This is a genomic window from Bradyrhizobium sp. R2.2-H (assembly GCF_004346455.1).
GTDB classification, from domain to species: domain Bacteria; phylum Pseudomonadota; class Alphaproteobacteria; order Rhizobiales; family Xanthobacteraceae; genus Bradyrhizobium; species Bradyrhizobium diversitatis.
Genome location: NZ_SMBR01000001.1, coordinates 113,014 through 227,369 on the forward strand (window position 1 = coordinate 113,014; position 114,356 = coordinate 227,369).

Annotated in this window: 98 protein-coding genes, 1 pseudogene and 1 other annotated feature (2 of these 100 only partly in view); of the genes and pseudogenes, 48 read left to right on the forward strand and 51 right to left on the reverse strand. The window is 65.5% G+C overall.

Annotation, left to right across the window (positions count from 1 at the left end; genetic code table 11):
* The 7 genes from EDE08_RS00510 to EDE08_RS00540 form a co-directional block, all read right to left on the reverse strand.
* A protein-coding gene (locus tag EDE08_RS00510) for a TonB-dependent receptor (protein ID WP_131866176.1) crosses the window boundary here: on the reverse strand, window positions 1-2,047 show its 5' portion. The gene continues 332 nt to the left of window position 1, outside the view; the window shows 2,047 of its 2,379 coding nt (coding positions 1-2,047); the start codon lies at window positions 2,045-2,047; the stop codon falls past the left edge of the window.
* A gap of 145 nt (window positions 2,048-2,192) precedes the next feature.
* The gene (locus tag EDE08_RS00515; protein WP_131866178.1) at window positions 2,193-2,609 is read right to left on the reverse strand and encodes a DUF2946 domain-containing protein; all 417 of its coding nucleotides are present in this window, start codon (window positions 2,607-2,609) and stop codon (window positions 2,193-2,195) included.
* Between the two features lie 159 nt (window positions 2,610-2,768).
* A protein-coding gene (locus EDE08_RS00520) for an IS630 family transposase (protein WP_165935705.1) occupies window positions 2,769-3,708 on the reverse strand; the annotation gives its coding sequence in 2 pieces (ribosomal slippage) (window positions 2,769-3,371 and window positions 3,373-3,708; 939 coding nt in all).
* 90 nt (window positions 3,709-3,798) lie between these two features.
* The gene (locus tag EDE08_RS00525) at window positions 3,799-5,862 is read right to left on the reverse strand and encodes a hypothetical protein (RefSeq protein ID WP_131866182.1); all 2,064 of its coding nucleotides are present in this window, start codon (window positions 5,860-5,862) and stop codon (window positions 3,799-3,801) included.
* Between the two features lie 142 nt (window positions 5,863-6,004).
* Window positions 6,005-8,818 carry a DUF4159 domain-containing protein gene (locus EDE08_RS00530; protein WP_131866184.1) on the reverse strand — a complete coding sequence of 938 codons (2,814 nt, stop codon included), beginning with the start codon at window positions 8,816-8,818 and terminating at the stop codon, window positions 6,005-6,007.
* Window positions 8,815-9,759: a DUF58 domain-containing protein gene (locus EDE08_RS00535; RefSeq protein ID WP_061878545.1), complete on the reverse strand. Its 945-nt coding sequence runs from the start codon at window positions 9,757-9,759 to the stop codon at window positions 8,815-8,817. The genes EDE08_RS00530 and EDE08_RS00535 overlap by 4 nt, the downstream gene beginning before the upstream one ends.
* Window positions 9,759-10,757: an AAA family ATPase gene (locus tag EDE08_RS00540; protein ID WP_028181301.1), complete on the reverse strand. Its 999-nt coding sequence runs from the start codon at window positions 10,755-10,757 to the stop codon at window positions 9,759-9,761. Before EDE08_RS00540 ends, EDE08_RS00535 begins: the two co-directional genes overlap by 1 nt.
* 284 nt (window positions 10,758-11,041) lie before the next feature.
* Between EDE08_RS00540 and EDE08_RS00545 the strand changes: the two genes are divergently transcribed.
* The 4 genes from EDE08_RS00545 to EDE08_RS00560 are packed head-to-tail and all read left to right on the forward strand — an operon-like array spanning window position 11,042 to window position 13,854.
* Window positions 11,042-11,653, forward strand: coding sequence for a DUF1285 domain-containing protein (locus EDE08_RS00545; protein WP_131866186.1), 612 nt, complete (start codon window positions 11,042-11,044; stop codon window positions 11,651-11,653).
* Between the two features lie 38 nt (window positions 11,654-11,691).
* Complete coding sequence (locus EDE08_RS00550) at window positions 11,692-12,327, forward strand: CoA pyrophosphatase (protein WP_502700563.1); 636 nt, start codon at window positions 11,692-11,694, stop codon at window positions 12,325-12,327.
* Window positions 12,324-12,587 (forward strand): DUF6111 family protein, encoded by a 264-nt coding sequence (locus EDE08_RS00555; RefSeq protein ID WP_131866191.1) that lies wholly within the window; start codon window positions 12,324-12,326, stop codon window positions 12,585-12,587. The genes EDE08_RS00550 and EDE08_RS00555 overlap by 4 nt, the downstream gene beginning before the upstream one ends.
* A gap of 10 nt (window positions 12,588-12,597) precedes the next feature.
* On the forward strand, window positions 12,598-13,854 hold the full coding sequence (locus EDE08_RS00560) for a CCA tRNA nucleotidyltransferase (protein ID WP_131866193.1): 1,257 nt from the start codon (window positions 12,598-12,600) through the stop codon (window positions 13,852-13,854).
* A 21-nt stretch (window positions 13,855-13,875) separates the two neighbouring features.
* On the opposite strand, the gene EDE08_RS00565 is transcribed toward EDE08_RS00560, so the two are convergent.
* On the reverse strand, window positions 13,876-15,357 hold the full coding sequence (locus tag EDE08_RS00565) for a SulP family inorganic anion transporter (RefSeq protein WP_131866195.1): 1,482 nt from the start codon (window positions 15,355-15,357) through the stop codon (window positions 13,876-13,878).
* Window positions 15,358-15,434: 77 nt separating this feature from the next.
* Window positions 15,435-15,488, reverse strand: a sequence feature (sul1 is cis-regulatory element that is thought to sense ions involved in sulfur or methionine metabolism; They are found in Alphaproteobacteria).
* A 145-nt stretch (window positions 15,489-15,633) separates the two neighbouring features.
* Window positions 15,634-16,590 carry a LysR family transcriptional regulator gene (locus EDE08_RS00570; protein ID WP_131866197.1) on the reverse strand — a complete coding sequence of 319 codons (957 nt, stop codon included), beginning with the start codon at window positions 16,588-16,590 and terminating at the stop codon, window positions 15,634-15,636.
* A 119-nt stretch (window positions 16,591-16,709) separates the two neighbouring features.
* Between EDE08_RS00570 and EDE08_RS00575 the strand changes: the two genes are divergently transcribed.
* From EDE08_RS00575 to EDE08_RS00590, 4 genes are all read left to right on the forward strand, one after another.
* Entirely contained in the window at window positions 16,710-17,012 is a 303-nt protein-coding gene (locus EDE08_RS00575) for a monooxygenase (RefSeq protein WP_131866199.1), read from the forward strand.
* An 11-nt stretch (window positions 17,013-17,023) separates the two neighbouring features.
* The gene (locus EDE08_RS00580; RefSeq protein ID WP_131866201.1) at window positions 17,024-17,311 is read left to right on the forward strand and encodes an antibiotic biosynthesis monooxygenase; all 288 of its coding nucleotides are present in this window, start codon (window positions 17,024-17,026) and stop codon (window positions 17,309-17,311) included.
* A 133-nt stretch (window positions 17,312-17,444) separates the two neighbouring features.
* Window positions 17,445-18,215 (forward strand): sulfite exporter TauE/SafE family protein, encoded by a 771-nt coding sequence (locus EDE08_RS00585; protein WP_131866203.1) that lies wholly within the window; start codon window positions 17,445-17,447, stop codon window positions 18,213-18,215.
* 254 nt (window positions 18,216-18,469) lie between these two features.
* Window positions 18,470-20,146, forward strand: a complete 1,677-nt coding sequence (locus tag EDE08_RS00590) for a hypothetical protein (RefSeq protein ID WP_131866205.1) — start codon at window positions 18,470-18,472, stop codon at window positions 20,144-20,146.
* Between the two features lie 78 nt (window positions 20,147-20,224).
* Here EDE08_RS00590 and EDE08_RS00595 read toward each other — a convergent pair whose 3' ends face one another.
* From EDE08_RS00595 to EDE08_RS00610, 4 genes are all read right to left on the reverse strand, one after another.
* On the reverse strand, window positions 20,225-20,551 hold the full coding sequence (locus tag EDE08_RS00595) for a GcrA family cell cycle regulator (RefSeq protein WP_131866207.1): 327 nt from the start codon (window positions 20,549-20,551) through the stop codon (window positions 20,225-20,227).
* Between the two features lie 39 nt (window positions 20,552-20,590).
* Window positions 20,591-20,776 carry a hypothetical protein gene (locus EDE08_RS38805; protein ID WP_207912868.1) on the reverse strand — a complete coding sequence of 62 codons (186 nt, stop codon included), beginning with the start codon at window positions 20,774-20,776 and terminating at the stop codon, window positions 20,591-20,593.
* A gap of 159 nt (window positions 20,777-20,935) precedes the next feature.
* Window positions 20,936-21,241 (reverse strand): hypothetical protein, encoded by a 306-nt coding sequence (locus tag EDE08_RS00605; RefSeq protein WP_131866209.1) that lies wholly within the window; start codon window positions 21,239-21,241, stop codon window positions 20,936-20,938.
* A 161-nt stretch (window positions 21,242-21,402) separates the two neighbouring features.
* Window positions 21,403-21,618: a dodecin family protein gene (locus EDE08_RS00610; protein ID WP_131866211.1), complete on the reverse strand. Its 216-nt coding sequence runs from the start codon at window positions 21,616-21,618 to the stop codon at window positions 21,403-21,405.
* A gap of 984 nt (window positions 21,619-22,602) precedes the next feature.
* On the opposite strand from EDE08_RS00610, the gene EDE08_RS00620 reads away from it, so the two are divergent.
* Entirely contained in the window at window positions 22,603-22,887 is a 285-nt protein-coding gene (locus EDE08_RS00620) for a hypothetical protein (protein WP_131866213.1), read from the forward strand.
* A gap of 1,523 nt (window positions 22,888-24,410) precedes the next feature.
* Window positions 24,411-25,376, forward strand: a complete 966-nt coding sequence (locus EDE08_RS00630) for an ABC transporter substrate-binding protein (protein ID WP_131866217.1) — start codon at window positions 24,411-24,413, stop codon at window positions 25,374-25,376.
* Between the two features lie 32 nt (window positions 25,377-25,408).
* On the opposite strand, the gene EDE08_RS00635 is transcribed toward EDE08_RS00630, so the two are convergent.
* The gene (locus EDE08_RS00635) at window positions 25,409-26,155 is read right to left on the reverse strand and encodes a Crp/Fnr family transcriptional regulator (protein ID WP_131866219.1); all 747 of its coding nucleotides are present in this window, start codon (window positions 26,153-26,155) and stop codon (window positions 25,409-25,411) included.
* Between the two features lie 173 nt (window positions 26,156-26,328).
* Window positions 26,329-26,577, reverse strand: coding sequence for a DUF6894 family protein (locus EDE08_RS00640; RefSeq protein ID WP_131866221.1), 249 nt, complete (start codon window positions 26,575-26,577; stop codon window positions 26,329-26,331).
* A 289-nt stretch (window positions 26,578-26,866) separates the two neighbouring features.
* Between EDE08_RS00640 and EDE08_RS00645 the strand changes: the two genes are divergently transcribed.
* On the forward strand, window positions 26,867-27,349 hold the full coding sequence (locus tag EDE08_RS00645) for a cupin domain-containing protein (RefSeq protein ID WP_131866223.1): 483 nt from the start codon (window positions 26,867-26,869) through the stop codon (window positions 27,347-27,349).
* Window positions 27,350-27,473: 124 nt separating this feature from the next.
* On the opposite strand, the gene EDE08_RS00650 is transcribed toward EDE08_RS00645, so the two are convergent.
* The 5 genes from EDE08_RS00650 to EDE08_RS00670 all read right to left on the reverse strand — a co-directional run bounded on the left by EDE08_RS00650 (window position 27,474) and on the right by EDE08_RS00670 (window position 30,782).
* Window positions 27,474-27,680, reverse strand: a complete 207-nt coding sequence (locus EDE08_RS00650; protein ID WP_131866225.1) for a YodC family protein — start codon at window positions 27,678-27,680, stop codon at window positions 27,474-27,476.
* A gap of 320 nt (window positions 27,681-28,000) precedes the next feature.
* Window positions 28,001-28,753 (reverse strand): HAD family hydrolase, encoded by a 753-nt coding sequence (locus tag EDE08_RS00655; protein WP_165935704.1) that lies wholly within the window; start codon window positions 28,751-28,753, stop codon window positions 28,001-28,003.
* Window positions 28,750-29,637 (reverse strand): oxygen-dependent coproporphyrinogen oxidase, encoded by an 888-nt coding sequence (gene hemF / locus EDE08_RS00660; RefSeq protein ID WP_165935723.1) that lies wholly within the window; start codon window positions 29,635-29,637, stop codon window positions 28,750-28,752. Before hemF ends, EDE08_RS00655 begins: the two co-directional genes overlap by 4 nt.
* 20 nt (window positions 29,638-29,657) lie before the next feature.
* Window positions 29,658-30,290: a 7-carboxy-7-deazaguanine synthase gene (gene queE, locus EDE08_RS00665; RefSeq protein ID WP_131866231.1), complete on the reverse strand. Its 633-nt coding sequence runs from the start codon at window positions 30,288-30,290 to the stop codon at window positions 29,658-29,660.
* A 33-nt stretch (window positions 30,291-30,323) separates the two neighbouring features.
* Window positions 30,324-30,782, reverse strand: a complete 459-nt coding sequence (locus EDE08_RS00670; RefSeq protein WP_131867384.1) for a tRNA (cytidine(34)-2'-O)-methyltransferase — start codon at window positions 30,780-30,782, stop codon at window positions 30,324-30,326.
* 278 nt (window positions 30,783-31,060) lie between these two features.
* On the opposite strand from EDE08_RS00670, the gene petA reads away from it, so the two are divergent.
* The 6 genes from petA (at window position 31,061) to EDE08_RS00700 (ending at window position 38,368) form a co-directional block, all read left to right on the forward strand.
* Entirely contained in the window at window positions 31,061-31,591 is a 531-nt protein-coding gene (petA, locus tag EDE08_RS00675) for a ubiquinol-cytochrome c reductase iron-sulfur subunit (RefSeq protein ID WP_131866233.1), read from the forward strand.
* 62 nt (window positions 31,592-31,653) lie between these two features.
* Window positions 31,654-33,726 carry a cytochrome b/c1 gene (gene fbcH / locus EDE08_RS00680; RefSeq protein WP_131866235.1) on the forward strand — a complete coding sequence of 691 codons (2,073 nt, stop codon included), beginning with the start codon at window positions 31,654-31,656 and terminating at the stop codon, window positions 33,724-33,726.
* Between the two features lie 252 nt (window positions 33,727-33,978).
* Window positions 33,979-34,653, forward strand: coding sequence for a dienelactone hydrolase family protein (locus EDE08_RS00685; protein WP_131866237.1), 675 nt, complete (start codon window positions 33,979-33,981; stop codon window positions 34,651-34,653).
* Window positions 34,654-34,685: 32 nt separating this feature from the next.
* A complete protein-coding gene (locus tag EDE08_RS00690; RefSeq protein ID WP_245524663.1) occupies window positions 34,686-35,300 on the forward strand; it encodes a hypothetical protein in 615 nt (204 codons plus the stop codon).
* Between the two features lie 242 nt (window positions 35,301-35,542).
* Window positions 35,543-37,708 (forward strand): anthranilate synthase component I, encoded by a 2,166-nt coding sequence (locus EDE08_RS00695; protein ID WP_131866239.1) that lies wholly within the window; start codon window positions 35,543-35,545, stop codon window positions 37,706-37,708.
* 120 nt (window positions 37,709-37,828) lie between these two features.
* On the forward strand, window positions 37,829-38,368 hold the full coding sequence (locus tag EDE08_RS00700) for an adenine phosphoribosyltransferase (RefSeq protein WP_131866241.1): 540 nt from the start codon (window positions 37,829-37,831) through the stop codon (window positions 38,366-38,368).
* A gap of 109 nt (window positions 38,369-38,477) precedes the next feature.
* Here EDE08_RS00700 and EDE08_RS00705 read toward each other — a convergent pair whose 3' ends face one another.
* The 8 genes from EDE08_RS00705 to EDE08_RS00740 all read right to left on the reverse strand — a co-directional run bounded on the left by EDE08_RS00705 (window position 38,478) and on the right by EDE08_RS00740 (window position 48,297).
* The gene (locus EDE08_RS00705; protein ID WP_131866243.1) at window positions 38,478-39,146 is read right to left on the reverse strand and encodes a hypothetical protein; all 669 of its coding nucleotides are present in this window, start codon (window positions 39,144-39,146) and stop codon (window positions 38,478-38,480) included.
* 60 nt (window positions 39,147-39,206) lie between these two features.
* Window positions 39,207-39,959, reverse strand: a complete 753-nt coding sequence (locus EDE08_RS00710) for a P-loop NTPase family protein (protein ID WP_131866245.1) — start codon at window positions 39,957-39,959, stop codon at window positions 39,207-39,209.
* 208 nt (window positions 39,960-40,167) lie between these two features.
* Window positions 40,168-41,367, reverse strand: coding sequence for a M48 family metallopeptidase (locus EDE08_RS00715; protein ID WP_131866247.1), 1,200 nt, complete (start codon window positions 41,365-41,367; stop codon window positions 40,168-40,170).
* Between the two features lie 149 nt (window positions 41,368-41,516).
* Complete coding sequence (locus EDE08_RS00720) at window positions 41,517-42,077, reverse strand: LemA family protein (protein ID WP_131866249.1); 561 nt, start codon at window positions 42,075-42,077, stop codon at window positions 41,517-41,519.
* Between the two features lie 137 nt (window positions 42,078-42,214).
* Window positions 42,215-43,195, reverse strand: a complete 981-nt coding sequence (locus EDE08_RS00725; protein ID WP_131866251.1) for a small ribosomal subunit Rsm22 family protein — start codon at window positions 43,193-43,195, stop codon at window positions 42,215-42,217.
* Window positions 43,196-43,324: 129 nt separating this feature from the next.
* Complete coding sequence (smc, locus tag EDE08_RS00730; protein WP_131866253.1) at window positions 43,325-46,789, reverse strand: chromosome segregation protein SMC; 3,465 nt, start codon at window positions 46,787-46,789, stop codon at window positions 43,325-43,327.
* 217 nt (window positions 46,790-47,006) lie between these two features.
* On the reverse strand, window positions 47,007-47,678 hold the full coding sequence (locus EDE08_RS00735) for a DsbA family protein (protein WP_131866255.1): 672 nt from the start codon (window positions 47,676-47,678) through the stop codon (window positions 47,007-47,009).
* Between the two features lie 127 nt (window positions 47,679-47,805).
* Window positions 47,806-48,297 (reverse strand): DUF721 domain-containing protein, encoded by a 492-nt coding sequence (locus EDE08_RS00740; protein WP_131866257.1) that lies wholly within the window; start codon window positions 48,295-48,297, stop codon window positions 47,806-47,808.
* Between the two features lie 163 nt (window positions 48,298-48,460).
* Between EDE08_RS00740 and mutY the strand changes: the two genes are divergently transcribed.
* Window positions 48,461-49,561, forward strand: a complete 1,101-nt coding sequence (mutY, locus tag EDE08_RS00745) for an A/G-specific adenine glycosylase (protein WP_131866259.1) — start codon at window positions 48,461-48,463, stop codon at window positions 49,559-49,561.
* Between the two features lie 65 nt (window positions 49,562-49,626).
* Window positions 49,627-50,046: a PaaI family thioesterase gene (locus EDE08_RS00750; protein WP_131866261.1), complete on the forward strand. Its 420-nt coding sequence runs from the start codon at window positions 49,627-49,629 to the stop codon at window positions 50,044-50,046.
* Window positions 50,047-50,232: 186 nt separating this feature from the next.
* Here EDE08_RS00750 and EDE08_RS00755 read toward each other — a convergent pair whose 3' ends face one another.
* Window positions 50,233-51,510: a flavin-dependent oxidoreductase gene (locus EDE08_RS00755; protein ID WP_131866263.1), complete on the reverse strand. Its 1,278-nt coding sequence runs from the start codon at window positions 51,508-51,510 to the stop codon at window positions 50,233-50,235.
* 128 nt (window positions 51,511-51,638) lie between these two features.
* Here EDE08_RS00755 and EDE08_RS00760 point away from each other — a divergent pair, with 128 nt between their 5' ends.
* Entirely contained in the window at window positions 51,639-52,259 is a 621-nt protein-coding gene (locus EDE08_RS00760) for a glutathione S-transferase family protein (RefSeq protein ID WP_131866265.1), read from the forward strand.
* 91 nt (window positions 52,260-52,350) lie between these two features.
* On the opposite strand, the gene EDE08_RS00765 is transcribed toward EDE08_RS00760, so the two are convergent.
* Entirely contained in the window at window positions 52,351-53,268 is a 918-nt protein-coding gene (locus EDE08_RS00765) for a LysR family transcriptional regulator (protein ID WP_131866267.1), read from the reverse strand.
* A gap of 91 nt (window positions 53,269-53,359) precedes the next feature.
* On the opposite strand from EDE08_RS00765, the gene EDE08_RS00770 reads away from it, so the two are divergent.
* The 4 genes from EDE08_RS00770 (at window position 53,360) to EDE08_RS00790 (ending at window position 59,532) form a co-directional block, all read left to right on the forward strand.
* Window positions 53,360-53,803: a nuclear transport factor 2 family protein gene (locus tag EDE08_RS00770; RefSeq protein WP_131866269.1), complete on the forward strand. Its 444-nt coding sequence runs from the start codon at window positions 53,360-53,362 to the stop codon at window positions 53,801-53,803.
* Window positions 53,804-54,135: 332 nt separating this feature from the next.
* Entirely contained in the window at window positions 54,136-54,720 is a 585-nt protein-coding gene (locus EDE08_RS00780; protein WP_131866271.1) for a biliverdin-producing heme oxygenase, read from the forward strand.
* On the forward strand, window positions 54,717-57,263 hold the full coding sequence (locus EDE08_RS00785; protein WP_131866273.1) for an HWE histidine kinase domain-containing protein: 2,547 nt from the start codon (window positions 54,717-54,719) through the stop codon (window positions 57,261-57,263). The genes EDE08_RS00780 and EDE08_RS00785 overlap by 4 nt, the downstream gene beginning before the upstream one ends.
* Window positions 57,264-57,522: 259 nt before the next feature.
* Complete coding sequence (locus EDE08_RS00790; RefSeq protein ID WP_165935703.1) at window positions 57,523-59,532, forward strand: methyl-accepting chemotaxis protein; 2,010 nt, start codon at window positions 57,523-57,525, stop codon at window positions 59,530-59,532.
* Between the two features lie 58 nt (window positions 59,533-59,590).
* Here EDE08_RS00790 and EDE08_RS00795 read toward each other — a convergent pair whose 3' ends face one another.
* The 3 genes from EDE08_RS00795 to EDE08_RS00805 form a co-directional block, all read right to left on the reverse strand.
* Window positions 59,591-60,271, reverse strand: coding sequence for a glutathione S-transferase family protein (locus EDE08_RS00795; protein WP_131866277.1), 681 nt, complete (start codon window positions 60,269-60,271; stop codon window positions 59,591-59,593).
* 126 nt (window positions 60,272-60,397) lie between these two features.
* Window positions 60,398-60,724 (reverse strand): hypothetical protein, encoded by a 327-nt coding sequence (locus EDE08_RS00800; RefSeq protein ID WP_061878502.1) that lies wholly within the window; start codon window positions 60,722-60,724, stop codon window positions 60,398-60,400.
* Between the two features lie 227 nt (window positions 60,725-60,951).
* Entirely contained in the window at window positions 60,952-62,082 is a 1,131-nt protein-coding gene (locus tag EDE08_RS00805; RefSeq protein ID WP_131866279.1) for a site-specific DNA-methyltransferase, read from the reverse strand.
* Window positions 62,083-62,500: 418 nt separating this feature from the next.
* On the opposite strand from EDE08_RS00805, the gene ypfJ reads away from it, so the two are divergent.
* Window positions 62,501-63,442, forward strand: coding sequence for a KPN_02809 family neutral zinc metallopeptidase (gene ypfJ, locus EDE08_RS00810; protein WP_061878500.1), 942 nt, complete (start codon window positions 62,501-62,503; stop codon window positions 63,440-63,442).
* 157 nt (window positions 63,443-63,599) lie between these two features.
* A complete protein-coding gene (moaB, locus tag EDE08_RS00815) occupies window positions 63,600-64,163 on the forward strand; it encodes a molybdenum cofactor biosynthesis protein B (protein ID WP_131866281.1) in 564 nt (187 codons plus the stop codon).
* 181 nt (window positions 64,164-64,344) lie between these two features.
* Here moaB and EDE08_RS00820 read toward each other — a convergent pair whose 3' ends face one another.
* Both EDE08_RS00820 and EDE08_RS00825 read right to left on the reverse strand, forming a co-directional pair.
* On the reverse strand, window positions 64,345-65,304 hold the full coding sequence (locus tag EDE08_RS00820; RefSeq protein ID WP_131866283.1) for a bifunctional helix-turn-helix transcriptional regulator/GNAT family N-acetyltransferase: 960 nt from the start codon (window positions 65,302-65,304) through the stop codon (window positions 64,345-64,347).
* Between the two features lie 62 nt (window positions 65,305-65,366).
* Window positions 65,367-65,942, reverse strand: coding sequence for a glycosyltransferase family protein (locus EDE08_RS00825; protein ID WP_131866285.1), 576 nt, complete (start codon window positions 65,940-65,942; stop codon window positions 65,367-65,369).
* A gap of 322 nt (window positions 65,943-66,264) precedes the next feature.
* On the opposite strand from EDE08_RS00825, the gene EDE08_RS00830 reads away from it, so the two are divergent.
* Complete coding sequence (locus EDE08_RS00830; RefSeq protein ID WP_131866287.1) at window positions 66,265-67,107, forward strand: RMD1 family protein; 843 nt, start codon at window positions 66,265-66,267, stop codon at window positions 67,105-67,107.
* Window positions 67,108-67,204: 97 nt separating this feature from the next.
* Here EDE08_RS00830 and EDE08_RS00835 read toward each other — a convergent pair whose 3' ends face one another.
* The 4 genes from EDE08_RS00835 to EDE08_RS00850 all read right to left on the reverse strand — a co-directional run bounded on the left by EDE08_RS00835 (window position 67,205) and on the right by EDE08_RS00850 (window position 74,442).
* Window positions 67,205-68,812, reverse strand: coding sequence for a PEP/pyruvate-binding domain-containing protein (locus EDE08_RS00835; protein WP_131866289.1), 1,608 nt, complete (start codon window positions 68,810-68,812; stop codon window positions 67,205-67,207).
* 10 nt (window positions 68,813-68,822) lie between these two features.
* On the reverse strand, window positions 68,823-70,751 hold the full coding sequence (locus EDE08_RS00840) for a hypothetical protein (RefSeq protein ID WP_131866291.1): 1,929 nt from the start codon (window positions 70,749-70,751) through the stop codon (window positions 68,823-68,825).
* An 83-nt stretch (window positions 70,752-70,834) separates the two neighbouring features.
* Window positions 70,835-72,025 carry an acetate/propionate family kinase gene (locus EDE08_RS00845; RefSeq protein WP_131866293.1) on the reverse strand — a complete coding sequence of 397 codons (1,191 nt, stop codon included), beginning with the start codon at window positions 72,023-72,025 and terminating at the stop codon, window positions 70,835-70,837.
* Between the two features lie 2 nt (window positions 72,026-72,027).
* Window positions 72,028-74,442, reverse strand: a complete 2,415-nt coding sequence (locus EDE08_RS00850) for a phosphoketolase family protein (protein ID WP_131866295.1) — start codon at window positions 74,440-74,442, stop codon at window positions 72,028-72,030.
* Between the two features lie 209 nt (window positions 74,443-74,651).
* On the opposite strand from EDE08_RS00850, the gene EDE08_RS00855 reads away from it, so the two are divergent.
* The 4 genes from EDE08_RS00855 to EDE08_RS00870 all read left to right on the forward strand — a co-directional run bounded on the left by EDE08_RS00855 (window position 74,652) and on the right by EDE08_RS00870 (window position 78,987).
* Window positions 74,652-75,815 (forward strand): PA0069 family radical SAM protein, encoded by a 1,164-nt coding sequence (locus tag EDE08_RS00855; RefSeq protein ID WP_131866297.1) that lies wholly within the window; start codon window positions 74,652-74,654, stop codon window positions 75,813-75,815.
* Window positions 75,816-75,838: 23 nt separating this feature from the next.
* Window positions 75,839-76,294, forward strand: a complete 456-nt coding sequence (locus EDE08_RS00860; protein WP_131866299.1) for a VOC family protein — start codon at window positions 75,839-75,841, stop codon at window positions 76,292-76,294.
* 77 nt (window positions 76,295-76,371) lie between these two features.
* Entirely contained in the window at window positions 76,372-77,244 is an 873-nt protein-coding gene (rnhB, locus tag EDE08_RS00865; RefSeq protein ID WP_131866301.1) for a ribonuclease HII, read from the forward strand.
* Window positions 77,245-77,478: 234 nt separating this feature from the next.
* Window positions 77,479-78,987 (forward strand): glycosyltransferase family 39 protein, encoded by a 1,509-nt coding sequence (locus EDE08_RS00870; RefSeq protein ID WP_131866303.1) that lies wholly within the window; start codon window positions 77,479-77,481, stop codon window positions 78,985-78,987.
* A gap of 128 nt (window positions 78,988-79,115) precedes the next feature.
* Here EDE08_RS00870 and EDE08_RS00875 read toward each other — a convergent pair whose 3' ends face one another.
* Window positions 79,116-79,928, reverse strand: coding sequence for a uracil-DNA glycosylase (locus EDE08_RS00875; RefSeq protein WP_131866305.1), 813 nt, complete (start codon window positions 79,926-79,928; stop codon window positions 79,116-79,118).
* A gap of 237 nt (window positions 79,929-80,165) precedes the next feature.
* Here EDE08_RS00875 and EDE08_RS00880 point away from each other — a divergent pair, with 237 nt between their 5' ends.
* The 3 genes from EDE08_RS00880 to EDE08_RS00890 all read left to right on the forward strand — a co-directional run bounded on the left by EDE08_RS00880 (window position 80,166) and on the right by EDE08_RS00890 (window position 84,817).
* Window positions 80,166-81,827, forward strand: coding sequence for an electron transfer flavoprotein-ubiquinone oxidoreductase (locus tag EDE08_RS00880; protein WP_131866307.1), 1,662 nt, complete (start codon window positions 80,166-80,168; stop codon window positions 81,825-81,827).
* A 284-nt stretch (window positions 81,828-82,111) separates the two neighbouring features.
* Entirely contained in the window at window positions 82,112-83,908 is a 1,797-nt protein-coding gene (locus tag EDE08_RS00885; protein WP_131866309.1) for a tetratricopeptide repeat protein, read from the forward strand.
* Window positions 83,909-83,932: 24 nt separating this feature from the next.
* Window positions 83,933-84,817, forward strand: coding sequence for a 4-(cytidine 5'-diphospho)-2-C-methyl-D-erythritol kinase (locus tag EDE08_RS00890; protein WP_061878487.1), 885 nt, complete (start codon window positions 83,933-83,935; stop codon window positions 84,815-84,817).
* Between the two features lies 1 nt (window position 84,818).
* On the opposite strand, the gene EDE08_RS00895 is transcribed toward EDE08_RS00890, so the two are convergent.
* The 5 genes and pseudogenes from EDE08_RS00895 to EDE08_RS00915 form a co-directional block, all read right to left on the reverse strand.
* Window positions 84,819-85,694, reverse strand: a complete 876-nt coding sequence (locus tag EDE08_RS00895; protein WP_061878712.1) for an alpha/beta fold hydrolase — start codon at window positions 85,692-85,694, stop codon at window positions 84,819-84,821.
* 7 nt (window positions 85,695-85,701) lie between these two features.
* Window positions 85,702-86,333 (reverse strand): annotated as a pseudogene (locus EDE08_RS00900) (LysE family translocator).
* A 45-nt stretch (window positions 86,334-86,378) separates the two neighbouring features.
* The gene (gene fabF, locus EDE08_RS00905; protein WP_131866313.1) at window positions 86,379-87,641 is read right to left on the reverse strand and encodes a beta-ketoacyl-ACP synthase II; all 1,263 of its coding nucleotides are present in this window, start codon (window positions 87,639-87,641) and stop codon (window positions 86,379-86,381) included.
* Between the two features lies 1 nt (window position 87,642).
* On the reverse strand, window positions 87,643-88,158 hold the full coding sequence (locus EDE08_RS00910; RefSeq protein ID WP_131866315.1) for a winged helix-turn-helix transcriptional regulator: 516 nt from the start codon (window positions 88,156-88,158) through the stop codon (window positions 87,643-87,645).
* 334 nt (window positions 88,159-88,492) lie between these two features.
* Window positions 88,493-89,500, reverse strand: coding sequence for a polyprenyl synthetase family protein (locus EDE08_RS00915; protein ID WP_131866317.1), 1,008 nt, complete (start codon window positions 89,498-89,500; stop codon window positions 88,493-88,495).
* Window positions 89,501-89,631: 131 nt separating this feature from the next.
* Here EDE08_RS00915 and EDE08_RS00920 point away from each other — a divergent pair, with 131 nt between their 5' ends.
* The 6 genes from EDE08_RS00920 (at window position 89,632) to glyS (ending at window position 95,359) form a co-directional block, all read left to right on the forward strand.
* The gene (locus EDE08_RS00920) at window positions 89,632-89,859 is read left to right on the forward strand and encodes a putative signal transducing protein (RefSeq protein ID WP_028178667.1); all 228 of its coding nucleotides are present in this window, start codon (window positions 89,632-89,634) and stop codon (window positions 89,857-89,859) included.
* Entirely contained in the window at window positions 89,852-90,616 is a 765-nt protein-coding gene (locus EDE08_RS00925; RefSeq protein ID WP_131866319.1) for a tRNA1(Val) (adenine(37)-N6)-methyltransferase, read from the forward strand. Before EDE08_RS00920 ends, EDE08_RS00925 begins: the two co-directional genes overlap by 8 nt.
* Window positions 90,617-90,830: 214 nt before the next feature.
* Complete coding sequence (locus EDE08_RS00930; protein ID WP_131866321.1) at window positions 90,831-91,739, forward strand: S49 family peptidase; 909 nt, start codon at window positions 90,831-90,833, stop codon at window positions 91,737-91,739.
* Between the two features lie 94 nt (window positions 91,740-91,833).
* Window positions 91,834-92,025, forward strand: coding sequence for a hypothetical protein (locus EDE08_RS00935; RefSeq protein WP_061878481.1), 192 nt, complete (start codon window positions 91,834-91,836; stop codon window positions 92,023-92,025).
* Window positions 92,026-92,237: 212 nt separating this feature from the next.
* Window positions 92,238-93,176 carry a glycine--tRNA ligase subunit alpha gene (locus tag EDE08_RS00945; RefSeq protein ID WP_131866323.1) on the forward strand — a complete coding sequence of 313 codons (939 nt, stop codon included), beginning with the start codon at window positions 92,238-92,240 and terminating at the stop codon, window positions 93,174-93,176.
* A complete protein-coding gene (glyS, locus tag EDE08_RS00950) occupies window positions 93,176-95,359 on the forward strand; it encodes a glycine--tRNA ligase subunit beta (RefSeq protein WP_131866325.1) in 2,184 nt (727 codons plus the stop codon). The genes EDE08_RS00945 and glyS overlap by 1 nt, the downstream gene beginning before the upstream one ends.
* 252 nt (window positions 95,360-95,611) lie before the next feature.
* On the opposite strand, the gene EDE08_RS00955 is transcribed toward glyS, so the two are convergent.
* Window positions 95,612-95,965 carry a DUF1236 domain-containing protein gene (locus EDE08_RS00955; RefSeq protein WP_061878711.1) on the reverse strand — a complete coding sequence of 118 codons (354 nt, stop codon included), beginning with the start codon at window positions 95,963-95,965 and terminating at the stop codon, window positions 95,612-95,614.
* 225 nt (window positions 95,966-96,190) lie between these two features.
* On the opposite strand from EDE08_RS00955, the gene EDE08_RS00960 reads away from it, so the two are divergent.
* The 3 genes from EDE08_RS00960 (at window position 96,191) to EDE08_RS00970 (ending at window position 101,483) form a co-directional block, all read left to right on the forward strand.
* Window positions 96,191-96,346: a DUF3096 domain-containing protein gene (locus EDE08_RS00960; protein WP_008562090.1), complete on the forward strand. Its 156-nt coding sequence runs from the start codon at window positions 96,191-96,193 to the stop codon at window positions 96,344-96,346.
* A gap of 95 nt (window positions 96,347-96,441) precedes the next feature.
* A complete protein-coding gene (gene ppdK, locus EDE08_RS00965) occupies window positions 96,442-99,381 on the forward strand; it encodes a pyruvate, phosphate dikinase (RefSeq protein ID WP_165935702.1) in 2,940 nt (979 codons plus the stop codon).
* A gap of 656 nt (window positions 99,382-100,037) precedes the next feature.
* Window positions 100,038-101,483 (forward strand): cell wall hydrolase, encoded by a 1,446-nt coding sequence (locus EDE08_RS00970; protein ID WP_165935701.1) that lies wholly within the window; start codon window positions 100,038-100,040, stop codon window positions 101,481-101,483.
* 185 nt (window positions 101,484-101,668) lie between these two features.
* On the opposite strand, the gene nadC is transcribed toward EDE08_RS00970, so the two are convergent.
* From nadC to nadA, 3 genes are all read right to left on the reverse strand, one after another.
* Window positions 101,669-102,547, reverse strand: coding sequence for a carboxylating nicotinate-nucleotide diphosphorylase (gene nadC / locus EDE08_RS00975; RefSeq protein WP_061878476.1), 879 nt, complete (start codon window positions 102,545-102,547; stop codon window positions 101,669-101,671).
* A 10-nt stretch (window positions 102,548-102,557) separates the two neighbouring features.
* Window positions 102,558-104,168: an L-aspartate oxidase gene (locus tag EDE08_RS00980; RefSeq protein WP_131866330.1), complete on the reverse strand. Its 1,611-nt coding sequence runs from the start codon at window positions 104,166-104,168 to the stop codon at window positions 102,558-102,560.
* Between the two features lie 170 nt (window positions 104,169-104,338).
* On the reverse strand, window positions 104,339-105,445 hold the full coding sequence (nadA, locus tag EDE08_RS00985) for a quinolinate synthase NadA (RefSeq protein ID WP_131866332.1): 1,107 nt from the start codon (window positions 105,443-105,445) through the stop codon (window positions 104,339-104,341).
* A gap of 351 nt (window positions 105,446-105,796) precedes the next feature.
* Between nadA and EDE08_RS00990 the strand changes: the two genes are divergently transcribed.
* The 5 genes from EDE08_RS00990 to EDE08_RS01010 all read left to right on the forward strand — a co-directional run bounded on the left by EDE08_RS00990 (window position 105,797) and on the right by EDE08_RS01010 (window position 111,126).
* Window positions 105,797-107,050, forward strand: coding sequence for an MFS transporter (locus tag EDE08_RS00990; RefSeq protein WP_131866334.1), 1,254 nt, complete (start codon window positions 105,797-105,799; stop codon window positions 107,048-107,050).
* Window positions 107,051-107,090: 40 nt separating this feature from the next.
* Window positions 107,091-108,077 carry an acrylyl-CoA reductase (NADPH) gene (gene acuI, locus EDE08_RS00995; protein WP_131866336.1) on the forward strand — a complete coding sequence of 329 codons (987 nt, stop codon included), beginning with the start codon at window positions 107,091-107,093 and terminating at the stop codon, window positions 108,075-108,077.
* 115 nt (window positions 108,078-108,192) lie between these two features.
* Complete coding sequence (locus EDE08_RS01000) at window positions 108,193-108,792, forward strand: hypothetical protein (protein ID WP_061878471.1); 600 nt, start codon at window positions 108,193-108,195, stop codon at window positions 108,790-108,792.
* A gap of 159 nt (window positions 108,793-108,951) precedes the next feature.
* On the forward strand, window positions 108,952-109,197 hold the full coding sequence (locus EDE08_RS01005; RefSeq protein WP_131866338.1) for a DUF6894 family protein: 246 nt from the start codon (window positions 108,952-108,954) through the stop codon (window positions 109,195-109,197).
* 240 nt (window positions 109,198-109,437) lie between these two features.
* A complete protein-coding gene (locus EDE08_RS01010) occupies window positions 109,438-111,126 on the forward strand; it encodes a methyl-accepting chemotaxis protein (protein WP_165935700.1) in 1,689 nt (562 codons plus the stop codon).
* A 3-nt stretch (window positions 111,127-111,129) separates the two neighbouring features.
* Here the strand turns inward: EDE08_RS01010 and EDE08_RS01015 are convergent, their stop codons facing one another.
* Together EDE08_RS01015 and EDE08_RS01020 are read right to left on the reverse strand one after the other, a co-directional pair.
* Complete coding sequence (locus EDE08_RS01015; RefSeq protein ID WP_131866342.1) at window positions 111,130-113,832, reverse strand: DUF2339 domain-containing protein; 2,703 nt, start codon at window positions 113,830-113,832, stop codon at window positions 111,130-111,132.
* 52 nt (window positions 113,833-113,884) lie between these two features.
* A protein-coding gene (locus EDE08_RS01020) for an NUDIX hydrolase (RefSeq protein ID WP_131866344.1) crosses the window boundary here: on the reverse strand, window positions 113,885-114,356 show its final stretch. Its footprint extends 497 nt past the window's final position; the window shows 472 of its 969 coding nt (coding positions 498-969); the start codon falls outside the window, past its right edge; the stop codon is at window positions 113,885-113,887.

Sequence of the window (114,356 nt, forward strand, 5' to 3'; positions counted from 1 at the left end):
TGGTGCCGTCGTCGAAGGTCGCGCGCACGATGTCGTACTGACCCTCGATGCCCCAGATCCCGTTCCAGACCGGCATTACGTCGTACTGGAACTGGAATTCGCCGCCACGAAATGTCGCGTCGCGCTGCGAATAGACCGCCTGATTCAGTTCGAGGCCCGCGCCAAGCTGGCAAACGCCATCCTCACACGTGTTGCCGGTCAGGCGCCGGTAGATAAAACCGTTGAACTTGGTGTAGTAGCCGGTGATTTCGAAGCGAAGCGGCCCTACCGCCCGTCGCAGTCCCGCCTCGACCGACTTGGCGGTCTCGATGCCGAGATTGGGATTGCCTATGTCGAAAGTGGTGGTGGCATCGTGGCCGCCGCGCGAAAACAATTCCGCCGGTTTCGGCGCACGCTCGACATATTGGCCGGTGATGCTCGCGACCAGATCCCACGGAAGGTTGTGGATCAGGCCGATGCTCCCGCTCACCGGCGTGAAGTTGCGGTTGACCGCCGTTGCGGGGCCGATCGCGGCCGGATCGACAGTGAGGTCGAACACATCGGGGACGAAGGCGGGCGCCGTGCCGCTCAACCTTGCGTTCTCGACGCGCCCGGCGATCTGAGCCTTGGTGGCTTCGCTGAACTTGAACTCGTTGAAGATGTACCCGGCGACCTTTGTGTTCTTGTTCGGATCGAATAGTCCGTTGATCGGGCTACCTGGATCGTCCGGACTCGGCGCGGTCAGCTTCTGGTGCGACGCCTGAACGCCCACAGCGGTGGTCAGCGCAGCAAAGCGGACGTCGAACGGCGCAAGTTGGACCTCGACGCGGCCTTCCTGTTCCTTGTTGGTGAAGGTTTGTCTCACGCCGAGGGAGGTGAGATCGGCAGAGTCGGCGAGCCCGATCTCATCGTGTTTATAGTCGGTGGCCCCAGCCCAGAACCGAATCGCATCGATCGCCGCAGCGTCCGGCCGATACTCGCCTTGTGTCGTGAACTTTGTTTGTCGTCCGTCGATCCGCGTCAGGAACTCGCTGCCTTCGATACCGGGAATGTGGTAGAGCGCGTTGTGCTGCGTGATCGCCGCGCCAACGTAGCCGCCATCGAAGATGTAGGAGCCGCCGACAGAACCGCCGTAGGCCTGCGATGACGAATTCGGCTGGCGTCCGTTGAACGGCAGCGTCGGGTCGGTCAAGAACGGGTAGCTCGGGATGTTGTAGTCGCCGGCCTTGCGGCCAAAGGCATCGGCATGGACGGCAACGTTACCGCCGCCGGCGTCGAGCAGCACGGCACCTTCGACCCCGCGATCGACAGACGTCACTGCCGTCCGTGTTTCCGCGGTGATGCAGCCCGGCGATCCCATGTTTGCCAGCGGCGCCTTGGTCGGGAGTCCGTAAGTCGGAAAGGGCGCCGCGCAGGACGGCAAGGCATCCGGAATTCGATTGTTGGTCGCGCTGACCACGCCGCCGATCGCGGTGGAGCCGTAGCGTAGCGTCGCCGGTCCGCGGATGACCTCCACCTGGTTGGTTGCCAGCGGATCAATCGGCACGAAGTGATCCTCGCCGAGATCGGACGCGCCATTGCTGCCAATTCCGTTCTCGACGATGCCGACACGGTTGGTGTCGAGGCCGCGAATGATGGGGCGGCTGGATGCGCCGGGTGCGTATTCAGAGCCGGTGATGCCCGGCTTCGAGAACAGGAGGTCGCCGAGCGTGCCGCCGCCATTGCGGCGAATCTCCTCGTTCGGCACCACGGTGACGGTCGCGAACTGATCGGTCACGATCGGCAGCACGCCTTGCTGAGGCGCAGCGGGCACTGGCGCTGCCGGCGTTGCTTCAGCCGTTTGCTCGCGGCTGCGCACCCGCGCGGTCCGCGTGCCGCGGCCGGCGTTGCGGGACGGCACCACGGCCCTGCGCACGATCGGGCTCGGCGCCGTCACGGTGACGGCGGGGATTTCCGTCGATGATCTGTCTTGGGCCGGCTCTTGAGCGAAGGCGGGCGTGGCGGCAGCGCCGAGCAGGAGCAGGCTTGCTCCGCCAAGTCGTTGCGCGCGTCGCGATTTGAATGACATTGTCCTGATTCCAGTCAGGCGCCGTCCGGATGATGGTTTGCTGATCGGAGGCGGCCTGCCGTCGCGGCGCGACGGAATTCGACTTCAACTTCTCCCGGGCATTCGCCTGAAAGCGGCGAGGCCGGGCGTGACCAAGCGTTGGAAGTCAGGACGCGGGAGGGGCGCGGGGCTGGAATGCCGTGCCGGCCGATTTCAGATGGAGAAATTCGGCGTCGGTGGTGCGGTAGAGCAGGTCGATCGCCTGCGGCAGCTGCAACAGAGGCGGCGTCGCGAACAGGATCGTGCCCGCCATTGCGACGACGGCGCAGATCGCGCAACTGTCGTCGGCGGGATGCTCGTGGTCGGGTCCGGCGGGCGATTGTTTCTGGACGGCTGCGCGGTCGACCGCAGCTTGATCCTTGGCACTGTCTTTGAAGCCGTCGGTCTGCTGCAGCGAGGATTGGGCGAGGGGCGCGGCCTGCGCGAACCAGTGGCTGTGGCCGAATGTCAGCGCGAACTGCACCAGCATCGCGAACAACGCGAGCCGGGCGCCGTGCCTGATATTCGACCGGAACCACTTCATCTGGAAACGCCACCCCCACGTCGCGGGGCATCAATTCCTGATGTCGCGACGTTATAATGTAACATCGCTCGATCGGTCTGCAGATGTCAACGGCTGGTCGGGCTGCGCATGCAGTCGGCCCGTCCGATGTGTCGTTCGGGCAACTAAAGCGTGATGGCATCAGGTCCAATAGCCTGAATTTTTGAGGTAGTTGGCGCATTCTTCGGGTGTGAAGGCATCGAGCGCCTGGCTTATAGCAGCGCAGACTGCGTCGACGGTTCGTGCGGCGGCCTTTCGGAGTAGGTGCTTGAGCTTGGCAAAGACTTGCTCGATCGGGTTCAGGTCGGGCGAATATTTTGGCAGGAAGAAGAGTTTTGCGCCGACCGAGCGGATGAGCTGGCGCACCGCTTTGCTCTTGTGGCTACCGAGGTTATCCAGCACGACGATATCGCCGGGATGAAGGATGGGCAGAAGAACCTTCTCGACGTAGGTGCGAAAGCTCACGCCATCGATCGGCCCTTCGATGAACCATGGCGCGTCGATCCGGTCATGGCGCAGGGCCGCCAGGAAGGTCATCGTCTTCCAGCGGCCGTGGGGGACTTTGGCGTGAAGCCTGTGCCCTCGCGGCGCCCATCCCCTCAAGGACGCCATATCGGTCCTGGTCCAGGTCTCGTCGATAAAGACAAGCCGCTCAGCTTCGACGCGGTCTTGATACTTTGTCCATTGGGCTCGCCGCCGCGCCACGTCGGGTCGATCGCGTTCGCCAGCCGCCACGCTTTTTTTTGAAGCTGAGCTTCTCGGCATGCACGAAGTCCCACACCGAGTGGTAGTCGACCTTCAGGCCGCGGCAGGCAAGCTCAGCAACGAGACCACGTATGGTGAAATCGCCTTCCTTGGTCCGTTGCGACAGCCAGACCGCGTGGTCTCCCGAAATCGCCTTCGGCTTATGACCGCCCATCTGACCGGGTTCAACGCTGCCGGTCTCCTCAACCCGCTGCATCCAGCCGATGGCCGTGCTGATCGCAACCCCAAACTGCTTGGCGGCCCGATTGCGGGACATGCCGCCCTCGATCGCGGCCACAACACGCTTGCGAAGATCCACAGAATAAGGCTTGCCCATCCATGCTGGCCTCCTCTCCAGCCAGCATGGTGAATCAGAAATCGACCGATTTGGGAATCCCAAATCGATTCAACCTAACCCCATCCCGCTTTAGCGTCCTTCGCGGACCCAGGTCGCGGCGAAGGCGCCGAGCAGCAGCAACAGGCCGATCAGGCCGGAGAAGATCGGCAGCACGCCGACGCCCTTCACCACGCTGGCGTCGCGCATCCGCACGCCCATCCAGCCGTCGCCGTGGAACACGCTGGCCGAGCGCACCGGCAGGATGCGCGGCAGCTCGACGCTGGAGCCACTGGCCACGCGCACCGCGTCGCCGCCCGTTGCCTGCGTCAGCGGCTTTAGCGTATCGACCGTGGAGGTGACTTCCGAAAACTCCTTCGGATTGGTCGGGCCGACATTGATCAGCGCCTTCAGCGTGCCGTCGGTGGCCTGCCACAGGCCGAGCTCGTTCGCGGGCAGGCTGGCGCGCCACTCGCCGGGATCGGCAGCCGCCAGCGTCAAGTCGTGCGACACGCCCGATGGCGAGGTCACGCTCACCGGCTGGACGCTGTCCGCCATGGTCTGGCGCACCACGACGAGGTCCTTGCCCTGCACCTGGAGCCGCAGCGCTTCCTCGTCCAGATCAGGCTGCTTCATCAGCCAATGCGACGTCCGCCTGAGCAGATCGAGATGTGGTCCGCCGCCCTCATAGCCGCGCGCCCACAGCCAGATGTGATCGGAGAGCAGCAGCGCGACGCGGCCCTCGCCGAAGCGCGACAGGAACAGAAGCGGCTTGCCGTCAGCGCCGGTCATAACGGGCGGGTTGACGGCATTGCGGGTGTCGACGGTGCGGAAGAACCGGCTCCAGTGCGGCGGCTCGCTCGCCGAGCCCTCCAGCCCGCGCGTGACCGGATGGCGTTTGCCGACGTCGGACAGATGCGCATAGAACGGCTTTTCCGTCACGCCGACCGGCTCGGCCGGCAGCACCGAATCCAGCGGCGTGCGCCAGATGCTGGTGTTGGAGGCGTAGTCGGGCCCGGCCGAGACCAGCACCGCGCCGCCAGAGCGGACATAGCGCGCGATGTTGTCGAAATAGGCGATCGGCAGCACGCCCTGGCGGGCGTAGCGATCGAAGATGATCAGCTGGAATTCGTTGATCTTCTGCTGGAACAGCTCGCGCGTCGGAAACGCGATCAGCGACAATTCGTTGATCGGCGTGCCGTCCTGCTTCTCCGGTGGGCGCAGGATGGTGAAGTGGACGAGGTCGACGCTGGCGTCGGACTTGAGCAGGTTGCGCCAGGTGCGCTCGCCCGAATGCGGCTCGCCCGAGACCAGGAGCACCCGCAGCTTGTCGCGCACGCCGTCGATGGCGACGACGGCGCGGTTGTTCACCGGCGTCAGTTCGCGTTCGAGTGGCGAGGCCTCGATCTCGACGATGTTCGGACCGGCATGCTTGATGTCGACATCGACGCTGGCGGCCTGGCCGCTTCCCAGCGTGCGCTCGTTGATGACCTCGCCGTCGCGGCGGATCGTGACCCTGGCGCGCTCGCCGGAGACGCCCTGGTCGTCGAGCCGGTAGTTGATGGTCTGGGTCTGCCCGACGATGCCGAAGCGCGGCGCCGCCGTGATCGCGATGCGGCGGTCGCGCTCGTCCTTCTGCCCCGTGACCAGCGCGTGCACCGGCGCCTGGAAACCGAGCGCGGCGGCGTTCGCCGGAATGTCGTGGACGCGGCCGTCGGTGATCAGGAACCCGCCCGCGACGCGGTCGACCGGCACGTCCGCCAAGGCCGAAGCGAGGGCGCCGAACAGTTTCGTGCCGTCGGTCTCGCCGTCGGCCTGCCCAGCCTCGACGACGCGGACTTCGAGGCCCTTGATCTTCTTCAGGCTGTCGACCAGCGCTTCCTGCGCCTGGGCGGCCTCACGGTTGCGGTTGCCGAAATTCTGGCTCGGGCTCTTGTCGACGACGACGGCCGCCACCGAGGTGAGGGGATCGCGGTCCTCGCGGGTGAAGGAGGGATTGGCGAGCGCCAGCAGGACCAGCGCCAGCGCGGCCACGCGCACCGCGGCGCCGCGCGCGCGTGCCAGCAGCAGCACCAGCGCGATGACGACGATCGCGGCGAGCGCGAGCCACAGCACGATCGCGGGAACAAGTGGCGTGAATGCGATGCCGTAGTTCATGGTTCAAACCCATCCACATCGTCATGCCCGGGCTTGTCCCGGGCATCCACGTTCTCCGGGCTGCGTCGCAAGGCGTGGATGGCCGGGACAAGCCCGGCCATGACGGCTTCACGTTGGCGAGCGTCCAGGCTCAACATCCGCATCATTGCCCCAGCCGTTCGATCAGCGCCGGAGCGTGCACCTGGTCGGCCTTGTAGTTGCCGGTCAGCGTGTACATCACGATGTTGGCGCCGGCGCGGTAGGCGAATTCGCGCTGGCGGGGGTCGCCGCCGGTCACCGGCAGCATGGCCTGTCCGTCGGGCCGCACTGCCCAGGCGCCGGCAAGATCGTTCGAGGTGATGATGATCGGCGAGACGCCGTCGCCGCCGCGCGCCGGCCGCTGCGCGCTGTCCTCGTCCTCTTCGCGCGGCAGCGTCTCAACCCAGGTCTGGCCGGCGGTGAAGCGGCCGGGGAAGTCGCGCAGCAGATAGAAGGTCTTGGTCAGCACGTGCTCGCGCGGTACCGGCTCGAGCTCGGGCACGTCGAGCGACGACAGGATATCGCGCAAGGTCTGCATGCCCGGGGTCTGTGACGCCCCGTTCGCGCCGGGCGGCGCCTCGATCGCGTCGCGGGTGTCGAACAGCACGGTGCCGCCCTGCTTCATGTAGGCATCGATCTTGTTGATGGCATCCTGCGGCGGCTTAGGCGCGCCCGGCACGATCGGCCAGTAGATCAGCGGGAAGAAGGCGAGCTCGTCGTGCGCCGGATCGATGCCGACGGGATCGCCGGCCTCGAGCGCGGTGCGCTGGGCCAGGAACAGCGTCAGCCCGTTCAACCCCGCCTTGACGATGGAATCGACGTCGGAATTGCCCGTCACGACATAGGCGAGTCGCGTCTGCGACACCGCCTTCATCGCGAACTCGTCCGCGGCGCTGTCGGCGCGCGCCGGCGTCGGCGCAAACGACATCAGGCCTGCGAGCGCCAGGGCGAACACGATCATTGCGGGCGCGGCGCGGCGGCGCAGCAGCGCGGCAATCCCGCCGCCGAGCACCGCGACGATGATGGCGTCGACCAGGAACAGCGCGAGCGCGGTGGACAGCAGCCAGCCGCGCAGGTCCCGCGGTTCGGCATTGGTGTAGGTGGCGTGCCGGGCGCGCAGGCTCGCGGTGTTCAGGGCCGCGATGCGGTCGGCGGCAGCAAGCGTGTTCACGGCAAGCGGTCCTTCTGCCGGACCGTAGAAGCCCGGCGGATGATCGGGTGTGGCCCGATCGCGATAATCGGCAGGTAGTGGTTTTGCGGTCGCCGGCGGCGGGCCGAACGCGCCGAAACCGTCGAGGATGTGCAGCGGCGCCACCGTTTCAGTGGTCGCCTCGCTGGCAACGCCGGCGCCGGGCTTGGCCGTGTAGCCGGACATGTCGACCACCCGCCGCAGCATTTCGACGAAGGTGCCTGACATCGGCAGGTCCGACCAGCGCATGTCGGCGCTGACGTGGAACAGGCTGACGAGCCCCTTGCCGCGATGCTCGCCGGTCACCAGCGGCGTGCCGTCTTCCAGCGAGGCCCAGCTCTTGGTGGCGAGCACGGCGTCGGGCTCTGCCAGCACCTGGCGGCTCACGGTGACGTCCTTGGGGACCGCCACGCCGGCAAACGGGCCGTCGGCCGCGAACGAGGCCAGATGCTGCGGCTTCTCCCAGGTCAGGCTGCCGCCGAGCGTCCGGCCGCCCTTGCGCAGCTTGACCGGCACGAGGTCGTCCTCTGCCTGTGCCAGCCGGGGGCCGGCGAACCGCACCAGCACGCCGCCCTGGTCGACCCAGGCATTGAGGCGCTCGCGGAGTTCGGGGGAGATGGTGCCGACATCGGCGAGGATGATCATCGGCAGCTTCTGGTCCAAAAATTGTGTGATGCCCTGTTGCGGCGAGCCCTTGTCGGCAAGCCGGACGTCGGCGAACGGCGCCAGCGCACGGGTGAGATAGAAGGTCGGCGCCAGCAGCGGCTGCGCGGTCTCGCTGGTCGAGCCCGAGACGATGCCGATGGCGCGGCGGCGCCAGCGTTTGTCGAGCAGCTGCACCGCGCCGGCGGAGCGCTCGCCGGATATTTCGAGCCGGGTGATGTCGTTGCGCAGCTCGACCGGCAGATCGAACGCGGCTTCGGTCTCCTTGTCCTGCGGGCCGAACGAATAGCGCGCTTCTCCGATCGGCGAGGCCTTCTGGTCGAGCGCGCGCACGGTGCCGACCGCGATGCCGCTGTCGGTGCGCAGCACCTTCACCGTCATCTTCGCCGCAGCGTTCTCGGCCGCGACCAGCGCCAGCGGCGAGGAGGTGCCGCCTTCGAACACGGTCAGGCTGCGATCGCCGATGGACTTGCCGAGGCCCTGCACGAAGTCTTCGCCGCGGCCGGTGTCGATGCCGTCGGAGAGCCAGGCGATCTCGCAGTCGCCGGTGACCTTGAGGAAACGGTCGACCGCGGCCAGCGTCTCGACGCGGTCGATCGAATAGGGCTTCGGCGCGAGTTGCCGCAGCGCGACGCGCGCGGCACCCGCCGGCATCAGGGTGATGTCGCGGTTCGGCTCCGACAGCGGCACCAGCGCGATGGCGCGGCCGTCGTTGTCGGCATTGGCGATAAGCTCGTCGGCGGTCCTGATCCTGACGTCCCAGTGCGATGCGGCGCTCCAGCCGTCGTCGAACATGATCATCAGCGGCGCCTTGCTGCCGGCCGCGCCTGTCTGCGGATTCCAGATCGGGCCGGCGGCGGCGAAGATCACCAGCGCGGCGGCGAGCAGGCGGAGCGCCGTCAGCCACCACGGCGTCCGCGAGGGCGTCTCCTCCCTGGGGGCGATGTCGAACAGCAGGCGCGTCGGCGGAAACTCGATGCGGCGCGGCCGCGGCGGCATCACGCGGAGCAGCCACCACAGCACGGGCAGGCTGACGAGGCCGATCAGGAGCAGCGGTTGGGTGAAGGCGAGCGGCAATCCCATCATGCGGCCGGCCCCGCCTTGATCGTCGTGGTGCGGGCGCCCGACTTGCTCACCTGCATGCCGGCATGCAGGAACAGCAGCAGCTCGGCGGCCGAGCGGTCGGTCGCGTGCGTCGTGAACAGCCAGTCGAGCTTGCCCGTCTCGGCGCGGATCTGGTCGCGGTGCAGGGCGAGCCGCGCGGTGTAGTCCTGCGCCCAGCTCTCGGCGCGGCCGGCGGTGATCACGCCAAAGCCTTCGGGCTCGACGAACTCGACGCGGCCGGAATAGGGAAACGACTCCTCGGCCGGATCGACGACCTGCACCATCGTGCCGTGCGCGCCGGAGCCGGAGAGCCCTGCGAGCATCGTCCTGATCTCGGAGATCGGCGACCAGAAATCCGACAGCACGATGATCTCGGCGAGCGCGGCCGGAACGAAGGACGGCGGCAGGCTCAGCCGGTCGGCATCGTCATGCAGCATCGCCTGCGCCATCCTGTCGATGACGCTGCGGCTTGCGGTCGGCGCCATCAGCCCGGGAATGCCGACGCGCTCGCCGCCGGCGACGAGCAACTCGGCCAGTGCGAAGGCGACGATCAGCGTCCGCTCGAGCTTGGATTCGCGCGCGGTCTTCGAGGCGAACGCCATCGAGGGCGAGCGGTCCGGCCAGATCCAGACCGTGTGCGAGGCTTCCCATTCGAGCTCGCGGACATAGAGATGATCGTCACGCGCAGAGCGGCGCCAGTCGACGTTCTGCGACGGCTCGCCCGAGACGAAGCGGCGGTACTGCCAGAAGTTTTCGCCGGCGCCGGCGCGGCGCCTTCCATGCAGGCCGTGGATGACGTTGGCGGCGATGCGGCGGGCCTCGAGCACCAGACGCGGCAAGGAAGCTGCGAGCGTGCGACTTTCGCCATCGGCACGTCGGATCGCCAGTGTTTCCTTCGCTGCGCGCCCGTTCTCCGCTGCCATCAACCGATCCGTGTCTTCAATTGCCGGATCACGTCCGGAATCGTGCGGCCTTCGGCGCGCGCCTGGAACGTCAGCGCCATGCGGTGCTTCAGCACGGGTTCGGCGAGGTCGAGCACGTCGTCGACCGAGGGCGCGAGGCGCCCGTCGATCAGCGCACGCGCGCGCACGGCCAGCATCAGCGATTGGCTGGCGCGCGGGCCGGGTCCCCAGGCGATGAACTTGCCGGCTTCGCCGGCGTCCGGACCCGGGCGGGCCGAGCGCACCAGCGACAGGATCGCTTCCACGACGGAATCTCCGACCGGCAGGCGCCGGATCAGCCGCTGCGCGGTGATCAGCGCATCCGCGGTCATAGAGCCCCTGGCGAGGGTCTCCTCCGCGCCGGTGGTCTCGAACAGGATGCGGCGCTCCGCATCGCGATCGGGATAGTCGACGTCGATCTCCATCAGGAAGCGGTCGAGCTGGGCTTCGGGCAGCGGATAGGTGCCTTCCTGCTCCAGCGGGTTCTGCGTCGCGAGCACGTGGAACGGCTTGGGCAGATCGTGCCGCGCGCCGGCGACGGTGATGTGTTGCTCCTGCATCGCCTGCAAGAGCGCCGACTGGGTGCGCGGGCTGGCGCGGTTGATCTCGTCGGCCATCAGCAGCTGTGCGAACACGGGACCGGCGATGAAGCGGAAGGCGCGCTTGCCCGCGGTGCTCTCGTCCAGCACCTCGGCGCCGAGAATGTCGGACGGCATCAGATCGGGGGTGAACTGGATGCGCTTGGCGTCGAGACCGAGCGTGACGCCGAGCGTCTCCACCAGCTTGGTCTTGGCGAGGCCCGGCACGCCGATCAGGAGCGCATGGCCGCCGGAGAGAATGGTGACCAGCGTGTTCTCGATCACGCGATCCTGGCCGAAGATGACGGAGGCGATCGCTTCCTTTGCGGCGCGAATCTGGCTCGACACCTGCTCGGCCGAACGGACGATCCCGTCCTCGAGTTTCTCGACACTCTCCGCCATTCGCTCGCTCCTTCAGCCTGCCACGCGGCTTGCCTGCATCGTCACGTCAGCACGTCACGTCGGGTCATCACGTCACGTCATCACATCACGTCATGGGCCCTATGCTAGACTTGCAGGAAGGCCATGTATTCGTTGAATTAACCTATCCCCACCTTATCGGCTTCGGGGTATGTACGGCATCACGAAGTGGCGACCTCCACACCGGACTATTCCGGATGGAACCGCACACCCGAGTACAACGTAGACCTGCACCAATCGTGCCAATCACAGAGTCAGGGCAAACCATGGCGAACCAAGGGCAGAGCGCCGATCGCGGTCTCGATGGGCTGACGGCGGCCGCCAAAAGCGCTGCCAATGCCGAAGGCGCCAAAAAGGGGCTGCCTCCGGTGCATCTGTGGAATCCGCCGTTTTGCGGCGATCTCGACATCCGAATCGCATCCGATGGTACTTGGTTCTACTTGGGGACGCCAATCGGACGTCCTGCCCTGGTCCGCCTGTTTTCGACCATCCTCAAGCGCGAGGGCGACAAACATTTCCTGGTCACGCCGGTGGAGAAAGTCGGCATCCGCGTCGATGATGCGCCGTTCATGGCGGTCGAGATGCAGAAGGACGGCGAGGGCAACCATCGCGTGCTGCGCTTCCGCACCAATGTCGATGACTGGGTCACCTGCGATGCCGGGCACCGGCTGCGTTTCGAGCAGGCACCGGATGGCGGACTGACGCCCTACTTGCACGTCCGCGCCGATCTCTGGGCCAAGGTCACGAGGGCGCTCTATTACGATCTGGTTGACATGGGCGAGGAGCGGATGGTCGATGGCCAGCCGATGTTCGGCGTCGAGTCGGCCGGCGAATTCTTCGCCATGGCCGATGCGGAGCAGGTGAGGGCCGCGCTTTGAATTTGAACAAGCCTATCCTGACGAACGCGCCCGCCGCGATGGGAGCCGAGGATTTCTTCGCCCGTTCGCGGGCGAAGCTCGGCTTCGACGTGCCGCCGGGCCTGTACGATCCGAACATCATCCCCGCCTCGGGCGATCCCGGCACCGACAAGATGCTCGAGATCATCGCGCGCGAGCAGCCGGTGCGGCCGGCGGCGGTCCTGATCGCGGTGGTCGACCATCCCGAGCCCACCATCCTGCTGACGCAGCGCTCGGCCCATCTCAACGACCATGCCGGTCAGATCGCGTTTCCCGGCGGCAAGATCGACGCGACCGATTCCTCGCCGCTCGATGCGGCGCTGCGCGAGGCCGAGGAGGAGGTCGGGCTGTCCAGAGACTTCGTCGAGCCGCTCGGTTATCTCGATCTCTACGGCACCGCCTTCGGCTTCCGCATCCTGCCGACGGTAGCTAAGGTCAGGCCCGGATTTTCGCTCACCATCAACCATTCCGAGGTTGATGATGCGTTCGAGGTGCCGCTATCCTTCCTGATGGATCCGGTGAACCATCAGGTGCACAGCAAGGAATTCCGTGGGCTGGCGCGGTCCTATTACGCGATGCCGTTCGCGGAACGCTACATCTGGGGTGCGACGGCCGGAATGTTGCGTGTGCTGTATGAGCGGATCTATTCATCATGATCCGGACGGTTCTGACCGAGATCGGAATCTTCCTTATCCCCTTTGCCGTCTATGCGCTGTTCCTGGCCGCAACGCGGTCAGGCCTGTTCGAACGCTCCTCATGGCCGGTCACCGTCGTTGCGCGCCTCACCCTGGTCGCGCTCGCGCTCGTGATCGCCGGCCTGATCGGCCTTGCCCAGTACTCCGGCGCACCGCCGGATTCGACCTACGTTCCCGCCCATGTCGAGAACGGCAAGCTCGTGCCGGGCGTAGAAAAATAGGGGCCGACCGATGAGCGCGGAGCCGCTGCTTGCCCATGCGCCTTGGCTGACCGCAGGCGGGACCGCGCGTGTCCTGCAACTGCTCGGCACCGATGGCGAGGAGGCGCGGGTGGTCGGCGGCGCCGTCCGCAATGCGCTGCTCGGTCTCCTGCCTGGCGACATCGACATCGCGACCACGGCGCTGCCGGACGAGGTGATGCGGCGTGCCAAGTCCGCCGGCATCAAGGGCGTGCCGACCGGCATCGACCACGGTACCGTCACGCTGGTGATCGACGGACATCCCTACGAGGTCACCACGCTGCGCGAGGACACCGAGACCTTCGGCCGCAAGGCCAGGGTCGCGTTCGGCCGGGACTGGGTGAAGGATGCCGAGCGGCGCGACTTCACCATGAACGGCTTGTCGGTCGATGGTGATGGTGTCGTCTACGACTATGTCGGCGGCATCGCCGATGCGAGAGCCCGCCGCGTGCGCTTCATCGGCGATCCCGACCAGCGCATCGCCGAGGATTATCTGCGCATCCTGCGCTTCTTCCGCATCCACGCCGCTTTCGGTGCCGGCGAGCCCGACCGCGAGGGCTATCTCGCCTGCATCCGCGGGCGCGCGGGCCTCGCCAGCCTCTCGGCCGAGCGGGTGCGCATGGAGATGCTGAAATTGCTGGTGGCCGGGGGGGCAGCCGCGGCCGTGCTGGCCATGGCCGAGGGCGGATTGCTGCAGGCGCTGATCGGCGGCGTCGTCTATACGGGCCCCCTGGCGACGATGATCGCGATCGAGCGCGAGCTCGGACTCGCGCCAAGCAGCACGCGGCGCCTGGCCGCGCTGTCGGTCGCCGTCACCGAAGACGCCAAGCGCGTCGCTGCGCGCTTGCGGCTCTCCAATGCCGAGACCAAGGCGCTGGATTCGATGGGTCACCGCTGGTGGCGCCTGGCCGCCAAGAACGAAGCCGATGCACGGCGGCTGCTCTACCGGCTCGGGCCTGAGCGCTATCACGATCGCGTCTTGCTGGGCTGGGCGAGGAACGGCGGCGACGTCACCTCGTCGCGCTGGCGCGCGCTCGCCGAGCTGCCGAAGCGCTGGACCGCGCCGAAATTTCCGCTCAAGGCCGCCGACTTCATCGCACGCGGTCTGGCCGAAGGGCCCGCGCTCGGACATGTGCTGGCGCTCGCCGAGGATGCCTGGCTCGCGGCGGATTTTCCATTAAGGGAAACCGCGCTCGCTGCCATCGCCGATCAGGCCGTCGCACGCGTCAGCCGCGATGAGAAGCCGTAAGCTTCCGTGCCGATCGGCGCATCAGTGCGCAGGCCTCCGCCGCGCATTCGGCTTATGGTGAGTGCCAAACCGCTCCACCAATGTCGCACTCGCCTCGTTCAGGCCGATCACCTCAACATGCGCACCGTGTCGGCGAAGCTTCAGGACGATGTCATCCAACGCGCCGATTGCGGTGATGTCCCAGAAATGTGCATCGCTCACGTCAATGCGAACGCGCTCGGGCACATCCTGATAGTCAAATGCATCGACGAGGCTGTTGGATGACGCGAAAAACACTTGGCCGGTGACAAAATAGGTGATCTGCCGGCCGTCTTCCGACAGCTCGGCGACGATCCCGAGTAACCGGGCAACCTTTGCAGCAAAGAACACACCGCTCAGGACCACACCAGTGAGCACGCCCATCGACAGGTCGCCGGTGGCCACCACGACGACGACGGTCGCCAGCATCACTACGCTTGAGCTTAAAGGGTGAGATCGCAAGTTGATGATCGACGACCAGTTGAAAGTGCTGATCGAGACCATGATCATCACCGCGACCAGCGCCGCCATCGGGATTTGCTTCACCCAATCGCCTAGAACCACGATCAGAAACAGCAGAAAGGCACCAGCGAAGAACGTTGAAAGTCGCGTCCGGGCACCGGCGGTGACATTGATCACGGATTGGCCGATCATTGCACACCCGCCCATTGCGCCAAGGAAGCCCGTGACAAAATTGGCGACGCCCTGGCCGACGCATTCCCTGTTCTTGTTGCTGCCTGTATCGGTCATGTCGTCCACGATCGAGGCGGTGAGAAGGCTCTCCAGCAATCCTACCGCAGCCATCGCCAGCGAGTAAGGCAGGATGATCTTCAACGTCTCGAGGTTGAGCGGAACCTGAGGCAACGCGAAGAAGGGAAGGCTTGAGGGCAATTCACCCATGTCTCCGACGGTACGCAGCTCGATGCCGGAATAGATCGTGAAGCCGGTCAGGACGATGATGCTGACAAGCGCCGACGGCACCCGCCTGGTCACGTAGGGGAAAAGATAGATGATCGCGAGACCCGCGCCCACCATGGCGTAGGTTTCCCAACCGACATGGATCAGTTGCGGCAACTGGGCCAGGAAGATCAAGATGGCAAGCGCGTTGACGAAGCCGGTCATGACCGAGCGCGATACGAACTTCATGAGCAGGCCGAGCCGCAAGGCGCCGGCCAGTATCTGGATCACGCCCATCAAGACTGTGGCTGCGAACAGATATTGCAGGCCGTGGTCGCGCACCAATGTAACCATGAGAACGGCCGTAGAGGCAGTCGCCGCCGAGATCATGGCCGGCCGGCCACCTACGATAGCGGTAACGCAGGCGATCGAGAACGAGGCGTAGAGACCCACCTTGGGATCAACACCTGCGACAATGGAGAACCCGATTGCCTCTGGAATAAGTGCCAGTGCGACGAGGACGCCTGACAGCAGTTCGGTCGGGACGTTCGTCAGCCACTCGCGGCGCAACGATTGGAAAAAACTCATTCTTGGAACCGATATGATCAGCGAGGCGGCGGGCAAAGCCCGGTCGGCCTTGATCAGGCAGATCGCTTATTCGCTGAGGGTTTCCGGGGGATAGGCGCCCGGCCGAGCCACCCGATCACATCGGGTCCGACGAGATTGCAAGATGACTTCGCTGCGTCGCAACATCAAGCGGAATTTTTGGCCAGCGAATTGATGCGAGAAGATGCAATTCGCGGCTCGTAACGCCGAGTGGCTCCATTCTACGGCAAAGCCGATGCCTGCGCCTTCAGGAGTACTCTAGGCCGACCGCCCTCCCGCACGCATTGCGCGGCGGTCTTCCGCCCGGGGCGCCCACGGGTCGCCCGAGGGATCGTCACCGAGGCTCTCTGCAAGAAAGTCGATGAAGAGGCGGAGCCGGCTCGGTACGAAGCGCCGATGCGGGTAGAGGACATGAACGCCGAGACTGCCCCAGTCGCAATCTTCGAGGATCGGGACCAGCAGGCCTGCCTCGATGTCCTTGCCGCACACAAATGACGGAAGCCACGAGACGCCAAGCCCGGCCACCGCTGCCTTGCGCAATGTATCGGCGCTGGTCGAGGCGAGCCGGGCGGTCATCCTGACCTTCCCCTGCATCTCACGCCGACGCCAGGACCAATCGAGACGAGGTGCGGGCTGCGAGAAGGTCAGAGCGGGCAAGGCCGAGAGCATTTCGGGCGTGTCGGGAACGCCGTGTCGGGCCAGGAAGTCCGCGCTTGCCACCACGCGAAAGTGGGTCGTCGCGAGCTTTCGTCCTATCAGCGCGGTGTCGAGCGACGGTGCGACCCGGATCGCCATGTCGAAGCCTTCCTGTACGAGATCCACCGGGCGGTTCGTCAGGTCGGCGACGACGGCGATGCCGGGATGCCGCGACATGAAATCGACGAGCAGCGGCGCCAGGTGGTCCTGGCCGAGCTCGACCGGCGCCGTCACGCGGAGCGTCCCACGCGATTCCCGGTTCTCCGCCCCCACGGTGCCCTCCGCCTCGTCGACGGCTTCGAGGATCGCGAGCACCTTGTCGAGATAGAGTTGCCCTTCCGGCGTCGGCCGGACCGACCGGGTGGTTCTGTCCAGCAGCCGGGCTCCGGTGCGTTCCTCGAGATGACCGACATGCTTGGCCACCATCGCGGCCGACATCGCGCAGGCGCGGGCCGCCGCGTTGAAGCCGCCGAGCTCGACCACCCGCACGAAAACACGCATGCTGCTCAGCGTATCCATGGCCTATCCCACACTCCCAGTCAGCATCGATCCTACCAGACGGTGAATTCTCGCAAGCGTGACGGCGACATACACCGCTGCGCGAGCCCGATCGGGCGATTGCGAACAAGAGGTACCACATGAGGACATTGCTGCAATTCGACTTCGCGTTCGATGGGCCGTGGGGCCAAGATCTTGAAATAGCCTGCCGCGATCTTGCGGACGACATCGCGGCCCAGCCCGGGCTGATCTGGAAGCTCTGGGTCGAGAACCGCAGTGCGGGCCGCGCGGGGGGCGTCTATCTGTTCGAGACGCCGGAAGCTGCCGAAGCCTATGTGGTCAAGCATCGGCCGCGGCTCGCCGCTTTCGGCGTGACCGACCCGGCGATCTCGTCCTTCAGCCTCAATCTGCCGCTGTCCCGCACGACGCGCGCGCCGCTGTGAGAGGACAAGCGATGTACACGACCATTGCCGAAGTCGAGATCGAGGATCTCGCGCGCTTTCTTTCCATCTTCGCAACGGATGGCCGCAGCAAGCGGGAGGCGCATGGGAGCCTCGGGGCCGAAGTGCTGTTCGCATCGGATGGCTCGGACAGGGTCATCGTCCTGATCGACTGGCGGGACGAAGCGGCCTGCGAGGCCTTTCGATCCGACGCCTCGGTGCCGGCGACGATGGCCAAAGGCGGCGCCAAGGGCCGCCCGCGGTTCACCCCCGTCATCAGGGCGGGCCGGTTCGCCGCATGACGCCGGACGCGGCGGCCGGTTCGGCCGCCGCGTGCCTCGGCGGTTGCCTTGCCGCGGCTTCTCCACTAGACGAGGCCGTGCTCGTTTCCATCGCAGATCAGGCTGCGGCTCGAATCAGCCGCGATCAGAAAAATTGACCATCGTCTCAGGCTTCGCCGACATCTCGCTTCTGCAGCTCCTGCTGGTAGCAACGATGGCGTTGTTTGCTTCGGTCATCGGTGGTCTCGCCGGCTACGGCACCGGCGCCCTGATGCCGCTGGTGCTGGTGCCGCTGGTCGGCGCCGAGCCCGTGGTGCCGATCATCGCGATCTCCGCGATGTTCACCAATCTCAGCCGCGCCATCGCTTATCTGCGCTACGCCGACCGCCGCCGCGCGCTGATCGTGCTCGCCTGCGCTGCACTGACGACGGTGCTCGGCGCCTACGGCTATACGCGCCTGACCAGTGCGGGCGCGGCGCTCGTGATCGGCACCATGCTGATCCTGAGCGTGCCGCTGCGCCGCGTGCTGCGACGGCGCAGCGTGCGGATCGGCGACACCGGCCTTGCGGCCGGCTCCGTCGGCTACGGCGTGCTGGTCGGCGGCACCTCGGGCTCCGGCGTGATCCTGCTGTCGCTGTTGATGGCCACGGGGCTCGAAGGCGCCGCCGTGATTGCGACCGATGCGATGATCTCGCTCGGCACCGGCCTCATCAAGATCTCGGTGTTCGGCCTCGCCGGCGCCGTGACGGCGCAGGTGCTCGCCTTCGCGCTTCTGATCGGCGGCATCGCAATCCCCGGGGCATTTCTCGCAAAGGCCTTCGTCGAACGGATGCCGGTGCACATCCACGCCGCGATCCTCGACGTTGCGGTCATCACGGGCGGGCTGGTGATGATCTCGGCCGCGGCGAGACAGCTCGTCGCATAGATGACGCCGGTTCAGTTGGCGTTTCGCACCGGACCATCGTGCCCGCAGACGTCGGCTGCGAGCGCAAGCCGGGAGCGGCCAAGCCCCTCCGATGACAGGAGCGATGGAGCCCCCGACTCCAACCAGTCGGGCCGTGTTCGCTTGGCGGCTAAACCGATGCCGCGCCCCGCGAGTTGACCTTCGTCAATACTCGCGCTCCGAATTGAGCATCATGCGCATTCTGAGGGGGTAATCTGAATCGCGGGGAACTTGCCATGTTCAAGTTTAAGCGCGTTCCATTTACCCCTGGTGATCTCACCAATCATCAATGGGGTACCGATGACGTCCTCGCGGGTGACTCAAACACAACTATCCTGATCGGAGATGCTGGCGGCAGCATGTTCGATTTTTCGAGGGGCGGCAACGATACTTTCACCGGGCCCTCGTTTACGGGGGGCGCCCCCATCCACTACACTTTCTACGGTGACGCGGCCGGCAGCATGTTCGATTTTGCTCGTGGCGGCGACGATACCTTCACGTTCGCTTCCCCGAGCAACACTGCCTACGGCGACGCGGGCGACGACATGTCCGATCACAGCAAGGGCGGCAACGACATATTCAGCGGAGCCGGCCCCGCGACCAACGCGTTCTATGGCGATGCGGGCGGTGACATCTCCGGCCATGCTCGTGGCGGCGACGATACCTTCACGGGCGGCAGCGGTGGCGGCACCAACACTTTTTACGGCGATGCAGGCGGCAGCATGTCCGGCCATGCCCGGGGCGGCAACGACACGTTCACGGGCGGCTCTTTCACCTCCAACATGTCCTACGGCGATACGGGCGGCAACATGACCGGCCGTGCTCAGGGCGGCGACGATACCTTCACCGGCGGCGCCTTCTCCTTCAACACTTTCTGGGGAGATGCCGGCGGCGACATGTCCGGCTATGCGCGCGGCGGGGACGATATCTTCACGGGCATCATCGACTTCCCTGCTCCCTCCTCCAACACTTTCTATGGCGACGCGGGCGGCAACATGTCAGGCCACGCTCGGGGCGGCGGCGATGCCTTCACGGGCTCCAGCGAGGCTTCCAACACCTTCTACGGCGATGCGGGCGGTGACATTGCCGGTTCCGCTCAGGGGGGCAACGACAGCTTCACCGGCGGCAGTCTTGCCTCTCACGTTTTCTATGGCGACGCCGGCGCCGACATGGCCGGCCATGCTCGGGGCGGCAACGACATTTTCACCGGAGGTAACGACTCTGCCAACACTTTCTATGGCGATGCGGGCGGCGACATGTTGGGCCGTGCTCGGGGCGGCGATGACACCTTCACGGGCGGCAACAGCTCCCTTACCGGCTCCACCACCTTCTACGGTGACGCGGGCGGCGACATGTCCGGCCGTGCTCAGGGCGGCAACGACGCCTTCGCAGGCGGCGACAGCTCCGGCCCTGGCTCGACGAGCAACCTTCTTTTCGGTGACGCGAAATCCATGTCCGGCTGCGCCGAGGGCGGCGACGATACTCTTGTCGGCGGTAGCAATTTCGGCACTGGCTCGGCGAGCAACATTCTCTTAGGTGATGCGGAATCGATGTCCGGCTGCGCCGAAGGCGGCGACGATATCTTGTTCGCCAGAACCGCAGCTCCCGGCGGGACAGTCAGTAATGTGATGTGGGGTGACGGATTGTTGCAAGGCGGCGCTGATGGCGGCCGAGATCTGTTCGTGTTCAAGGACGATGGCCCGGCGACAGTCGGGACCCAGAACACCATCGAAGACTTCAGACAGAGCCAGCATGATCGGATCAAGTTTAGCAATGTGGCGGGCGTGCTCTCGTTCAACGATCTCGTCATCACCCAATCCGGAGCTGACACCCTCGTTACCGCGGGATCGGATCAAGTGACTCTGCACAACTTCGCAGGTTCGCTCACGGCAAACGACTTCCTGTTCGCCTGAACACGAGATGCATTGGCCCGAACCCATCGAACCGGGCCAAGACACTGACGGAGCACAAGGACGCTCGTGGCGTGTCGCTTAGCCGGTGTTTCTGACCGCCTCCGCCAGAATGGCGTAAAGCTGCTGCCTGCTGAATTCCTTGGGCTGCGGCCTCTCCGCTGTCCTTGACGACACCTTCTGTGTGACCGGACGGGAGCAGGGTGCCGACGACGGCCTCAGCTTCGGGGGCGGCCTTATCTTGGGCCGTGCTGTGGGCGACTTGTGGCCGCGCTTCAGGCCAAGACGGGTCAGCATGCCGCAGACCGCGTTGCGACTGCAGCCGAGAGGGCGCGCAATCTGCGCCGCGCTCTGTCCTTCGAACCAGAGCCTTTTGAGAAGCGCTATGTCTTTTGCATCCCAGCTCATGAGAGAGATTATAGCGCCGACTGCCGGACGCGGGCTAGTCTAGTCTTCGTCGGGCTCGCGCACGACCGCCGGTTCGTCAGCATCACCGTCCTCATCGTCCTCATCGTCGTCTTCGTCCTCCTCGTCTTCATCGGGATCCCGGGGCGGCATCACGACGCCCATGAGCATGAGTGGTGTCCAGCCGTTCGCTGCGGTGGAAAATGCGTCGGAGGTGTGTTGCTTCATGTCGTTGCTGCTCCTCGAAAAGCACGCGCCGTCGAATATTCCCGCCAGGCGGTGCGCGCATGTCCAGGGCGCGATCGTTGCAGGCGCGAGGATGACATCAGGTCGATGACGCGAGCAACGGCTGCACCCACCACGCAACTGGTGACGTTTGGGGCTACTTCAAACCCGAAGCCCATTTTGCTCTATGTCCACCAAGACCTCGCCGGTGGTGATTTCGGGAACCCCAAGATCGAGGTCATGCAGACTCGCCTGAACAAACGCGAGTATCTTGGCGTTCGCTGCGTTGGCGCTTTCGCAATCATCAAATATCATCACGGCGATACCGACACCGTCGCCCGCGTCCATCACATGGTAGGATCTGAATCCCTGCGATTGCCTCAGGATCTCACCGACGCCGCTCCTGGCGCGACGCGCGGCGTCCGCGACCGAACGAACCCTGGTGTACTTGCGAATGACCATGTACATGGGGCCACCACGCGCCACACGCCCCCTCGCATCAAAGCATATCGTCCCAGCCGGACCAGGGCAACTTTCGGTACGGGCGACATCGTCCGGCTGGGCGCTGCGCAACGCACCCATTCCAATGAGCCATCCTCGCCCCGCAAGTGGGGGCGAGGTGCCGAGGCTCAGGAGCCCTCGAACTTGAACGATACGTTGAGCTTGGCGCGATAGGCCTCGACCTTCCCCTTGTCATCCAGTTGCATATCGAGCTTGACGACCTCTGCAACTCGAAGATCTCGGAGAGTTTGTGCAGCTCGTTCGACCGCATTGGCGGCTGCCTTCTCCCATGAGTCCGTGCTGGTACCGACCAGTTCAATGACCTTGTAGACGCTATCGGGCATGTGGTCCTCCTATTGGGCAGGAGCAGGAAATCTAGCATCGGTATCTCGACGCTGATACGTCTCTGGAGATGACGCCGAAAAGGGTCTGATTGGCTGTCACTTTCCTGCTTGCCCCAAGGAGGAACCGGTCGTTGCAGCCCCCAACGGACGCCCACATGGAATTGCCACCCGCTACGTCGGCGTTGTCTTACGCGATCTCGGCAGGCGATCACCATGGCAGGACATTGCCTGAGAGATCTGGCGCCGAAATATCCCAACGGGCCGGAATGGCAAATGGTCGTCACGAATGAAGCAAGAGAGGCCTTGCTTCGCATGCGTTTTTCGCTGAGCGAGCCCGGAGCACGTTCTTAGCATGGTGGAAAGCGGCAACATGCATTGCCAGGATGGAACCTGGCGTTCGATCAAGCTCACCGGAAGCCAGGCGGTTGCCTGTTGCAGTGGGCGCAACGTCACGCGAAGCAACCCCTGTCGCAATCGACCATCGGCCAAGATTGGCCTCGCTAGTTGGTGAGGGGGGTGCTACACAGCCGGCATCACCGCACGCGTCGTGGCTGTTATCGGTGACTGAGAGCTTTGCGCTCCCGCCTCCACCCGAAAGAAGGCGGTCAGATGTCCAATCAGGTCAAATTCGATATTCGTGAATGGCTGGTGCCACCGCTGTTGGTGCCGATCTTCCTCGTGTTGCTGATCGCGATCGTGGCCGTTCTATGAGCGGCAGGTCCGTTCCATGGGAGCCGCTTTCAAGCAAGGACTCGAGCCAGGGCGTGAACCGAGACAGGAGGCGGGAATGGCAAATACAGCAGTGATCAGGGATGCCTACGGCGTTCCGGCGATTTTCGTGGGTTCGAAAACAGGTCGGGACGATGCTCCCTTTGTCTTCGTCAGGGTCGGAGGCGAGGAGCGCAGGATGCGCTGGTCCGAATGGGATGCTCTACCGGCCTGGACCGGCGAGCGCCCCGTTTGGGCGAGCGGAACCAAATAGCGATGGAGTTCAGCATGAGGATGGCTCGACCAGGCACATGGATCGCGGCGCTTTTGCTGGCATCGGCGCTGGGCACATCCACGCCTGCAGCTCTTGCCGCGGAGCCGAACTGCCGTGCGATCGAAGGCGCCAACGCGCGCCTCTCCTGTTACGATGCGGCTTTTCCTCCAAGAACGGGGCGGCCCGCCAAAACCACCGTGGATTCATCGTCCGGCTACAAGGACCCGTTTCTCGACGAAGAAGCCCGAACCGCCGCGAAGCTGAAGAATATTTGCCGCGATTGCTGAGTGGCACCGACCGCGGCGCGCTCCTGAACGTCGCGCTCCAATTCAGAGGGCCAGCTGAATGACGAAAGAAGATGCGAAGGGGAGCCGCGTGCTTCACCAACGAAAGCGCGCGGTTCATCTGGCCGGTGAGGTACTGGATGACAGGGCCGACGGTTCCGCGAGCTCGAAGGACCAATCGACGAGAAAGCAGCACCTGCTTGATGGGCCCACGGAATTCAGAGAGGTCCGGGTCGATCGTTCAAACGAGACTTCAAGCGACGAGGATTGATCCAATCAGCGGCAAACCCGTGCATCTGCGGTTGGGTTCCTGCGCGACGCGAAACAAAGCGCTCGCTATCCAGCAGATAAGGGAGCATTGTCTCGCTACCGCCGAGCGGCCCGCAGCATTTACCGGTGGTGTGAACGCGAGTTGCGCTCCCGCTCAACCCCGCAGCGGAGCATCAAACATGTCGGCTCGCCGATCCCCGGAACCAACATCGACATTCGAATACCGCCTGGCACAAGAGGCACTCAACCTTCGTCAGCAGGCCAAAGGGATGCCCCTTGGCATCCGCCGCACAGAGCTTTTGCGGAAAGCCCGGCAGATCGATGCTGCCGGGGAGGTCAACAAGTGGCTGACCTCGCCGGGACTGCAGCCGCCAAGTTGAGATCTGCAGCATAATCCGGAGAAGTGTGCATCGGCTTTCCGAAAGCGATCATGCTCAAACGACAACCTGGAGCGCGATGACGATTCATCCTGATCACATCGCTTTTTAGGTCGCGCCATGGCCCGATGTGATGAACCTTGGCACGCAACGCGGCGACTAACTCTTGTCGGGATTTTACTCTCACCCTCCCGGGGCTGGAAGGACGCCGCCTGCGCTTTATTTCAAGCGGGCGGCGTTTTTGCTTGCGTCGGCAAGCCGCCCGATGCGACGTCTGGAGGCTGACAGCGATTTCATGCGGCTTTCGAGGAACGCCGCTTGGAGATCGGCTTTAAGCTCAATCACCTTTTCGGATTCCTGGGCTGCTATGGGTGACTGAGAGCTCGTTGCTCCCGCCTGCAAGCCGCGGGATGCACATGTGCAACAAGTGCGACCAGATCGACAATGAGATCGTACAGTTCCGCCGATTGATATCGCCGGGAATGGACGCTCTCAGCCTTTCGATGATCCGATGCGCCATCGAATTGCTGGAGGCTGACAGGGCGGCCATCTGTTGTAGCGGCAGTCTGCACCAGCCAGTGCGCCGGAGTTCGCAACCGTCTTAGATCGCGCCGCTTGCCCTGTTGCGAAGCAGGCACGCGCGCTTTCCGGCGCCGAAGGCGCGGATCAGATGGCTGTCGCGTATGGGATCAGTTGGTTGGCCCGAACAACGAGGCGCCCACCGTCATGTCGGCGGTAGTCCGATTGCGGGAGTGGTTTCACCACAGTCGCCACTTGTGACCCACAGCGGAGCTGCGACCCTATGCCCGCAGTGAGTGCGACCATTATCAAGACGTGATACTCTCGCGCCCGGCGTCCTCAACATCTGATGAGGATCGAATGAAGCGGCGGAAATTCATAGCGGCGACTGCTGTGTTGCTCGTTTCGCCCCGGCGTTTGTGGGCGCAGAGGAAGCCTCGTCGCATCGGCTTTCTTGCCATAGGTGATGGGAGCGGGCGGGCCCTCAATCCAGCCGAGCGTGTATTCCTTGATGGGCTCCGACGCTACGGCTGGGCGGATGGAAACCTGACTATCGACTTCCGCTTCTCTCATCCTCCCGATCGATTGCCAGCTTCGGTCGCCGACCTGCTGGCTCTCAATCCCGATGTCCTGGTCGCGGCGGGACCTCCGGCGGCCCTGGCCCTGAAATCGGCAACCGCCACCATTCCGATCGTATTCGTGGCTGTGGCTGATCCCGTCCGCATCGGCCTCGTGCAAAGTCTATCGCGACCGGGTGGCAACGTAACGGGTATTACCACCAACGTGCCTCAAGATTTCTTCGGAAAGCGTGTCGAGATTCTTCGCGAGCTCGTGCCCGGCGCCTCGAGAATCGCGGTCTTGGTCAATCCAAAGAATCCAATGATCTACCTGGTGGAAGATACACGCAACATGGCGCGGAGGCTCGGCATAGAGCTGCTGACAGTTGAAGCGGCCACGGCCGAGGAACTCGACGGCGCCTTTGCTTCAGCCTCTGCCCAAAATGCCGATGCGATAATTGATTTCGGTGATCCGCTCACCTATGTCGAGGCTCCGCGAATAGTCGCACTCGCGGCGAAACATCGTCTGCCCGCAAACTACTTGTTTCGGGTCAATGGCGGATTGTCCGTCTACGGCGCGGATACGGCCGATCTGTTGCGCCGTGCGGGCGGGCTCGTCGACAGGATACTCAAAGGCACCAAGCCTGCCGACCTGCCGGTAGAGCAACCGACGAAATTTGAGCTGATCATCAACATGAAGGCCGCCAAGGCGCTCGGCCTCACCGTGCCGCCCTCGCTACTCGCCCGCGCCGATGAGGTGATCGAGTAGAGGCGCCGTGTTGCTGCGATGCAGGAGCCCCGTCATGGCCTCGAGCCGAACGATGAGGCGCCCATCGTCGCGCCGGCTGTGAGATGGAGGTACTCTGGCGTGAAGTCCGCCAGCTCCTCCAGCTCCTTCCGTCGGAGCAGCGTCAACGTGCGTCTCTCCCACTCAATCAGTCGAAGTTGTCTTAGCTCCTGTATTGTCCGATTGACGTGCACGATGGACAAACCGCAGGCATCCGCGATGTTCTGCTGGGTGAACGGAAGATAGAAGCTGGCGTCCTTCAGTAACTTGACGACTTCCAGCCGCGCAGCAAGCTCGCAGATGAGGTGCCCTACTCGTGAGCGCGCGTCGCGGGCGAGGCCTGCAATCCATTCGCGGTGAATTGCGGCATCCACAAGTGTTTCGCGCCAGAGCGCGTGAATAAGCCGGGAAGAGTCGGTCAGGATCTCATTGAGATAGGTATGCGGCACAAAGCCAACGGTCGACGGACCCGCACTGCAAATATTGTGGTCCATAAGGGGTAGGTGCAACGTTTGCAGATCCGGCATATCGCCAGCCAGGTAGATCGACAGGATCTGGGCTCGGGTGCCGACGAGCTTCTGACGAAACACAAACCCGCTCATCACAATGGCGCAGCGGGATGCTCTGTCTCCTTCACGCACGATGTGCTGGCCATCAGTGAATTCCTTCACCGTATGGGGCATGTTCGCGAGCTTGGTCCGGTCCTGTTCGGAGAGGCCGACAACGGTTTGCAGCCGTTTGATCAATATCTGGCTCGGCATTGCAGCGCCCGCGTTTCTGGGGCGGGAGCACAACACTCTCAGTTGCCAGCTACCCTCAAGAATGCCGACAATGCCGATACGCTAACACCGGACCCGGACTGGGGGAATACAAGAATTGCCGGATGCCAGCATTCTCGGCGGCAACTTGCCAAATGCGCCCTACCAAATGCGCCTCAGGAGGCGGACCCGTATTGAATTGCGGTAAGCCGCACAACGAAGAGCGTCTGGCCATCTGGTAATGGACCGTCCGTTACCTTCATCTCCCACGGAATGCCCTTCCACAGACTTCCCATTGAGCCTTGTTTGATGATCTGGCCGCTCGTTTGCAGGGCTTCAGCTTTTGCGGCTGCAATGTCCGGGAGTTCGGTGCCGGCTTCATCGAGCGAAGGGCATTCAGAGGTATGGAAGAAGTAGCGCGGCATGCTGGCTCCGTCGCAGGTTGGATCGGCCTCCTAACGATAGTTTCGATGGTCCGCCGGGGTTCCAAAATCGGCATCCATTCTGTCACCGCTTTGGCAGGGCTGCATTAGCGCAAGTGAATTTCCAGCCGAGTTCTAGGTCGATCACGGAGGTCCGGAGTTGGCCCGTCGCGGACTTGCGGCGTGCCAACGGACCAAGGGCTGATACGGCAGCGACGCCCGCATTTGACCCGTAGCGGGTGCCGACTATTTCTGGTAGCGTCTGGCGATCGCTTCTAGCAGGAGTGCGGCGATGCCTTCCTCCAAGCAGATCATTGGTTTGCTAATTTCAGTCATCCTACTCGGATCGCCTATAGCGCAGGCGCAGGATCAGTCACCTGCATATGCTCGTGTCGTGCCTGCCGATCTAAAGTGGAGCCCACTACCCTCAATGCCCAAGGGGGCACAAATTGCCGTTCTCCATGGTAGCCCCGCGAAGCCCGGCCTGTTCACAATTTACGTTAAGCTGCCTGCGAATTTCAAATTGCCTGTGCATTCTCACCCAGACGAGCGGGTCCGTACGATCATTTCGGGCACCTACTATTCCGCGATCGGCGACAAGGTCGACAGTTCGAAGCTGATGGCCTTTCCTCCCGGCACATTCTCTCACGTGCCGCCCAAGGTGTGGCAGTTTGCGGAAACGAAGAATGAAGAGGTCGTGTTTCAGATCACCGGCATCGGACCAACCGGTATTGATTATCTGAATGCTACGGACGATCCGCGAAAGCCTCAGTAGAGGGCGCGGTCATTTCCGCTTCCGGCCCTCCCGCAGCATCCAGCGATGTCCTCTGCTGTTGGCAGAGAAGCGGAGCGTCGCAGCGGGACGCTCCGTTCCAACGAGGATGCCGTGTCAGGCGCGCCTACTCCTCGTCGTCGTCCTCCTCCTCCTCCTCATCATCATCATCCTCTTCCACCTGCACGAGCACGGCCAGCGGCAGCGTCTCGCGGAATAGGTCGCCTTCCATGCCCATCCACAGGCACAGCACCTCGTCCGCCTTCACCTCCGCGACGGTCAGCGGCTGGCCGCCGGATTTCAGCATCACCACGTCGCCGGCTTTCAATTCCATGGATTGTCCTTTCGGGTTGATCGGGCGTGAGGCTAACAGGCCGTCATGACATGCCGATCACGCCGGCTGCGCGTTCCGGGAAATTCGGCCGGCGCGTCGCGCTACGGTCTCAGGCCCGCGCGCGCGTGATCGGCGGGTCCGGCTGGCACTGGGTGCTGGTGCGGCTCACGCAGAAGCCTGTCCATCACCCGCGACGATGACATCATACCCCTGTTTTGCCCGACGGGTCAAAGCGGATTTCGCTAAATCCGCAAATCCTTGATTTTGCAGCAGCCGGCTACTGTGCATGGGGTTGTTTTCGCAGTTTTTGTTCTGCCGGGCTACGCCTGGTCAGGCAGCAGCTCGCCGAGCGAGCGGATGATGCGGTCGGGCTTGACCGTCGAGCCCTCGGGCAGGCCGTCGCCATGCACGTCCATCCAGATCGAGTAGATGCCGAGACGCTGCGGCGTCACGACTTCCCATTCGAGGTTGTCGCCGATCATCCAGGTCTCCTCCGCGGTGACGCCGAGCGCCTGCATGGCGTGCAGATAGGCGCGCTCCTCGGGCTTGCCGAAGCCATGCTCGCCTTCGATCTGGATGTGGTGGAAGCGGTGCGCCAGCTCGAACCGCTCGACCTTGGCGCGCTGCATGTCCGCGGCGCCATTGGTGACCAGCGCGAGCCTGATGCCGAGCGCCTTGAAGCGGTCGATCGCCTCATGCGCACCGGGAAACACGAACATCTCCTCCTCGCGATAGGCGGTGAAGCGGTCGGCGAGGCGGACGGCGAGATCGTCGGGCAGGGCGCGATGGCCGGCCGCCGCAAGCGCGGCAAAGCCGCCCTTGACCGTCAGGTGCCGCGCCTCGGCGAGCTTCATCCGCCACGCCGCTTCGGCGTTCGCCCAGAAGTTTCGCGCGAAGGCCAGCACCGCGGTTGCGACCTGGGCCGGCGGCAGCGGCGCAAGCTCCTCGGCAAACTCGTTCGCGATCGTGTTCCAGGCGATCTCGGGCCGGCCATAGGCCGACAGGATAGTGTCGTCCATGTCGATCAGCATGGCGCGCGGCAGCGGCCTCACGGCGAGCTTCATCGTGGTCATGGCCACTTCACCTCCGGGGGCAGCGACGACAGGATGGAATCCACATTGCCGCCGGTCTTGAGTCCGAAGATGGTGCCGCGGTCGTAGAGCAGGTTGAACTCGACATAGCGGCCGCGCCGGATCAGCTGCTCCTCGCGATCCTCCGCCGTCCAGCCTGTCGCGAAATTGCGCCGCACGATCTCGGGATAGATCTTCAGGAAGACGCGGCCGACGTCCTGGGTGAAGGCGAGGTCGGCGTCCCAGTCGCCGCTGTCGTGCCAGTCGTAGAAGATGCCGCCGATGCCGCGCGCCTCTTTCCGGTGCGGCAGGTAGAAATACTCATCGCACCACTTCTTGTACTTGTCGTAGTCGGCAACGCCATCCGGCTGCGCGCAGGCCTGTTTCATCGCGGCATGGAAGGCGATCGTGTCGGCATCCTCCTGCGTCCGCCTTCGCTCCAGCACCGGCGTGAGGTCGGCGCCGCCGCCGAACCAGGCCTTGGTGGTGACGACGAAGCGGGTGTTCATGTGCACGGCGGGCACGTTCGGATTGCGCATATGCGCGATCAGCGAGATGCCGGAGGCCCAGAACTTCGGGTCTTCCGCGGCGCCCGGGATCTGTGCGCGAAATTCGGGCGCGAACTCGCCGTGCACGGTCGAGCAGTGCACCCCGACCTTCTCGAACAGGCGGCCATGCATCATCGACATCACCCCGCCGCCGCCGGCCGCGCCAGTATGATCGGTGCGCTGCCAGGGCGTGCGCTTGAAGCGGCCGGCTTCGCCGGGATAGAGGCTAGGCGGTGCGTCGTCCTCGAGCCGCTCGAAGCTCGCGCAGATGTCGTCGCGCAATCGCTCGAACCAGGCGCGGGCGCGGGCCTTGCGGTCGTCTATCGTCGAGGCGTCCATCTGCATTCGTGGGTCGCGTCCTATCTGATGCCGAGCGATTTATGCGTCTGCACGCTGAGCCGCCATTGCGGATGGCGCAGGCAGTACTCGATCGCGCGCGCGGTGTTCTCGATCACCTCGGGCCCGTCCATCGGCTGCAGCGAGAAACGCTCGAAAGTCAGATCCTCGAAAGTCTCCGGCGCAGCCAGCGCCTGGGGATAGACCAGCTTCAGCTCTTGGCCCTGGCGGAGGACCAGCTCGCTGCCGCCCTTCGGGCTGACGCAGATCCAGTCGAGGCCATCAGGCGCAGGGATCGTGCCGTTGGTCTCGACGCCGATCTCGAAGCCGCGGGCGTGGAGCGCTTCGATCAGCTCGGCATCGACCTGGAGCAGCGGCTCGCCGCCGGTCAGCACCACGTAGCGATTGCCGCCTGCGGCGGTCCATTGCGCGGCAATGGTGTCCGCGAGTTCCACGGCGGATGCATAACGGCCGCCGAGGGTGCCGTCGGTGCCGACGAAATCGGTGTCGCAGAACTTGCAGGTCGCGTCGGCGCGGTCGGCCTCGCGGCCGCTCCAGAGGTTGCAGCCGGCAAAACGGCAGAACACGGACGCACGCCCGGCATGGGCGCCTTCGCCTTGCAGGGTCAGGAAGATTTCCTTGACCGCGTAACTCAATCGTCTCTCCTCAACCTGTCAGACTTGAACCTGTCAGACTTGCGGGTTCCGGATCTGCCGCAGCGCCTCGCCTGCGGCCATGGCCGCGCTCATCGCCACATTGAGCGACCGCAGTCCCGCCTCGATCGGGATCACCAGCCGCGCATCGGCGGCCTCGACCACCGCGTCGGTGACGCCGGCGCTCTCGCGTCCGAATAGCAGGATGTCCGACCTCTGGTAATGAAAATCGCGGTAGTCGGTCGCAGCCTTGGTGGTGAACAGCAGCAGCCGGTAGCCGTGTGCCGCGCGCCAGTCCTCGAATTTCGACCAGGAGTCGTGGCGGGTCAGCCGGACATGGTCGAGGTAATCCATTCCCGCCCGGCGGAACAAGCGGTCGGAGACGGGGAAGCCCGCAGGTTCGATGATATGGGCGTCCATGCCCAGACAGGCGCAAAGCCTGAGAATCGTGCCGGTGTTCTGAGCGATGTCAGGCTGAAAAAGCGCTATCTGCATGGGCTGTGTCGGGGGTCGATGCGGCGGGAATGTCTCAATAAAACATCGCCCGCCCGGGAATTCGTGCATGGCACGCTCCCACGCCGTTAGCGGGCTTGCGCTCGCCCGGCAAGGGTGCCAATAGAACGATTCTGGACTGCTGTTTCACCCGTTTAGAGGTGGACAAGCGAAGTTCTGCCGCCGCGGGGGGGCCGCGGGCGCCGGCAGCCTTTCCGGGGACCTCTTGGGCGCCCCTCGGAGCGGTTCCACCGGTAGCACAAGAAGAAAGGGTTGGAATCGTGACGACAGCGTCTTCGGCGGACCATCCGACACGCCGTGATTTCTTATTCGTTGCAACGGGGGCAGCTGCAGCAGTAGGGGGCGCGGCTGCGCTCTGGCCCTTCATCTCCCAAATGAATCCTGACGCCTCGACCATCGCCGCCGGTGCGCCGATCGAGGTCGATCTCAGCCCAATCGCGGAAGGGCAGGACATCAAGATGTTCTGGCGCGGCAAGCCGATCTACATCAGCCACCGCACCAAGAAGCAGATCGAGGAGGCGCGCGCCGTCAACGTGGCGAGCCTGCCCGATCCACAGACCGACGAGGCCCGCGTCAAATCCGGCCACGAGCAGTGGCTGGTCGTGATCGGCATCTGCACCCATCTCGGCTGCATCCCGATCGCTCATGAAGGCAGCTACGACGGGTTCTTCTGCCCCTGCCATGGTTCGGTTTACGATACGTCCGGCCGCATCCGCCAGGGCCCTGCGCCCTTGAACCTGGCAGTGCCGCCGTACCAGTTCGTTTCCGACACCAAAATCCAGATCGGCTGAGCTTCGGACTCAAGTCCGAAGCTTCGCGCCGTCTCGTCGTACTATTTCCTCAGGATCGCATCATGAGCGGACCATCCGACTACCAGCCGAGCAATCCGGCCCTGCAATGGATCGAGCGGCGCCTGCCGATCTTTGGTCTCATCCATTCCTCCTTCGTCGCCTATCCCACCCCGCGCAACCTGAACTATTGGTGGACCTTCGGCGCCATTCTCTCCTTCATGCTGGGGATGCAGATCCTGACCGGCGTGATCCTGGCGATGCACTACACGCCGAACGCCGATCTCGCCTTCAAGTCGGTCGAGTTGATCGTGCGCGACGTGAACTACGGCTGGCTGCTGCGCAACATGCACGCGGTCGGCGCCTCGATGTTCTTCGTCGCCGTCTACGTCCACATGTTCCGCGGCCTCTACTACGGGTCCTACAAGGAGCCGCGCGAGGTGCTGTGGATCCTCGGCGTCATCATCTACCTCCTGATGATGGCGACGGGCTTCATGGGCTACGTGCTGCCGTGGGGTCAGATGAGCTTCTGGGGCGCCACTGTCATCACCAACCTGTTCTCGGCCGTTCCCTATGTCGGCGAGAGCATCGTGACGCTGCTGTGGGGCGGCTATTCGGTCGGCAACCCGACGCTGAACCGCTTCTTCTCGCTGCACTATCTCTTGCCCTTCGTGATCGCGGGCGTCGTCGTGCTGCACGTTTGGGCGCTGCACGTCGCCGGCCAGAACAATCCCGACGGCGTCGAGCCGAAGACGGAAAAGGACACGGTGCCGTTCACGCCGCATGCCACCATCAAGGACATGTTCGGCGTCGCCTGCTTCCTGCTGCTGTACGCCTGGTTCATCTTCTACATGCCGAACTATCTCGGCGACGCCGACAACTACATTCCGGCGAACCCGGGCGTGACGCCGCCGCACATCGTGCCGGAATGGTATTACCTGCCGTTCTACGCCATCCTGCGCTCGATCCCGAACAAGCTCGCCGGCGTCGTCGCGATGTTCGGGGCGATCATCATCCTGTGCTTCCTGCCCTGGCTCGACAGCGCCAAGACCAGGTCGTCGAAGTACCGTCCGCTCGCCAAGCAGTTCTTCTGGATCTTCGTTGCGGTCTGCATCCTGCTCGGCTATCTCGGCGCGCAGCCGCCGGAGGGCATCTACGTCATTGCCGGCCGGGTCCTGACGGTCTGCTACTTCGCCTACTTCCTGATCGTGCTGCCGCTGCTCGCGCGCATCGAGAAGCCGCGGCCGGTGCCGAACTCGATCTCGGATGCGGTCCTGGCCAAGACCGGCAGCCGGTCGACGCCGATGGTCTCCACCGCGATCGTGCTGGCGCTCGCCGGTTCGTTGTTCGCTGGCTCGATCGACAGCGCGAAAGCGTCTGAAGGCAGCGATACGCCGCCCGGCAACAAATGGTCGTTCTCGGGCCCTTTCGGCACGTTTGACCGCGGGGCGCTGCAGCGCGGGCTGAAGGTCTACAAGGAGGTCTGCTCCAGTTGCCATGGCTTGTCTTACGTCGCCTTCCGCAACCTCGCCGAGGCCGGCGGTCCCGGCTATTCGGTGGCGCAGGCGTCGGCGTTTGCTTCCGAGTACAAGGTCAAGGACGGTCCGAACGATGCGGGTGACATGTTCGAGCGTCCGGGTCGGCCGGCGGACTATTTTCCCTCGCCATTCCCGAACGAGCAGGCTGCGCGTGCGGCGAACGGTGGTGCGGCGCCGCCCGACCTGTCCCTGATCACCAAGGCGCGCTCTTACAAGCGCGGCTTCCCCTGGTTCATTTTCGACGTCTTCACCCAGTACCAGGAGCAGGGGCCCGACTATGTCGCCGCGCTGCTCCAGGGCTATGAGGAGAAGGTGCCTGAGGGCGTGACCATCCCGGAGGGCTCGTACTACAATAAGTACTTCCCTGGTCACGCCATCAAGATGCCGAAGCCGATCAGCGACGGCCAGGTGACCTATGACGACGGCTCGCCGACCACGGTCGCGCAGTACGCCAAGGACGTCACCACGTTCCTGATGTGGACCGCAGAGCCGCACATGGAAGCGCGCAAGAGCCTCGGCTTCCAGGTCTTCGTGTTCCTGATCATCTTCGTGGGCTTGATGTATTTCACCAAGAAGAAGGTCTGGGCCGACTCGCACTGAGCGGCGCAAGACGAACGAGAAAAGAAAGAGCCCCCGTAAGGGGGCTTTTTTGTCGGACTCGTGTCCCGGACGCGCGAAGCGCGAGCCGGGACCCAGGATGCGTGTGGCTGGGCCCCGGATCAGCAACGCATCACGCCGCGAAGGTGGCGCATCCGGGGCACGAGAGTGTGTTGCTTGGCGCGATTGCGTATCGCTCGCTCAATCGCCACAATAGCCCTCAACCGCTCCCCCAGAAACGCGTCGGAGGACACCATGGGAACCACCATCACGTTCAAGCGCCCGGACGGCAAGGACGCCTCGGGCTATCTCGCCAACGCCGCACGCGGCAACGCGCCGGGCGTGGTCGTGATCCAGGAATGGTGGGGGCTGTCGGACCAGATCAAGGGCCTGTGCGACCGCTTTGCGCTGGCCGGCTTCGACGCGCTGGCGCCCGATCTCTACAAGGGCAAGGTGGTGCCCTATCACGACACCGATTCCGCCAACAAGGAGATGAACTCGCTCGACTTCATGGACGCGACCACGCAGACGGTGCGCGGCGCCACGCAATACCTGTCGCGCAACGGCGCCAAGGTCGGGCTGACCGGCTTCTGCCTCGGTGGCGCCGTCACCATCATCGGCGCGACCAAGATCCCGGAGCTCGCGGCCGGCGTCGTGTTTTACGGCATTCCGCCGGAGCAGGCGGCCAAGCCCGCCGACGTCAAGATCCCGCTCCAGGCCCATTTCGCCAACAGGGACGATTGGTGTACGCCGGAGCTGGTCAATGGCTTCGAAAAGGCCATGAAGGCCGCCGGCAAGTCGCTTGAGCTGTTCCGCTATGACGCCGAGCACGCCTTCGTCAACGAGCAGCGCCAGGCCGTGCACGACCGCGAAGCCGCCGAGCTCGCCTGGGGCAGGGCGACGGAGTTTTTCCGCAAGCATCTCGGGTGATGCTGGAATGAGCCGAGCGGGAGAGCGAGCGCATGCCCATTCCGTCTGTCGTCTGCCGAACGCTCGGTCCGATCGTGCGATCGGTGCTCGCTGTTGGCGGGCTGATGCTGATGGCAGCTCAGGCGCCGGCACAGCAAGCCTTCGTCACACTGAACGGCGACCTCAAGAAAGAGGCGTGGTGGGTTATCGCGGAATTCCATCCGTTCACGACCGAGGTCCGCGGCATCCCCGCGAACCAGATCCGCAAGAGCTGGTGCAAGGCGACTGAATTCCGCAAGGACCTGATCCCCAAGGAGCTGCTGTTCGAGAATGGCGCTGATGTGATGAAGGGCGCCGACATGTCCTTTGCCATCGAGGGGCGCTTCGACGGCGCCGCCACGAAGCAAATCGCCGTGGTCGGCGTGTTTCAGGAGTGTGCGGGCCCAAAGGGCAGATTCATGCTAGTCGTCGATCAGCCGGCCGGCGAGAAGCCCAAGATGCGCTTTGTCGACGCCGTACGCACCAACCGCCAGTTCGCAGCTCTTTCGAAGGACAAGCGAGGCAAGCTCGTGCTTTGGGGCTGCATGGAATGCGACGGCTATTCCGTCCTCAAATGGGATCGGAAGAAGAACAGGTTCGAATGGGAGCCTGACCCTCTCGAGCAATAGTCCGAAGGCCGACCGTCGCAGCTGGCGGCCCTTGACGCCGTCCCCGTGCCATGGTGAGTATCCGCCCATGAGCACCGCCGTCCGCCCAGCCCGTCTTTGGTGGCGCACCTCCTGACGAGGTGGCCGGTGCGCTTTCTTTTCCCAAGATCGCTCGAGGTCGCCAGCACAGCGCGGCGGCCTGATCGTTTGTCCTGTGTGGCGTTCCCTCGGCAAGTCTCGTAAGAGGACCCCAAGAGGATCACATGAACAGGACAGTCTTTGCCCTCCCGGCCAGAAGCGCGCACGCAACCCGCGAGGGTCTGGCGATCACGCGCGTGGCGGAGCAGTTTACCGGCGGCGCCAACAGGCTCGACGACCTCGTCAGCCTACTCGACCGCCGCCGCGGCGTGGTGCTGTCCTCGGGCACGACCGTGCCCGGCCGCTACGAGAGTTTCGACCTCGGCTTCTCCGATCCGCCGCTCAAGCTTGAAACCGTGGGCGTCAATTTCACTTTGGAAGCGCTGAACGCGCGCGGAGAGGTGCTGATCGCCTTCCTCGGCGATGTCCTGCGGGAGCCCTGCGTCGTGATCTCCGAGAAGACGGCGAGCCGCCTTGCCGGTCACATCATCCGCGGCGACGCCCCGGTCGAGGAGGACCAGCGCACCCGGCGTGCCAGCGTGATGTCGCTGGTGCGCGACATCATTGCCGCCTTCTCCGCCAATGACGACGGGCTGCTCGGCCTGTTCGGCGCCTTCGCCTACGACCTCGTGTTCCAGATCGAGGACCTCGTGCAGAAGCGCCCGCGCGAATCCGACCAGCGCGATATCGTGCTCTATATTCCTGACCGCCTGCTTGCCTATGACCGCGCCACCGGCCGCGGCGTCGTGCTCTCTTACGATTTCGCCTGGAAGGGCAAATCGACCGAGGGCCTGCCGCGCGAGACCGCCGACAGCCCCTATCTGAAGACGCCGCGCCAGGGCTTTGCCGATCACGCCCCCGGCGAATACCAGGCCACCGTCGAGACCGCGCGCGCAGCCTTCGCGCGGGGCGATCTGTTCGAAGCCGTGCCGGGGCAGCTCTTCGCCGAGCCCTGCGATCGCTCGCCGGCCGAAGTGTTCCAGCGGCTCTGTGTCATCAACCCCTCGCCCTATGGCGCGCTGATGAATCTCGGCGCGGGCGAGTTTCTCGTCTCGGCTTCGCCGGAAATGTTCGTCCGCTCGGACGGCCGCCGCGTCGAGACCTGCCCAATCTCAGGCACGATCGCGCGCGGCAGGGATGCGATCGGCGATGCCGAGCAGATCCGCCAGCTCCTGAACTCGGAGAAGGACGAGTTCGAGCTCAACATGTGCACCGACGTCGACCGCAACGACAAGGCGCGCGTCTGCGTTCCCGGTACGATCAAGGTCTTGGCACGCCGTCAGATCGAGACCTACTCAAAGCTGTTCCACACCGTCGATCATGTCGAGGGCATGCTTCGCCCCGGCTTCGACGCGCTCGACGCCTTCCTCACCCATGCCTGGGCGGTGACCGTCACAGGCGCGCCAAAGCTCTGGGCGATGCAGTTCGTCGAGGATCACGAGCGCTCGCCGCGGCGCTGGTATGCGGGGGCGATCGGCGCGGTGAATTTCGACGGCAGCATCAACACCGGCCTCACCATCCGCACCATCCGTATGAAGGACGGTCTTGCCGAGGTGCGCGTCGGTGCCACCTGCCTGTTCGATTCAGACCCCGCGGCGGAGGACCGCGAGTGCCAGGTCAAGGCCGCTGCGCTGTTCCAGGCGCTGCGCGGCGACCCGCCGAAGCCGCTGTCGACCTTTGCACCCGATGCCACCGGTTCGGGCAAGCAGGTGCTGCTGATCGACCATGACGACAGCTTCGTGCACATGCTCGCCGATTATTTCCGCCAGGTCGGCGCCAGCGTCACCGTGGTCCGCTATGTGCATGCGCTCGAGATGCTCAAGAGGAAGAGCTGGGATTTGCTGGTGCTGTCACCCGGTCCCGGCAGGCCGGAGGATTTCGGGATCAGGAAGACCATCGATGCAGCGCTGGAGAACAAGCTGCCGGTGTTCGGCGTCTGCCTCGGCGTGCAGGCGATCGGTGAATATTTCGGCGGCGAGCTCGGCCAGCTCACCCATCCCGCCCACGGCCGGCCCTCGCGGGTCCAGGTCCGCGGCGGGCGCTTGATGCGCAATTTGCCGAACGAGATCGTCATCGGCCGCTATCACTCGCTCTATGTCGAGCGCGACAGCATGCCGGAGGTGTTGAGCGTCACGGCCAGCACCGAGGATGGCGTCGCCATGGCGCTGGAGCACAAGACCCTGCCGGTGGCCGGCGTGCAATTTCATCCGGAATCGCTGATGTCGCTCGGCGGTGAGGTGGGCTTGAGGATCGTTGAAAACGCCTTCCGGCTGGAAGCGGGGACGAATTGAGTGCAGGATATTTTACCTCGTCATTCCGGGATGGTGCGCAAGCACCAGACCCGGAATCTCGAGATTCCGGGTTCGATGCCGACGCATCGCCCCGGAATGACAAACTGAGATGAGAAACGAATGACTTTTGACCACGACATCAAGGCGTGCGTCCGCACCATTCCCGACTATCCCAAGCCGGGGATCATGTTCCGCGACATCACGACCCTGCTCGCGGACGCGCGCGCGTTCCGCCGCGCGGTGGACGAGCTCGTCAATCCCTGGGCCGGCAACAAGATCGACAAGGTCGCCGGCATGGAGGCGCGCGGCTTCATCATCGGCGGCGCGGTGGCGCACCAGCTTTCGGCCGGCTTCGTGCCGATCCGCAAGAAGGGCAAGCTGCCGCACACCACCGTGCGCATCGCCTACTCGCTCGAATACGGCATCGACGAGATGGAGATGCATGTCGACGCGATCCAGCCTGGTGAACGCGTCATCCTGGTCGACGACCTCATCGCCACCGGCGGCACCGCCGAGGGCGCGGTGAAGCTGCTCCGTCAAATTGGGGCCAACGTCGTCGCCGCCTGCTTCATCATCGACCTGCCCGAGCTCGGCGGCGCCGCCAAGCTGCGCGCCATGGACGTGCCGGTGCGCACGCTGATGACGTTCGAGGGGCATTGAGCGGGCGTTGAACGTCGCCCAGGCTTATTTGTTTGGATTGCTGCCGGCCGCGGCCTCGGTTCACCTCTCCCGTAGGGAGAGGTCGGCGCCGAGTTCACGGCTAAAGACTCTACGACCGTTGCAGGATCAGGCTGAGTTCGAGTTCCCGGAAGGCGATGTAGTTCCGCCGGGTCCATTGGTGTAGTTCGGTGGAAGAGTCCTTCTCCCGGCGCAGATAGCCGGTGAAGGAGAAATTCAGCCGGTCGATATAGGTTTTCAGGAAACCCGGCAGCGCGGGCAGGCGGAACAGCCGGCCGGTGGCCATCGCAGGCGGCAGCTCGCCGCGGACGACATATTCGTTGTCCACCGTGACCAGGTTCATGCGCGGGATCTGCCCGCGCAGCATCTCATGGGCGCGGGCCGAGGCACGGTCGGTGTCGGCGACGAACAGGATCTGCGGTGCGACATGGCGGCGCGCCGCCTCCTTCAGGAGGCCGATCTCGTCGGTCATCTTGAAAAACTCGTCGAACGCGTGGAAGCCGAGGTCGATGACCTTGGCAACACCGTCATCGAGGATGACGCGGTCCATCAGCTGCATCTTGCCATAGGTGTCGATCACGTCCGCGGTTTCCGTGACCTTCGGCAGATAGTCGAGCAGCGACGGCTCCTTCAGGTTGACGTCGAAGGCCGCCACGTTGCCGTTCTTGAGCAGCAGGAATTCGCTGAGGAGCCGCGCCAGCAGGGTCTTGCCGACCTGCGGGCGGGGCGAACAGATGATGTAGACGGGTGTCGCGGGCATCGACAGCTATATCAGGCCAACTCACCACCCAATCCAGCCGTATCCGCCCGGGCTGCGCAACTATTTTTCGCTGTTGCGGGTCACCGGCTTCGAACCGACGATGTCGGTCAGGCGGATGCGGTCGAATTCGCTCCAGACATTGGCCAGCCAGTGCCGGACATAGCCGCGCAGCACGAAGGAGTAGTTGGCGGCCTCGTCGTTGATGCCCTTGTTGGCGACGAATTTCAGGAACGGGACGGAGGAGACCTCGACCTGCTCATAGGCCATTTCGTTGAGCTTTGGGATGGTCAGCTCGGTCGCGTCCTTGATGCGGTGGAAGTAGGAATTGTAGGTCGCCTGGTCCCACTGGAAGAACTGGGTGTCGTTAATGAAGTTCTTGACCAGGAAATATTTCGCGCCGCCCATGAAGCCTGCGGTCTCCGCGATCTCCTCCAGCGAGGCGATCGAGGGCCCGAGGATGTGGAACACGGCGAAGGTGATCTGGCCGGCCTTGGCGGCGTCGAGAAAGCCGATGTCGCGCAGCGAGGCCAGCGCCGGCGAGAGCAGGCCGGCGCGGACGTCGATCACGGTGACCGAAGGGCTGACGGCGTTGAGCGTGTCGAAGATCTTCATCTGGTCCGCCGTCGTCGTCATGTCGACGATCTCGGTGATATCAGGGTGGAAGCGCTTCAGGGTTCCGCGCGGGGACTCCGTGTCGAACGCGCGGGTCGGCACGTTGTTGGCTGAGAAATAATCGAGCAAGGTCCGCGACACCGTGGTCTTGCCGACCCCGCCCTTGTCCGCGCCCACCACAACCACTGCCGGCTTTGCCATTGCTGTCCCCTAACGCGCGCCCCCGATCGCGAGGTCGCAATCGGCCGGGCCCCAAATCGATGTCCCAAAGATGGTCCCAAGTCTGCTGTTGGGCGCGAACATGGCAGAAACAAGGGAGAATTCAATTCCTTGGGCCGCAGTTGCGGCAATTCCAGTGGTTTTTCCGGATCACCGGGAAAACCGCCGCGTGTAGCGGTAAATCACGCGCTCAATGGCGGCCCCAAGGTCCCATCGCATTGTCCGCCGGAGCTCCTGAGGGGCCTGGGGCCGGCACGGGCGGCGGTCCAGCCGGGTTGCCTGCGTCGTTCCACGGCCCGCGCGGCGGCTGCGCATCCTGCGAGTTGGCCTGTGCCTCCGGTTGTTCCGTTGCGGGTTGATCCGTCTCTTCGGCGGGGTCTGGCAGCGGACCGGGGTCGTGGCCGCCGGCGAACTTGACCAGCGCATCGACCCGGGACTGCACCGAGGGATGGGTCGCGAACAAATCGGCAAAGCCCTCGCGTGGATTGTCGACGCAGAGCTCCATCACCGCCGAGGTCGCGCCGGGCAGCTCGCCGCGACCCTCGATCTTGCGCAACGCCGAGATCATCGCGTCAGGATCTTTCGTCAGCTCGACGGAGCCCGCGTCGGCGAGAAATTCGCGCGACCGCGATAGTGCGAGCTTCACCACCTGGGACAGCAGCCAGGCCACCACGATCAGCACGATGGCGATGATGATCACGATCACCGCGCCGCCGCCGGAGCTCTTGCTGTCGCTCGATGACGAGGACGACCGGGAGGAGGATCCCGAGCCCCCGGAGCTCCAGTTGAAGTTCGTGAACAGGCGGAAGAACAACTCGCCGAAGAATCCGACCACGCCGGCAATGATGACGGCGACGACCATGAGCTGCACGTCGCCGTTCTTGATGTGGGTCAGCTCGTGGCCCAGCACCGCCTCGATCTCCTTGTCGTTCAGCGCGGCGAGCAGACCGGTGGTGACGGTGATGGAATATTGCCGCGGATTGAGGCCGGTCGCGAACGCGTTCAGGGCCGGGCTCTCCATGATCTTCAGCTTCGGCATGGTGATGCCGCGCGAGATGCAGAGGTTTTCAAGCAGATTGTAGAGCCGCGGCTCCTCCTGCCGGGTGACGCCGTGGCCGCCGGTCACGGCATCGATCATCGACTGGTGGAAGAAATAGGCGATCACGATCCAGAGCGCCGCCGCGATCGTCGCGAACGGTGCGGCCTTGAGCAGGTCGGTGAAGGCGCGGCTCAGATAGTAGGCGACCGTGCCGTTGCCGTTGATGACGACCTCGGCCACCAGCGCCCCGGCATAGACCAGCACGTAGACCAGCGCGAACAGGCCGGCGAGCAGCAGCATCGAACGAAACTTGTTCGAGGCGATGTGCGTGTAGAGACCATACGCGGCCATGGCGGGTCTTCGTCAAAGTCCGTCGTTCCGGGGCACGCCGAAGGCGTGAACCCGGAACCTCGAGATTCCCTGGTGCGCAACTACGCGCCATGGTTCGTCGCAATGCGACGCCCCGGAATGACGGAGAAGAGCAATGAACATGCCGGCAATCAGAACTTCACCTGCGGCACGGCCTCGACCTCGGTGCGGCTGGCGCCGAGATCGAAGAAGTCCTTCTTGGTGAAGCCGAACATGCCGGCGAACAGGGCGGCGGGCAGCTGCTGGATGCCGGTGTTGTATTCCTGGACCGCGTTGTTGAAGAAACGGCGGCTGGCCGCGATCTTGTTCTCGAGGTCGGAGAGCTCGGATGCGAGCTGCTGGAAATTGGCGTTGGCCTTGAGATCCGGATAGGCCTCCGACAACGCGATCAGCCGGCCGAGCGCGCCGGACAGCTGGTTCTCGGCCGCGGACACCTGCGCCGACCCCTGTGCCGACATCGCCGAATTGCGGGCCTTGATTACGTCGTCGAGCGTGCCGCGCTCGTGCGACGCATAGCCCTTCACGGTCTCGACCAGGTTCGGGACCAGGTCGTGACGCTGCTTGAGCTGCACGTCGATATCGGCAAAGGCCTGGCCGACACGCTGGCTCAGCGCCACCAAGCGGTTATAGGCGCTGAAGGCGAACAGCACGAGGACGACGATGACGCCGAGAACGATCCAGCCGGTCGACATGGAGAACTCCTGAAGAGGGAAGAAGGCGGGCGCTAGGGTAGACCAGATTGGCGCAGGATAAGAGCCCGGTGCAGGGGGAGGTAAGGCTTGGTCGGATGAGGAACCATCCGAGTTCAAGGCAAAAGCCCCGAACGGGGTTAACTATCGGCAATGAGGGAATCGCCCCAGCGCCAGCGACGGGCGCTTGCATAGGCTGGCTTGTCGCGGCGGGGCACCTTCGCGAGCTCGACGCCGCCCTGGTTGCAGAGCTTTGCCGTGATCTCGGCCTTGCCGACATCCGGCGGGGCCAGCACGCGCGCCGTGCGCGTTGCGGGCGGTGTGCGGGTCAAAGCGACGTAGATGAAGCGCTCGTCCTCGAACGGCACCTCGGCACCCTTGATCTGGCGGTGCGCCTGCGAGCGCGGCAGGCGCTGGCTGAAATGGCACCAGTCGGGCGCGATGAGCGGGCACGACCTTTCGTGCGGGCAGGGCGCGGCGACGTAGGCGCCTGCCGCGATCAGCTGCTGGCGCAGTGCGAGGATGCGGGCGTAGCCGGCGGGCGTGCCGGGCTCGATCACGACCAGCGCGTGGCGCGCCTTCGCCCACATCGCATCTGTGAGCTTGCGCTGATCGGCCTCGTTGAGCTCCCCGATGACGTAGCTTGCAATGACGAGATCGGCTGGCGAGACTTCAGCGAGATTGCCGCCGGCATCGCCCGGCAGATAACGGCACTCCGCGAGGCGCGAGCTGTTGCGTGCGAGTTCGAGCGCGAGTCGGCTCAGCGTGGCGTTGGCGTCGAGCAGGGTAAAGTCTTGCAGCGACGGAAAGGCTTCGGCGGCCGCCCAGCTCGCGGTGCCCGGGCCTGCGCCGACGTCGAGCAGCGTTTCCGGGGCGAGATCAGGCGCGATCTCGGTCAGCGCATTGAGGCTGGCCGCCACCGCCGCGTAGGTCGCGGGCATGCGCGCCAGCGCATAAGCGAGCGCATCGGCCTCCGACTTGATCGTGCCGGAGCCGCCGCCGGCGCGATAGACGGTCGAGATCTTCTGGGAGCGCTGGGCCGCGTCGCTGCGCGAGAAGCCCGGGAGCTTGCCGTCGAGGGCGGCTTTCAATTCGGCGGGAAGGGTGGGGGCTATCATCATCCGCAGTCATGCCCCGCGAAGGCGGGGCATCCAGTACTCCGAGACAGTGCCGTCAACCGAGAAGCCGCGGCGTACTGGATCATCCGCCTTCGCGGATGATGACGCAATGGGTGTGGCGCGACTGCGGACTCACGCCACGTTCTGGTCGAGAATGTCCACGGCCTCGGCGAGGCTCACCGACACCAGCTGCGAGACGCCGCGCTCGGCCATGGTGACGCCGAACAGGCGGTTCATCCGCGCCATGGTGATCGGGTTGTGCGTGATGATGATGAAGCGCGTGTCGGTCGAGCTGGTCATCTCGTGCAGCAGGTTGCAGTACCGTTCGACGTTGTGGTCGTCGAGCGGCGCGTCGACTTCGTCCAGCACGCAGATCGGCGACGGGTTGGTGAGGAACACCGCGAAGATCAGCGCCATTGCGGTCAGCGCCTGCTCGCCGCCCGAGAGCAGCGACAGCGTCTGCGGCTTCTTGCCCGGCGGTTTGGCGATGATTTCGAGGCCGGCCTCCAGCGGGTCGTCGCTCTCGATCAGATGCAGCGCGGCCTCGCCGCCGCCGAACAGCTCGACGAACAGGCGCTTGAAGTGGTTGTTGACGACCTCGAACGAGGTCAGGAGCCGCTCGCGGGCCTCCTTGTTGAGGCTCTGGATGCCCTGGCGCAGCCGCTTGATGGCTTCGACGAGGTCGTCCCGCTCGGTGACGAGGCCGGTGTGCTGGGTCTCGACCTCGCGCAGCTCTTCCTCGGCGCGCAGATTCACGGCGCCGAGGCGCTCGCGGTCGCGCCGCATCTTCTCGAGGTCTTCCTCGATGTCGTGCAGCGGCGGCAGCTCGGCGCCCGGCTCGATCTCGGCAAGGCCGGCGACGGCCTGCGGCTCGACCTCGAGCATGTCGCGGATCTCGCGCTCGATATCCTCCAGCCGGCGCCGCGCGCCTTCCATGCGCTCCTCGGCGCGGGCGGTGGCCTCGCGGGAGCTTGACAGTGCCTCAAGCGTCAGCTTGGCGACGCGATCGGTCTCCGCCATCGCGCTTTCCGCGGTAGCGAGCGCGTCGGCAGCCATGCGGCGGTCGTTCTCGGCGTACTCGATCTCGGTGATCAGTGCGCTGCGCTTCTCCGCGAACACGGCCGGCGCGTTTTCGAGCTCGCTGCGCTCGATCGTGAGCTCGGCGATGCGGGCCTGGATGGTGTCGATGTGGGAGGCCGCGCTCTCCTTGCGGTTCTGCCACTCGGTGCGTTCGGCGAGGATCGCCTGCACGCGACGGTCGGCGAGCTCGGCTTCGCGTGCCAGCGCCTGCGCCTCGGCGCGGACCTGGGCGGCCATGCGGCGATGGCCCTCGATGTCGCTGCGGACGGCAGCGAGACGCGTTTCGGTGTCTTCGCTCGACGGCAGCTCGCTGATGCCGGCTTCGGCGTATTCGTAGGCGGCCTCGGCTTCGGCGCGGTCGGCGGCGAGACGGCTGTGCGCTTCCGACAGCGTGGCCTTGCGTGCGGCGTGGCGGCTGATCTCGCGCTCGGCGGTGGCATGGCGCTCGCGCGCGACGTTGAGCTCGCGCTGCGCGGCGCGCCAGGCTTCGCGCGAGGCGCCTTCGGTGCTGGCTGCCATCTGCAGCTCGGACTCGGCGTTCTCCAGCGCCTGGCGCTTGATCTGCGCGTCGATGCGGGCCTGCTCCAGCTCGTTCTCGATATCGACGAGGCGGGCGCGCTCGGCAAGGCGGCGGGCGGCACCGGTCGGTGCGTGAGCCGCGGCGACAAAGCCGTCCCAGCGCCAGACGTCGCCCTCGGGCGAGACCAGCCGCTGGCCGGTCTTGAGCTGCGAGACCAGCTCCGCGCCGCGCTCGCGCGGCACCACGCCGATCTGCGCCAGACGTCGCGCCAGCTCGGCCGGCGCCTGCACGTGATTGGCGAGCGGCACGACGCCCTCGGGCAGCGCTGGATCGCCTTCGGTGTGTCCGACATTGGTCCAGCGCATCGGCGCCGACGGGTCGATCGGCGCATCGAGATCGTCGCCGAGCGCGGCGCCGATCGCCTTTTCAAAGCCCTTGTCGACGTTGATGCCATCGATGATCGGCGGCCACAGATTCTTGGTCTCGCCATTGACGATCTTGGAGATCGTGCGCGCCTCGGTCTCGAGCCGCTGCACGCGCTTGTCGGCCTCGACCAGCGGCGAGCGGGAGGATTCCAGCGTCTGGCGCGCGGCCACGTGCGCAGCCTCGCTCGCCTGCGCCGCAGCTTCGGACGCGGCCAGCGTCTGCTCCGCGGTCTCGACCAGCGCGGTCAGCTCGTCGAGATCGCCGAAGCCGCCGGTCTCCTGCGCAAGCTTCTGCTCCTCGGCCGCCACATTCGCGATTTCCTGGTCGAGCCGGGCGAGCTTGTCGCGGTGCGTGCGGACGTTGGCCTCGAGCTGGTTGCGCTTGGCGGTGAGGTCGGCGAGCGCGGTGGTGAGCTCGGCGAACCTCTGCTCGGTTTCGGTCAGCACCGCCTCGGCTTCGGCGACGCGTTCGTCGACGCCGGAGCGCTTCTCGACGCGCGACTTGATCTCTTCCTTCAGCTCGGCGTCTTCTGCGTCGAGCCGCTGCAGGGCCACATCGGCGTCCATGGTCTGCTGCTGGGCGCGGGAGATGTCGCCTTCGAACTGCGCGAGGCGCCGCTCGAGCTCGGCGACGCGCTCCTTGGCGCGCTCTTCCTCGCGGTCGAGCTGCTCGCGGGCATTGGTCAGGCGCTGGAGTCCGGCTGCTGCGCGTGCCTCGGCATCGCGTAGAGCCGGCATTTCGGCGGCGCGGATGGCCTGGATGCGGGCGGCTTCGGCCTGGTGCTGGGTGCGCTCGGCCATCTCGCGTACCGCGAGATCGTGGGTCTGTCCGGACTCATTGACGTCGGCATGCGCGCCGATCCAGCGCAGATGGTACAGCGTGGCTTCGGCCTTGCGGACCTTGGCTGCGACCTCGCGATAGCGCACCGCCTGGCGGGCCTGCTTCTTCAGGCCTTCCATTTGTCCTGCGAGCTGGCCGATCACGTCCTCGACGCGGGTGAGGTTGGTTTCGGCCGCCTTGAGCCGCAGTTCGGCCTCGTGACGGCGGGCGTGCAGGCCGGCGACGCCGGCGGCGTCTTCCAGCACGCGGCGGCGCTGCTCCGGCTTGGCCTGGATGATCTCGCCGATCTTGCCCTGGTGGACGAGAGCCGGCGAGCGCGCGCCGGTGGCGGCGTCCGCGAACAGGATCTGTACGTCGCGGGCGCGCACGTCGCGGCCGTTGATGCGATAGACCGAGCCGGCCTCGCGCTCGATGCGTCGGGAGACTTCCAGAAGCTGGCTGTCGTTCATCGCCGCCGGCGCGGTGCGATCGGCATTGTCGATCGTCATCGTCACTTCGGCGTGGTTGCGCGCAGGACGGTTGCCGGAGCCGGCGAAGATCACCGCGTCCATGTCGGCGGCGCGCAGCGATTTGTACGAGGTCTCGCCCATCGCCCAGCGCAGTGCTTCGACGAGATTCGACTTGCCGCAACCGTTGGGACCGACCACGCCGGTCAGGCCGGGCTCGATGACGAAGTCCGTGGGCTCAACGAAGGACTTGAAGCCGTGAAGGCGCAGGCGGGTGATTTTCATAAACACGCATCTCTGTTGGCAGGCGCGAATCTCCCTGCCGGGACAATACCATGGAAGGCAATGTCGCTGTCTGGGTGAGTCGCGCGAGGCGGCTCATGCGGCTGGACAATGGCCGCGGTGCGCCGCGAGGGCAACCAGCGAAAGCCGCTTTTCCCAAGGGATTTGTGCCGGGAAGAATGCGGCTTGAGATGCGCGAATCGGGATTGTCGCGTGCGAATCAGCTCTTGAGCAGCGGATCGATCTTCTTGGCGAATTCCTCGAACGAGGCCTCGCCCTTGATCTTCTCGCCGTTGATGAAGAAGGTCGGCGTCGAATCGACCTTCAGCACGTCGCTGGCATATTTCTGGTCGGCAGCGATCTTGTCGAGCAGCGCCTGGTCCTTCAGGCAGGCCTCGACCTGCTGCTGGGTGAGGCCGGCCTGCTTGCCGATCCGCGTCAAGGTCTCCGTGGTGTTCTTCAGCACCCAGTCGTTCTGCTGGCGGAACAGCATGTCGGTGACGGCGAAGTATTTCGGCGCATCGCCATTGGCGATGCAGCGCGACAGCATCGATCCGGCGGCCGCCTTGATGTCGAGCGGGAACTCGCGGAAGATGTAACGCACCTTGCCGGTGTCGATGTATTCCTTCTTGATCTTCGGGAACACCTGCTCGTTGAAGGCGGCGCAGTGCGGGCAGGTCATCGAGGCGTATTCGGTGATGGTGACGGCGGCATCGTTCGGCCCGAGCGCCATGTCGGGCAGGGACACGGGCTTGGCGACGTCGGCGGCCGATTGCGCCATGGCTTCAGGGATCATGGCCTCGGAGACGAACCGCAGCGGCGGGAGCCCGGTGAGCGCGGCAAGCCCGGTCAGCGACAGCATCGTGGTGAAGGCGCGGCGGGTGATGATCAAGGTCGGCTCCCGGGATTGGCAAGGTTCGTCCGAGGTTCCCGCCCGGACGGCCTGTCGCTAGCTTGAAACGTCGATTGAGGCAATGGCGGGCCGCACGGACGGGTCCAGTTTGGCCGCGGAATGAGGCTCAATTTCGCTTGATGGCGGCCCCGAGCCGGGCCAGCGCCGACTTGAGCTCGTCATCCTCAATGCCACCCAGGCTCTCCGCCACCTTGGCGACGCTCTTGGGGTCCGGCGGGCCGGGCCGCACCCGGCGCTGGGCGCGCGACAGAGGGGCCTGGCGGAAGGCAAGCTTGCCGACCGCGTTCCAGCCGAAGAAGCGGTTGACCCGCTCCAGGATGACATCGGCGGAGTGCTGGATCTCCAGCGCCATCGGTCCCTCGACCCGCAGCACCAGGGTCGCCGGCTCCTGCGGCTGGCCCTCCACCGGGCGCGGCCATTGCATCTTGAGCGGCTCGGCATGGGCCGCGATCTCCGGCCCCGCGATCTGCGCCCACCGCGTCACCAGCTCGCGCGCGGCAAAGCCCTGCTTGGCATAGGCCTCGGCGAAGACGTCGTCGACGAGGATGCCGAGCGGCTTGGCGCTGATGGGACCGGGCTTGGGAGGGAATTTGGACATGGGACCTTATAGCACTTCCGAAAGGGAGCCACATACCCGTCGCGCCGTCATGGCCGGGCTTTGTCCCGGCCATCCACGATCCCGCGCGAAGAAAGACGTGGATGCCCGCGACGAGCGCGGGCATGACGTGGAGAGATTGCCGTGACCTCGTTAGAGTGTGGACATGAGCCCCAGATCTGCCCGCAAGGCCAGGCCGGAACCCGCGCCGTCGACACCATCATCGCGCCCAACGCTCCTGCTGTCTTGGTACGACCGTCACCGTCGCCGCCTGCCCTGGCGCGCGGCTCCCGGTGAGACATCGGACCCCTATCGCGTCTGGCTGTCGGAGATCATGCTCCAGCAGACCACGGTGAAGGCGGTCGGCCCCTATTTCGAGAAATTCGTCGCGCGCTGGCCTGATGTCGCGGCGCTGGGGCGGGCTTCCCTGGACGACGTGCTGCGGATGTGGGCGGGTCTCGGCTATTACTCGCGCGCGCGAAACCTCCATGCCTGCGCGGTCGCGGTGACGCGCGAGCATGACGGCGTGTTTCCCGATACGGAGGAGGGCTTGCGCGCGCTGCCGGGGATCGGGCCCTACACGGCATCGGCGATCGTCGCGATCGCCTTCGGCCGCCGCACCATGCCGGTCGACGGCAATATCGAGCGGGTGGTGTCGCGCCTGTTCGCGGTCGAGGAGGAGCTGCCGCAGGCCAAGCCGCGGATCCAGCAACTGGCGGCGACGCTGCTTGCCGACACCCGCGCCGGCGACAGTGCCCAGGCGCTGATGGATCTGGGCGCCTCGATCTGCACGCCGAAGAAGCCGGCCTGCTCGCTGTGTCCGCTGAACGAGGATTGCACGGCGCGCGCGCAGGGCACGCAGGAGAGTTTTCCGCGCAAGGCGCCGAAGAAGAGTGGGGCACTGCGGCGTGGCGCAGCGTTCGTGGTCACACGCGGCGGCGACTTGCTCGTCCGGTCGAGGCCCGACAAGGGCCTGCTCGGCGGCATGACTGAAGTGCCGGGCTCGGACTGGCTCGCCGGACAGGAGGATGCGGCGGCGAAGCAGCAGGCGCCGGAGCTGAAGGGGCTGTCGCGCTGGCAGCGCAAGGTGGGTGTCGTCACCCACGTCTTCACGCATTTTCCGCTGGAGCTGGTGGTCTACACCGCGAAGGTGGACGCCCGCACCCGCGCGCCCGAGGGCATGCGCTGGGTGCCGATCGCAACCCTGGCCGGCGAAGCGCTGCCCAACGTCATGCGCAAAGTCATCGCGCATGGATTGGGCTTCTAGGATCGATCCTGCTGACAACAGGCTGTCAGCAGCCTTGCGCTACCAGCGGGCAACGGAGGTGCCGCATGGTCAAGACCGCGCTCGACAATTTCCGAAGGCCACCCTGTGCCGAGCTGCTGGGATGGCGTCTGCTCGATGCCCGCCCGCAGGAGGGCTGGATCAAGCTCGGTTTCGAAGGCAAGCCGGAGTTCTGCAACCCCGCGGGTTTCATCCAGGGCGGCATGCTCTCGGCCATGCTCGACGATACGATGGGCCCGGCCGTGCTCGTGATGAGCGAGGGCCGGCTCTACACCACCACGATCAGCATGACCGTGAATTTCTTGGCACCCGCAAAGCCCGGCCCGATCATCGGCGAGGCGAGGGTGACGCAACTCGGCAAGACGATTGCGTTTGTCGAGGCGAAGCTGATGGCCGAGGACGGCACGCTGCTGGCGACGGCCAGCGCCAGCGAGCGGCTGTTGGAGGCGGCGAGGGTGGTGAAGTGAGGCGGGCACCGCTCTCTCGCTCCCTCGCCCCGTCCTTACGGGGAGAGGGTGGGGTGAGGGGCATCTCTCAACACGGGAGGTCCACGAGAGACCTGTACCCCCTCACCCGGATTGCATCTTCGATGCAATCCGACCTCTCCCCGCAAGCGGGGAGAGGTGAAGAGGAGGCCGCGGCTCGATGTGTGGCTAACTTACCCGCTGCGCGCTAGCGCTCACGATCGGCGGCTTCGCATTCAACGCTTCCACCTGGAATCCCGCGACGCGCTTGTAGTTCGCGGCGATGCCTTCCAGCTCCTGCTGGGACAAGACGTCGGTGACGACCTCAAAGCCGTCGGGCGCGCGCTCCTCGACGAGCTGCATCACCTGCTCGGGGCCGTTCTTGCGGTTGAGCAGGACGAGGTCGGTGGTCGCTGGTCTCCGCTCGGTCTCGTAGGCGAGCAGGGCGGCGCTCGTCGGCCCATGGGCGAGAATCTCGCGCGTGATGACGCGGGCATCGAGGATCGCCTGCGAGGCGCCGTTCGAGCCGATCGGGTACATCGGATGCGCGGCATCGCCCATCAGTGTGACGCGGCCGAAGGTCCACTGCGACACCGGATCACGGTCGACCAGCGGATATTCATAGGCGTGAGGGCAGTTCTTGATCAGCCCGGGCACGTCGAGCCAGTCGAACTTCCAGCTTTCGAACCAGGGCAAAAACTCTTCCAGCCGCGCGGTGCGGTTATAGTCCTCGCGCCGCCACTGATAGGTCGGGGGCATGTGCCGCTCGGCGACCCAGTTGATCTGATGGTTGCCTGCCGCATCCGGCGCCTTGCTGATCGGATAGCAGACGAATTTCAGGATCTCGTGCCCCGCCATGATCATGGTGCGGCCGCTCAGGAAAGCCTTCGCGGGCGTCACGCCGCGCCAGAGGATGCGGCCGTTCCAGATCGGCGGCCCTTCGCCCGGATAGAGCTTTTCGCGCACGGCGGAATGGATGCCGTCGGCGGCGATCAGAATCGCGCCGTCGTAGGTCCCCGCCGCTTTGCCGGTCGCCTTGTCGATGAATTCGGCGCGCACGCCGTCCGCCGTCTCGGTCCAGCCGGTCAGATGGTGGCTGGTGAGGATGTTCTCGCGGCCGAGCCGCTCGATCGCTGCGTCGAGCAGGAGCTGCTGCAGCGTGCCGCGGTGGATCGAGAATTGCGGCCATTTGTACCCGGCCTCCAGCCCGCGCGGCTCGCTCCAGATCGGCTTGCCGTGCTTGGAGAAATAGGCGAGCTCGCGCGTCCGCACGCCGCTGGCGTCCAGCTTGTCCATCAAGCCGAGCTCGATCAGCTCGCGCACCGCATGCGGCAGCACGTTGATGCCGACGCCGAGCGGCTTCAGCTCCGCGACGCTCTCGAACACTTTTGCGGGAACGCCGATTCCGTGCAGGCTGAGCGCAAGCGTCAGCCCGCCGATGCCGCCACCGGCGATGAGTACCGTCATGAGAAACCCCTCCCTATCGCAGGCGTCTTGGCACAGCCGCATGGCGGTGGGCAACTGCGAAGAGGATGTTGTGCTATGGACGTCGGGCCCGACAGTCGTTAATTTTCGGCTTTCCCATGAGGTCCGACATGCTCAAGCTCTACTACGCCACCGGCACCTGCGCGCTCGCCACCTACATCACCCTGGAAGAGGCCGGAGCCGACTACTCGGCCGAACGGCTGAGCTTCAAGGACAACCAGCAGAACAGCCCGGACTATCTCGCGATCAACCCGAAGGGCCGGGTGCCGGCGCTGGTCACCGACCGCGGCGTCCTGACCGAGACGCCGGCGATGCTGGCCTACATCGCGCAAGTGTTCCCCAAGGCGAAGCTCGCACCGCTCGACGATCCCTTCGACTTCGCCGAGGTGCAGTCGTTCAACTCCTATCTCTGCTCGACCGTGCACATCAACCACGCCCACAAGATGCGCGGCGCGCGCTGGGCGATGCAGGAGAGCTCGTTCGCCGACATGAAGGCAATGGTCCCGAAGACCATGGCGGCCTGCTTCAAGCTCATCGAGCAGAAGATGTTTCGGGGCCCCTGGGTCATGGGCGAGCAGTTCACGATCTGCGATCCCTATCTCTACACGCTCTCGACCTGGCTCGAAGGCGACAGCGTCGACATCAATGCGACGCCGAAGATCGCCGATCACTTCAAGCGCATGTCCGACCGCCCCGCGGTGAGCAAGGTGATGGCGGCGCAGAAGGCGTAGGCGCAGCCACATACTCCCCTGTCGTCCCGGATCGGCGCGCGCTTGGGGCGCGCTTGTCCGGGACGACACCGTGTTTGTTGGAGCTGCAGACTCATCCAGCCCTCCGCTTCTCCAGTTCCCGCCCGGTCTCCAGCATCAGCCTTCGCAGCCAGATCGAGCCGGGGTCCATTTGCGCGCGGGTCGGATGGAACATGAACTGTTCGTCGATCCCGGGATCGAGCGGCGGCGTCACCGTGACGAGGCCGAGCTGCTTCGACAGCGCCGCGATCAGCCGGCGCGGCACGAAGGCGACGAGGTCGGTGCGGGCGGCGACGTGCAGCGCCTCGAGATAGCCTGACACCACCAGCGCAATGTGCCGCTCGATGCCCTTGGCTCGCAGCCATGTGTCGATCAGGTCCTCGGCACCGCCGCGGATGATCACGCCGACATGGCGCGCAGCCAGGAACGTCTCGCGCCGCTTCAGCTTCGCGCCGATCGGATGGCCTCGCCGCACCGCCAATGCGTCGCTGTCGGTGTAGAGCAGCTGGCGGTGAAAACCCTTGAAGGCGTTTCCGATCGAGATCACGAGATCGATGGTGCGGGCGAATTCGGCATGGAAGATCGCCGATCCCCGCCACGGCACGACGTCGATGCGGACGTTGGGCGCGGCCTGCGTCACCTTCTCCATGAAGCGCGGCATCAACAGCTCGACCGCGAGATCCGGCATCATCAGGCGGAATTGCCGCTCGCTGCGCGCGGCGTCGAAATCGTCGGGCACGAACAGCCCGCGCACCTGATCCAGCGCCTGCGCCAGCGGGGCGCGCAGCGCCAGGGCCCGTGGCGTCAGTTCCATCCGCGCGCCGGTGCGTACCAGCAGCGGATCGCCAAAAATGTCGCGCAGGCGCTGGAGCGCATGGCTCGCCGCCGGCTGCGACAGCCCGAGCCGCAGCGCGGCGCGGCTGACATTGGCCTCGCGCAGCAGCGCATCGAGCGCGGTCAGCAGATTGAGGTCAAGCGAATTCAAATTCATGAGGTGAATATATATCATATTCACTATCGATTTGAAGAATGCTGATCGGCCGGTGATGATCTTCGCGATGTCACACCACGGAGATGCCGCCATGAGCGCTGCCGCCAACAGGAAACTGATGCAGGATATCTTTGCCGCCGCCGCCAATCCCGATCCGGCAGCGCGCGACCGTGCCTTGTTCACCGCCAGTCTTGCCGACGACGCCAAATGGGTCGTGACCGGGCAATATTCCTGGTCCCGCACCTTTTCGGGCAAGGAGGCGATCCTCAACGATTTGCACGGCTATGTGCGCACGCGCCTGCGCGACCGGACGCGAACGATCGCTCACCGCTTCATCGCCGACGGGGACATCGTCGTGGTGGAAGCCAAGGGCGACAACGTCACGCCCGAAGGCGTGCGCTACGACAACGACTATTGCCTGGTGTTTCGCCTCGCGGACGGCAGGATCAAGGAGATCCGCGAGTACTGCGACTCGATCCTGACCGAGAGGGCGCTCGGTCCGTTTCCACAAGCGGTCGCGAGAGCCGCGGGCTAGCGGTTTGAGCACCATCTGGTCTGCCGGCTGGCGCCCTTCGTTCCGGTCTGTGAGGGTCGTCCGGGTCTGGCGAAAGCTGGCGGAGATCATCCGGCTCCGGCGAGAGCGCACGCGGATACATGGCCAGCTCGCTGCCATGAGCGAGCGGGAACTTCTGGATTGCGGCATGACGCGGTCGGAGATTGCGTACGAGCTGAGAAAACCTGTCCGGCGGAAATAGAGCGGAGATGGCCTCTATTTCCTTCCGAGCCCGGCGGAACCTTCGGTTTCCGCCGGCGTTCCCCTCGCTCGGGAGCGATCGCGCCCCGGCAACCTGCATTTCCGGGAATTTCATGCTCGCTGGGGCTTCGCACGTTTCGACACAGGTGGGCTGCAGCTTCTCCGGACTCCGAGAACGACTGAGAGAAGCGACCTCGGCTGCGCACCGCGCGCTCGACACCCAGCTTTCCGCATTCGATCTCGGCGGCCTCGCCGGCTATCGCTGCTTTCTTCAGGCCAGCGCCGGAGCTCTTCTTCCGCTCGAAGCCGCGCTGGTCGAAGCGGGCGTGGAGCGCATGTTTCCGGACTGGCCCGAACGGTCGCGCAGCGCTGCGATTGCGGTTGATCTCGGACGCCTCGGCACGAGCGCGGCGTCGACAGTGTCGGTGCCGCGGCTGACGCGCAGCGGGGTGCTGGGCACGATGTATGTGCTGGAGGGCTCGCGGCTCGGCGCGAAGTTCCTGCTGAAGACAGTCGCGGACGCGGGTGATCCGCGCATCAGTGAAGCCACCACCTATCTCCGCCATGGCGCGGGCAAGCGGCTCTGGCAGAGCTTTCTGGTGAAGCTCGCGAGCGAAGAGCCGGGTGACGAGGACGAGATCATCGATTTCGCTCGCATTGCTTTCGACGCATTCGAGCGGGCGGCGGACCGGGCATGAACGAGGCGGTCAATCTCACCAATTGTGACCGCGAGCCGATTCACATTCCTGGCAGCGTGCAGCCGTTTGGCTTCCTGCTGGCTGTGCTGTCGGATCTCACGATCTGCATGGCATCGAACAACGTAGGGAGCTTCCTTGGGACGGATGTTGCCGACCTGCTCCAGCAGCCGCTGTCGAACGTCGTCTCTGCGACGGCGGTCGAAACGATCCGCGGACACGTTGACCATCTCGGCGGCCCGGACGCGACCGAACGCCTGTTCGGCGTGGAGCTGCAGCCGGGCAAGCCGCCCTTCGATCTTTCGATTCACCTGTCCGGCGTCTATCTGATCATCGAGGCGGAGCCGAGCGCGCACGAGCCCGGCGTCAATTCGGGCGAACTCGTGCGCTTGATGCTCGAGAGGATCCGCAAGACGCGCGGCATGGCTGAGCTGGCGCGGGAGGCGGCGCGCCAGCTCAAGGTGCTGACCGGATTCGACCGGGTCATGGTCTATCAGTTTCATCCGGACGGATCGGGCGAGGTGGTCGCCGAGACCGCGGAGGCGGGGCTCGAATCCTTCCTTGGCCTGCGTTATCCCGCATCGGACATTCCAAGGCAGGCGCGGGCCCTCTACCAGCGCAACTGGCTGCGCATCATCGCCGACGTCAATGCCGGGGCGGCCGCGCTGGTGTCGACGGCGACGCACAACGCAGGGCTGCTCGATCTTTCGATGAGCGTGCTGCGTTCGGTGTCGCCGATCCACATCGAATATCTGCGCAACATGGGCGTTGCCGCCTCCATGTCGGTGTCGATCCTGCGCGACGGCAAGCTGTGGGGTCTGTTTGCCTGCCATCACTATTCGCCGCGGTATATTTCGTTCGACAAGCGTACGGCCTCCGAGCTGTTCGGTCAGATGTTCTCCTGGATCGTGGAAGGCCGCGAACGCGAGGGCGACGTCGCCTACGAGGCCCGCGCTCATCAGGTCCAGGAGCGGTTGATCGAGATGGCGGCTTCCCACGAGCACAGCCGCCGCGCGATCGTCGATTTCCTCAGTGACTACCGCAAGATGATCGAGTGCGACGGCGTCGCGGTCTGGTCCGACAACAAGATCGCGATCGAGGGCGAGACGCCGACCGAAGACGAGGTGAAGGATCTCGTCGCCTTCATCAACCGGACTTCGCCGGGGCGGATTTTCGCGAGCGCCGAGATCGCCAAGGTCTATGCCGCCGGCCAGGCCTTCCGTGACCGCGCGGCGGGCTTTCTCGCCATCCCGATCTCGCGCACTCCGCGCGATTGCCTGATCTTCTTCCGGCGCGAGGTCCTACAGGCGGTGAAATGGGCCGGGGATCCCGACAAGGTGTACGACGAAGGTCCGCACGGGCCTCGCCTGACGCCGCGCAAGAGCTTCGAGCTCTGGCAGGAGACGGTGGCGGGGCAGTCGAAGCCGTGGTCGGCGGCCGACATCCGCATCGCCGAGAGCCTGCGCGTCACGCTGCTAGAAGTGATCCTGCAACTGTCCGACCTCGCCGCACGCGAGCGCCGCGGGGCGCAGGAGCGGCAGGAATTGATGATCGCCGAGCTCAATCACCGCGTCCGCAACATCATGAGCCTCGTGCGCGCCCTGGTGGCGCAGAGCAAGGACACCGCGACCAGCGTCGAGGAGTTCGCCGGCGTGCTCGGCGGCCGCATCCAGGCTCTGGCGCGCGCCCACGATCAGATCACAAACCTGAACTGGGCCCCGGTCGCGCTCCGCACCTTGGTCGAGTCCGAGGCCGGCGCCTATCTCGGCGCGCGCGCGGGACGGGTGAAGATGGGCGGTCCGGACGTCGCGCTGGATCCCAAGGCGTTCGCCACTCTGGCTCTGGTCGTGCATGAGATGATGACCAATTCCGCCAAGTATGGCGCACTTGCCGATTCCACCGGCAGTGTCGAGGTGGTCTGGCGCCTCGATCCGTCCTCCAGCCTCGTCATCGAATGGAAGGAGAGCGGCGGTCCGCCGGTGCAGCCGCCGTCGCGGCGCGGCTTCGGCACGACGATCATCGAGCGATCGGTGCCGTTCGACCTCAAGGGCGATGCCGAGATCCGCTTCGACCTCCTGGGCGTGCAGGCGAAGTTCGTGATTCCCCCCAATTTCGTCGAATTGGTCCCGTCCATCGCAGGAGCCGCCATGCGCGTCGAAGAGCAGCAGTCCGCCCGACCCAGGATCTCCGACACGGCATTGATCGTCGAGGACAATCTGATCATCGCCATGGCGGCGGAGGTCATCCTGCTCGATCTCGGCGCCCGCCACGTCGACACTGCGGCAACCGTCGACCAGGCGCTACGCTCGATCGAGCGCACACGGCCGAGCTTTGCCTTGCTCGATCTCAACCTCGGCAGCGAGAGCAGCATCAAGGTGGCACAGAAGCTGAAGGAGATCGGGGTGCCCTTCATCTTCGCGACCGGCTATGGCGAGCGCGCGCCGATCCCCGAGCAACTGGCGTCGGCGCCGGTGGTCCAGAAGCCCTACACGCTGGAAGTGGTCGAGCATGCACTCGACAAATTGCAGAAGGCCGGCGCCTCGTGAGCGTTCGCATGCAGCGCCCTGCATGACGCTGCGCATCCGCGCGCGAACTTTGCATAGCTGCCGACAAAAACAGCAGATTTCGTGCCGGCCGTTCTCAATCGCGCGAAAGATTTGAAGGTTCAATTAACGAGTGTCCCCCATTGTGTCGCGGTGCAGCGCGAGTCGCAAAGACGCGATACGCGGCTGCCGGGGTGGCCGGCGACGATCGCCGGAATTGCTCGGCCGCTCGAAGTGAAATGCATCTGGGTGGACAGTGGGAATGCCGAAATTTCGTTTGCGGATCAGGGGACGCCTGTACGCAGGCTTCATGGCCCTGGTGGCGGTCGGTCTCGTGATGGCAGTGGTTGCAGTCTGGAATTTGCAGGACGTGCAGGATCAGGTCGCAAGACAATCCGCGCTCTCGGACAGCACGGCGCGGGTGCTGGAAATCTCGACCAACCTTCAGGCGATCCAGCGGGCCAATCTTCGCTACGTTTACGACGCCAACGAATCCGCGATGAAGGAAGCGGCGGAGCGGGAAACCGCGGCGACCGAGCTGCTGCGGGTCGGCGCGAAGGGGACGATCTCGGAGGAGCGGCGAGCGCTCTATAACGGCCTCATCGATGACATCGCCAAAATCCGACGCCTGCGTGACAGTCTCGGCGACGCCGTCAACGAGGCGAGAACGGGCAAGGCGACGCTGCTGCCGAGCGGGGAGGATCTGGCCGTCAAGATGGGCAAGCTCGTCGACGTGGCGCGCGCCGCCGTCGACGAAGATACGGCGGCCCTCGTCGCCGATCTCGAATCGCGAATCCTGCTCGTGAGGATCGCAAACTGGCGTTTTCTGGCCCTTCGCGATACGCAGGGCCCTGCGACCTTCAGGGCGAGCGTCGACAGGGCAGCGCAACGGCTCGCGGCACTCGAAAAGAGCCCGCAGGCGACGGAGTTGCGAGCCACGCTGGCGCCGGTGAAGTCCTCGCTCGGAATCTACAAGTCGGCGTTCGAGACGACCTCCGCAGCGATGCTCCAGGCGGACGAGATCTACCATAAGAACCTCGCGCCCCTCATCGTCGACAGCATCGCCAAGCTCAAGGTGGCGGAAACGACGCTGAAGCAGGACTACCAGCAATCGCGGACCACCGCTGAATCCGTGATCGCCGGCACGACGACCGTTCAGGAGATCGCCGGCGGCCTCGCTATCCTGTTCGGCGGCATCGTCGCCTTCCTGATCGCCCGCAGCATCGTCGGTCCCTTGACCTCGATGACAGGCGCGATGGGGCGGCTTGCCGGCGGCAATCTCGAGGTCGAGATTCCCGGCCGCGGCAGGGCCGACGAGATCGGCGACATGGCCAAGGCGATCCAGGTGTTCAAGGACAACATGATCGAGACCGAGCGCATGCGCTCCGAGCAGGCCGAGCTCGAGGCGCGGCAGGCCGAGAACCGCAAGAAAGACATGGCCCGGCTGGCCGACCAGTTCGAACAGGCGGTGGGCGAGATCGTCAACACGGTGTCATCGGCGTCGAACGAGCTGGAAGCCTCCGCGGGCACTTTGACCACGACCGCCGCGCGTGCTCAGGACCTGTCGACCGAGGTCGCCAGCGCCTCGCAGGAGGCCTCGGCCAATGTGCAGGCGGTCGCTTCGGCGACCGAGGAGCTCTCCTCCTCGGTATCCGAGATTGCCCGCCAGGTGCAGGAATCCGCCCGCATCGCCACCGAGGCCGTCGGTCAGGCGAGCAGGACCAACGAGCGCGTCGGCGCGCTCTCCAAGGCCGCCGCGCGGATCGGTGACGTGGTCGAGCTGATCAGCACGATCGCCGGCCAGACCAACCTGCTGGCGCTGAACGCCACCATCGAGGCGGCGCGCGCGGGCGACGCCGGTCGCGGCTTTGCGGTGGTCGCCTCCGAGGTCAAGGCGCTCGCCGAGCAGACGTCGAAGGCCACCGGGGAGATCGCCCAGCAGATCTCCGGCATCCAGGCGGCGACGGAGGAGTCGGTCGGCTCGATCAGGGAGATCAGCGGCACCATCGAGCGCCTGTCGGAGATTTCGTCGACGGTGGCCGCCGCCGTGGAGCAGCAGGGCGCGGCGACGCAGGAGATCTCCCGCAACGTCCAGCAGGCGGCCCAGGGCACCCAGCTGGTGTCGTCCAACATCGGCGACGTGCAGCGCGGCGCCTCCGAGACCGGATCGGCTTCCTCGCAGGTGCTTTCGGCGGCACGCTCGCTCTCGGCCGACAGCAACCGGCTGAAGCAGGAGGTGGCGAAGTTCCTGGGCTCGGTCCACGCAGCCTGACGTCGAAGCCAAGAGGCCACGCGCATGCGCGTGGCCTCGAGCGTCGCAAGTGACCCGATCAGGCGACCTTGGTCGTCATGTGCTTGAACATGTTGCTGCGCGCCTCGTCGTCCATTTCGGCCTTGAAGGTGAACTTGTCCTTCAGGGCGATGGCGCGCGCCGCCGCGGGCCGCGCCGAGATCTCGTCGACGAGCCGCTTCACGTTCGGGTATCGCGCAAAGGCGTCGTCGCCGAGCTTGAACGGCACCATCCGCGCCCAGCCCCACAGTGCCATGTCGACGATCGAATAGCTGTCGCCAGCCATGTAGCGGCGGCCTTGGAGATGACCGTCGAGAATCCTGTAGTGGCGATCGGTCTCGTACTGGTAGCGATTATGGGCGTAGTCGTGGTTCTGGTCCTTCGGCGCGAAATGCTTGAAGTGGACGGCCTGACCCGAATACGGCCCGACGCCGGTGGCCACGAACATCAACCAGGACAGGAGTTCGGCGCGGTTGGCGGGCAGGAATTTGCCGGTCTTCTCGGCCAGATAAAGCAGGATCGCGTTCGAGTCGAACACGATCGTCCCACTGTCGTCGATCGCCGGCACCTTGCCGTTCGGGTTGACCTTCAGATAGTCCGGGGTGAACTGCTCGCCCTTGCGGGTGTCGATCTTCACCGGCTCGTAGGCCAAGCCGGACTCCTCCAGAAACAGCGCGACCTTGGTCGGGTTCGGCGACCCGTTGAAATAGAACTTGAGCATCGAGCATCTCCTCGGTGTCTGTTGCGCGCGCGGACGCGGCGTGGTTAGGCGGACCTTGTCTTGCCTGAACCCGTTGCGGGAGAGCAACCGCCGAGTTTGCCGGGCGGCGTCTGCGCGGTGCGCAGGTCAAGCGGCGTAACAAAGGCCGATTGTCGCCGTAATGACCATGGCCGCGCCCACGGCCTCCAGGCGCAGCCCGAGCCGCGCGGCCAGATGCATGTCGGAGGCCCGCGCCGCGCGCTCCGGCCCGCGCGCGTAGCCGTGGACGATGACGTCGTGGTTGAAATTGTCGTGCGCCTCGTTGGAGCTGGCGAGCCCGACGCAAATCACGAGCATGCCGAACAGCGCGAGCCCGAAAAATCCCAGCAGCGCGATCAGGAACATCGGAAACATGCCGGCCAGGAAGATCGGCAGCAGCGGTACCAGCAGCAATGTCTCGGAGTGTCGTCGCATGGAGCCCAACCGGTCAGGACGGGGCTGATCTGGCGAATCTAGTCCCGGCTGACGCGGCTTTCAATTCACGCCCCTGTCATTCCGGGGCGCGCCTCTTGGCGCGAGCCCGGAATCCATTGGGCGGCATGGGACGTGGCTCGATGGATTCCGGGTTCTCGCGGAGCCTGTCATCGGGCCGCGCTGCGCGCGGACCCGGTGGCGAGCCCCGGAATGACGGAGGAGGAGGCCTACTCCGCCGCCATGCCGGCGCGGATCTCGGCGCGGAGCTCGTCGATCAGCTTGAGACCCTTCTTGGTCTCGACGTGCCAGAAGGTCCAGCCGTTGCAGGCCTGCGCGCCTTGCGCCACGGCGCCGATGCGGTGGATCGAGCCGACCTTGTCGCCCAGCATGATGGCGCCGTCGGCACGGACCAGCGCGCCCAGCTTCTTCTTGGCGTCGAACAGTTTCGTGCCGGGCATGATCATGCCGCGCTCGATCAGCTCGGCGAACGCCACCCGCGGCGCTTCGCGCGCGGTCATGAACGGGGCGAGGCTGTCCTCCGGCAGCGGCTGGACAGCGGCGATGCGCGCCTCGGCCGCCTTGGCGTAGGTCTTGTCGCGCTCGAAGCCGATATAGGAACGGCCGAGGCGCTTGGCGACCGCGCCGGTGGTGCCGGTGCCGTTGAAGGGATCGATCACGAGATCGCCGGGCTTGGATGACGACAGCAGCACGCGCGCGAGCAGGCCTTCCGGCTTCTGCGTCGGATGCACTTTCTTGCCGTCCGCGCCCTTGAGGCGCTCCTCGCCGGTGCAGAGCGGGATCAGCCAGTCGGAGCGTGCCTGCACGTCCTCGTTGGCGGCCTTCAGCGCCTCGTAGTTGAACGTGTAGCCCTTGGCTTTTTCGTCACGCGCGGCCCAGATCATCGTTTCGTGCGCGTTGGTGAAGCGGCGGCCGCGGAAATTCGGCATCGGATTGGTCTTGCGCCAGACGATGTCGTTCAGGAGCCAGAAGCCGAGGTCCTGCATGATCGCGCCGACGCGGAAGATGTTGTGATAGGAGCCGATCACCCAGATCGTCGCCGATGGCTTCATCGCGCGGCGGGCCGCGAGCAGCCAGGCGCGGGTGAAATCGTCATAGGCGGAGAACGAATCGAACTTGTCCCAGTCGTCGTTGACGGCATCGACATGGGATTCGTCAGGGCGCTTGAGATCGCCCTTGAGCTGGAGATTGTAGGGCGGGTCGGCGAACACCAGGTCGACCGAACCAGCCTGAAGCTTCGACATCTCGGCGACGCAATCGCCGAGAATGATGCGATGCGAAGGAGACTCGAAATTTGTGCGGGGCGCCCTTGCAGACGCCCCGCGACGCGACTCTACCATGACTCAAGAACTCTGACTCAGGCGACGCTGTCGGCGACGCGGGACCAAACAACCGACTGACCGTTACATTGAAGGGGCAAAGTAAAAAACGACTTAACCCGCCGCTTTCGTGAGCAGCCCTCGCCTTGCCGGTTGTGCGAACGTTGTTGTGCGCATTCGCCGTGTTTTTCAGTGTATTTCGCGTTTGCTCGGCTCGCTGCAGCAATCATGGCCGCAAGAAGGCCGCAAATTTCTCTCGGAAAAAATTGCTCGACCCTCGGAAAAAATTGCTGGCATCGACATGCTGTCGCACTAGGCAATTTTTGCCGGCCACGATATTGATAAAGACAACGGAAATTTTACCTGTGTGGCGCGTTGAGCTTCTCGCATACTCGTGCACCGTCGAAACTGAATCAGGGACCCCCGAGGGAAAGCCGCCATGCGTTACGATGACTTCCGCCGCAGCGACGACATCGAGGATCGTCGCGACGAAGGTGGTGGCTTTGGCGGCGGCGGAGGAGGCGGGTTCGGCCTGCCGATCGGCGGCGGCGGGCTCGGCATCGGTACCATCATTATCCTCGGCCTGGTCGGCTACGCCTTTGGCATCGATCCACGCATCCTGATCGGCGGCGCCGAGATTCTGACCGGCGGCGGCCATGCGCCGACCTACCAGACCGATCGCCAGGCGTCCTCGGGCAAGCGCGGCGCGCCGACCGACGAGATGGGCAGCATGATCTCCGGCATCCTCGGCGAGATCGATGATCGCTGGAGCGAGATCTTCCAGGCCAGCGGCCAGTCCTACACCGGTCCGAAGATCGTGCTGTTCCGCAACGCCACCAACGGCGGCCGCTGCGGCATGGCGCAGTCGGCGATGGGGCCGTTCTATTGTCCGCCCGACCGGACCATCTTCCTCGACACCGCCTTCTTCCGCGAGGTCGAGACGCGCTTTCGCGGCTGCTCCGGCAAGTCGGCGTGCAATTTCACGACGGCCTACATCATCGCGCATGAAGCCGGCCATCACATCCAGAACCTGCTCGGCATCATTCCGCGCGTAACACGGCTCCAGCAGCAGGTCGGCTCGAAGGCCGAGGCGAATGCGCTGCAGGTGAAGGTGGAGTTGCAGGCCGACTGCCTGTCCGGCGTCTGGGTCAACCGCGAGGCGAAGAAGCGTCCGAACTTCCTGGAGCCCGGCGACATCGAGGCTGCGCTGACCACGGCGAGCGCGATCGGCGACGATACGCTGCAGCGCCAGTCGACGGGCCGCGTCGTGCCTGACTCCTTCACCCACGGCTCGGCGGCGCAACGCAAGCAATGGTTCATGACCGGCTACCAGCAGGGCACGGTCCAGGCCTGCAACACGTTCGGCGCGGGAGCGTTGTAAGGAAGGCTCGTGCCCCGGACGCAGCGCAGCGCTTCCTCAGAGGTGCGCTGCAGTGCCGGGGCCCACAACGCCGGTCTCACAAATCTCTCAAGTGGGTCCCGGCTCTGCGACGCGGCGCTGATGCGCCGCACCTTGTCCGGGACACGAAAGACGCAACATGGCCTCCATCGACGAATCCAAGCAGTTCATCCCGCTCAACATCGCGGTGCTCACCGTGTCCGACACGCGCGCGCTTGCGGATGACAAGTCCGGCCAGACCTTGGTCGATCGCCTCACCGCGGCGGGTCATCATCTCGCCGCGCGCGAGATCGTCACCGACGATGTCGAGGCGATCCGCGCCGTCATCCGCCGCTGGATTGCAGATGGCGGCGTCGACGTCGTCATCACCACCGGCGGCACCGGCTTTACCGGACGCGACGTCACGCCGGAGGCGATCGAGCCGTTGTTCGAGAAGCGCATGGACGGTTTCTCGATCGCATTCCACATGCTGAGCCATGCCAAGATCGGCGCATCGACGATCCAGAGCCGCGCCACCGCGGGCGTCGCGGGTGCGACCTACATCTTCTGTCTCCCTGGCTCGCCGGGGGCCTGCCGCGATGGCTGGGACGGCATCCTCGCAGCCCAGCTCGACTACCGCACGCGCCCCTGCAATTTCGTCGAGATCATGCCGCGGCTGGACGAGCATCTGCGCCGGCCGAAGGCGCAAGGCGCGACGGTGTAACCTTCTTCCTTGTCCCCTTGTGGGAGAAGGTGGCGCGAAGCGCCGGATGAGGGGTATCCATCCGCACGGAGTGGTCGGAGACATACCCCTCACCCAAGCGAGCTCGCGTCTACCAGCGTCGCTGCCCTCTCCCGCAAGGGGCGAGGGCACATTCATGCGCATCTCGCTCGTTGCCGAATAGTCAGAGATCCCGTTCCCAGGTCTCCCCAACAAGATCCTGCCCGAAGCTGTGATGCGGTTCGGTGGCGACGAGCCTGAAACCTGCGCTTTGATAGATCCCGCGCGCGGCAACCAGGATGCTCTGTGTCCACAGCGTCATCTTGCTGTAGCCACGCTCGCGGGCGCCCTGGATGCACTGCTCGACCAGCGCGCGGCCGACACCGAGGCCACGTGCCTTCTTCTCCACCTGCAACAGGCGGAGTTTTGCGATTTCATCCGTGGCCTTGACCAGGAAGACCGAGCCGACCGGCTCGCCGCCGACCTCTGCGATCCAGCAGTGCTCGCGCGCGGCGTCGTAGTTCCTGATGAACTGCGCGCAGATCTCGGCGACCAGCGCCTCGTAGCTGATGTCCCAATCGTAGTCCGCGGCATAGGCGGCAGCCTGCCGGGAGACGACCCAGCCCATGTCGCCGACGCGATGGCTGCGCAGCATGACAGCCGCGGGCTGGGTTCGGCGTTGCTCCAGCACGGCCTCGATGGTTGCCATCGCCTGTGTCAGCCGCGTTGCATCGCTGGCCGAAAGTCGGGCCAGCATCGCGGCGACCTCGTTTTGCGAGCTCAGGTTCAGCTTGGCGAAAGCCTGCCGGCCCTTGGCGGTCAGGCTGAGCTGGTATTGCCTGCGGTCCGCGGGCAGGGGCTTCCGCGTGATCAGCCCCTTTTCGTCGAAGCTCTGGACGATGCGGCTGAGATAGCCGGGATCGAGACCGAGCTCGTTTCCGATCTCCTTTGCGGCAAGATCGGCGCGATGGGCGAGCTCGTAGAGCACCCGCGCCTCGCTGAGCGAGAACGGACTCTTGCCGAGGTGCTGGTCGAGCACACCGAGCTTGCGGGTGTAGAAACGGTTGAAGGCGCGAACCGCCGCGACGGGGTCGTCGTCGGCCCGTTCGGCCACGGCCCTTGACGACGAAGCTTTCGATAGCATGGGATCACCTCGATATTTGCCATTGTCAATTAATTGTTTGACGTTGGCAAGTATCTCGCGCTTCAGCCGACCATGACGATCCGGCTGCGCAGCATGGTCCGGGACGACCGGCCGAGCCGCCGGAGCAGCCGCGCCTCGGAATGGCGGGCCTGGGGCGGGTAGCCGCCGATCCGGTCGTAATGATCACGCGCAATCAACAGCCCCTGATCGCCGAGGGGACCCACGAGCTTGCGCGCCACGGCCCAGGCGACGTCGCGGAATGCGGTATTTACGTAAGGCGAGCGCGCGTAGCGGAACACCGCCGCGCGATCCCGGCCACTGCTGGCGACCGCCTGGATGAACTGGGTGGTTTCCTCGATCCAGCCGGTTTCCAGCACGGCGCCCGCGGGCAGGAACATCAGCCAGGGCGATCGGGCCTGGAGCGCGCCGGCGGCGAGCGCGGCGCCTTGGGAGTGTCCCTCGAACGTGATGAAGCGGCAGCCTGCGACGTCGGCAACGCGCTCGATGACGCCATTGGGAGTGCGGTCGACCAGAAGGACCTCCCGGATGACGCCCGCGGCGGCGCCGGGGACCAGCGCGGCCAGGGTTGCGACCGCCGTCTGCTCGACACCTTCGGTCGGAATGATGACGCTCAGCATGATTGAGGCTTCAGTGTCTGCACTTCGGGAGAAGCGTAGTTTTATATGATGTTGTCATAAACCCGTAGCGTTGCCGAGTGCAACTTTCCGGCGGCGCTTCGGCATGCGATGGTAAACCGCAGCCAGTCGTCGCAGCCAAATGTGTCATGTGCGGGCTGGAAATATTGCCGAATGTTTCGGCACAAGCTCATCTCGGCCGTATTAACTCGAAGCTTCTTGGACATTTCGCTGCGCACGGGCAGCCGGTCCCTCTCAGACGAGGATGCAGCTTGCAACATGGGTCAACGAAGATGTGTGATCTTGGTCCCGGGAGAGGCCTCACATGAACGCCGATCAACTCGCCGTCGGCGCAGCGCCAGCGTCGCCGAAGCAGGGGACTGCGCCGACCTTGCGGATCCGGGCGCTGATGCTGGGCGACCGCATTAATGCTTCCAGCCTGGAGATCGGCACGCTGGTCTCCTCGACGCCGGCCGCCTTCCGCGTCCATGCCGGCCTTGCCGTAGTCTTTCGCTACGGCGTCGTCGTGCTGATCGGGCTGCTTCCGTCCGAGGAGAAGGTCCTCATCGACAACCTGAAGTCGCGCGTGACCGGAGAGCTCAGCCCGTACGAGGAGGAGATCGCGCAGGCACAGCTCTGCCACGACGAAGCCGCAGAGGCGATCCAGCCGGGAGGGCCGATCTGCCTTGCCAAATTCTCCGACGACCGGCTGCTGCTGGTCGCCGATGCGCTCGCCAAGAGCACGTCGCTGGCACGCGACGAGCGCCGTGTCGCCGCAGTGTTCGACGTGATCGAGCCGTTTGCACGCGAGCTCGCCGAGCACGGCCGCACGCCGCAACGGCGCAAGGGCATCCTGCAATTGATCGGCAATGCGCTGCTGGTGCAGCAGCGCGTCGCCGGGCGCGTCGCCATCGCAGAGAAGCCCGACGTGCTCTGGGAGAAGCCCGAGCTCGACCGGCTCTATTCGCGTCTGGAGGACGAGTACGAATTGAAGGAGCGCCTCGACACGCTCGAGCGCAAGCTTGCCGCGGTGTCGGAGACCGCCAACGCGCTGACCGACATCATCGACACTCAGCGCTCGCTCCGCCTGGAGATCGCCGTCGTGGTGCTGATCCTGATCGAGGTCGCAATGGGGACTTTTCAGCTCCTGACCGGCCGCGGTCACTAAGCATGATCCGGAAAAGTGCGAAGCGGTTTTCCGGAAAGATCATGCGTAAACAAAAAAACCAGGGTGCGCCGACGATTGATGCGAATCTCATCGCGCTTTAAGGCGCGGCGGCGCGCCGATCATGTTGGCCGGATTGCGCCTGCCACGCGGCGATCTCGGCAAGCTCGGCTTCGGGCCGTGTCCGGATCGTCTCGCAGCGTCCGAGATAGAGCTCTCCGGCGTCGCCCTCGATCGTCATCCACTCGCCTTCGGCAAAGCTGACTTGGCCGAGCTTGGCCCGCTTTGCGACGGCATCGATCTTCAGCTCGCGGCAGCCGACCACGCAGGGCTTACCCATTTGCCGCGCCACCAGGGCCGCATGCGAGGTGCGCGCGCCGACCGACGTGACGATGCCGGCGGCAAGCGCGAAGCCTGCGACGTCGGCGGTGCTGGTGTCGGGACGCAGCAGGATGACCGGCTCGCCCGCTGCCGAGAGGCGCTGGGCGCTTTCGGACGAGAATGCCGCCCGTCCGATCCCGATGCCGCCGGAGGCGCCGATGCCGGTCGTCGCGGGCTTGCCGGAGGAAACCAGCCTCGTCTCGGTGAGCGAGGCGAGGTCGATCTCCGCAATCCGCTCCAAGGCCTCGTCCTTCGAAATGAGGCCTTCATGCACGAGGTCGATCGCGATCCTGGCGGCGGCCCGCGGCGTGCGCTTGGCGGTGCGGGTCTGGAGGATCCAGAGCCGGCCGTTCTCGACCGTGAACTCGACGTCCTGGACGTCGGCGAACGCGTGCTCGAGTCGCCTCAGGATATCGCCGAGTTCCGCCTCGAGCTTCGGCAGCTCGCGGGCGATCGCCTCGGCGGTATCAGGTGTGCGTCTTCCGGAAACCACGTCCTCACCCTGCGCATCGAGGACGAGGTCGATCATCGGGCGACGCGCGCCCGTGGACGGATCGCGCGAGAATGCCACGCCCGCGCCGGAGGCAAGACCGCCATTGCCAAAGACCATCGCCTGCACGGTCACGGCGGTACCCTCGAGCGCTTCGAGGTGCTGGAGGCTTCGATAGGTCAGCGCTCGCTCGCTCATCCAGGAGCGATAGACCGCCTGGGCCGCCGCCTCCAGCTGCGCGAAGGCGTCCTCCAGCGGGGCATCGGCGCGATCCTCGACCAGCGTCTGCTCGCGGCTGGCGAGCCGCTCGAGCGCTTCGCTGTCGAGCTCACGGTCGCTGCCGGCGTCTTCGGTTGCGACGAGTTCCGAGATGCAGGCGGCAAAGGCGGCCGGGTCGAGCTCGAGCACGGTCTCGCCGAAGCTCTCCAGGAAACGGCGCCGGCAATCCCAGGCGAGGCGCGGCCGGCCAGTCGCACGGATCAGGCCATGCACGGCGTCCAGCGTGCAGCCGACGTCGAGAACGGTGTCGAGCATGCCCGGCATCGATCGCGCCGCCCCCGAGCGCACCGACACCAGGAGCGGATGCCGGCGGTCTCCGAAGCGCTTTCCGGTGGCGCCCTCCAGGAACGAGATTCCCTCCTTCAAGCCATCGCGCAGGTGTCGCGTGGCTTGCGCTTGGCCGGCAATGATGTCGGCGCAGAGCTTGACCGGGAGCACGAAGGCAGGCGGCACCGGCAGGCCCAGCGCCGCCATGCGGGCGAGATTGGCGGCCTTGGCGCCGATCTCTTCGGCGGGCCGCAATTCGGCGGCTTCAGCGCCGATACGGACGATATGCATGGTGGCTTCCTCAAGCTGCGAGATCGATCATGATGTGACGGCGGAGCAGATGTCCGAACGCGGCGAAGCGGTCGGTGGCGCGCTCGACGGCGCGGGCGAGCTCGATCACCGACAGCGATGTCGCGACGTCGAAGCCGCCGCAAAAGACCAGGGCGGTGATCGCGCGTTCGCGGCTGTCGGCGGCGTGTTCGGCGTCGATCAGGCGAGTCACGGCGGAGAGCGCGTCCTCGGAATCGGCGCGCCGTCCCTCCGGGACGTCGATCGCAGCCGCGACGCCGCTCGCGGCCACTTCGGTTGCGGTCTCTGCCACCGTGCAAAGCTCGGCCAGCGATGCCAGCAGGGATGGATCGGTCCTTTCCGGCATCAGCGCGGCGATGAATGCGGCCTGCTCCAACTCGTCGACGGCTTCCTCGGCGCGATCGATCAATTGTCCGATCAGCGGGCGGGCATTGAGGCGGTCGACCTCGTTGCGGCTCTCGATCGCGATTCGGTCGGCCTTCTGCTCGATCGCGCCGCAGCGTTGCGTCAACAGCTTGCCGTCGGCGGGCTGGTCCGCGCGGAGCGCGGCAATATGGCGCGAGATCGCCGCGACGAGATCGTGGGAGAGGCCGATCTGACGCAGCACGGCTGCCAGCAGAGTCCCATCGACGCGATCGAGGTGCCGCATCAGATCGGCCTCGATCTGGTCGCGCACCGTCCTGACCGAGCGGCCCGCAAGCAGTGCCTCGGTGGAGGCGCGCAGAGATGTCTTCAGAAAATCGATCGCGGCGTTGCGGCCGAGCGCCTGGTCGAGGCGCTCGCCGAAGCCGATCCGCGTCGGAGCGGCGTTCCGGACGGCAGAGCCCAGCAGATCGTTGCCGCCGAGCTCGAGGAAGCCGCGATGGCCGATCCGCTGACGCGCAGCCCATTCGAGGATGCGTGCCGCGTCATCCTTGGCGACCCAGGTCCTGAGCAGCTTGCGCGCCTTGTTCCAGTCGATCAGGAAAACCAATGCGGCACCGAGCGCCGCGAGGAATTCGTTGCGATCGGCGGCGTGACCGGCCTGATACTGTCCGGTGACGAGATAGAACGAGTTGTCTTCGCCGAGGCCGGCTGCGGTGTGACGATCGAGCCCGCTCCAGGTTGCCTCGAATTCGTCGAACAGCGAGATGAAGAACTTCGCCCGCGCCAGATGCACGTCGGTGTAGGTCACCGTGACCGCGTTCTTCTTCACCGCGATCACGACGACATGGGCGTCCGTGGTGCCGATGTCGTTCTGGATCAGCAGCCGGCCGCCGGCGCGCGTCGCCATGGTATCGAGGCCTGGATGGTTGAACTTGAGACCCCGCGTCGCATTCAGGCCCTTCATGAAGGCCGCGACGGCCGGGCGGTCCTCGCTGTGCAGGCCGAAGACATGGGCGCCGTCGAGCGCCTCCTCCGAGCAACTCGTCGCAAGCCTGTTGAGCTGCTTGTGCAGATCCATGACGAGGCGATGCAGGCTGTCGCTGCCTGCGTCAGCCACGCCGGTCAGGCGCGAGATGCGGGATATCTCGATCTCGCCGGTGGCATCGAGCAGGCCGGCTGTGCGGATCGCGTCGAGCCGCGCCTGCGCCCTTTCGCCGTCGCTCGCCGCGCCGGCGCCGACGGCGCGGATCATGGTCGCTGCATCGTCCGCAATCTCCTGCATCAGCTTCGCGAGATCGGGGGCCGCGAGCCGGCCCTGTCCGATCAGACGGGCGCCACCGATCAGCGCTGCGATCCCCGCGGGGGCGATGCCTGCAGTCTGACTTTCGACGGCGAGGTCATTCGCGGGCCGGTCAGGCTCCTGCGCATGCTGGGCCGCCGCCTGCAACGCGCTCATCCGCACCTTGATGCGGTCGTTGGCGGCGAGCCCTTCCGCCACCAGCGCGGGCAACAGGATGCTGCCTTGTCCGAGCTCTTCGATGATCTGGGTTTTCATGATCGGTCCGCAACCAGGATTGATGCGGTATTTGTGCCGCGAAACCACGGCGGCAGCATTGCGGCAGATCATTCATAAAATTGTCACGTGACGTGGCGTCCGCGGATCAGAGCCGCGCAATGGCGCGCGATCATCATCTCTTCGTTGGTGGGGATGACGAAGATTTCGACGGCGCTGTCGCCGCGATTGATGCGCCCGCGCGCCGCGTCGTTGCTGGCGACATCGATGCGCACGCCCATCCAGGCCAGACGCTCGCCGATCGCACTGCGGATTTCCTTGGCATGCTCGCCGATGCCGCCGGTGAAGACCAGGCAGTCCAGGCCGCCGAGAGTGGTCGCCATCATCGCGACAGCCTGCGCCGCGCGGAAGCTGAAGAGATCGACCGCCTCTCGCGCCGCAACCTCGCCGCTTGCCAGCAGCGTGCGCATGTCCGCGGAGATGCCGGAGACGCCAAGCAGGCCTGACTCGTGATAGAGCAGGCGCTGGACCTCCTCGACCGACATCTTCTCGTGCTGCTGCAGATAGAGCAGCACGCCGGGATCGATCGTGCCGCAGCGCGTGCCCATCACGAGGCCGTCGAGCGGGGTCAGCCCCATCGTGGTGTCGATGCTGCGGCCATCGCGCAAGGCGCAGAGGCTGGCACCGTTGCCGAGATGTGCGATGACGGTGCGCCTTGCCGCGAGCTCCGGCGTGATCTCGGCCAGGCGTCCCGCGACATATTCGAAAGACAGGCCATGAAAGCCGTAGCGCCTGACGCCACGCGCCTCGAATCGCCTGGGAACGGCGAAGCGGCTCGCCGGCGGCGCGAGGCCGTGGTGGAAGGCGGTGTCGAAACACGCGATCTGCGTCAGCTTGGGCCGGATCGCCGCCAGCGTGCGGACTGGCGCAAGGCATCGCGGCTGGTGCAGCGGCGCCAACGGCGTCAAGGCCTCCAGCTTCGCGGTGATGTCGTCCGTCAGGACGACGGGGCCGGAATAATCCGGTCCGCCGTGAACGATGCGGTGACCGACGGCCCGCAGGCTGCGTTCGCCGAACCGGTCCTTGATGAAGCCGAGCACGTCGGCGAACAGATGGCCGCCGGCGGCGTCCGGCGCATCCCTTCGTGTCTCGAACAGGTCTTCGCCCGCGGGGCCCTTCACCACGAGCCGGGGTTTTGCCTCATGCTCGTCGAGCAGGCCCTTGCAGAGCAGGGCAGGCTCAGCCGCCGAGACATCGAACAGGCCGAACTTGATGCTCGACGATCCCGAGTTGAGGACGAGGATCGTGTCCGGCATGGCTAGTCGCCGGCTTCGGCCGGTGTGTCGCCGCCGGCGCTGTTTGGCCAGACCCAGTCGCGGATCTCGGGCATGTCCTCGCCATGCTCGCGCACGTAGCGGGAGTGCTCGATCAATTTGTCGCGGAACTGCTGCTTCACATGCGCGGCCTTGGCCGCCAGACCCGGCACGCGTTCGATCGCCTCGATCGCGAGATGATAGCGGTCGAGCCCGTTGAGCACGACCATGTCGAACGGCGTCGTCGTCGTGCCTTCCTCGGCAAAGCCGCGCACATGCATGCCGGCATGGTTGGTGCGGCTATAGGTCAGCCGGTGAATGAGATAGGGGTAGCCGTGATAGGCGAAGATCACCGGCTTGTCCGACGTGAACAGGCCGTCGAAGTCGCGGTCGGAGAGGCCGTGCGGATGCTGATCCCTGGGTTGCAGCGTCATGAGGTCGACGACGTTGACGACGCGGATCTTCAGGTCAGGCAGCGCCTTGCGCAAGAGGTCGACGGCGGCGAGCGTTTCCAGCGTCGGCACGTCGCCGGCACAGGCCATCACCACGTCGGGCTCGCCCTTTCCATCCTCCGTTCCGGCCCAGGTCCAGATGCCGATCCCGGCAGCGCAATGCGTCGCCGCGTCCCGCATCGAGAGCCATTGCGGTGCCGGCTGCTTGCCGGCGACGATGACGTTGATGCGGTTGTAGGTGCGCAGGCAGTGATCGGCGATCCACAGCAGCGTGTTGGCATCCGGCGGGAAATAGATGCGGACGATGTCGGCCTTCTTGTTGGCGACGAGATCGACGAATCCGGGGTCCTGATGGCTGAAGCCGTTATGGTCCTGGCGCCAGACATGCGAGGTCAGCAGATAGTTGAGCGAGGCGATCGGGCGCCGCCACGGCAGGTCGCGCGTGACCTTCAGCCATTTGGCATGCTGGTTGAACATGGAATCGACGATGTGGATGAAGGCCTCGTAGCAGGAGAAGAAGCCGTGCCGTCCCGTGAGCAGATAGCCCTCGAGCCAGCCCTGGCAGAGATGCTCGCTCAACACCTCCATCACGCGGCCGTCCTGGGCGAGATGGACGTCGTAAGGTTCGATCGGCTCCATCCAGACGCGCTCGGTGGCCTCGAACACGGCATCCAGCCGGTTCGACGCGGTCTCGTCGGGCCCCATGATGCGGAAATTGCGCTGCTGCGCGTTGAGGCGGATGACGTCGCGCAGGAATTTGCCGAGCTCGCGCGTCGCTTCGGCGATGGTGCCGCCCGGCCGCGGCACCTCGACTGCGAAGCTGCGGAAGTCGGGCAGCCTCAGCTCCTTCTTCAACAGGCCGCCATTGGCGTGAGGATTGGCGCCCATGCGCCTGACACCTTCAGGTGCGAGCGCCTGAAGCTCGGGAGCGAGCGCGCCGTTCGCGTCGAACAGTTTTTCCGGCTCGTAGCTGCGCATCCAGTCTTCGAGCACCTTCAGATGTGCCGGGTTTTCGCGGCAGCCGGCGACCGGCACTTGATGCGCGCGCCAAAAGCCCTCTACCTTCTTGCCGTCGACTTCCTTCGGGCCGGTCCAGCCCTTCGGGCTGCGCAGCACGATCATCGGCCAGCGTGGCCGCTCGACGCTTTTGCGCCCGTCGCGGGCGTGCAGCTGGATCGAGCGGATGCTGGCGAGTGCGACATCGAGCGCATCCGCCATGGCACGGTGCATCAATTTGGGATCATCGCCCTCCACGAACAGCGGCTCGTGGCCGAACCCACGGAAGAGATCGCGGATCTCTGCATCGCCCATCCGTCCGAGCACCGTGGGATTTGCGATCTTGTAGCCGTTGAGATGCAGGATCGGCAGCACGGCGCCGTCATGAGCCGGGTTCAGGAACTTGTTCGAGTGCCAGGACGCTGCGAGAGGGCCGGTCTCGGCCTCGCCGTCGCCGACCACGCAGGCGACGATCAGATCAGGATTGTCGAATGCCGCGCCATAGGCGTGCACCAGCGCGTAGCCGAGTTCACCGCCTTCGTGGATCGAGCCCGGCGTTTCCGGCGCCGCGTGGCTCGGAATGCCCCCGGGGAAGGAGAACTGCCTGAACAGCTTGCGCAATCCGTCCGCATCGCGCGCGATGTCGGGATAGATCTCGCTGTAGCTGCCTTCGAGATAGGTGTTGGCGACCATGCCCGGTCCGCCATGGCCGGGGCCGCAGACATAAATAATGCTGAGGTCCAGGGCGCGGATCACGCGATTGAGATGGGCATAGATGAAGTTCAGGCCGGGCGTGGTGCCCCAATGGCCGAGCAAACGCGGCTTGATGTGCTCGGGCCGCAAGGGCTCGCGCAGCAACGGATTGTCGAGCAGGTAGATTTGCCCGACCGAGAGGTAGTTGGCGGCGCGCCAATAGCGATCGAGCAGATCAAGGTCGCCGGTCGCGGCGGCCGTTTTTTGTTGAATTGTCATGTTCCTTCGGCTTTCACCCAGCGATCGTCACCAACTTTGTTCCGGCACGATCGATCCCTGTGCAGGATCAAACGAAATCCTCGTGACGGGTGTGTTGCGTGAGGTCAAAGGTGCGCGCCCGAAATTTAGGCGGCTACTTTGCATGGGGTTGTTTTCCTGTTTTTTGTTTGTGTTCTTGATTTGTTCCGTTTGCGTGCTATCTTGATTGCATGAGTCCAGCATCCTCTCATGCTCTCAAGCACCCGCCGGTCACGGCGCCCTCCGAGCCGGCGGGTGCGCCTTCAGATTTCCCCGAGCTTGGCGTCGCCATCGATCGTGCGCGAAGGCGAGGGCGGGGCGCGCAATCCAATGCCAGCGGCCGCTACGAGGCCGAGGCCCGCGTCGCTTTCGATGACGGCTGGCAGAGCCTGGAAGAGCTGCCGCCGTTCAAGACCAGTGTCGGTGTCGACACCTCGCGCAAGGTGATCACCCGCAACGATTCCCCAGACATCGGGTTCGACCGCTCGATCAATCCCTATCGCGGCTGCGAGCACGGCTGCGTCTACTGCTTCGCCCGACCGACGCATGCCTATCTCGGCCTCTCGCCGGGGCTGGATTTCGAGTCGAAGCTGTTCGTGAAGCCCGAGGCGCCGGCGCTGCTCGAGAAGGAGCTTGCCGCCCCCGGCTACGAACCCAGGATGATCGCGATCGGCACCAACACCGATCCCTACCAGCCGATCGAGCGCGAGCGAAAGATCATGCGCGGAATCCTCGAAGTGCTGGAACGCGCCAGCCATCCGGTCGGCATCGTCACCAAATCGGCGCTGGTGGTGCGCGACATCGACATTCTGGCGCGGATGGCCAAGCGCAACCTCGCCAAGGTCGCCATTTCTGTCACCTCGCTCGATCCGAAGCTCGCGCGCTCCATGGAGCCGCGGGCCTCGACGCCGCCGAAGCGGCTGGAGGCGCTGAAGCTGCTCTCGGAGGCCGGCATTCCGACCACGGTGATGGTCGCGCCCGTGATCCCCGCGCTGAACGATTCCGAGATCGAGCGCATCCTCGATGCCGCCGCCCATGCCGGCGTCAAGGAAGCCTCCTATGTGCTGCTGCGACTGCCGCTCGAGGTCCGCGATCTCTTCCGCGAATGGCTGATGGCGAACTATCCGGACCGCTATCGCCACGTCTTCACCCTGATTCGCGACATGCGCGGCGGGCGCGACTACGATGCGAAATGGGGCGAGCGGATGAAGGGCACCGGCCCGATGGCCTGGACCATCGGCCGCCGCTTCGAGATCGCCTGCGACAGGCTCGGTCTCAACAAGCGGCGCTCCAAGCTGACCACGGATCACTTTGTGCGGCCGAAGCGGAACGGCGATCAGCTCAGCCTGTTCTGACGGGAAGGTAGAGGAGGCATGGCATGAGTCAGGAATCGCCGGCCCCGGTGCCGAGGCTCACCGTCGTCACGCTTGGCGTCAGCAGCATCCGCGCCAGCATCGCCTTCTACGATGCACTCGGCTTCTCGCGCCGGCTGAAGGCCACCGGCGAGGCCGTCGCCTTCTACGATATCGGCGGTCCGGTGCTCGCCTTGTATCCGTGGGATCAGCTCGCGGCAGACGCGACCCTGCCGGACGCGCCGAGGCCATCGACCTTTCGCGGCATGACGCTCGCCTGGAACTGCCGGACGCGCGAGGAGGTCAATGAGGTGATGGCCTTCGCCATCGGGAAGGGGGCCAGCTTGCTGAAGGCGGCGCACGAGACCGACTACGGCGGCTATTCCGGCTACTTCACCGACCCCGACGGCCATCCTTGGGAGGTCGTGGTCGCGCCCGGTATCGAAGTGGGTGAGGACCGCCGGGTGCATCTGGCAGAGTAGGACGGACGGCCTGAATAGCGGGAATTATCCTGGGTTCCCGGTTGCGCCGGCGAAGCCTCTTGCGCACGATCCCGGCCATGATTCGGGACAAGTCCGCCAAGACCCCAGCCAAAGACGCGCCAACAAAGGCGGCTGCGAAGAAGGCTGCGTCTGCCAAGCCGGCTGAGACGCCTGCGGCCAAAACATCTGCAGTCAAGGCTTCGAAGGTTCCTGCCGGCAATAAAGGCATCATTGCCATTGCTCCCCCCAGCTTCCGCCGCGAGCGCGCGCTGATCAAGCGCGGCGTCTGGCCGGTCGCCGGCTGCGACGAGGCCGGCCGCGGCCCGCTCGCCGGCCCCGTGGTGGCGGCGGCTGTGATTCTCGATCCCGACCGCATCCCGCGCGGCATCGATGATTCGAAACGGTTGACTGCCGAGGAGCGCGAGAAGCTGTTCGACAAGATCTGCGCCACCGCGCAGGTCTCGGTCGCCGTCGCCTCGCCCTCGCGGATCGACCGCGACAACATCCTGCGTGCCTCGCTGTGGGCGCTCAAGCGCGCCGTGGTGGCACTGCCCGAGACGCCCAGGCATGTCTTCGTCGACGGCCGTGACCGGCTCGACACCGAATGCGACTGCGAGGCCGTGATCGGCGGCGACGGTATCGTGCTGTCGATCGCTGCGGCATCCATCGTCGCCAAGGTGACGCGCGACCGGCTGATGTGCGCGCTGGCGCAAGATTGCCCCGGCTACGGCTTCGAGCAGCACAAGGGCTATGCCGTCCCCGAGCACCTCGAGGCGCTCGACCGGCTGGGTCCCACCATCCACCACCGCAGCTTCTTCGCCCCCGTCGCCGCCGCCCGCGCCAAGCACATGCCATGGACGGTCGAGCCGGTGCAGGATCTGTTCGCGGTGACAGAGGTCAAGGTGCAAGTGGACGCGGCCGCCGAGATCGACGTCTCGGCAAATCTCTAAATCGACCCCACAGCTCTACCATCCGTCATGGCCGGGCTTGACCCGCCATCCACGCCTTACACACACCGTCCCAAGTCCGGGCATGACGACCGATAGCTCAGGTGTGCTTGTGCCTCAGCCTGTAAGAACGGGGAGAGGGGGCAGACCGAAGTTGCCACGACGCGCGGTGCCCCTTATCAAAGTGTTCGTGAGCGAATAGGGCCGGCTGGACTGGCTGCATCATTCGGACGTTGCATGCGGTTTACCTCCCTGGTCATCGAGCTCATTCGCGCCCGGCCGCGGCTGATCGTGTGGATCGCCGTGCTGCTCCAGGCATTGATGTGGCTGTTCGTGGCGCTGGTGTTCTACCGCAGCCCGCCCGGCAACCTCGCGACGCTGCTGGCATTCGGCAGGGAATACCAGGTCGGCACCGATCTCGGCCCGCCGCTGCCGGTCTGGCTCGCCGACATCGCCTATCGCGCCGCCGGCGGCCACATGCTGGGCGTCTATGTCCTCGCCCAGCTCTGCGAGATCGCGACCTTCATCGCACTCTATCATCTCTCCCGTGCCGTGGTCGGCTCGCAGCAGGCGGTGCTCGCCGTGCTGCTGACGATGACAGTGCTGGCCTTCTCCTCGCCTGCGCTCGACTTCGGCCCCCTGGTGCTGGCGCGGCCGCTCTGGGCGCTGTTGCTGCTGCATTCGTGGCAGATCATCGGCCAGCGCCGCGGCAATGCCTGGTTCGCCTGGTCGATCGAAGCGGGCCTCCTGCTGCTGACGACGCCGGCGGCGATCTTTCTGCTCGGGCTGATCGTCGTCTTCGCGGTCTCGACCGCCGGCGGCCGGCGGACCCTGCGCGGGCTCGATCCGCTCTTTGCACTGATCGTCGTCGCCGTGCTGGCATTGCCCTATGCGGTGTGGCTGATGCGGGCCGAGACGTTGACGATGCCGGCCTTGCCGCAAGTCGCCGAGCTCAACGCCCGCGCGTTGCACGCGGCCTGGCTGTTCGGCGGACTCGTGCTCGGGGCTGCCGCGATCCCGGCGCTGACCTTCCTCAACACCGGGCTGTTCGACGGCAAGGGCGAGGAACCGCCGATCATCTACCGCCCGACGGTCGAGCCGCTCGCGCGCAACTTCGTGTATTTCTTCGCGCTGGCTCCGCCGCTCGGCGCGGTGCTGATTTCCGGCCTGCTCGGGCTCGACTCCGTCGTCGGCGGCGCCGGTGTCGTGCTGGTCATGCCCGGGCTCGCCGTGGTCGTTGCGGCCGGCGATCTCATCGCGATGCGCCGCACGCGGATGCTGCGCATGGTATGGGCCGCTGCCATCATCGCGCCCGCCGCCGGCGTGGTGCTCGCCGTCCTGTTCCTGCCGTGGACCGGCGCCAACGAAATTGCGACCTCGATGCCGGCGCGCGCGATCTCGGACTTCTTCGACGAGAGCTTTGCCCGTCGCACCAACCATCGCCTGCGTGCCGTCGCCGGCGAGACGCAACTGGCCAGCCTCATCGCGCTGCATTCCGGCCGGCCGCATCTGTTCATCGATGCCGATCCTGCGCGCACGCCGTGGATGAATCAGGCAAAATTCAGCGAGACCGGCGGCGTCGTGGTCTGGCGCGCGTCCGATACCGCCGGCACGCCGCCGCCGGACATCCTCAAGCGCTTTCCCGGCATCGTGCCGGAAGTCCCGCGCGCCTTCGAATGGCTGGTGACCGGCCGCCAGCAGCTGCTCCGCATCGGCTGGGCCATCGTGCGGCCGAAGGGGACTTAGGCCACGCACGTTGTCATTCCGGGGCTCGCGAAGCGAGAGCCCGGAATCCATCGAGCGGCAGAGCTGGTGGATGAATGGATTCCGGGCTCGCGGCTTTGCCGCGCCCCGGAATGACGCCGCGCATGTGGTTACGTCGCGCCTTGCGCCAGCACCTTCGCGATCGACCGCAGATCGTGCCAGGCCAATCGCTTGTAGGAGGGCGAGCGCAGGAGATAGGCCGGGTGGAATGTCGGCAGCGCGCGGATGGTGCGCCCGCCGGTATCGTAATCGAACCAGCGGCCGCGGGTGCGCATGATGCCTTCACGCGTTCCGAGCAGAGTCTGCGTCGAGGGATTGCCGAGCGTCACGAGCACGTCCGGGTTCACGAGTTCGATATGGCGCTGGATGAAGGGCAGGCAGATCTGCGTTTCCTGCGGCGTCGGCGTGCGGTTGCCGGGCGGTCGCCAGGGAATGACGTTCGCGATGTAGGCGGTGGTGCGGTTCAGGCCTATGGCTCCTATCATCAGATCGAGCAGCTTGCCGCTGCGTCCGACGAAAGGCAGCCCCTCAATGTCCTCGTCGCGGCCCGGCGCTTCGCCGACGAACATGATGCGCGCCTGCGGATTGCCGTCGGCGAACACCAGCCGCGTTGCGGTGTGCTTCAGCGCGCAGCCCTCGAAGCCCTGCATCAGCTCGCGCAGTGCCTCCAGCGTCGGCGCTGTGCGCGCGGCCTCGCGTGCCGAGGCGATAGCGACGTCCGGTGCAGGCGCGGCTTCGCCGCGCATGACCGCGGGCGCGGCGACCGGCCGCGGTGCTTCGACCGGCGCCATGCGCGGGCCGGGGGGCGGAGCATCGATTTCCGCCAGGCGATCTATCGGTTCCTCCGCAAGCGCGCAGTCGACACCGGCCTCCAGATAGAAGGCGAGCAGCTCTCGGACGGTGGGTGCGGATTCGGGGATCATGGGAAAGTCTGACTTTTATATCATAGCGTTTTCAAGCGAAGTGGACACCGGTTCGCGTGAAGAAAACGCGTCAAAAAATGATGGGGGCCTGCCCGGTTCTGGCGTACCAGAACCGGGGAGGTCCCGCTTGGACGGCCTTGCACCCCGACGAAACGCATTTCCATGGTTGTCCTACCCGGAAAAATCGGAAACAAGAGGGCGCAAACGACCGAGGACCGTCTCAAGGGCTGAGATCAGATGAGCACCGAAGAACTTCCCCCGCGCGAATCCATGGAATTCGACGTCGTCATCGTCGGCGCCGGTCCCTCCGGTCTGTCCGCCGCGATCCGGCTGAAGCAGCTCAACGCCGATCTCAACGTGGTCGTGGTGGAGAAGGGCTCCGAGGTCGGCGCGCATATTCTCTCCGGCGCGGTGATCGACCCGGCCGGGCTCGACAAGCTGGTCCCGGACTGGCGCGAGGATGCCGACTGCCCGCTGAAGACGCAGGTCAAGGACGACCGCTTCTTCTGGATGACGGGCGCCGGCGCGATCAAGCTGCCGAACTTCATCATGCCGCCGCTGATGCACAACCATCATTGCTACATCGGCTCGCTCGGCAATGTCTGCCGCTGGCTGGCGCGCAAGGCGGAGGCGCTCGGCGTCGAGATCTATCCGGGCTTTGCGGCGGCCGAAGTGCTCTATGACGAGGACGGCAAGGTCAAGGGCATCGCCACCGGAGACATGGGCATCGGCCGCGACGGCAAGCCGAAGGATTCTTTTACCCGCGGCATGGAATTGCTCGGTAAGTACACCCTGTTCGCCGAAGGCGCCCGAGGCAGCCTGACCAAGCAGCTCATCGGCAAATTCGCCCTGGACGCCAAGAGCGAGCCGCCGAAGTTCGGTATCGGCCTCAAGGAGGTCTGGCAAATCGACCCCGCCAAGCACCAGAAGGGCCTGATCCAGCATTCGTTCGGCTGGCCGCTCGACATGAAGACCGGCGGTGGCTCGTTCCTCTATCATTATGACGACAATCTCGTCGCCGTCGGCTTCGTCGTCCATCTCAACTACGACGATCCCTACCTGTCCCCGTTCGACGAATTCCAGCGCTTCAAGACCCATCCTGCGGTCCGCGGCACCTTCGAGGGCGCCAAGCGGCTCGCTTACGGCGCGCGCGCGATCACCGAGGGCGGCTATCAGTCGGTGCCGAAGCTCAGCTTCCCCGGCGGCGCGCTGATCGGCTGCGCGGCCGGCTTCGTCAACGTGCCGCGCATCAAGGGCGTGCACAATGCGATGGGCACCGGCATGCTCGCCGCCGAGCACGTCGCAGCGGCGATTTCCGCCGATCGCGCCAATGACGAACTCGTCGAATACGAGAATGCCTGGCGCACGTCGTCCGTCGGCAAGGATTTGTTTCTGGTCCGCAACGTCAAGCCGCTGTGGTCGAAGTTCGGCACCGTGCTCGGCGTCGCGCTGGGCGGCTTCGACATGTGGTGCAACACGCTGTTCGGCGCCTCGCTGTTCGGCACCCAGTCGCACGCCAAGCCTGATCGTGCCACCCTCGATCCGGCCCGGCAGCACACGCCCAAGGCCTACCCGAAGCCGGATGGCAAGATCTCGTTCGACAAGCTGTCCTCGGTGTTCCTGTCCAACACCAATCATGAGGAGGACCAGCCGGTCCATCTGAAGGTTACGGACATGAACCTCCAGAAGACCTCCGAACATGACGTCTTCGCCGGTCCTTCGAACCGCTATTGCCCGGCCGGCGTCTATGAATGGATCGAGGAGGGCTCAGGCCCACGCTTCCAGATCAACGCCCAGAACTGCGTCCACTGCAAAACCTGCGACGTGAAGGACCCCAATGGCAACATCACCTGGGTTCCGCCCGAGGGCGGCGGCGGCCCGAATTACGAGGCGATGTAAGGGCGGGGCGGGTGATCTGGCGCACGTTCGCGTGAGGACCTGGCTGCGGCCGCGCGCCGCGGCCACGATAAGGCCATAGTAGCGGCGTCTTGGGGCTCTCCCGGCGGTTTCGTCTGGCCGATTTCGGCAAGCGCGGGGAACGGCCGGCCCGAATCCTTGCGGCGAAGCGCCAAAAGCGGCATTGTCGGCCCGACGGTTCCGGGTCCCTATGCCACCGGCCGCGTTCGCATGCGATACGGCCCCCTGTTGCAAACCCAGGCACTACCAACTCAAGGCGAGCCCAGATGTTTTCAAATCGTTTCATCCGCCGGACTGCTGCCGCCATCGCTCTCACGGGCACTGCGATCGCGGCGGTCCCCGGTGCGGTCCTGGCGCAGACGCCAGACCACCCGGAGAACACGGCGGCGCAGTTTCCGACCCGAAACGATCTGAAGTCGCTGACCGGTGCCGGCAGCTATCTCGCCGCCCGCCATGCCAGCGTCGAGCGTGACGCGGCATCCGCCGCCGCATTCTACCGTTCGGCGCTCCGGACCGATCCCAAGAACAACGAACTGCTCGACCGTGCCTTCATCTCGTCGGTCGCCGACGGCGACCTCGAGGAGGCGGTCAAGCTCGCCGAACGCATTCTCACCATCGACAAGACCAACCGCGTCGCGCGTCTCGTCGTCGGCGTGCATGATCTCAAGCTGAAGAAATACGCGGCCGCGCAGGCCAACATCAACCAGTCGGTCCGCGGCCCGATCACCGATCTCGTCGCCACGCTGCTGTCGGGCTGGGCCGCCTATGGTGCCGGCGATGCCAAGGGTGGTGTCGCCACCATCGACAAGCTGGCCGGTCCGGAATGGTATCCGCTCTTTAAGGATCTCCACGCCGGCATGATCCTGGAACTCTCCGGCAGGGAGAAGGACGCCGGCACCCGCTTCGAGCGCGCCTACAAGCTTGACGATTCCATGCTGCGCGTGACCGAGGCCTATGCGCGCTGGCTCTCGCGCAACAAGGATTCCGCCGCCGCGACCACCGTCTACCAGGCCTTCGACAAGAAGCTCGCCCGTCATCCGCTGATCCAGGAAGGCCTGCGCGAGACCAAGGCCGGCAAGAAGATGCCGCCACTCGTCGATTCCGCGCAGACCGGTGCCGCCGAAGCGCTCTACGGCATCGGCGCCACGCTGACCCGCCGCGGCGGCGAGGACCTGGCGCTGGTCTATCTTCAGCTCGCGCTCTACCTCCAGCCGACCCATCCGCTGGCGCTGCTCTCGCTCGCCGATCTCTATGAATCGGTGAAGCGGCCGAAGATGGCGATCAAGGTCTATGAGCGCGTGCCCGCGACCTCGCCGCTCAAGCGCAATGCGCAGATACAGCTCGCCATTGATCTCGACACCGCCGACCGCACCGACGAGGCGATCAAGATCCTCAAGGGCGTCACGTCGGAGGACCCCAAGGACCTCGAAGCCATCATGGCGCTCGGCAATATCGAGCGCGGTCGCAAGCGGTTCGGCGATTGCGGCGCGACCTATTCGCAAGGGATCGACGTGCTGCAGCCCGGCAACGACAAGGCCAACAGCGTCTGGTACTATTATCGTGGCATTTGCGAGGAGCGCTCCAAGCAGTGGGCCAAGGCCGAGGCCGACATGAAGAAGGCGCTGGAGCTTCAGCCCGACCAGCCGCACGTCCTCAACTATCTCGGCTATTCCTGGATCGACCAGGGCGTGAATCTCGACGAAGGCATGAAGATGATCAAGCGTGCCGTCGAGCAGCGTCCCGACGACGGCTACATCGTCGATTCCCTCGGCTGGGCCTATTACCGCATCGGCAACTACGAAGAGGCGGTGAAGAACCTCGAGCGCGCGATCGATCTCAAGCCCGAAGATCCCACCATCAACGACCATCTCGGCGACGCCTATTGGCGCGTCGGCCGCACGCTGGAGGCAAAATTCCAGTGGTCGCATGCCCGCGATCTCAAGCCCGAACCGGAAGAGCTTCCGAAGATCGAGGCCAAGATCGCCAACGGTCTCGCCGACGACAATTCGAACTCTTCTGCGGCGCAGGCCGAGAAGAAGAAGGACGACGGCAGGGGCGGCTGAGGTTTGCTTGGGGGCGTGTCGCCGATGTCGGCGTTGATTGAAGAGGGGCGGGCGAAGGTCAATTTGAGCCTTCGCGTCGTCGGCCGTCGTGCCGACGGCTATCATGATCTCGAAAGCGTGGTGGCATTCGCCGATTGCGCCGACCGGCTGACGCTGGAGCCGGGCGGCGAGCTGAAGCTCACCACCACCGGGCCGCTGGCGGAAGCCTGCGGCGAGACGTCCGACAATCTCGTGCTCAAGGCCGCCAGGCTTCTGGCCGAGGCGGTGCCCGGCCTGAAGCTGGGCGCGTTCGCGCTCGACAAGGTGCTTCCCGTCGCGGCGGGCATCGGCGGCGGTTCGGCCGATGCCGCGGCGGCGCTGCGGCTCCTGGCGCGTCTCAACGATTTGTCACTCGACGATCCCCGCGTTCAGAAGGTCGCACTCGCGACCGGCGCCGACGTGCCGGTGTGCCTCATCTCGCGCGCCTGCGACATGACCGGCGTCGGCGAGCAGCTATTGCCGCTCGCGCTACCGAGCATGCCCTGCGTCATGGTCAATCCGCGCGTGCCGGTCGCGACCAAGGACGTGTTCCAGGCACTGGGGTTGCGCAACGGCGAGCTTCTGGTCGGCGTCACCGACGTCATCCGCGCTCCGGCCTGGCCCGGGGAGGGCGCCGCTATTTCCGATTGGGTCGAGGTTCTGGAAACCGTCGCCAACGACCTTGAAGCGCCTGCGTTGCGCATCGAGCCCGTCATCGGCGAGGTGCTGGAAGCGTTGCGCGCCTCCGCCAACGTCAAGCTCGCCCGCATGTCCGGCTCCGGCGCGACATGCTTTGCGATCTACGGCGCGCCGGCCGAGGCCCATGCCGCCGCCGAGAAGATCCGGCGCGACCACCACGGCTGGTGGGTGCATGCGGGGACCTTGAGCTAGTCTAACCCGCGCCGTCCCCGTCGAGTCCGAGAAACCTTCGGATCTCACCCAATACCTGCTGCGGCTTGTCGTGCTGCAGCCAGTGTCCCGCCCCGGCAATGGTCTCGATGCGCGCCTGCGGGAAGTACCGCTCCAGGCCCGCCGCCCTGGCGCCGGCGAGAAAGCTTTCACCGGCATTTAGCAGCAGCGTCGGACAGGTGATGCGCGACCACAGCTCGATGTGATCGTCGGGCCAGAGCCGGTGCGGCGCAGCGGCGCGCTGATAGGGATCAAACTTCCAGCTGTAGGTGCCATCCTCGTTCTGCCGCGCGCCATGCGTGGCGAGATGCAGGGCGAGGTCGCGGGACAGCCGTTTGTTGTGAAGCATCATCTGCGCGGCGGCGTCCTCGAGGGTGGCATAGCGGCGCGGCGTGCGGTCGTGCAGCTTGTCGAGCTGGCCGACCCATTTGCCGATGCGCTCATGCGCCGGCGGCTTTGGCGTATCCGGCAACATGGTCACGCCGTCGAGGACCACGAGCTTCGAGACCTGCTCGGGGAATGAGCCCGAAAAGATCAGGCTGACCATGCCGCCCATCGAATGGCCGATGAGAGTGACCTGAGGCGCTGCGACATTGCGGACCAGCCGGGAGAGATCGTAGACATATTCCGTCAGCGCGTAGCTGCCGCCTCGGGTCCAGTCGGAATCGCCGTGGCCGCGCAGGTCGGGCGCGAGCACGTGAAAATGCGGCTGCAACGATCGGGCAATGTGATCCCAGCTCCGGCAATGATCGCGGCCGCCATGGACCAGGATGAGTGGTGGCGCGCGCTCATTGCCCCAGTCGGCGTAATGCAGCCGCAGGCCGTGCGATTCATGGAAGCGGCTTTGCGGGGCGAGCATCGTGGCGCTATCCATTCGCCGGCCGCCGCGCCAGCGCGAGCGAGAGGCCGAGGCTGGCGATGAAGACGCCGGAGCCCTGCGTGAGACGTCGCATCAGCTGAGGCCGTCCGATCAGCTGCGTTCGTGTCGCGGAGGCCATCACCACCACCACGACATCGGCGAGCGTGTTCAGCGTCACCGAGATCGCACCCAGCACAATGAATTGCATCGTCGGGTTCGATCCCGAGGGATCGAGGAATTGCGGAATGAAGGCGAGGAAGAACGCCGCCGTCTTCGGGTTCAGGGCTTCGACCAGCACGCCGTCGCGGAAGGCGTGCTTGTCGCCGACGGCCGCGCTCTCGAGCGACAGCGCGCGGCCGGCGCCGCGAAACGTCTTGATTCCGAGCCACACCAGATAAAGCGCGCCGACGAATTTCACGACGGCAAACAGTTCCGCGCTGGCCAGGATGATCCTGAGATGCCGAGGCTGCCCGCGACGACGTGAACCAGCCCGCCGAGCGCCGTGCCTGCGGTCGATGCCAGGCCGCTCGCGCGTCCCTCCGACAGGGTTCGTGCCGCGACGTAGAAAATGCCGGGGCCCGGAACGGCGGCAATGAGGCAAGCTGCGGCCAGGAACAGCCAGAAATTCGTTTCGGTCATCCTGTTTTCGTAGCGGAGCGACCGGCGATTGCAAGTCTTCTTCGCTCAGCCCATCCGGCGGAAGATCACGCTGGCATTGACCCCGCCGAAGCCGAACCCGTTGGAGATGGCGCTCTGCATCGGCATCGCTCTCGCTGCGCCGGCAACGATGTCGATGCCGTCAGCGCCGGGATCCGGATTTTCGAGATTGAGCGTCGGCGGCGCGATCTGGTCGCGCAAAGCCAGCACGGTGAAGATCGCCTCCAGCCCGCCGGCGGCGCCGAGCAGGTGCCCGGTGGCCGATTTGGTCGCGCTCACGGCAATGCTGCGGTTACGGCCGAACAGCGCGGCGATCGCGCCGAGCTCGCTCTCGTCGCCGGCCGGCGTCGACGTCGCGTGCGCGTTCAGGTGTTGCAGATCCGAAGGCTCGAGCTTCGCCTGCCGAAGCGCGATCTCCATGGCGCGGCGGGCGCCGTCGCCATCGGGCGGACCCGAGGTCATGTGATAGGCGTCCGCGGTCGTGCCGTAGCCGACGATCTCGGCGATCGGCGTTGCGCCGCGCGCCAGTGCATGCTCCAGCGCCTCGATCACCAGGATGCCGGCGCCTTCGCCCATCACGAAGCCGTCGCGGTCGCGATCGAACGGGCGCGAGGCGCGCCCGGGGTCGTCGTTGAAGCCGCTCGACAGCGCGCGGGCCGCGGCAAAGCCGCCGAGGCTGACGATGTCGATGCAGGCCTCCGCGCCGCCGCAGATCGCGACATCGGCCTCGCCGGCGCGGATCATGCGCGCGGCATCGCCGATCGCCTGCACGCCGGCGGCACAGGCCGTGACCGGCGTGCCCAGTGCACCCTTGTAGCCGTATTTGATCGAGACCTGGCCGGCCGCGAGATTGGCGAGGAACGAAGGGACCGTGAACGGCGAGAGCCGGCGCGCACCGCGCTTCTCGGTGATGCGCACCGCCTCCGCCATCGCCGGAAAGCCGCCGATGCCGGAGGCGATGATCGTCGCGGTGCGCTCCAGCGCGCTTGCGTCCTGCGGCATCCATTTGGCCTGTGCGACCGCTTCTGCGGCGGCGAGCAGCGCGAACAGGATGAAGCGGTCCATCTTGCGCTGGTCTTTTGGCGCGGCGGCCTGCGCGGGATCGAAGCCGCCATCGGCGTCATCGGCGTTGTCGGGCACGAGACCGGCGATGCGCGCCGGCAGTGCCTGCGCCCAATCGGGCAGAGGGCGCAGCCCGCTTTGGCCGGCGAGCAGCCGCCGCCATGTCAGTTCGACGCCGCAGCCGAGCGGCGACACCGCGCCCATGCCAGTCACGACGATACGACGCATGTCAGTCTCCAGCCGGCGCAACGGCCGCGTTCATGGCCTTGAGCGAAGCGAGCCGCGCGCGCATTCCGCGGCTGGCGCGGGGCCCCGCGATGACGACCGCATTGGCGAGCGTGATCGGACGCATGTCGGCGGCATCGACCACGAGCGGCTTGAGCGGGCGAACGTCGCTCCGGTTCGCCAGCAGGATGGATTCGCCCCTCGGCGCGAGATGCTTGTTGCCCCAGGCGAGCAGCGTAGCGATCACGGGGAAGAAATCCCGCGCCTTGTCCGTCAGCACGTATTCGTAGCGCGGCGGACGCTCGTTGTAGCGGCGCCGGGCGAACATTCCGCTCGCAGTGAGATGGGCGAGACGCCGCGACAGGATGTTCGGCGCGATTCCGAGGCTTTGCGAGAACTCGTCGAACTTCGTCGCGCCCTGAAACGCATCGCGCAGGATCAGGATGCTCCACCATTCGCCGACCGTCTCCACGGCGCGGCCGACGGGGCATTCCTGGATGGAGGGAGATTTTGGCTGCATGTGCAGGAGACTAGGGTAGTAACTTTCAAAATGCAAGTAACTACCATGCGAACCGCAAATGCGGGCGAAGCGGGCCAATGCGAAACTATGTTTGATGAGACGTGAGGTGGGCGTCGACCAAATCGCTCTCGTGCCCCGGACGCAGCGTAGCGCCCCTTCGCGGTGCGCTGCAGGGCCGGGGCCCATGTCGACGATGATTACGGATGTCGCGTGGGTCCCGGCTCTGCGCAGCAGCGTTTCACGCTGCAGCGCGTCCGGGACACGAGAGCGAGCGGTGTCGTCGCGTCTTGCTCCGCTCGCAATAACGAGGTGGAAAGAACCTTAGGGTGAGAGCCTAGTGCGACCTTGCCAAACAGAACGCCACGACCTGCTCCAACGCGCTCTTCATCGGCGAGGGCGGGAACAGCGCCAGCGCGTCGACGGCCATGGCGCCGTAGTGCTGGGCGCGGCTCAGCGTATCCTCGAGCGCGCGATGCTTGTTCATCAGGCCGATGGCATGATCGAGATCGCCGTCGCCGATCTCGCCGCGCTCCAGCGCGCGGATCCAGAAGGCGCGCTCGGTGTCGTTGCCGCGGCGGAAGGCCAGCACGACCGGCAGCGTGATCTTGCCCTCGCGGAAATCGTCGCCGGTGTTCTTGCCGAGCTTGGCGCTCTTGCCGCCATAGTCGAGCACGTCGTCGACGAGCTGGAAGGCGATGCCGAGATTCATGCCGACCGAGCGGCAGGCGGTCTGCTCCGCCTTCGGCCGGTTGGCGATGACTGGGCCGACCTCGCAGGCGGCGGCGAACAATTCGGCGGTCTTGCCGCGGATCACGGCGAGATATTCGTCCTCGGTGGTCGCGGTGTTCTTGGCGGCGGCCAGCTGCATCACCTCGCCCTCTGCGATGGTGGCGGCGGCCGCGGAGAGGATGTCGAGCGCGCGGAGCGATCCGACCTCGACCATCATGCGGAAGGCCTGGCCGAGCAGGAAGTCGCCGACCAGCACGCTCGCCTCGTTGCCCCAGAGCATGCGCGCCGAGAGCTTGCCGCGGCGCATCTCGCTCTCGTCGACGACGTCGTCGTGGAGCAGGGTGGCGGTATGCATGAACTCGACCGAGGCCGCGAGCTTGATATGGCCGTCGCCGGTATAGCCGGCGAGGTTTGCCATGGCGAGCGTCAGCATCGGGCGCAGGCGTTTGCCCCCGGAGGAGATCAGGTGGTTGGCGACCTCCGGGATCATGGTCACCTCGGAGCCGGTCCGCGACAGAATCGTGGCGTTGACGCGCTCCATATCAGGGGCGACAAGGGCAACCAGCTCTTCGATCGACGCGCCGGGAGTTTCGAAAGGTACGATGACGGCCACGCCGGTCTCCAATATTTGCCCCGGAAGGGCTATTCTGATGGAAAGACAATAGAAACTGGCGACGGACGCGGCAAGACCTCGGAACCATTGACATTTGCCGCATGCCCCCCTTTCAGGCAGGAGATCTGCGTTTGCGTGAACTGGTTCGGACCAATGACATGGTGCTGGTGTCGGCGATCGGCGCGCTGCTCGACGGTGCCAACATCCATCATCTGGTGCTGGACCAGAACATGAGCATCATCGAGGGCTCGCTCGGCATATTGCCGCGGCGGATCCTGGTCCATGAGGACGATGTCCAGGAAGCCAGGGCTCTCCTCACCGAAGCCGGCCTCAGCCACGAACTGCGCGGCGATGATTGAGGCCGCAGATATTACCGAGGACGCCTTTCTCGGCGGGCAATTGCGGTTGAAGCAGAAGCGATCCGGCCATCGCGCCGGGCATGACGCCATCCTGCTTGCGGCGGCGACCGACGCCCTGGCGGGGGACCGCGTAGTCGATTTCGGCGCAGGTGTCGGTACGGCCGGTCTGGCGCTGGCCCGCCGCGTCGCGGGCATCAGGCTCAGCCTGGTCGAGATCGATCCGGAGCTGGCCGAGCTCGCGCGTGGCAACGCGGCGGCGAATGCGATTGCCGCCGAAACGATCGTGCTCGACGTCACGGGCGAGGCGCAAGCCTTTGCGTCAAACGGGCTGTCGCCCGACAGCGCCGACGTGGTGTTGATGAATCCGCCCTTCAACGATCCGGCCCGGCATCGCGGCTCGCCGGATCGGGCGCGGCACAGCGCGCATGTGGCGACGGAGGAGACCCTGCATGCGTGGGTGCATGCAGCGCGGCGTATCCTCCGATCCAATGGCGTGCTGACCCTGATCTGGCGTGCGGATGGAATTGCGGATGTCCTGGCAGCGCTGTCACGCGGTTTCGGCAGTCTCTCGATCCTGCCGGTTCACGGCGAGGCCGGGCGGCCCGCGATCCGCGTGCTGGTGCGTGCGGTGAAAGGCGGCCGGGCCCCGACGCGATTGCTGCCGGGCCTCATGCTCAACGACGAGTCACGCTTGTCCAAAAGCGAGGTGACGGAGATTCTGGAAGGGAGAGCGGCGTTGCCGCTGGTGGAACCGTGAGAGCTTACCGGGGAAGCGATTCGGACTGCTGCTCTTGCGGCGACGTGAGGCGGATCGCCATGAACAGCGCGCCGATCAGCAGCATCAGAAGATAGATTTTCATGGTGTTCTCCGCTGCCTCATTACAGCCTCCCCATGGGAAAACTGCAAAGCACGTTCCGGGCACTTCCAATGACAGTCGCGTGATAAGAAATGGTTAATCAGAGGTAACGGCATGGCCGAACAATTGAACGATCGTGAGAGTTCCGGCCTGGCCGACAAGCTCATGCAATATTTGCCGGCGCGCTTTCGGCCGGGTATCCCGGTCGTGCCGGTGGTGCGGCTGTCAGGGGTGATCGGTGCAGTGACGCCGCTCCGCCCCGGCTTGACGCTTGCCGGCATCGCGCGGGTGCTCGAGCGCGCGTTCTCGTATCGGCACGCGAAGGCCGTGGCGCTGGTGATCAATTCTCCCGGCGGCTCGCCGGTGCAGTCGCGTCAGATCTACTTGCGCATCAAGCAACTTGCGGCGGAGAAGAAGCTGCCGGTGCTCGTGTTCGTCGAGGACGTCGCAGCGTCCGGTGGCTACATGATCGCCTGCGCCGGCGACGAGATCATCTGCGATCCGTCCTCGATCCTCGGCTCGATCGGCGTGGTCGGCGGCAGTTTTGGCTTTCAGGAGGCGATCAGGCGGCTGGGCATCGAGCGGCGCCTCTATACGGCCGGCGAACACAAGGCGATGCTCGACCCGTTTCTCCCCGAAAACCCCGATGACGTCGCCAAGCTGAAGGCGATCCAGCGCGAGATCCACGGGATCTTCATCTCGCTGGTCAAGGAGAGCCGCGGCGCGCGGCTGAAGGGAGCGGACGAGACCCTGTTCACGGGCGAATACTGGGCTGGCGACAGTGCCATCGCGCTGGGGCTCGCCGACGGCATCGGCGATCTCCGCTCAACTCTTCGTGCCCGCTATGGCGAGAAGGTTCTCACCCCCGTGATCGCGCAGCCGACCGGGCTGCTCTCCGGCCTTTTGGGGCGGAAATCGCCCGGCGCGGGGCAGCTTTCAGCCCTGGAATCAATGTCCGGCTTGCCGGACGAGCTGATCTCGGCGGTCGAGACGCGGGCGATCTGGGCGAAATTCGGGTTCTAGGCAGCGCCATTTGGTCCGGGCCGCGCCAATTGCGGCGCTGGCCCATCTGCGCAACAATGCAGGTGGGGGCTGAGCACTAGACGAGGATCGACCGATGCCGCCGTTCGTCGCTTTCGCGGGCGTCCTGGGCGGGCTTGCCGTGGTCCGCTGGGCCTACAAGACCGCTGTCCGGATCAACCAGGAGCTGGAGGAGATGCGTCTGTCGCGCGTCACTGAAGCCGCCCGCATGGGGGATATCCAGACGCTGAAGCGTGACCCCGTGACCGGAGCTTACCGGCCGGGCTAGGGCACACCTCCACGCGTTCGTCATTCCGGGGCTCGCGAAGCGAGAACCCGGAATCCATCGAACCACGGACTCAGCGGCATGATGGATTCCGGGTTCGCCCTGCGGGCGCCCCGGAATGACGGCCATTTCTACCCCCTTCGCCTTGATTCCCATCCCCGCCGTCGATACGGTCCCGCGCGATTCAAAACCCCCCGCGAGAGCCCGATCTGACGATGGACGCCTCATTGCCCGCCCATATGCGCCCGGAACGCTCGTTCCAGGGCTTCATCCTCGCGCTCCAGCGGTTCTGGGCCGAGCAGGGCTGCGTGATCCTGCAGCCCTACGACATGGAGATGGGCGCGGGCACCTTCCATCCGGCGACCACCCTCCGCGCGCTCGGGCCAAAGCCCTGGAATGCGGCCTATGTGCAGCCCTCGCGACGGCCGAAGGACGGCCGTTACGGCGAGAACCCGAACCGGATGCAGCACTATTATCAGTTCCAGGTGATCATGAAGCCGTCGCCGCCGCACCTTCAGGAGCTGTACCTGAAGTCGCTCGCCGCGATCGGCATCGATTCCGCCGTGCACGACGTCCGCTTCGTCGAGGACGATTGGGAGAGTCCCACGCTGGGCGCCTGGGGCCTTGGTTGGGAGTGCTGGTGCGACGGTATGGAGGTGAGCCAGTTCACCTATTTCCAGCAGGTCGCGGGCTTCGAATGCGCGCCGGTCGCAGGTGAGCTCACCTATGGCCTCGAGCGCCTCGCGATGTATGTGCAGGGCGTCGACCGCGTCTACGACCTCAACTTCAACGGCCGCGAGGGTGACGCCAAGGTCACCTATGGCGACGTGTTCCTGCAGGCCGAGCAGGAATATTCGCGGCACAATTTCGAACATGCCGACACTGCGATGCTGTTCGAGCAGTTCAAGATGGCGGAAGCGGCCTGCCGGAAATATCTCGACGCCGGCTGGCGCGAAGGCGGTAATCGGAAGCAGCATCTGATGGCGCTGCCGGCCTACGACCAGTGCATCAAGGCGAGCCATGTCTTCAATCTGCTCGACGCGCGCGGCGTGATCTCCGTGACGGAGCGGCAGAGCTACATTCTTCGCGTGCGTGAACTGGCCAAGGCCTGCGGCGAGGCCTGGATCCACACCGAAGCGGGCGGAGCGGCCTGATGCCCGATCTTTTGCTTGAACTGTTCTCGGAAGAGATTCCCGCGCGCATGCAAGCCAAGGCGGCCGACGATCTGCGCCGCATGGTCACCGACAAGCTCGTCGCCGAAGGTCTCGTCTACGAGGGCGCGAAAGCCTTCGCGACGCCGCGCCGCCTCGCGCTCACCGTGCACGGAATCCCTGCGCGTCAGCCCGACCTCAAGACCGAACGCCGCGGCCCCAAGATTGGCGCGCCAGACGCGGCCGTGCAGGGCTTCCTGAAAGCGACAGGTTTGAAGTCGCTGGATGAGGCCAAGATCCAGCGCGACCCCAAGGGCGACTTCTACATCGGATTGATCGAGAAGCCCGGCCGCGATGCGATCGACGTGCTCGCGGAAATCCTGCCCGTCATCATCCGCACCTTCCCCTGGCCGAAATCGATGCGCTGGGGCGCGCGTTCGGGAAAACCCGGCTCGCTCAACTGGGTGCGCCCGCTGCACGCGATCACCGCGACGTTCGGGCTCGAGACCGAAGAGCCTGATGTTGTGAAATTCTCGGTGGACGGCATCGAGGCCGGCCAGACCACTTACGGCCATCGCTTCCTTGCGCCCGCGGCGATTTCCGTGCGCCGCTTCGAGGACTACGAAGCAAAATTGCTCGACGCCAAGGTCGTGCTCGACCCCGAGCGCCGCAAGGACGCGATCCTCACCGACGCCAAGCAGTTGGCCTTTGCGCAAGGCTTCGAGCTGGTCGAGGACCAGAACCTGCTCGACGAGGTTGCCGGCCTCGTCGAATGGCCGGTCGTGCTGATGGGCTCGTTCGAGCCGGAGTTCCTGGCGACGCCGGCGGAGGTGATCCGTGCCACCATCCGCAACAACCAGAAGTGCTTCGTGGTGCGCGACCCCAAGACGGGCAAGCTCGCGAACAAGTTCATCCTGGTCGCCAACATCGAGGCGACCGACGGCGGCAAGACCATCATCGCCGGCAACGAGCGCGTGATCCGCGCGCGGCTGAGCGATGCGAAGTTCTTCTACGAGACGGACCTGAAGACGAAGCTCGAGGACCGGCTGCCAAAGTTCGAGCAGATCGTGTTCCACGAGAAGCTCGGCACCCAGGCCGAGCGCATCAAGCGCATCGAGCGCCTTGCCGCGGAGATCGCGCCGCTGGTCGGCGCCGACGTCGCCAAGACGACGCGTGCCGCGCATCTGGCCAAGGCGGATCTGCTGACCGAAGTCGTCGGCGAATTCCCTGAGGTGCAGGGCCTGATGGGCAGATACTACGCGCTGGCGCAGGGCGAGGACGCCTCCGTCGCCGCGGCTAGCGAGGAGCACTACAAGCCGCAAGGGCCTGCGGATCGCGTGCCGACCGATCCGGTGAGCGTGGCCGTCGCACTTGCCGACAAGATCGATACGCTGGTTGGGTTTTGGGCGATCGACGAGAAACCGACCGGCAGCAAGGACCCCTATGCGCTGCGTCGCGCGGCGTTGGGAATGATCCGAATATTGATCTCTAATAATATCAGCCTGCGCTTATGGAATGTCTTTTCCAGCGCTACGACGATCTATCGGAATAGTGGCAATGCGGACGTCATCGCTGGCATCGATGCCTGGATTGGAAAAGGTCGTATCGAGGGTGAAAGCGTCGACGACACATTAACCCGAGTCGTAGAGGGGTTAGGTGCGTCAGGACTCCAGGAATTCTTCGCCGACCGTCTCAAGGTCCAGCTGCGCGAGCAGGGCGCGCGGCACGATCTCGTCGACGCCGTGTTCGCGCTCGGTGGCCAGGACGACCTCTTGATGATCGTCCGCCGCGTCGAGGCGCTCGGAAAATTCCTCGATTCTGACGACGGCAAGAACCTGCTCGCCGGCACCAAGCGCGCCGGCAACATCCTCTCGATCGAGGAGAAGAAGGACAAGCGCAGCTTCGACGGCGCGCCCGATGCCGCGCTCTACAGCCTCGACGAGGAGAAGGCGCTGGCGAAAGCGATCGGCGAGGTCAAGGCGGAAGCCGGCGCTGCGGTCGCCAGGGAAGACTTTGCTGCCGCGATGAGCGCGATGGCGAAACTTCGTCCGCCGGTCGATGCGTTCTTCGACAAGGTTCGCGTCAACGACGACGATGCGAAGGTGCGCGAGAACCGCCTGAAGCTGCTCAACGAGATCCGCAGGGCCACGCGCGCGGTGGCGGATTTCTCGAAGATCCAGGATTGAGGCGCAGCAGCGCAACAAGCACAACCGTCATGCCGTGGCGCGCCACTTGGCGCGAGCCCGGAATCCATTTTTCCTCATCACGCGTGGCACGATGGATTCCGGGCTCGCGCTTCGCGCGCCCCGGAATGACAACCGCGTAAAAAAGTGCCCCACCCGGCGGGGGGAGGACCGGGCGGGGCAGATGTCCGTTCAACACTGCTCGCGCCAGCCTGATATGGCGCGCCGGACATCTAGTCGATCTCGGTCAGTCGATCAGTCCAGCACCTCGACGATGCGGCGCGAGCGCGGCTCGACCAGCACGGTCTCGCCGTTCACGACGGTGTAGCGATAGGTGGTGGCGCCGAAACGTTGCGGCACGTCATAATAAGTGACGCCGCTTTCGGGTAAGGTGGCGCCGACCACCACGCGATCCGGAATCCGGAAGGGCGGCACACGTTGCTCGACGACATATTCGCGGAAGGCCGGCCGCTGCTCGACCGCGATGGTCGGGGCGCTGTCGACCACGGCCGGGGCGCGTCCCACCGTGACACCGCTTTGCGCCTGCGCCGCAAGGGGCGAGCCGGTCGCGGCCGCGAGCGCTGCAAGAGCAAGAATCCTGTTCCGCATGGACAACTCCTTCGACGTGTTTTTTCGGACGCGCCAGTGGCGCGACCGGTTGCCAATGCGTGCCTCATGGCAATGTTCCGGGAAAAGGCCTGCCGCATTCGCGGCAATTTCGGGCAGTTTTCGCGAAGGGCGGAACTCGCGGTGCGTTCTGCGCATCTCTACTCCCGGAACCGGGCCGGCTATGATCCGCGCGCGATTCGTCCCACCTCCACAGAAAGATAGTTCATGCACATCACCGTCGCCCACATTTCGCCGATCCTGTCGTTGATTGCGGGCGTGCTCATCCTGATCATGCCGCGACTCCTCAACCTCATCGTCGCGATCTTCCTCATCGTCAACGGCGCGATCGGGCTCGGGCTCCTGAAGTGGCTCCGCTTCTAGGCGTCACTTTTCGGAACTGTCCGACTTGCGCGGGCCCGCCCAAAGTGGTGTAAGGCCCGCGATTTCCCATTCCTCTCGCAGGTTGTGTGCAAGCTATGGCCAAAGCCGCCTCGAAGCCCAAGAAAATGCCAGCGAAAATGCCAGCGAAATCAAAGTCCTCTGCCGTCGCGAAAGCCGCGCCGCCGGCCCGCAAGACGCTGGCCAAAAGCGCGCCGAAGCCGGTCGCCAAGCCCGCTGCAAAGCCCGCAGCCAAGCCGGCGGCAAAGGCCGTCACCAAGGCGGCTCTGCCGAAGGTCGCCGCGAAGCCCGCACCGAAGAAGGCTGCGCCCGCCAAGGCGGTGCCAGCCGCGGCCAAGGCCGGCAAATGGGTGTTCACGTTCGGTGACGGCAAGGCCGAGGGCCGCTCGGAGATGCGCGACCTGCTCGGCGGCAAGGGCGCCAACCTCGCCGAAATGGCCAATCTCGGCCTGCCAGTGCCTCCCGGCTTCACCATCCCGACCTCGGTCTGCACCTATTTCTACGCACACGACAAGACCTACCCCAGGGAATTGCAGTCGCAGGTTGAGAAGGCGCTCGACTATGTCGGCAAGTTGACCGGCAAGATCTTCGGTGATGCCAAGAACCCGCTGCTCGTCTCCGTGCGCTCCGGCGCGCGCGCCTCGATGCCGGGCATGATGGACACCGTGCTCAATCTCGGCCTCAACGACCAGACCGTGGAAGCGCTGGCCGAATTGTCGGGTGACCGCCGCTTCGCCTTTGACAGCTATCGCCGCTTCATCACCATGTATTCCGACGTGGTGCTCGGCTTCGAGCACCATCACTTCGAGGAAATCCTCGACACCTTCAAGGACACGCAGGGCTACACGCTCGACACGGACCTGTCCGCCGAGGACTGGGTCGAACTGGTCGGCAAGTACAAGGACGCAGTCGCGCGCGAGACCGGCAAGGAGTTTCCGCAGGATCCGCACGACCAGCTCTGGGGCGCGATCGGCGCGGTGTTTTCCTCCTGGATGAACGCGCGCGCGGTGACCTACCGCAAGCTGCACGACATTCCGGAATCCTGGGGCACCGCGGTCAACGTGCAGGCCATGGTGTTCGGCAACATGGGCGAGACCTCGGCGACCGGCGTTGCCTTCACCCGCAACCCCTCGACCGGCGAGAGCAAGCTCTACGGCGAGTTCCTGATCAACGCGCAGGGCGAGGACGTGGTGGCGGGCATCCGCACGCCGCAGGACATCACCGAGGAGGCGCGGAAGGAGTCGGGCTCCGACAAGGCGTCGATGGAATCGGCAATGCCGGAGGCCTTCAAGGAGCTGACGCGAATCTACACGCTGCTCGAGAAGCACTACCGCGACATGCAGGACATGGAGTTCACGGTCGAGCAGGGCAAGCTCTGGATGCTCCAGACCCGCGGCGGCAAGCGCACTGCGAAAGCGGCGCTGCGCATCGCCGTCGAGCTCGCCAATGAGGGCCTGATCTCGAAGAAGGAAGCGGTGACGCGGATCGATCCGGCCTCGCTCGATCAGCTCCTGCATCCGACCATCGATCCCAACGCCAAGCGCGACGTGATCGCCACCGGCCTGCCGGCATCCCCGGGTGCAGCCTCCGGCGAGATCGTGTTCTCCTCGGATGAAGCGGCGAAGCTTCAGGCCGACGGGCGCAAGGTGATCCTGGTCCGCATCGAGACCAGCCCGGAAGACATCCACGGTATGCACGCTGCCGAAGGCATCCTGACCACCCGCGGCGGCATGACCTCGCACGCGGCGGTGGTCGCGCGCGGCATGGGCAAGCCCTGCGTCTCCGGCTGCGGCACAATCCGCGTCGATTACGGCCGCGGCACCATGAGCATCGGCTCGCGCACCTTCAAGACCGGCGACGTCATCACCATCGACGGCTCGCTCGGCCAGGTGCTCGCCGGCCGCATGCCGATGATCGAGCCGGAGCTGTCCGGCGAGTTCGGCACGCTGATGAACTGGGCCGACCAGGTCCGCAAGATCGGCGTGCGCGTCAATGCCGACACGCCCGACGACGCGCGTACCGCGATCAAGTTCGGCGCGGAAGGCATCGGCCTGTGCCGCACCGAGCACATGTTCTTCGAGGAGACGCGCATCCGCACGGTGCGCGAGATGATCCTCTCCGAGGACGAGCAGTCGCGCCGCGCCGCGCTCGCGAAGCTGCTGCCGATGCAGCGCGCCGACTTCGTCGAGTTGTTCGAGATCATGAAGGGCCTGCCCGTCACGATCCGCCTGCTCGATCCGCCGCTGCACGAGTTCCTGCCGCACACCCATGCCGAGGTCGAGGAAGTAGCGCGCGCCATGAACACCGACCCGCGGCGCCTCGCCGACCGCGCCCGCGAGCTCTCGGAGTTCAACCCGATGCTCGGCTTCCGCGGCTGCCGCATCGCGATCGCCTATCCGGAGATCGCCGAGATGCAGGCGCGCGCGATCTTCGAGGCGGCGGTCGAGGCGCAGAAGCGCACCGGCAAGGCCGTCGGCCTCGAGGTGATGGTGCCGCTGATCGCGACCAAGGCCGAGCTGGATCTCGTCAAGGCGCGGATCGATGCGACCGCACAGTCCGTGATGCGCGACACCAACACCAAGCTGGCTTATCAGGTCGGTACCATGATCGAGCTGCCGCGCGCCTGCCTGCTCGCGGCCGAGATCGCACAATCGGCCGAGTTCTTCTCGTTCGGCACCAACGACCTGACGCAGACGACCTACGGCATCAGCCGCGACGACGCGGCGAGCTTCATGGGTCCCTACGTCGCGAAGGGCATCCTTTCGGTCGATCCCTTCATCTCCCTGGATCAGGAAGGCGTCGGCGAGCTCGTCAAGATCGGCGTTGCGCGCGGCCGCAAGACCCGTGCCTCGCTCAAGGTCGGCATCTGCGGCGAGCACGGCGGCGATCCCGCCTCCGTCGCCTTCTGTCACCACATCGGTCTCAACTACGTCTCCTGCTCGCCCTACCGCGTGCCGATCGCCCGGCTCGCAGCAGCGCAAGCCGCGCTCGGCAAGGCCGTCGCCAGCCAGGCGTAAGCGAACTAAAATGCCGGAAAGAGAGAGGCGGGGCCAAGACCCCGCCTCTTTCATTTTTGGCGCCGTTCTCGCCACGCCGTCATTGCGAGCGCAGCGAAGCAATCCAGAGCCTTTCAGCAGAGGGATTCTGGATTGCTTCGCTGCGCTCGCAATGACGAGATTGTTGCACGCGCATGCCGCCACACTTTCGGTGTCATCGCCCGGCTTGCCGCCTTCGCTGAAGCTTCGGCGAGCCGAGCGCACCTGCAGGCCTCGGCGTAGCCTTGGCGGAGCCGGGACCGGGCGATCCAGTACTCCGAGACAGCAGTGGTTGAATCGAGACGCCACGGCGTACTGGATGCCCGCCTTCGCGGGCATGACAGCTGTGGCGTGGAGGCGCTGAGGCACCGGGAACTCATCACACGTCCCGTAATGATACGCATGCGCAAGAGTTCCTTCACCATGCGCGTTGACCGGACGTTTACCGCTTCGCGTGAGGCCGCGTTTACCACTGCGCGACGTCGCCCCGTGGAAAGCCCTGTGTTCGCTTGAGTGTGCCGTATGCGCCACGCGGATTAACGCCCCGGCAACCTAAATTAGATACTTACGATAAGGATCGAATTGCACGGATGTACTGAGTTCGATCAGCCGAGCGTAAGCGTAGCGTGAGCGTATCGATGTCAGTGTTGCGTAACCATCCGAAGGGCGCGCGGTTCGCGTCCTTCGGCATCGGTCTCTGCATCTTCGCATTGATGCCGAGAGAGACCGGCTATCAGGACATTGCCTCCCTGCTGGCGCGCCAGCCCGGCGTCGCCGAGCGTTGGCAGAAGCAAGTGTTTTCCGCTGCGTCCTCGATCCAGCTTGCGACCTACAGCTTCTCGCGGCCGATCGGCACCTCCGCTCCGCAGAGCGCGATGGTTCGGCTCGCCAGCCTCGACGGCCGCGCCACCGGCGCGATCAGCCGCAATCCTGCGCTTCAGGCGCCGCCGCGCTACCAAGCCTCCGACTTTCCCAAAGTCGATCGCTCCCTGAAGGGTGACCGCCTCGCAACCGTCGCGCCGACGCAGGCCCCCGAGACGGTCGCACCGGCTGCAGAGCCGGCACAGGAAGATCCCGCGACGTCGAACCGCTCGGTGTTCGGCGCCAAGACCGCCGAGTTGCCGCAGGTGATGTCGCCGGAATCCGCGGCTGTGCTCGATCCCGAACTCCAGGAGGCGTTGCGCGCGCCGCCGCTGCCGCAATATTCCAATCCGCCGCAGGCCAGCGACGCTGCGCGCGCGCTCGCGACCGCGCCGCTGGAGGCGTTGAAGCGGGCTCCCGCCGCGCGGGCACCGGCGCACGATCCCTTCGCCGTCAAGACCTCGAGCCTGTTCTTCGGCAGCTCATCGCTCGGCGGCAATCTCGAGCCCATCGAGAGCTGGCAGCCGGGCGCCGAGCCGCTGATCGTGATGCCCGATCCCGACATGAAGGTGACGGCTTCGCTGTCGCCTTCACCGGCGGAGATTGACAAGAACATCGAAGGCGGCGAGAGCGTCGCGCCGAAGGGCGAGGTCAACACCGACAGCCAGCGTGCCAGATCGCCGGCGGAGCGGCTCGCACTCGACGACAAGTCGCGCGCGAAATCGGAGAAGTGCCTCGCCGAAGCCGTCTATTTCGAATCCCGCGGCGAGGCCGTGCGCGGCCAGATCGCGGTGGCGCAGGTGGTGATGAACCGTGTGTTCTCCGGCAAATATCCCGAGACCGTGTGCGGCGTGGTCTACCAGAACAAGTACCGCCATTTCGCCTGCCAGTTCACCTTTGCCTGCGACAACAATCCGGACGTGATCCGCGAGCCCGAAATGTGGGAGCGGGCCAGGAAGATCTCCAAGGCAATGCTCGACGGCCAGATCTGGCTCCCCGAGGTCGGCAAGTCCACGCACTACCACGCCTATTGGGTCCGCCCATCCTGGGTCGCCGAGATGAAGAAGATGTACCGGACCGGCGTGCACACCTTCTATCGGCCCCGCAACTGGGGCGACGGCAGCGAGGAGCCGAGCTGGGGCACCCCGGCCCAGACCGCTGCGCTGTCCGCCGAACTCGCGCAGGAAGCCAAGAGCTCCGCCGAGATGGGCGAGCGGCGGTAAGTTTTCTTACCTCTCCCCGCTTGCGCAACTACGCCCCCTCGCCCCGCTTGCGGGGAGAGGGTTGGGGTGAGGGGGACTTTCCGCGAAGACGGTGAAAGTTGGATTCGTGGAGACTCCCCCTCACTCGGAATTCGCGCTACGCGCGCATTCCGGCCTCTCCCCGCAAGCGGGGAGAGGCGAAGACATCACGCCTCGATATCCAGTGCGCAGTCGAAATTCGGCGCCGAATGCGTCAGCGCGCCCGCCGACGCATAATCGACACCGGTCGCCGCAATCGCGGCGATCGAATCCAGCGTGACGCCGCCGGACGCCTCCAGCTCGAGGCGGCCTTCGTTGATCCGCACGGCCTCGCGGAGCATCGCGAGGTCCATATTGTCGAGCAGCACCGCGTCGGCCATCCCGCTGTCGAGCACTTCGCGCAGTTGTGCCAGCGTGTCGACCTCGATCTCGATCTTGACGAGATGGCCCGCGTGGGCGCGGGCGCGCTCCAGCACCGGACGGATGCCGCCGGCCACCGCGATGTGGTTGTCCTTGATCAGGATGGCATCGTCGAGCCCGAAGCGATGATTGAAGCCGCCGCCGCAGCGCACCGCGTATTTCTCAAGTGCGCGCAATCCCGGCGTGGTTTTTCGCGTGCAGCAGATCCGCATCTTCGTGCCTTCGGTGCGCGCGACATAGTCCGCCGTGAGCGTGGCTATGCCCGACAAGCGGCCGACGAAGTTCAGCGCGGTTCGCTCGGCCGTGAGAATGGCGCGCGCGGGACCCGAGATCGTCAGCACATGCTGGCCGCGGGCAACCCGCGCGGCGTCGCGGACATGTGCGCGCAGCTCGATGTCGGGCGACAGCTTCTGCAGGGTCGCGAGCGCCAGCGGCAATCCGGCAATCACGCCGGACTGGCGCGCGACCAGGATCGCTTGCGCTCTCGTCGCTTCCGGGATCGTCGCAAGCGAGGTGATGTCGCCGGCGCGGCCGAGGTCCTCGTCGAGCGCGCGCTGCACGGCCTCGTCGATCGCGAGCGGAGAGAGAAAGGCGTCGGGATAGAGCAGTGAGGTCGGGGTGATCATGGGGCCTCCTTCAGGCGATCATGGATTGCGCGATGCGCGGCAGCGGACGCTCGTTCAGGCTCTCCGCGACCTCGCGCATCGCGACGAGCGTGGTCATCGTTTTCCGAGCCGGCCCGGGAGCGTCAGCGGGATGATCGGAACGGAAATGCGCGCCGCGGCTCTCGCGCCGCGTCCAGGCCGCAGCGGCGACGAGCAGGGCCGAAGTCGCCATGTTGCGAAGGGCGATGTCTCCGGCCTCGCGTTCGAGCACGGCGAAGTGGCGCACGGCGTCCGCAAGCCCGTCACTATCGCGGATCACGCCGACATGCGCATCCATCATCGCGCGCAGCCGCTTCACTGCTACGGCATCAGGCGTGCCGGCGCGCGGCATCACCAACGCATCGGGAAGGCGGTCGGGCGAGGGCACAGGGCGCCCGGCGATGTCGTCGGCAATGCGTGCGGCATAGACCACGGCCTCCAGCAGCGAGTTGGAGGCGAGCCGGTTGGCGCCATGCGCGCCGGTCGAGGACACTTCGCCGCCGGCCCAGAGCCCGTCGATCGAGCTGCGTCCGCGCATGTCCACCGCGATGCCGCCCATGTGGTAGTGTGCGGCCGGCGCAATCGGAATCGGCTGCGCCGCGGGATCGATGCCGGCGGCGATGCAGCTCGCATGCACGGTCGGAAATCTCTCGGCGAAGTGCGATCCAAGCGCAGCCCGCGCATCGAGGAAGGCGCCGCGCCCGGTCGCGATCTCGGTGAACACGCCGCGGGCCACGATGTCGCGTGGTGCAAGCTCGGCGAGCGGGTGGCGCGTGCTCATGAATCGCTCGCCGCTGCCATTGATCAGCGTTGCGCCTTCGCCGCGCAAGGCTTCGGTGGCGAGCGGCGCCGGGTCGCGGCCGACCATGATGGCGGTGGGGTGGAACTGCACGAATTCAGGATCGGCGATCACGGCGCCGGCGCGGGCTGCGATCGCAAGGCCGGAGCCGCTCGCTTCACATGGGTTGGTGGTGACGCCATAGAGATGGCCGATTCCGCCGGTCGCTAGCACGATCGCGCGTGAAGCGAGCACGACCGGTCGTGCAGCGGGATTGCCGGCCTCGCGCAATTGAAGGCCGGTGACGGCGCCGTCCTCGGTCAACAGTGTTTCGGCGACGAAGCCTTCGATCAGGCGGATCGAGGGCGTGCGCCGTACGGCTTCGCTCAGCGCTGCGATGATCGCGGCGCCAGCACCGTCGCCGCGCACATGCACGATGCGCCGCGCGGAATGCGCAGCTTCCCGTCCGACGGCCAGCCTGCCTTCGAGATCGCGGTCGAACGGTACCCCGTAGGCGAGAAGGTCATGGATACGCGGCGCCGCCTCGCGCGCGATCCCGAGTGCAACGGCTTCATCGACAAGGCCGCCGCCGACCGCGACGGTATCGGCGGCATGTGCCTCCGGCGTGTCGCCTTCGGCCACCGCCGCGGCGATGCCGCCTTGCGCCCATGCGGACGACGCGCCCTGTCCGAGCGGTGCCGCCGTGATCAAGGTCACCGGTCGCGGCGCAAGCTTCAGCGCGCAGAACAGTCCGGCAAGGCCGCCGCCGACGATGACGACGTCGTCGATGCTGCGGGTGAGGTCGTGGATGGTGTTTGTTGTCACGGTTCTGTCCTTTCTCTCCACCGTCGTCCCCGCGAAGGCGGGGACCCATACGCCGCGGCGGAAGTTGTTGCGCGACACTGTGCAACGTCGTTCTTCGCAACCACATCTCCCTGTGATTATGGGTCCCGGATCTGCGCTGCGCTTGTCCGGGACGACAGCTGTGTGTGTCGCTAGTTCTTCAGGTTGATCATCCGCTCGACCGAGCGCCGCGCGCGTTCGGCAAGCGCGGGATCGATCGTCACCTCCTCGCGAAGCGTCAGCAGGCTCTCCAGGATGTTGGCGAGCGTGATGCGCTTCATGTGCGGGCAGAGATTGCAGGGCCGCAGCATCTCCACTTCGGGAAGCTCGGCCCGCATATTGTCGGCCATCGAGCATTCGGTGATCATGACGAGGCGCCGCGGCCGCTTCGCGCGCACCCAGTTGATCATGTGCGCGGTCGAACCGGTGAAGTCGGCTTCCGCCAGCACGTCCGGCGGGCACTCCGGATGCGCGATGATCTGGACGGATGGATCGGCCTCGCGAAAGGTCCGCAGCTCCTCGCCCGTGAAGCGCTCATGCACCTCGCAGGCGCCTTTCCAGGCGATGATCTTCACGTCGGTCTTCGAAGCCACGTAGGTGGCGAGGTATCGGTCGGGCAGGAAGATCACGCTTCGAGCGCCCAGACTCTCGACCACCTGCACTGCGTTCGAAGACGTGCAGCAGATATCGACCTCCGCCTTCACCTCTGCCGAGGTGTTGACGTAAGCAACGACGGGCACGCCCGGAAATTTCTCCCGGAGCAGCCGCACGTCGGCGCCGGTGATGCTGGCAGCAAGCGAGCAGCCCGCGCGCGAATCCGGGATCAAAACGGTCTTGTCCGGATTGAGCAGCTTCGAGGTCTCCGCCATGAAGTGCACGCCGCACTGGACGATGATGCCTGCCTTCACCTTGGTGGCTTCGACCGCGAGCTGGAGCGAGTCGCCGCCGATATCGGCCACGCAATGGAAGATCTCCGGGGCCTGGTAGTTGTGGGCGAGGATCACCGCGCCCCGCGCGCGCTTCAGCTCGTTGATCGCGTTGATGGTCGGCGCCATCAGCGGCCATTCGATCGGGGGGATCACGTGCTTCACGCGCTCGTAGAGCGGGGCGGTGGCGCGTTCGACGCCCGGCGTCCATTCCAGCGACGGCATTGGCCACGTCGGTCCCGCGGGCACCGGCGCGGCGCGGGGAGGGGTGATGAGTTGGCCCTGCGGCCGGTTGGCAAGATCGTCGGGGCCGTAAATTCCAGTGATCGGCATTGAAGCCTCCCAGGCATGGTTATTATGCTCAAGATGAGAATATATAGGGCCTGAGAAATCCGGCCGAGAGGCCGGTCAGAGCAGGCTGCCCAATATGCTCAATCTGAGTAAATCGAGGATAGCATGCTCCGATGCGGGCCGCTAGGCCTTGCCGCACACATTCCCGTCAGTTCGCGGCCGCTGCGGCGGGCGAGGCAGCATTGAAACGCAATGCTCCCGCGGCAGCTCCTCGTGGAATGCAATCGTCCTTGGCTTGGCAATCTTTTTGACTTGGGATTTGCATGCAGATGCATTAAACGGCTCTCCCGCGGCGGCTGATCGCGGATTCGCCAACGACAGACGAGGAAGACCATGTCGACACAGATCGGCGAGCTCGCTCCGGCCTCACGTTCCTCCAACTGGCGCACCCCGGCGGTCATCATTCTCTGCGGTTGTGCGATCGGCATGCTCGGCTTCGGTCCGCGCTCGGCGCTCGGTTTCTTCGTGCAGCCGATGAGTCACGAATTCAGCTGGGGCCGCGACGTGTTTGGCCTCGCGATTGCCGTGCAGAATCTGTTGTGGGGGCTGGGCCAGCCGCTCGCCGGCGCGGTCGCGGATCGCTTCGGCCTGTTCCGGGTGATGTGTGTCGGCGCCCTGCTCTATGCCGGCGGCCTGATCTTGATGCGCTACTCCTCGACGCCGCTCTCGCTCGACATCGGCGCCGGCGTCATGATCGGCTTTGGTCTTGCCGGCTGCTCGTTCAATCTGGTGCTGTCGGCGTTCAGCAAGCTGTTGCCGGCCGAGAAGCGCGGCCTTGCGCTCGGTGCCGGCACGGCTGCGGGGTCGTTCGGGCAGTTCCTGTTCGCACCGATTGGCGTCGCGTTGATCGATAATTTCGGCTGGCAGCAGGCGCTCTCCGTGTTCGGCTTCCTGATGCTGCTGATCATCCCGCTGTCGCTGGCGCTGTCGACGCCGCCTGTCGCAAGCACGGCCAACACGGCGCCTGCGGATGAGCAGACCTTCACCAGGGCGCTTGCGGAGGCCTTCGGCCACCGCTCCTACGTGCTCTTGGTGCTCGGCTTCTTCACCTGCGGCTTCCAGCTCGCCTTCATCACGGTGCATCTGCCGGCCTTTCTGGTCGATAGCGGCATCTCGACGCAAACCGGTGGCTGGGTGATCGCGGCGATCGGCCTGTTCAACATCATCGGTTCGCTCAGCGTCGGCTATCTCCAGAACTATCTGCCCAAGCGCTACATCCTCTCGACCATCTACTTCACCCGCGCGCTGGCGACCCTCGCCTTCATCTCGTTCCCGATCACCCCGTTCTCGGCGATCATGTTTGGCGCGATCTCCGGCCTGACCTGGCTGTCCACGGTGCCGCCGACCTCGGCGCTGGTGGCGCTGATGTTCGGCACCCGCTGGCTCGCGACGCTCTACGGCTTCGCCTTTGTCAGCCATCAGGTCGGCGGCTTCCTCGGCGTCTGGCTAGGGGGCATCGTGTTCGAGCGGTTCGGTTCCTACACGCCGATCTGGTGGCTCTCGATCCTGTTCGGCGTGCTTTCCGCACTGATCAATCTTCCGATTGTGGAGAAACCTGTCGAGCGGGCGGTTGCACAGCCTGCCTGATCGGTTAAACAATCCCTGAAACAAGTCAGGGAGTGAAGTCGTGGCCACATTCAAGGCGATCCGGATCGACAAGGCGGACAAGGGCACCACCGCGCAGCTCACGCAGTTCGACGAAGCTGAGCTGATGGACGGTGACGTCACCGTCCGTGTGGAGTGGTCGACGCTGAACTACAAGGACGGCCTTGCGCTCACAGGCAAGGCGCCGGTGGTGCGCCGCTTTCCGATGATCGCCGGTATCGACTTCGCCGGCACCGTCGAAGCCTCCTCGCATCCCCAGTGGAAGGCGGGCGACAAGGTGGTCTGCACCGGTTGGGGCATGGGCGAGACCCATCTCGGCGCCTATGCCGAGAAGGCGCGGGTGAAGGGCGACTGGCTGGTCGCCTTGCCGCATGGCCTGTCGGCGCGCGACGCCATGGCGATCGGCACCGCCGGCTTCACTGCGATGCTCGCAGTGCTGGCGCTCGAGAAGCACGGTCTCTCGCCGAAGAGCGGCCCGGTGGTGGTGACGGGGGCGGCCGGCGGAGTCGGTTCGGTTGCGATCGCCGTGCTCTCGAAGCTCGGCTACCACGTCATCGCCTCGACCGGCCGGGCCTCCGAGGCCGACTATCTGAAGCAACTGGGAGCAGCCGAGATCATCGACCGCAACGAGTTGTCGGCACCGGCAAAACCCCTCGCCAAGGAGCGCTGGGCTGGCGGCGTCGACAGCGTCGGCTCGACCACCCTCGCCAACCTGCTCTCGATGACGAAGTACGGCGGAGCGATTGCAGCTTGCGGCTTGGCGGCGGGCATGGACCTGCCGTCCTCGGTCGCGCCGTTTATTTTGCGCGGAGTGTGCCTTCTCGGCATCGATTCCGTGATGTGCCCGATCGAGCCCAGGAGGGCCGCTTGGCAGCGCCTGGCCTCCGATCTGGATCGAGAAAAACTCATTGAAATAACTAAGGAAATTCCGCTGGCCGAGGTTTCGGATTGGGGCGCGAAAATCCTGGCCGGTGAGGTTCGCGGCCGCATCGTGGTAAAAATTGTCTAACGGCGTTCAGACTTTACCAACCAAGCTGCTTCAATGTCGCCACGGTTCGTATGGTAAGCAGCGGGTAAAGAGACAAAGGCATCGCCCGCTGTGGGGGTTGGGTTCGGAGTTGAGCATGCTTGCGCGTATTGTGTTGGGGGCTGTCACGGCGGCAGCAACGTTTGCGCCCGCCATTGCTGGAAGCATGAACGCCGACGAGGCGCGCCGCTTCGTAGCCGGCAAAGTGTTCGCCTTCACCTGCTTCGACGGCACCCGCGGCGCAGGCCGCATCCTCGACGATCTCGGCGCCGCCGGTGCGGTGCAGTTCTCGGGAGCAGGCCCGGTCCGTCATCTTCGCCTGCCCGGCAATACTCTCCAGATCCGCGGCCAGAACGTCTGTGCCTCGATCAAGGGCATCCCCTTCGAGCCCTGTTTCAACCTGGAAAAGACCGACGATCGCAGCTTCCGCGGCTCGGTGTCGGGCATGGGCTTCGCCTATTGCGACTTCCATCACCAGGGCGGCAACCAGATGCTGATGGCGCGCGCAGCGGCGCGGCCGCGCTCACTGAGAACCTCGGAGCGCACCGGCTCGATCGGCGCATCGAACACCGAAGTCGCCGCGCGCGTCGAGACCCCGCGTGTCGAGAGCAGCCGGCTCGAGCCGGCAAAGTCCGAAGCCAAGTCCGAGCCCGCGAAGAACGAGGGCCCGCTGGAGCTGCGCCGGTCGACCCAATGACTGGCCGCGCGGGACCATCCGCGCCTTTGTCGTCGAAGACGTCCATCGAGCGCGAAGCCGCCGCGCCGTAGTCATACGGGCCGCGGCCTTCATGCGTTGGTAGTTGTTCGCGCCTCAATTTGCGTGTGGCCGGGGGCGGTCCCACGCAAGGGCTCAACGATGTCGCTCTATTTCTTTCGTATCAGCACCGGCCGCTATTCCGGCGCGGCCGACCAGCCGTACGAGTTCGAGGATCGCATGGCGGCCTGGGCCGAGATGACCGAGGTGTGCGCCAATCTGCTCGGCGGCATCGCGCGCAGCCTGAAGCCGAACGCCGAGTGGTGCATGGAGCTGCTCGACGAGAACAAGAAGCCGGTCTTTCGCGTCAGCCTCGTCGGCGAGACGATCGGATGCAAAGCGTCCTAGCTCCGATCTCGAGCTGCAATCCGTAACTTTGACGAGATCATTTCCTTCGCGCTCAATCATCGGCGCGAGCGAGCCGTAGTTTTACGTAGGTTCCTGTTAACGCCTGTTTGCGATTATGGGCGCAATCTCTCGGGACAAGAACCAGCCAGCATTGTTGAACTGACTTCCGCCCTGTCGTCCGTCGCGACGATTGCGGCGCAGGTCATTCGCGCGTTGCTGGCTACTATCGGGATTGTCGTGATGGCGAAATTGTCGATCGTATTCAAGCTGCTGACCGTGCTGTCGGTCCTCGTGCTCTCGCTCGCCGGCGTCGGCGTGATGGCGATCGGCACGATGCAGAACATCAACGCCCATACGGTCGAGATCGCGGAGAGCTGGCTGCCGAGCGTGCGTGCGCTCGGCTCGATGCGTGCCGACATCAACGAACTGCGCGTCGTCCTGCGACTACACCTGATGCAGGAGAGCATCGAAGGCAAGGACGCCGCCGAGAAGCGCATGGCTCCGCTCCGCGAGCGCATCGAGAAGGCGCGCAAGGTCTATGAAGGCCTGATCACCTTGCCGGAGGAACGCGCGATCTATCAGCAGTGGACCAAGGCCTGGGCCGAATACCTCAATGGCGTTCAGGAGACGATGGCGCTGTCGCGCAAGAGCACCGGCCGCTTCCCGACCGATGCCAACGAGCTGCTGCAGACCAAGGTCGCGAAGATGGCTCAGGCGGCCGATCCCCTGCTCCTGAAGAGCATCGAGCTCAACAACAGCGGCGCCGAGGCGGAGACGAAGCAGGCGGCCGACAGCTACGCCACCATCTTCCGCGTACTCGTCGGCATCATCGTTGCAGCAGTCGCGATCGCGATCGCTGCCGCCTACTATCTCGTGCGCGACGTGTCTCGCGGCATCGCCTCGATCATCCGTCCGATGCAGTCGCTCGGCGAAGGTGACCTCTCGGCCGACGTGCCGCATCGCGGCGAGAAGACGGAGATCGGCTCGATGGCGGATGCGCTCCAGATCTTCAAGGAGGCGCTGATCGCCAAGAAGGCCGCCGACGAGGCGGCGGCGCGCGACGCCGAGGCCAAGATCGAGCGTGGCCGCCGCGTCGATGCCATCACCCGCAATTTCGAGGTCATGATCGGCGAGGTCGTCGAGACCGTGTCATCGGCCTCGACCGAGCTCGAGGCCTCCGCAGCCACGCTGAGCGGCACGGCGCAGCGCGGCCAGGAGCTCGCGACCGTCGTTGCGGCCGCATCGGAGGAAGCTTCCACCAATGTCCAGGCGGTGGCGTCCGCCTCCGAGGAGCTGTCGTCCTCCATCACCGAGATCAGCCGCCGCGTGCAGGATTCGGCGCGGATGGCTGCGGAAGCCGTCGAGCAGGCGACGCGAACCAACGAGCGCGTCAACGCGCTGTCGCAGGCGGCCTCCCGTATCGGCGACGTGGTCGAGCTCATCAACACCATCGCGGGCCAGACCAACCTCCTCGCGCTGAACGCGACCATCGAAGCGGCGCGTGCCGGCGAGGCCGGCCGCGGCTTTGCCGTCGTCGCCTCCGAAGTCAAGGCACTTGCCGAGCAGACCGCGAAAGCGACCGGTGAAATCGGGGCGCAGGTTTCGGGCATCCAGGCCGCGACGCAGGAATCCGTCAGCGCCATCCAGGAGATCGGCGGCACCATCGAGCGTCTGTCGGAGGTATCCTCGGCCATCGCCGCCGCCGTCGAAGAGCAGGGCGCGGCCACGCAGGAGATCTCGCGCAACGTTCAGCAGGCCTCGCTCGGCACCCAGGAGGTCTCGTCCAACATCACCAACGTGCAGCGCGGCGCGATCGAGACCGGCTCGGCCTCGGGCGAAGTGCTGTCGGCGGCGAAATCGCTGGCGACCGACAGCACCCGCCTGAAGGTCGAGGTCGCGCAGTTCCTGGAATCGGTCCGCGCGGCCTGACCTTCACGTGCCCGTCTGCGGCGCGGCCGGCGGCGAGGCCTGCCGCCGGAACAGGATGCGTTGGTACAGCCAGCCGATCGCGACCAGCACGACGCCGAGGCACATGAACGAGAGCGCTCGGTAGACGCCCGTCAGCGTCGACATGTCGATGACGAAGGCCTTGAGGATCGTCAGCGCGATGACGGCGGCAGACGCCAGCCGCGCCCGTTCCGAGTTGACGAGGATGCCGACGCCGAGCAGCACCACGCCGAAAGCGAGCCAGCCGATCGAATAGGTGTATTGCTCGGCGCCCGTGGTCGGTCCTGTGGACAGGATCGGCCCGTGATAGAAGCGGCGGATTTCGAGCGTGACATAAGCGAGCGCGAACACGAGCGCGCCGCCGGCAATCGTATTGGCGTAGACCTTGCCACGCTCGCCGACCACCGCATAGGACAGCAGCAGCATCAGCACGGCCGGCAGCGCGTAGCCCAGCAACAGCAGGTTGAAGACGGCGCCGCCGACGTCGGTGTGCCACAGCAGCGGATTCTCCAGGATCAACAGACCGAACACGCTGATGAGCCCGGCGATCGCGGTCAGCACGACCGCGCCGACATTGTGCACGATGCTGCGGCTGCGCAGCCGCAACCGCTCCAGCCCGATCGCCATCGCCAGCGTGATACAGACCTGCAGCGCGAATTCGAGCAGCGAGGGGGCCGCGGTCATGCGGCCGCCGGTCGCAAAGTGCCGGATCTCCATGAAGGCGAGCAGCGCGGTGAACAGGATCGCAGCGGCCTCGACCATGCGCAGCGGCGCATCGTCGGCGCGGCGGCGCAGGAAGACGCTCGCGGCCCAGAACGAAAGGGCCGGCAGGCCATAGCCCCACAGCAGCCAGTTCACAATCGGGGTGGTGCCGACGGCGTCGCCGACGATGCGAGGATCGTAGGCGATGCGTGCGGTGACGAGCGCCGCGAAGATCGCGGCGAGCCAGCGCAGGAACGGAATCGGCCGCTGCATCGAGATCCAGGCCGTGCCGAGCGACATCAGCGCCAGCGCGATCGTGAGCCAGCCCTTCTCCAGCGCGAAGGTCAGCGCCAGCGCCAGTGCGCCGAGCGTGCCGGTCGCGAACAGGGCCGTGGAGATCGCAACGCCCGGCCGGGTCTCGCGGCGCGTGAGCGCCTCGGTTGCAGCGCCGAAGGCGGCGGCGAGCAGCACCGCCAGGATCGCGAACGGGATCGAACGGTCGAGATGAGCGATACGCGCGTAGAGCGCGACCAGGATCGCGACCGGCGTCGCGACGCCGGCCGCCGACCACACCACCGGAATGATCGCCGAATTCGACCGGCCTTGTGCCAGGAAGCCGGCGATGCCGAAGCCGGCGGCGAAGATCGCGGCCGTGACCAAGTGCAGCGTCACCGCGCCGTCGGTCGCTGTCGGTCCGATGCCGGGCATGGGGCCGCCCGGCAGCACCAGCATATCGGGATTGGCGCGCACCGCCCATTCGGCGAACACGATGAAGACGGTCGCCGCGGCCGCACCCAGGGCGCCCGTGGCCGCCGGCGCACGCCAGGCGACGAACAGCGTTCCCGCGACCAGCAGCGTGAAGGCGATCAACGCCAGATCGGCGTGCGCGCTCGACAGCACGATCAGCATCGCGCCGAACAGATAGGCGCCGAGCGCGCTCGACGAGACCGGCTCGATCTCGCCGTCCTCGATTGCAGGTCCGAACATGAAGCCGCAGACGACGAGCAGCGCGGCCAGCACGAAGCCGGCGATGACATGGAAGGCGTGCGGCGCGACCTGCAGTTCGGCGGCGTCGAGACCCGGGAAGATCCAGAGCACGGCGAACACGATTGTCGTGACTGCAAGCCAGCGCCAAAGCCGGATACGGGCGAGACCAAAGCTCGCGGCGGTGACGATCGCAAGATAGATGTAAAGCGCCCAATAGTCCGGCTTGCCGCTGGAGACGAGGATCGGTGTCACGAAGGCGCCGACCACGCCGAGGCCGGCGAGTGCTGGGCCGTGCAACAGCGCGGCGGCAAGCGTGCCGAGCGCGACCAGGCCGAGCAGCACAAAGGCGGTTGCGGGCACGAGGAAGCCGTAGAGCGCGTAGGCCGCGTAGACGGTCGCGAACGCCACCGCCGTGCCGGCGGCGGTGAGGATCGCGGGAATGTTTGCGATCGGCAGTGCCGCGATGCTCGAGATGCTCTCCTTGCGCCGCGTCCATTCGCCGGCGCCCAGCAGCACGGCTGCGAACAGGCCGCCGAGGAATACGCGCACGCCGGGGCCGAGAAGGCCGGCCTCGATCGAATAGCGCACCATGAAGAAGCCGCCGAGCGCGAGCGCAAGGCCGCCGATCCACACCACCCAGCGCGTGCCGAGCCGCTCCTCGAAACCGGGCGCTGGCGCGGGCAGCGGCGGCGGTGCGGCGGCTTCAAGGCCGGCTTCGAGTGGGGGCGGCGAAACATCTGCGGCGATAGGCGGAGGCGGCGCAACCTCGGGCTCGGGCGCAAGCGGCGGCGGCTCTGCCGGCGCTGTTGCGGGCGCCTCCGTCTCTACCGGTGCGGGCATCAACGGCGGCGGCTGCACCTGCCGCTGCGCGTAGAACATCTCTTCGAGCGAGCTCAGCCGGCGGCGCAGCTCGGCGGCCTGGCTGGACGCCTTGATCGCGATCAGGAAGGCGACGATCGCAATGATCAGCGCAAAGACGTCGAATGGGCCGTCGAACATGAAGCCTCCAGGCAACCGGCGGGCAGGGGCCGGCACCCCAAAATATCAGGATCTAGCGCCGGGAGCGCACGCGCAAGCCCGGCGCGGGCCGCTCCTGGAGCACGTCGCGGCGGAAGCGATAGAGCGCCGCCGGCCGTCCGCCCGTCTGTGTCGACATGACGCCGGTCGGTTCGACCAGGGCTTCCATTTCGACCAGGCGACGGAAATTCTGCTTGTGCAGATGCCGGCCGGAGATCGCCTCCACCGTGTGCTGCAGTTCGGTAAGTGTGAATTCAGCTGGCAAAAGTTCAAAGACGACAGGGCGATACTTCAGCTTCGCGCGCAGCCGCGCGATGGCCGTAGCGAGAATCCGGCGGTGGTCGAACCGCATCGAGGTCCCGAGCGGGGGAAGCGTCTTGCGCGCCAATGCTGCAGGGCGGCCGTCGCGGCGGGCCTCCTCGATCAGCCCGGCCTCGTACAGCAGCTCGTAGCGGTCGAGCACGCGCTCCTCGTCCCAGGGCGCGCCGTCGAGCCCGAAATAGAAC

Coding starts and splice junctions, on each gene's coding strand:
- EDE08_RS00515 (WP_131866178.1), bottom strand. CDS start 2,609: ATGAAGTGGTTCCGGTCGAATATCAGGCACGGCGCCCGGCTCGCGTTG.
- EDE08_RS00525 (WP_131866182.1), bottom strand. CDS start 5,862: ATGAACTACGGCATCGCATTCACGCCACTTGTTCCCGCGATCGTGCTG.
- EDE08_RS00530 (WP_131866184.1), bottom strand. CDS start 8,818: ATGATGGGATTGCCGCTCGCCTTCACCCAACCGCTGCTCCTGATCGGC.
- EDE08_RS00535 (WP_061878545.1), bottom strand. CDS start 9,759: ATGGCAGCGGAGAACGGGCGCGCAGCGAAGGAAACACTGGCGATCCGA.
- EDE08_RS00540 (WP_028181301.1), bottom strand. CDS start 10,757: ATGGCGGAGAGTGTCGAGAAACTCGAGGACGGGATCGTCCGTTCGGCC.
- EDE08_RS00545 (WP_131866186.1), top strand. CDS start 11,042: ATGGCGAACCAAGGGCAGAGCGCCGATCGCGGTCTCGATGGGCTGACG.
- EDE08_RS00550 (WP_502700563.1), top strand. CDS start 11,692: ATGGGAGCCGAGGATTTCTTCGCCCGTTCGCGGGCGAAGCTCGGCTTC.
- EDE08_RS00555 (WP_131866191.1), top strand. CDS start 12,324: ATGATCCGGACGGTTCTGACCGAGATCGGAATCTTCCTTATCCCCTTT.
- EDE08_RS00560 (WP_131866193.1), top strand. CDS start 12,598: ATGAGCGCGGAGCCGCTGCTTGCCCATGCGCCTTGGCTGACCGCAGGC.
- EDE08_RS00565 (WP_131866195.1), bottom strand. CDS start 15,357: ATGAGTTTTTTCCAATCGTTGCGCCGCGAGTGGCTGACGAACGTCCCG.
- EDE08_RS00570 (WP_131866197.1), bottom strand. CDS start 16,590: ATGGATACGCTGAGCAGCATGCGTGTTTTCGTGCGGGTGGTCGAGCTC.
- EDE08_RS00575 (WP_131866199.1), top strand. CDS start 16,710: ATGAGGACATTGCTGCAATTCGACTTCGCGTTCGATGGGCCGTGGGGC.
- EDE08_RS00580 (WP_131866201.1), top strand. CDS start 17,024: ATGTACACGACCATTGCCGAAGTCGAGATCGAGGATCTCGCGCGCTTT.
- EDE08_RS00590 (WP_131866205.1), top strand. CDS start 18,470: ATGTTCAAGTTTAAGCGCGTTCCATTTACCCCTGGTGATCTCACCAAT.
- EDE08_RS00595 (WP_131866207.1), bottom strand. CDS start 20,551: ATGAGCTGGGATGCAAAAGACATAGCGCTTCTCAAAAGGCTCTGGTTC.
- EDE08_RS38805 (WP_207912868.1), bottom strand. CDS start 20,776: ATGAAGCAACACACCTCCGACGCATTTTCCACCGCAGCGAACGGCTGG.
- EDE08_RS00605 (WP_131866209.1), bottom strand. CDS start 21,241: ATGTACATGGTCATTCGCAAGTACACCAGGGTTCGTTCGGTCGCGGAC.
- EDE08_RS00610 (WP_131866211.1), bottom strand. CDS start 21,618: ATGCCCGATAGCGTCTACAAGGTCATTGAACTGGTCGGTACCAGCACG.
- EDE08_RS00620 (WP_131866213.1), top strand. CDS start 22,603: ATGGAGTTCAGCATGAGGATGGCTCGACCAGGCACATGGATCGCGGCG.
- EDE08_RS00630 (WP_131866217.1), top strand. CDS start 24,411: ATGAAGCGGCGGAAATTCATAGCGGCGACTGCTGTGTTGCTCGTTTCG.
- EDE08_RS00635 (WP_131866219.1), bottom strand. CDS start 26,155: ATGCCGAGCCAGATATTGATCAAACGGCTGCAAACCGTTGTCGGCCTC.
- EDE08_RS00640 (WP_131866221.1), bottom strand. CDS start 26,577: ATGCCGCGCTACTTCTTCCATACCTCTGAATGCCCTTCGCTCGATGAA.
- EDE08_RS00645 (WP_131866223.1), top strand. CDS start 26,867: ATGCCTTCCTCCAAGCAGATCATTGGTTTGCTAATTTCAGTCATCCTA.
- EDE08_RS00650 (WP_131866225.1), bottom strand. CDS start 27,680: ATGGAATTGAAAGCCGGCGACGTGGTGATGCTGAAATCCGGCGGCCAG.
- EDE08_RS00655 (WP_165935704.1), bottom strand. CDS start 28,753: ATGACCACGATGAAGCTCGCCGTGAGGCCGCTGCCGCGCGCCATGCTG.
- hemF (WP_165935723.1), bottom strand. CDS start 29,637: ATGGACGCCTCGACGATAGACGACCGCAAGGCCCGCGCCCGCGCCTGG.
- EDE08_RS00670 (WP_131867384.1), bottom strand. CDS start 30,782: ATGCAGATAGCGCTTTTTCAGCCTGACATCGCTCAGAACACCGGCACG.
- fbcH (WP_131866235.1), top strand. CDS start 31,654: ATGAGCGGACCATCCGACTACCAGCCGAGCAATCCGGCCCTGCAATGG.
- EDE08_RS00685 (WP_131866237.1), top strand. CDS start 33,979: ATGGGAACCACCATCACGTTCAAGCGCCCGGACGGCAAGGACGCCTCG.
- EDE08_RS00690 (WP_245524663.1), top strand. CDS start 34,686: ATGCCCATTCCGTCTGTCGTCTGCCGAACGCTCGGTCCGATCGTGCGA.
- EDE08_RS00695 (WP_131866239.1), top strand. CDS start 35,543: ATGAACAGGACAGTCTTTGCCCTCCCGGCCAGAAGCGCGCACGCAACC.
- EDE08_RS00700 (WP_131866241.1), top strand. CDS start 37,829: ATGACTTTTGACCACGACATCAAGGCGTGCGTCCGCACCATTCCCGAC.
- EDE08_RS00705 (WP_131866243.1), bottom strand. CDS start 39,146: ATGCCCGCGACACCCGTCTACATCATCTGTTCGCCCCGCCCGCAGGTC.
- EDE08_RS00710 (WP_131866245.1), bottom strand. CDS start 39,959: ATGGCAAAGCCGGCAGTGGTTGTGGTGGGCGCGGACAAGGGCGGGGTC.
- EDE08_RS00715 (WP_131866247.1), bottom strand. CDS start 41,367: ATGGCCGCGTATGGTCTCTACACGCACATCGCCTCGAACAAGTTTCGT.
- EDE08_RS00720 (WP_131866249.1), bottom strand. CDS start 42,077: ATGTCGACCGGCTGGATCGTTCTCGGCGTCATCGTCGTCCTCGTGCTG.
- EDE08_RS00725 (WP_131866251.1), bottom strand. CDS start 43,195: ATGATGATAGCCCCCACCCTTCCCGCCGAATTGAAAGCCGCCCTCGAC.
- smc (WP_131866253.1), bottom strand. CDS start 46,789: ATGAAAATCACCCGCCTGCGCCTTCACGGCTTCAAGTCCTTCGTTGAG.
- EDE08_RS00740 (WP_131866257.1), bottom strand. CDS start 48,297: ATGTCCAAATTCCCTCCCAAGCCCGGTCCCATCAGCGCCAAGCCGCTC.
- mutY (WP_131866259.1), top strand. CDS start 48,461: ATGAGCCCCAGATCTGCCCGCAAGGCCAGGCCGGAACCCGCGCCGTCG.
- EDE08_RS00750 (WP_131866261.1), top strand. CDS start 49,627: ATGGTCAAGACCGCGCTCGACAATTTCCGAAGGCCACCCTGTGCCGAG.
- EDE08_RS00755 (WP_131866263.1), bottom strand. CDS start 51,510: ATGACGGTACTCATCGCCGGTGGCGGCATCGGCGGGCTGACGCTTGCG.
- EDE08_RS00760 (WP_131866265.1), top strand. CDS start 51,639: ATGCTCAAGCTCTACTACGCCACCGGCACCTGCGCGCTCGCCACCTAC.
- EDE08_RS00765 (WP_131866267.1), bottom strand. CDS start 53,268: ATGAATTTGAATTCGCTTGACCTCAATCTGCTGACCGCGCTCGATGCG.
- EDE08_RS00770 (WP_131866269.1), top strand. CDS start 53,360: ATGAGCGCTGCCGCCAACAGGAAACTGATGCAGGATATCTTTGCCGCC.
- EDE08_RS00780 (WP_131866271.1), top strand. CDS start 54,136: ATGCTCGCTGGGGCTTCGCACGTTTCGACACAGGTGGGCTGCAGCTTC.
- EDE08_RS00785 (WP_131866273.1), top strand. CDS start 54,717: ATGAACGAGGCGGTCAATCTCACCAATTGTGACCGCGAGCCGATTCAC.
- EDE08_RS00790 (WP_165935703.1), top strand. CDS start 57,523: ATGCCGAAATTTCGTTTGCGGATCAGGGGACGCCTGTACGCAGGCTTC.
- EDE08_RS00795 (WP_131866277.1), bottom strand. CDS start 60,271: ATGCTCAAGTTCTATTTCAACGGGTCGCCGAACCCGACCAAGGTCGCG.
- EDE08_RS00800 (WP_061878502.1), bottom strand. CDS start 60,724: ATGCGACGACACTCCGAGACATTGCTGCTGGTACCGCTGCTGCCGATC.
- EDE08_RS00805 (WP_131866279.1), bottom strand. CDS start 62,082: ATGGTAGAGTCGCGTCGCGGGGCGTCTGCAAGGGCGCCCCGCACAAAT.
- ypfJ (WP_061878500.1), top strand. CDS start 62,501: ATGCGTTACGATGACTTCCGCCGCAGCGACGACATCGAGGATCGTCGC.
- moaB (WP_131866281.1), top strand. CDS start 63,600: ATGGCCTCCATCGACGAATCCAAGCAGTTCATCCCGCTCAACATCGCG.
- EDE08_RS00820 (WP_131866283.1), bottom strand. CDS start 65,304: ATGCTATCGAAAGCTTCGTCGTCAAGGGCCGTGGCCGAACGGGCCGAC.
- EDE08_RS00825 (WP_131866285.1), bottom strand. CDS start 65,942: ATGCTGAGCGTCATCATTCCGACCGAAGGTGTCGAGCAGACGGCGGTC.
- EDE08_RS00830 (WP_131866287.1), top strand. CDS start 66,265: ATGAACGCCGATCAACTCGCCGTCGGCGCAGCGCCAGCGTCGCCGAAG.
- EDE08_RS00835 (WP_131866289.1), bottom strand. CDS start 68,812: ATGCATATCGTCCGTATCGGCGCTGAAGCCGCCGAATTGCGGCCCGCC.
- EDE08_RS00840 (WP_131866291.1), bottom strand. CDS start 70,751: ATGAAAACCCAGATCATCGAAGAGCTCGGACAAGGCAGCATCCTGTTG.
- EDE08_RS00845 (WP_131866293.1), bottom strand. CDS start 72,025: ATGCCGGACACGATCCTCGTCCTCAACTCGGGATCGTCGAGCATCAAG.
- EDE08_RS00850 (WP_131866295.1), bottom strand. CDS start 74,442: ATGACAATTCAACAAAAAACGGCCGCCGCGACCGGCGACCTTGATCTG.
- EDE08_RS00855 (WP_131866297.1), top strand. CDS start 74,652: ATGAGTCCAGCATCCTCTCATGCTCTCAAGCACCCGCCGGTCACGGCG.
- EDE08_RS00860 (WP_131866299.1), top strand. CDS start 75,839: ATGAGTCAGGAATCGCCGGCCCCGGTGCCGAGGCTCACCGTCGTCACG.
- rnhB (WP_131866301.1), top strand. CDS start 76,372: ATGATTCGGGACAAGTCCGCCAAGACCCCAGCCAAAGACGCGCCAACA.
- EDE08_RS00870 (WP_131866303.1), top strand. CDS start 77,479: ATGCGGTTTACCTCCCTGGTCATCGAGCTCATTCGCGCCCGGCCGCGG.
- EDE08_RS00875 (WP_131866305.1), bottom strand. CDS start 79,928: ATGATCCCCGAATCCGCACCCACCGTCCGAGAGCTGCTCGCCTTCTAT.
- EDE08_RS00880 (WP_131866307.1), top strand. CDS start 80,166: ATGAGCACCGAAGAACTTCCCCCGCGCGAATCCATGGAATTCGACGTC.
- EDE08_RS00885 (WP_131866309.1), top strand. CDS start 82,112: ATGTTTTCAAATCGTTTCATCCGCCGGACTGCTGCCGCCATCGCTCTC.
- EDE08_RS00890 (WP_061878487.1), top strand. CDS start 83,933: ATGTCGGCGTTGATTGAAGAGGGGCGGGCGAAGGTCAATTTGAGCCTT.
- EDE08_RS00895 (WP_061878712.1), bottom strand. CDS start 85,694: ATGCTCGCCCCGCAAAGCCGCTTCCATGAATCGCACGGCCTGCGGCTG.
- fabF (WP_131866313.1), bottom strand. CDS start 87,641: ATGCGTCGTATCGTCGTGACTGGCATGGGCGCGGTGTCGCCGCTCGGC.
- EDE08_RS00910 (WP_131866315.1), bottom strand. CDS start 88,158: ATGCAGCCAAAATCTCCCTCCATCCAGGAATGCCCCGTCGGCCGCGCC.
- EDE08_RS00925 (WP_131866319.1), top strand. CDS start 89,852: ATGATTGAGGCCGCAGATATTACCGAGGACGCCTTTCTCGGCGGGCAA.
- EDE08_RS00930 (WP_131866321.1), top strand. CDS start 90,831: ATGGCCGAACAATTGAACGATCGTGAGAGTTCCGGCCTGGCCGACAAG.
- EDE08_RS00935 (WP_061878481.1), top strand. CDS start 91,834: ATGCCGCCGTTCGTCGCTTTCGCGGGCGTCCTGGGCGGGCTTGCCGTG.
- EDE08_RS00945 (WP_131866323.1), top strand. CDS start 92,238: ATGGACGCCTCATTGCCCGCCCATATGCGCCCGGAACGCTCGTTCCAG.
- glyS (WP_131866325.1), top strand. CDS start 93,176: ATGCCCGATCTTTTGCTTGAACTGTTCTCGGAAGAGATTCCCGCGCGC.
- EDE08_RS00955 (WP_061878711.1), bottom strand. CDS start 95,965: ATGCGGAACAGGATTCTTGCTCTTGCAGCGCTCGCGGCCGCGACCGGC.
- EDE08_RS00960 (WP_008562090.1), top strand. CDS start 96,191: ATGCACATCACCGTCGCCCACATTTCGCCGATCCTGTCGTTGATTGCG.
- ppdK (WP_165935702.1), top strand. CDS start 96,442: ATGGCCAAAGCCGCCTCGAAGCCCAAGAAAATGCCAGCGAAAATGCCA.
- EDE08_RS00970 (WP_165935701.1), top strand. CDS start 100,038: ATGTCAGTGTTGCGTAACCATCCGAAGGGCGCGCGGTTCGCGTCCTTC.
- nadC (WP_061878476.1), bottom strand. CDS start 102,547: ATGATCACCCCGACCTCACTGCTCTATCCCGACGCCTTTCTCTCTCCG.
- nadA (WP_131866332.1), bottom strand. CDS start 105,445: ATGCCGATCACTGGAATTTACGGCCCCGACGATCTTGCCAACCGGCCG.
- EDE08_RS00990 (WP_131866334.1), top strand. CDS start 105,797: ATGTCGACACAGATCGGCGAGCTCGCTCCGGCCTCACGTTCCTCCAAC.
- EDE08_RS01000 (WP_061878471.1), top strand. CDS start 108,193: ATGCTTGCGCGTATTGTGTTGGGGGCTGTCACGGCGGCAGCAACGTTT.
- EDE08_RS01005 (WP_131866338.1), top strand. CDS start 108,952: ATGTCGCTCTATTTCTTTCGTATCAGCACCGGCCGCTATTCCGGCGCG.
- EDE08_RS01010 (WP_165935700.1), top strand. CDS start 109,438: ATGGCGAAATTGTCGATCGTATTCAAGCTGCTGACCGTGCTGTCGGTC.
- EDE08_RS01015 (WP_131866342.1), bottom strand. CDS start 113,832: ATGTTCGACGGCCCATTCGACGTCTTTGCGCTGATCATTGCGATCGTC.